Source organism: Nonomuraea sp. NPDC004702, from assembly GCF_053601695.1.
Genome location: NZ_JBSGCE010000001.1, coordinates 164,781 through 276,943 on the forward strand (window position 1 = coordinate 164,781; position 112,163 = coordinate 276,943).

The window sequence follows — 112,163 nt, forward strand, 5'->3', positions numbered from 1 at the left end:
CCGACGACGTGTGCGTGATCGCGGCACGCGTGTTGTGACGCCTGCCGGGTCAGTCGTCGTAGCCGTTGCCCGGCTCCTCCAGGCAGTAGACGCCGTACGCCCTGCCGAGGACGGGCAGGGCGACGTTGCGCACCCGGATGCCGCCCGAGGTCGTGCCCTTCTCCGTGCCCTTGTGGGCGTGCCCGTGCAGGATGAGGTCGGCGCCCGCCGTGTCCACCGCCTCGGCCAGCAGGTAGCTGCCGAGGAAGGGGTAGATCTCCAGCGGCTCGCCCTCCAGCGTCTCCTTGATCGGGGAGTAGTGGGACAGCACCACGCGCTGGTCGGCCACGAGCTCCTTGAGCGCGACCTTCCACGCCTCGGCGATGTAGCGCGTGTGGGAGATGAAGTTCTTGATCTCGCGCTCGCCGAACTCGCTGGCGCTCTTGCCGGCGAACCCGCCGCCGAACCCCTTGCCGCCGACCACGCCCAGCTTCCGGTCACCGCACTGGATCACCGTGCCGTCGTCGTCGAGCACGATGACGCCGGCGTCGCGCAGCTCGGCGGCGATCTCGTACTGCAGGTCGGAGTGGTAGTCGTGGTTGCCCAGGACCGCCACGGTGGGGATGGGCAGGCCGCGCAGCTCGTCGGCCACGACCCGGCCCTCCTCCAGTGTGCCGTGCCGGGTGAGGTCTCCCGCGACCATGAACACGTCGGCACGTTCCTCGATGCCCTCAAGCCTGCGCCGGTACTGGCCTCTGACGTCCTCGCCCAGGTGGATGTCGCCCACCGCCGCGATTCGCAGGTCAGTCAAGATGCTCATCCTCCCCCGGCGCCGAGACGTCGACCACGCGTATCTCGTTGTGCAGGTGCAGCTGGGGCGCGATCTCCCGCGCCACCTGGCCGAGCCTGTCGCGCTGCTCGGCTCCGCTCACCTGACCACGCAGGAACAACTGGTCGCCGCGGACGTCGACCTTGATGCCCAGCTCGTGCGTGCGTCCGTCCTCGGCCAGCGCCTGTTGGACGCGGGCCGCGACGTACTGCGGAGCTTCCATCGCTTGCCTCCTTCTATTGTCGCCGCATGCCCGGGGATTAACGGCTCAAACGGCGCGAATAAGGTCTATAACGGCCCGTTCCACCGTCCCGTGGGTGGCGAGCTGCCCGTAATCGGCGTCCGCTCCGAGCTCGGTGAGGGCCCCGGCGATCGTCCTGTCCTGGTCGTACGCCTCCACCACCCGCGGGTCCACGTACGACGCCCGCGCCACGGTCGGCGTGTTGCCCAGATACTCGGCCACCTCCCGCATCACCCGGGTGACCGCCCGCTTCCTGGCGGTGCCGTTCCCCCGCGCGTGCTTGGAGACCGCCAGGCCCACCGCGGCCAGGACGGTCGCGTGCCAGGTGCGGAAGTCCTTGGCGGTGACCTCGCAGCCGACCAGTTCGCGCAGGTAGTCGTTGATGTCCTCGCTCCTGACGTCGCCCCAGCCGCCTTCCGGGCGGCGGTAGCGGAGCAGCTCGCCCTCCGCGCCGAGCGCCTTGAGCGAACGCAGCACCGTGCAGGCTCCGGGATCGGCCACCACGACCTCGCGGGAGATGTCCCCCTTGGCCTGGTAGGCGCAGGTCACGACACCGTTGCTGCAGGTCACGTGCTCCATCCGCAGGGTGGCCAGGCCGTAGGTGTCGTAGCTCTCGCCGCCGATCCTGAAGAAGCCGACGTCCAGCAGGCGGGCGGCGGCGGCCAGCACCCGGTCCCGGGTCAGGCCGCGGCCCTTGAGGCGGTCGTCCACGGCCTTGCGGAACGCGGGCAGGCGCTCGGCCACCTCCAGCACGTGGTCGAACTTCGCCTTGTCCTGCTGCTCGCGCCAGAGGTCGTGGTAGCGGTACTGCCGGCGTCCGGCCGCGTCCACGCCGACGGCCTGGAGGTGGCCGTACGGGGAGGAGCAGATCCAGACGTCCTTCCACGCCGGGGGGATGACGAGCGACCTGATGCGCTCCAGCGTCGCCTTGTCGCGCACCGGCCGCCCGTCCGGTCCTTCGTAGCTGAACCCGCGCCCGCGACGGCGCCGGACGATCCCCGGCTCACTCTGGTCACTGGGATGTAGCTCGGGCACACAGGGCGGCTACCCAGCACGTTAGGCAACAAACAGGACGGGCAGGTGAGCGGCATGCCTGAGAACACGGATGACGGTAGATGGCACGAAGAGGGTGACCGGAAGGGCCACCCCATGGTGCCCGCCACACCGCGCGACGTGGTGCACATCAGGGTGGGATCGTTCATTCTGGTGTTCCTCTTCGCGTTCACGGTGCTGGGACTCATAGCAGGCGCGCCGGTGATGGCAGGGATCGCGATCGTGCTGTTCATCATCACGATCGTCGACATCGCCCTGGCGATCCGGCGGCAGAAGGACCGAAACACGGGAGAGGCAGGCTGACAACCGACATGGCATCCCTTCGAGGACGCGTGGTAGTGGTGACGGGCGCGAGCGGCGGGGTCGGGCGGGCGGTGGTGCGCGAGCTGGGCGCTCGCGGCGCTCGGGTGGCCCTGATCGCCCGCGGCACGGCGGGCCTGGGCGCGGCCGCCGTGGACGTGGGAACCGCGGGCGGGGACGCGAAGGTCTACGAGGCGGACGTGGCCGACTACGAGCAGGTGAAGGCGGCGGCGGAGCGCGTCGAGGCGGAGATGGGACCGATCTCGACCTGGATCAACACCGCCTTTTCCTCAGTCTTCGCCAAGTTCACCGATATTTCGCCAGATGAGTACGCTCGTACCACTTCGGTGACGTACCTCGGTTATGTGTGGGGAACCAAGGTCGCCCTCGACCTCATGGGCCCTCGCAACGCCGGGACCATCGTCCAGGTCGGCTCGGCCCTGAGCCATCGGGGCATCCCCCTCCAGTCGGCGTACTGCGGGGCCAAGCACGCCATCAAGGGCTTCACCGAGTCGCTGCGCACCGAGCTCCTGGCCGACCGGAGCGGCATCGACGTCACGCTGGTCCAGCTCCCCGCGGTCAACACCCCTCAGTTCGAGTGGGTCCTGTCCAAGCTGCGGCGGCACCCCCAGCCCGTACCCCCGATCTACCAGCCGGAGGTCGCGGCGCGCGCCATCGTGTACGCCGCCGAGCACCCCGGACGCAAGGAATACTGGGTGGGCGCCAGCACCGCGGCCACCCTCATGGCCCAGCGCGTCGCCCCCGCCCTGGTGGACCGGTACCTGGCCAGGACCGGCATCCAGTCCCAGCAGACGGACGAGAAGCAGCCGAGCGGGGTGTCGAACCTCTGGGAGCCGGCCGACGAGGACAAGGACTACGGGGCGCACGGCACGTTCGACCGGCGCTCCCACGGTCACAGCCCGCAGGTGTGGCTCTCCCAGCACCGGCGGGCGGTGATGGCGGCTGTGGGGGGTGTGGCCGCGGCGGTCACGGTGGCCCGCCGGCTCGCTCGCTGACCGGGGGCCTTTTTCTGGCCCCCGTCCGGCACCTGGTTACCGGGTGGGCCGTGGGAGCCCACCCGGATGCCCGCTCCGCTCGCCATGGCCACCCGCCCCGGGGCCGGTTACCGGGTGGGCCGCGGGAACCCACCCCGCATGCTCGCTCCGCTCGCCATGGTCACCCGCCCGGCACCCGGCTACCGGGTGGGCCGCGGGAGCCCACCCCCGGTCCAGGGGCGCAGCGAAGTGTCCTCTGCCGATGTACCGGCCATGCCCCTACCGTCCGGCCTAACAGCGGACCTACTCGTCCTCCACCAGCCGCCCCAAAGATCACCGGCTGGGTAATGGGAGCCCATCCCGGCCCAGCCTCAAGACGGCTTCCCCTACCGAGGCACGGACCTCGCCAACGCCGGGAGCCGACAACGTACCCACTCATCCCCCACCAGCCGTCCCAAAGATCACCGGTCGGGCAACGGGAGCGCCCTTCAACCACTGTGATCTTCAGAGTCGCGGCACTTGGCTCCAAGGGGCCCCGAGGATCAAGGCAGTTCGGCTCAGCGCCCTGGCAAGGCTCGCTCCAGCTCGATCAAAGCCAGCGCAGGCCCCTCCTCGAACTCGTGGTCGTGGGTCCTGCCGGTCTCGGTGAAGCCGTTCTTGGCGTAGAAGCGGCGGGCCTGGGCCGAGTCCCGGAGCGTCCACAGGTGCACGTCGTCGTACCCGGCGTCGCGTGCCGCGTCCAGGACGGCCGTCAGCAGAACGCCGGCGATGCCGCTGCCCCAGACGTCCGGATGGGCGAAGAAGGTATAGATCTCCGCGGAGCCGGGACGGGAAGTCGAGGCCCCGAACCGGGCGAAGGCCCCGGGCCGCTCGTTCAGGCGCGCCAGCAGGATCGGGTCCCCGCCCTCGGCCAGGATGCCGTGCCACTTGCCGCGCCGCTCCTCGATCCCGGCCGCGGCGACCTTCGGCGCACACAGCGGGCCGTGCGAGACGCCCCAGGACAGGGCGTGGATCTCGCCGAGGACGTCCCCGTCACCGGGTTGCGCGGGGTGAACCGTGATCACGTCAGGCATGACCTGAACACTAGTGCCGGCTACCGTTGCCGACTCGGCCGGGGCTGAAGGCTCGATCCCTCAGCCCCACGGTCAGCCACCGCAACCCGTCGACGAGTTCACGAGAACGCGTTCACAGAAGGCGACGCACCGACGACATCCGAACGCAGGCCCGTCCGCTCACCCGGTTTTCAGGACTTGGACTTAGGAAATCTGGGCCCCGGCCCGTACTTCACGCCCGCTCCCCCTCGCGCGTCACCGATCTTGTCGATGATCTCGCGCTCCCGCAGACTGTTGAGCAGGTCCCGCGCCGCGTAGACATGCAGATCGAAGAGGCGGCGTATCGTCTGGTTGGTGACGAAGCCGTACTCCCGGACGTGCTCGATCACCTTTCGATCCATGTCGTCCACGTCGACATGTCGATACGAAACCGAGCGGGACATGGCTGCGAGCACCTCTGCTCGCAGCCGATATGTGGGGAACTGCTTGGAGGCGCTTCGCTTGGTGGGCGCGATCAGGCTGTAGTCGTCAAGCATCATGCGTAGCACTTCCTGCGCTTCGACGGGCGCCCGCTGAATGATCTCAGCCAGCTCGAACGCGTCGATGCTTCTGCTGTGACGCAGGTGCGTCAAGGAGAGCAGAATGTTGATGTCCCTGCTCGCCCTCAATGGCAGATCACTGATGAACCGCACGAAGGCCGCGTTCCCGATGCCGCCCGCGAGGGTCGCGCGGACCAACGTTCCATGGTCCTCGAAGAGCGGTGGCTCCTTGCCGATTCTGAGCATCTCGCGGTAGGCGCGGTCCACCCCTTGTCCTGTCCGCTCGGCGAGTTGCAGGACGGACACGGTCTCCGTGAGGAGCCGGTTCCTGGGAGTGGACGGATGGGTGAGGATGTTGGCAGGGGTCACTCCCGACACCAGGCCACCGGGGCTCGTGATGATCATCCGCTCGGGAGAGTGCTCGATGTCGACGGTTCCGCCGGTCTCGTACGACCGATGGATGAAGGCGTTGATGACCAGCTCTCGTGCGGCTTCGCTGGGATAGTCGGTGAGCTGGAGCTGCACGCCACCTGCCAGATTGAGCGGCCACACCTCTCTACGGCTTTCCATGGCGTCGGTCATGGCTTGGATCGCCGCGATCAACGGCCTGGTTCCTCTCGTCCGCCCGGTGGCTTCGCTGCCCGAGGTGGGGCGGAACTGGTAGGAGTAGCCATAACTCGGGATTACTCGCGGAATCAGCTCTTCATCCGCCAGCAGCAGCACTGCCGCATTTGTGACGCTTCCGTTGGGGGCGATCAGGCGGAGCGATTCCAGGAGAGCGCGGTCCGCCAACTCGGCCAGATGATCGCGTCCGCTGGCGATCAGCAGCCGCCGTAGCCTCTCGAACTCCACCGCGCTCAGTTGGCTGATGCTGAGGCTGGAGGCGTCGGCCGACCAGTCGACCTGGCCGCGAGCGATCATGACCTCGCGCTGCTGATGCGGAGGGAACGGCAGGCACTCCTTGCCGAGACGACGGGTGGCGAGGCCCGCGGCGTTGCTGTGCGGCATCGCCCCCTGCGGGACCGTGATCAGAATCAGCCGCGCGCCTTCGACGACCCGCTCTTCCACGAAGGCGGTGATCGGTGGGCTCGTCCGGTCGAAGATCCCCTTCCGGACGCCCTCCACCGTGTAGCTCTCGGGCACACCGCGAAGTGCCTGGACACGGTCGGTCGCCTTGTCGTCGACCCCCAGGACGAGGGTGCCGCCGTGGGCGTTGACGAAGCAGACGAGGGCGTCGGAGATGAGATTGAACGTGGCCTTCAGCGATTCGGCCACCAGCTTGAAGTCAAGCGTCTCCGACTCCAGGGAGTCCGCCTTGACGCCCTCCCCCACCACAGCGAGCGCCGCGTCCACCTCGTCATGCTTCACTTCACTGAGGATAACTGAGAAGTGGGTTTTCAACGACGTTTCTCAGTTGCTCTCAGTACGTCGCGCGTCCCTTACGGGAGGATCGCGGTGGCTTCGACCTCGACCAGGTGGTCCGGGACGGACAGGGCCGCGACGCCCAGCAGGGTCGCCGGTGGGGTCGCCGTCGTGCCCAGTTTCGCCTTCGCCCGGGAGATCCCGTCCAGGAGCGCGGTCATCTTGTCGGGGGTCCAGTCCACGACGTGGACGGTCAGCTTCGCCACGTCGTCGAACGACCCGCCGGCCCCGGCGACGGCGGTGGCGACGTTGAGGTAGCACTGTTCGACCTGCGCGGCGAGGTCGCCCGCGCCAACGGTCGTGCCGTCGGCGTCCCAGGAGACCTGGCCGGCGACGAAGATCAGCCTCGTGCCCGAGGCGACCGCCGTCTGGTGGTAGACGTCGATCTCGGGCAGGCCCTCGGGGTTCAGCAGGGTGACGGGCATGGCGTGCGCCTCCTGACAGGGGGGCCGGAACGCGCGTACGGCCCCCAAGACTCTCTTGTGGTTACTGAGGAACTGTAGGAGAGTGTTCGCTGACGTGGAAGAACGCACTTTTCAGTGACTGGGGAACCTCATGGTGACCAAGCAGTTCAAGGGCTCGGACGGCGCGGCGGACCTGAGGCGGGCCGACTCCCTGGCGCGGGAGATCTTCACGGACGTCGCCAACAAGTGGGCGTTCCTGATCATCGAGGCCATCGGCGAGGGCACCCTGCGGTTCGGCGAGCTGCGCGACCAGGTCGAGGGCATCAGCCACAAGATGCTCACCCAGAACCTGCGCATGCTGGAGCGCAACGGGCTGGTCGAGCGGACGGTGTATCCGACCGTGCCGCCGCGGGTGGAGTACACGCTCACCGAGCCGGGGCGGGCCCTGCGTGCGACGGTCGACGCGATGTGCGCGTGGACGCAGCGCCACCTCGGCGACATCGAGGCCGCCCGCCGCCGCTTCGACGCCTGACGCCGCCCGCGAACCGCCCAGGCGAGGGAGGTTTCAACTGCCGACAAATGGGGTCAGCTGACGTCAGGCCCGAGTTAAGCGCCGCGCAGGGGGTAGGCGGCGTGAAACTCACGAGGAGGGTCTTGATGCCTGAACGCGATCTCCAGTACTTGACCGAACTGGCCGCGCAGCTGCGCGTCGACTCCGTGCGCGCCGCCGCGGCGGCCGGCTCCGGGCACCCCACCTCGTCGATGTCGGCCGCGGACCTGATGGCCGTGCTGTTCTCCTGCCACCTCAGGTACGACTTCGACCGCCCCGACAACCCCGGCAACGACCACCTGATCTTCTCCAAGGGCCACGCCTCCCCCCTTCTCTACTCGCTCTACAAGGCGGCGAAGGTCATCGACGACGAGGAGCTGCTGTCGTTCCGGCGCCGGGGCAGCCGGCTGGAGGGGCACCCCACCCCCCGGCTGCCCTGGGTGGACGTCGCGACCGGCTCGCTCGGTCAGGGGCTGCCGGTGGGCGTGGGCGTGGCCATGGCGGGACGGCTGGAACGGCTGCCGTACCGGGTGTGGGTGCTGTGCGGTGACAGTGAGCTGGCCGAGGGGTCCATCTGGGAGGCGGCCGAGCACGCCGGGGCCGAGGGGCTGGCCAACCTGGTCGTGATCGTGGACGTGAACCGGCTGGGTCAGCGCGGCCCGACCCGGCACGGATGGGACACGGGGGCGTACGCGCGCCGGTTCGGCGCCTTCGGCTGGCACACGATCGAGATCGACGGCCACGACCCCGGCCAGATCGACTTCGCGCTGGGGGACGCCTGCAACACCCGCCGGCGTCCCACCGTGATCCTGGCCAAGACGCGCAAGGGCGAGGGCGTCGTCGAGGTCGAGAACCGGGAGGGCGCGCACGGCAAGGCGCTCAAGGACCCCGACAAGGCCATCGACGAGCTGGGCGGACCGCGCAGCGTCCATGTGGACGTGCACCGGCCGGAGGGCGAGGCCGAGCCGTTCCACTTCGACCCGCGCCCGGCGACGTTGCCGGAGTACGAGGTCGGCGCGAAGGCGGCGACCAGGGCGGCGTTCGGCGCGGCGCTGACGGCGCTCGGCGCGGCCCGCGGCGACGTGGTGGCGCTGGACGGCGAGGTGGCCGACTCGACCAAGACCGAGGAGTTCGGCCAGGCGTTCCCCGAGCGCTTCTTCGAGATGTACATCGCCGAGCAGCAGCTCGTGGCGGCGGCCGTCGGCCTGTCGGTACGCGGCTGGACCCCGTACGCGGCCACCTTCGCGGCGTTCCTGACCAGGGCGCACGACTTCATCAGGATGGCCGGCGTGAGCCAGGCGTCGATCCGGCTGGTCGGCTCGCACGCCGGCGTCTCGATCGGCGAGGACGGCCCCTCGCAGATGGGCCTGGAGGACCTGGCCATGATGCGGGCGGTGTACGGCAGCACGGTGCTGTACCCGTGCGACGCCAACCAGGCAGCGGCGCTGACCGTCGAGATGGCGGACGTGTCAGGGGTGTCCTACCTGCGCACCACCCGCGGTGAGACGCCGGTCATCTACCCGCCCGGCGAACGTTTCCCGGTGGGCGGCTCGCGGGTGCTGCGGCGCTCGCCCGACGACCGGGCCACGATCGTGGCGGCCGGGATCACGGTCCACGAGGCGCTGGCGGCGGCCGACGAGCTGACGGCGGCCGGCATCCCGGTCGGCGTGATCGACCTGTACTCGGTCAAGCCGGTGGACGCGGCGGTGCTGGTGGAGGCCGCCACGACGACGGGCAACCTGATCACGGTCGAGGATCACCGGCTGGAGGGCGGTCTCGGCGACGCCGTGCTGGACGCCGTCAGCGAGCTCGGCCCGCGGGTGGTGAAGCTCGCCGTGACCGGGTTGCCCGGGTCGGCGACGCCTGAGGAACAGCTCGCGGACGCCCGCATAGACCGCCACGCGATTGCCGAGGCGGTCAAGCGGTTGTTGTGAAGGAACTAGCGGGCTTTCGCCGTGGCCTTCCTGTTGGCCTTCTTGATGGCGTCCACCAGCTCCTTCTTGGTCATCCTGGATCGGCCGCGCACCCCGAGCCTGGACGCCACGCCCTGCAAGTGCTCCTTGCTGGCGTTGGCGTCCACGCCCTCCTGGGTCCTGCCGGAGCGGTCGGTCGCGCCCTTGTCGGACGGTCCCTTCTGTCCCTTGGGCTCCCAGTGGTCCCCGACCTTCTCGAAGGAGTGCTTGAGTGCGGCGAACGCGGTCATGTGCGCGCGCCGTCCCTCTCCGTACTCCTTCACGGCGGAGTCGTGCGCTTTGATCCACGTGTTCTGTGCCTTCTTCGGCGAACGCTTGATGGTCGACGGCAGCTCGTCAACGGCTGGCATGTCGATTCACCTCCTACAGCGGCGGCTCGTCGTAGTGGCGGCGCTCCTCGTACACCGTGGTCCTGCGGGTCTCCGGCTCCTCGTAGATCTCGTGCCGGTGCACCGGCTCGTCGATCGGGCCGACCGCCCTGCGGGTGACGCTGATCCGGTAGATGCCGAACAGCAGCCCCGCCAGGCCACCGAGCATGAGGATGACGCCGACGACGTTGATGTCGAGACCGGCGAGGTCGAACTCGACGGCCCAGGTGAGGATCGCACCGAGCATGATGAGGATGATGCTTCCGGCGATGGTCATCAGATTTACCTCCTTGACACGAAGGAACCTCTATCCACATGTCGAAAAACAAACCAGTCGTGGTGATCGGGCTGATGGGATCGGGTAAGACGACCGCGGGCCGCCTCCTCGCCAACGCGCTGGGGATGCCGTTCACCGACAGCGACCCGTTCCTGGAGAAGGAGCACGGCGGCACGGCCGCGCAGATCGCCGTCCGCGAAGGGGCCGAGGCGCTGCACCGGTACGAGGCCGAGCACGTGCTGGCGGCGCTGGCGGGCGAGCCGAAGGTGATCGCGGCGGCGGCCAGCACCGTGGAGGACCCCCGGGTGCGCGAGGCGCTGCGCGAGGCGTTCGTGGTCTGGGTGGACGCCGCCGACGCCGTCCTGGCCCGGCGCATGAGCTCGGGCGCGCACCGTCCCGAGTTCCAGCCGGCGGCGATGCGGGCCCGGCGGGAGGGCTACTTCCAGCAGGTGGCGGACCTGACGTGCGACGTCGGCGTGCTGACCCCCGAGGAGGTGCGCGACGCGGCCCTGCGGAAAATGGGTTTGCCCGCCGATGAGCAGGACTGATACCCAGAGGGGATGTTCGCCGAGAAACCCACTTTGACGGGTGAGCGCGTCACGTTGCTCCCGGTCGGCCCCGAGCACGTCGAGGGCCTGATCACGTTGATCAGCGATCCGGAGGTGCAACGGCTGACGGGCTCGCACGGCGAGGTCGACCACGAGGTGGCCCGCCAGTGGTACAGCACGAGAGGCGAGCACGCCGACCGGCTCGACCTGGCCGTCATGGCCGGCGGCGAGTACGTCGGCGAGGTCGTGCTCAACGAGCTCGACCGGCACAACCTGTCGTGCAACCTGCGGATCGCGCTGATCGGCGCCCGGGTCTTCGGCAAGGGCTACGGCACCGAGGCGATCGAGCTGGTCCTCGGCCACGCCTTCGCCACCACGCCGCTGCATCGCGTCGGCCTCGGCGTCTTCACCTTCAACGACCGGGCTCGGCACGTCTACAAGAAGATCGGGTTCGTGGAGGAGGGCGTGCAGCGCGACACCCTGCTGTGGGAGGGCGAGTGGCACGACTCCGTGACGATGTCGGTGCTGCGGCCGGAGTGGCAGTCAAGATCCAGAAGCCTGGCATAATGATCATGACGCATGGGTCCCCCGAGGCGCGCGGGGGACCTGTGGTCGTTCACCGACAACCAACGGCCGGTCCGGCGCATCTAAGCATCAGTGACGATGCGCTTGGTGCCTGGTGATCCCGAGAGGCTGGGCGGCTTCTGGCTGGCCGCCCGGCTCGGCGCGGGCGCGCGCGGGGTGGTCTACGACGCCTACGACGACGAGGGCCGCCGCTACGCGGTGAAGGTGCCCCGGGTCGAGGTCGAGCCGGTCGCGCGGGTGAGCTGCCCGCATCTGGCGGAGGTGGTCGCGTCCGGGGTCGATCACGGCATCCCCTACGTGGTGAGCGAGTTCGTCGACGGGCCCGACCTGCGGCAGGCGGTCGAGCGGCACGGGCCGTACCGGGGCGAGGAGCTGGCGGCGCTGGCGGGCGCGCTGGCCGGGGCGCTCCGCGCGCTGCACGCGGCCGGGCTCACCCACCGCGACCTGCGGCCGGAGAGCGTGCTGCTGGCGGCGGGCGGCCCCAAGGTGATCGACATGGGGGTGGCGGTCGGCGGGTCGCTGGGGGCGACGTGCACGTACCTGGCCCCGGAGATCCTGACCGGCAGCGGCCACGAGACGGCGACGGACGTCTTCTCCTGGGGGGCCGTGGTGCTCTACGCGGCCACGGGCGGCGATCCGTTCTCCGGGCGGAGTCTCGGCGCGGTGCTGCACCGGCTGCTGACCGTCGATCCCGACCTGAGCGCCCTGCCCGACGGGCTGCGCGAGCTGGTCGGGCGGGCGCTGGCCAAAGACCCCGCCGCCCGCCCGGCGGCGGACGAGCTGCTGGTCGAGGCCGACCCCGCCGCGCTGCGCCCGCCGGCGGGCGTGGCCGGGCACCGGTCGCTCGGCGAGCTGGCCGAGCGCGTCTACGCCGGGCTCACGCCGCGCCAGCAGGAGGCGGTGCCGGGCCTGCTGCTGCGCCTGATGGACGGCGACGACCCCCACGACGAGGGCGGCGTGCTGGCCCCGCTGATGGACGCCGGGCTGCTCGTACGCCGCAGCGTGCGGGTGCCGCCGACCGAGACCGCGGTCGGCAAGCTCGTGGCGGTGCGCGACGACCGGGTGGCGCCGGCCAGCGCCGCGCTCTACCGGGCCTGGCCACGCCTGCGCGGCTGGGTGGCCGACGAGCAGGACGGGCTGGCCGTCCACCGGGAGCTGCGCCTGGCGGCCGGCCGGTGGTCGCGCCACCGGCGCGGGCACACGTACCTCTACCGGGGCGACCGGCTCGACACGGCGCTCGGCTGGGCCGCGGCCAAGCGCCGCCACCTGCGCCTCAGCCAGCTCGAACGCGACTTCATCGGCGCGAGCGTGGCCATGTCCAAGCAGCGCAGGCGGCTGCTGCGGCCCTCGATGGCGACCCTGGCCGCCGCCCTCGCCGTCGCGGTGTCGATGTCCGCCGTCTCGCTCAACGGCGAGCGGGAACTGCGCGGACACCTCCTGGAGGCCAACGCGCGGGCCGTGGCCGCCCGCGCCGAGGCGCTGCGCTCCTCCGACCCGCGTACGGCGATGCGGCTGAGCGTGGCGGCCTGGCGGCTGTCGCCGGTGTTCGAGGCGCGGGTGGCGTTGCAGGCCTCCCTGGCGCAGCCGGAGCTGGGCGTGTTCACCGACCCCGCGGCCGACGAGCGGGCCGGCTACCTGCTGCGCGGCGACGAGCTGGTCAGGTGGCGCGACCGCACGCTGACCGTCTGGGACGTGCGCAGCGGCCGGCAGCTCGCCGCGCACGCGCTCCCCGAGGGCAGCGCCGCGCTGAGCGACGACGGCCGGTACGCCGAGAGCCCCGGCGGGCAGCCCGTCGAGGTGGCCACCGGCCGGGCCCCCGCGACCGGGACGTACACGATCACCAGCGGCAACCGCACCAGGGTCTACCGGGGCGCCGAGGTGCTGCTCGACGTGCTCGACCGCCGGGTGGCGGTGTCCCGCGACGGGAGCCGGGCCGCGGTCTCCGACCTGGACGGGCGGGTCGAGCTCTGGTCGCTGCCCGGCCGGGCCAAGGAGCGGGAGTTCACCGTCCGGCCGCAGACCGGGCCGGACCGGTCGGCGCCGCCCCTGTCGTTCAGCCCCGACGGCCGCACCCTGGCCGTCGCGGGCCGCGACGGCGTGACCCTCCTCACGCCCGGCGCCGAGCCGCCGCGGGAGGCCGCGACCGGCACCGCCGCCACCGCGTTCGCGGCGGAGGCGGGCGACGCGGCGATGCCCGCGGACGGCTCCGCCGGCACGCCCGTCTTCAGCCCCGACGGCAGCCTGCTCGCCCTCCCCGGGCGGGACGAGGTGCGCCTGTGGAGCGTCGCCGAGCGGCGACTGGCCGGCGCCTACCGCTTCCGCGGCGACCAGCACGGCGACCTCGCCTTCTCCGCCGACGGCCGGACCCTGCGCTACCTGAGCGGCCTGGGCTCGGTCGTCTCGCTCGACGTCTCCGGGCTGCCGGCGCCCTCCTCCGGCGTCCGCACCGCCGCGCTGTCGAGCGACGGCCGGGTGGCGGCCAAGGACGTCGGGAACGCCATCCGGCTCACCGACGTGGTGGCGCGCAAGCCGCTGGCCGAGATCGCCGCCACCGGCGACGTGGCCTTCGACGCGGCGGGCAGGCTGCTGGCCGTGGCGGGCGACCCGGTCACCGTCTGGGAGGCGTCGGGCGGCAGGAGGGTCGCCGTCATCGACGCGGGCGGCGACGTGCCCGCCGTGGCCCTGTCCCCCGGCGGCGACACGCTGGCCACCGCGCGCGGCCGGCTGCTGGAGACCTGGGACGTGCGCGCCGGCCGCCGGATCAGGGCCTACGAGGATGCGGGCGACCTGGCGATGGCCTTCAGCCCCGACGGCTCGACGCTCGCCTCCGGCACGAACCTGCTCGACCTGCGTACCGGCGAGGTCACCCCGCTGGCCCCGGCCGCCGCCCGGCCCACCGCGCTCGCCTTCTCCCCCGACGGCCGCACGCTGGCACTCGGGCTCGGCGGCGGACGCGTCGAGCTGTGGGACGTCCGCGGGCGCGAGCGGGCCGGCTCGGTCGAGACCGGCCCGGCCCCCGTACGCGACCTGCGCTTCTCCCCCGGCGGCGACCTGCTCGCGATCGACGCGGAACGCACCTCCCTGTGGGACGCCGGCACGCTGCGCGAGGTCGGCCAGGTCGGGTCGTGGGCCGAGGGCCTGGCCTTCAGCCAGGACGGCCGCAGGCTGCGCGGCGTGGCGGCGGACGGCAGCGTCCGCGAGAGCCCGGTGGACCCGGCGCTGACGGCGCAGGAGGTGTGCGCCCGCGCGGGCGGGCCGCTCAGCCAGGACGAGTGGAGCCGGCTGATCCCGGAGAGCGGCTACCAGGGCGGGTGCTGAGCCGGGCGGCCGGTCAGGAGGCGGGGTAGGTCTTGAGCACCCTGCCCTGGGGGTCGGCCACCAGGTAGCCGGTGCGGTAGGCGTCGCTGATGTAGACGAGCAGCACCTGCTTGGTGCTGGTGAAGACGAAGTTCGGATCGACGATGAGGTAGCGCGCGGTGGGCTTGCGCACGCCGAGGACGCTCTGGGCCTTCTTGAGCAGGCCGGGCAGGGCGTCCCAGTTGTACTTGGCCAGGTCGACGACCGGGGTGCGGATGGTGGAGCCGGTGCCCTCGCGGGTGGCCCTGCCGTCGCGGTAGGCGTAGCGGTCGTAGACGGCCGGGTCGCCCTTGACCGGGGCCTCGGCGGAGATGTACGTCGGGTAGACGACCATCCGGACGACCTTGGTGCCGCCCATGACCGGCTTGAGCGCCTTGATCGCGGTGCGGATGCCGTCGGCGGTGAGCAGGTTCTCCGGCTGCGGCTCCGGCTCCTCGCTCGCCTTCGGCTCCTCGACGTCGGTGGTCTCCACCGGGGTGATCTGTGGCGTGTTCGGCTGGGTCGGCTCCTCAGCGCCGCGCACGCCGGGCAGCAGCGTGTAGACCAGCACGCCGGTCACCGCCAGCGCGCCCACGGAGGCCGTCACGGCGGCGACCGGCGAACGGCGGGCGCGGCGCGACGCCATGGTGCCGGCCTGCGAGAACGACGGCTCCGGCCCCCAGGGCTGCGGCGCCCCGGGCGGCACTGTGGCCCCCTGCCGCGCCCCGGGCGGCACTGTGGCCCCGTACGGCGGGCCTTGCTGCAGCGGGCCCGGCGACGAGGGGCCGTGCTGGAACGGGGCCGGGGCGGGGGGCGGGTAGGCGGGCGGAGGCGAGCCAGGGTCGGCGGCGGCGGCGAGCATGCGGTCGAGGGTCTCGGCGTCGGGACGACCGGCCGGGTCGCGGCGCAGCAGCGCGCCGAGCACGGGACCGAGCGGCCCGGCCCGCTCCGGCGGCGGCACGTCCTGGTTGAGCACGGCGGCCAGCGTCGCCAGCGTGGTGCTCCTGCGCAGCGGGTGGCGGCCCTCGACGGCCACGTACAGCAGCATGCCGAGCGACCACAGGTCCGAGGCGGGGTCGCCCTCGTGCCCGTTGATGCGCTCGGGTGCCATGTACTCGGGCGAGCCGATGAACGACCCGGTCGCCGTCAGGCTGGTCGACTCGCGCACGGCGGCGATGCCGAAGTCGGTGAGCACCGAGCGGCCGTCCTCGCGCAGCAGCACGTTGGCGGGCTTGACGTCGCGGTGCTGGATGCCGACGGCGTGCGCGGCGCGCAGCGCGGACAGCACCTCGCGGCCCAGCCGGGCGGTCTCCCACGGCGTCATCGGCCCGCGCGCGAGGCGGTCCGCGAGCGAGCCGCCGGTGACCAGCTCCATGACGATCCACGGGTAGCCGTCGCCGCCCGGATCGACGATGTGGTGGATGGTGGCGACGTGCGGATGGTTCAGCCGGGCCAGCGCGCGGGCCTCGCGCAGCACCCTGGCCCGCAGCTCGCGGGCGGCCTCGGGGTCGTGCTCCTCGAACGCGGGATCGGGCGGCCGGACCTCCTTCAGCGCGACCTCGCGGTGGAGGGCGGTGTCCCAGGCGCGCCACACCAGGCCCATGCCACCGCCGCCGAGCCTCTCGGTCAGCTCGAAGCGGTTGTCGATCACGCGTTTGTGCATGGGAAGCAGCGTAGGGCCGCGTCGTGGTCGCCGTCATCAGGGTGGTCGCGGCGGGGACGGGCGGGCTGGTTGGATGGGCGCCATGAACGCAGGCGATCACCAGCTCGGCATCTACCTGACGGGCATGCTCGAAGGCCGTACGCCTGAGCTGACCACCGATCTGTCGGCCCTGGAGGGCGCCGCCGGGCGGGTGCTCCCGCCCGAGGCGCTGGGCTACATCGTGCCGAGCGCGGGCAGCGGCTCGACCGCGCGGGCCAACCTGGAGGCGTTCGAGCGGCGCCGGATCGTGCCGAGGATGCTGCGCGGCGTCGCGCGGCAGCGTGACCTGTCGTGCGAGGTGCTGGGCACCCGGATGGCGGCGCCGGTGCTGGTGGCGCCCATGGGGGTGCAGACGCTGGCCCACGAGGAGGGCGAGCTCGCCACCGTGCGGGCCGCGGCCGCGGTGGGCGTCCCGTACGTGCACTCGACGGCCGCCGCCCACGACTTCGAGCAGGTGGCGGCGGCCGGCGGGGACGCGCCGCGCTGGTACCAGCTCTACTACCCGACCGACCGGGACGTGTGCCTGAGCTTCCTGCGCCGGGCCAGGGCGACCGGCCACTCGGTGCTGGTGGTCACGCTGGACACGACGCTGCTCGGCTGGCGTCCGGCCGACCTCGACCGCGGCTTCCTGCCGTTCCTGGCCGGCACGGGCATCGCCAACTACCTGAGCGACCCGAACTTCGCCGGGGTCGAGAACCCGGTCGCCCACTGGGCGGGCATGTTCCCCAACCCGGGCCTGAGCTGGGACGACCTGCCGTTCCTGCGCGACCACTGGGACGGCCCGATCGTGCTCAAGGGCATCATGAGCACCGAGGACGCGCGCCTGGCCGCCGAGCACGGCGTCGACGGGATCGTGGTGTCCAACCACGGCGGCCGCCAGGTCGACGGCGCCCTGGCCGCGCTCGACGCGCTGCCCGGCATCGCCGACGCGGTCGGCGACCGGCTGACGGTGCTGTTCGACTCGGGCGTGCGGACCGGGGCCGACGTGGTCAAGGCGCTCGCGCTGGGCGCGCGGGCCGTGCTGGTCGGCCGTCCCGTGCTGTACGGGCTGGCGCTGGGCGGGCAGGCGGGCGTCGAGCACGTGCTGCGCTGCCTGCTGGGCGAGCTGGACATCACGCTCGCCCTGTCCGGCTACTCCACGACGGACGAACTGGGCCCCGACGCGCTCGCCTGAGTGCACATCGAGGTCCGGAAGTGACCGCGATTACCCCTACCTTTGTCCCCATGGATCCCCTCATCTCCCAGCGCGCGCTCAACCGGGCCACGCTCGACCGGCAGCTGCTGCTGCGCCGCGGCGGCGGCAGCGTGCAGGAGGTCGTCGAGCGGCTCGGCGGCCTCCAGGCCCAGACCCCCCACACCTGGTACGTCGGCCTGTGGAACCGCATCGAGGGGCTCAAGCCCGAGGACGTCTCCGGCCTGCTGGCCGGCCGCGAGCTGGTGCGGATCGCGTTGCAGCGCTCCACCATCCACCTGGTCACCGCCCGCGACTGCCTGGCCATGCGGCCGCTGCTGCAGGCCGTCACCGAGCGCATGACGCGTACGACGTTCGGCAAGCGGCTGGCGGGCGTCGACCTGGACGAGCTGGCCGCGACCGGCCGGGCGCTGCTGGAGGAGCGTGCGATGACCTTCGCCGACCTCGGGCGGGCGCTGGCCGAGCGGTGGCCGGAGCACGACCAGCACGCGCTGGGCCAGGGCGTGCGCTGGCTGCTGCCGCTGGTCCAGGTGCCGCCGCGCGGGCTGTGGGGCAGGAGCGGGCCGGTCGCGCACACCACCGCCGAGTCGTGGCTGGGCCCGGCCGAGGTGCCGCCGATGACGCCCGCCGAGCTGGTCCGGCGCTACCTGGCCGCCTTCGGCCCGGCCTCGGTGCAGGACGCGCAGACCTGGTCGGGCCTGACCAGGCTGGGCGAGGTCGTCGAGTCCATGGACCTGGTCCGCTTCCGGGACGCCGCCGGCCGCACCCTGTACGACCTGCCGGAGGCCGTCCGGCCGGCGGAGGACGTCCCGGCGCCGGTGCGGCTGATGTACGACTTCGACAACCTGTTCCTGTCGCACGCCGACCGCTCGCGGGTGATCAGCGAGCGCGGCGCGGCCGTCATGCAGGGGTCGTTCATGGGCACGAACGTGATCCCCCGGATCATCCTGGTGGACGGCGTCACCGCCGGCGACTGGACGGTGACCAGGGCCAAGGGCGTCTCCACGCTGAACGTCCACCAGTGGACGCCGATCGCCGAGCTGGACGAGGTCGAGCGGGAGGCGCGGCTGCTGCTGGAGTTCCTCGCCCCCGACGACGAGCACGACGTCTCAGTCCTTGACCGCCCCTCCAAGCCCTGACACGAGCCGCCGCTGCACCGCCACGAAGAAGATCAGCACCGGGATCGTCATCAGCGTCGAGGCGGCCATGATCCCGCCCCAGTCGTTCTCGTCGGGCTTGAAGAAGACGAGCAGCGCCGCGGGCAGGGTCTGGTTGTCCTTGGCCGAGACGATGAAGGTGCGCGCGAAGACGAAGTCGTTCCAGGCGGTGATGAAGGAGAACACGCTGGTCGCCACCAGGCCGGGGGCGACCAGCGGGAACAGGATGCGCCACAGCACGGTCGCGCGTCCGGCCCCGTCGATCATCGCCGCCTCCTCCAGCGCCTCCGGCACCCCGGCGACGAACCCGCGCAGCATCCAGATCGCGAACGGCAGCGTGAAGGCGAGCTGCACCACCACCAGCGAGGCCAGCGTGTTGAGCAGGCCCAGGTCCCGGACCACGAAGAACAGCGGGATCGTCAGCGCCTCGACCGGCACCATCTGCGCGACCAGGAACATGATCAGCACGGTCGTCCTGAACCGGAAGGCGAACCGGGTCACGGCCACCGCCGCGAGGAAGGCGACCCCGGCCGACAGCACGACCACGACGAGCGCCACGATCGCGCTGTTGAGCAGGTAGCGGGCGAAGTTCTCCCCGGTCAGCACCCGGACGAAGTTGTCCAGCGTCGGGTGCGCGGTCCAGGGCCTGACCTCCAGCGACTGGATCTCCCCGGCGGGCTTGAGCGCCGACAGCACCATCCAGTAGAGCGGGAACGCGGTGAGCAGGGCGACCACCAGCGCGACCGCGTTGGGCAGAAGACGTCGTCGGTTCACAGGCGTTCCCCACTGCGCCGCAGCGCCCGGATGTAGAACAGGGTGATCACCAGCAGGATCAGCGTCATGACGACCGCGACGGCCGAGCCGAGCCCGTACTCGGAGGAGCCGAAGGCGATCTGGTAGGCGTAGACGTTGAGCACGGTGTTCTGCCCGGCCACGCCGCCGCCGTTGGTCATCACGTAGATCTGGGTGAAGAGCTTGAAGTCCCAGATGACCGACTGGATGACCACGATCGTGACCAGCGGCCGCAACATCGGCACGATGATCCGCCAGAACCCCTGCCAGGCCGAGGCGCCGTCGAGCGCGGCCGCCTCCAGCACCGAGGCGGGGACGGCCCGGATGCCCGCGTACAGGGTGATCATCACCAGCGGGAACGAGTGCCACACGACCGTCGCGCCGACCACGCCGAAGGTGACCCACCGGTCGTAGAACCAGTTGAACCCGTCGGTCCCGAGCACCTGGTTGACCAGGCCGAGGTCGGCGTCGAACAGGAACATCCACACGGTGGAGCCGGTCATCGCGGGGGCCGCCCACGCGCCGAGCGCGGCCAGCGACAGGGCCGTCCGCGGCAGCGGCCCGGTCCTGGTCAGCAGCACGGCCAGGGCCGCGCCGACCGCCAGCGTCGCGACGACCAGCGCCGCCGCGAACCCCACGGTCTGCGCCAGCACCTCCCAGAACCGCCGGTCGCCGAGCAGCGCGGCGTAGTTGCCGAACCCGACGAACGTGCTCGGCTGCCCGCCGCTGACCTGCGCCTGCCGGTAGTCGAAGACCGACAGCAGGCCCAGCATGTAGACCGGATAGCCGAACATGGGGACCAGCACGGCCGCCGCGGGCAGCAGGTAGAGCCAGGGGCGCCCGCGGCGGACGGTCGTACCTCGGCTCACGAGCGGCCGAAGGCGGTCTTGACGGCCGCGGCCGCCTCGGCGGTGGCCTGCTCGACGGTGGACTGACCGGTCGCGACCTTCTGCAGCATCGTGGGGATGACCTTGCCGTTGTCGATCTTCACCCAGGCGGGGTCGATCGGCACGAAGCGGGTGCCCTTGGCCACCGTGTCCAGGAACGGCTTGACGAACGGGTCCTTGGCCGCCAGCTCGTCGCGGGCCGAGGTGAGCGTCGGCAGGTTGCCCATCGCGTCGTACATCTTGGCCTGGTACGCCTTGCCGCCCAGCAGCTTGACGAAGTCCGCGGCCAGGGTGCGGTGACCGGCGTTCTTCAGCACGCCCAGGTTGTTGCCGCCGGCGAAGGCGGGCGCGATCGAGCCCTCGGCCGCGCCGGGCAGCGGGACGACGGCGTACTTGCCGGCCGCCGCGCCGGCGTCCACGGCCGAGCGGCTGAAGTTGCCGAGTATGCCCATCGCGGCCTTGCCGCCGGCGAACAGCTCGACCGTCTTGCCGCCGGTCAGCGAGACGCACGCCTGCGGCGGGCAGATCTCGTCGGTCAGCAGGTCCGTGTACGCCTTGACGCCCTTGCGCGACTGCGGCGAGTCGAGCGAGGTGATGTCGCCGCCGGCGTCCCAGACGAAGGGCAGGGCGCCGAAGGTGTACTCGCCGCCGACGGCTATGCCGTACAGGTCGGGCTTCTTCCTGCGGATCGTGCGGGCGGCCTCGGTCAGGGCGCCGATGGACGTGGGCGGTTTCAGGCCCAGCTCGGCGAAGACGTCGGTGCGGTAGTAGAGGGCCCGGATGCCGATGAACCAGGGCAGGCCGTACTGCTTGCCCTGGACGGAGGCCGACTTGACCAGGTCGGGGGTCAGGTCCAGGCCCTTCAGGTCGGCGGTGAGGTCGGCGAAGCCGCCGGCGGCGGCGTACTCGGCGAGGTCGGTGTTGCCGTACTCGGCGACGTCCGGGGAGCTGGCCGGGTCGTTGAAGGCGCCCTTGAACTTCTCGTGCCGGGCGGGCGTGGTGGGGATGTAGGTGACCTCGACCTTGACGTCCGCGTGCGCGGCGGTGAACTCCTTGATCGCCTCGTTGACGACCTTGTCCTTGGGGCCCCGGTTGGGCTCGTCGAACAGCCAGACGCGCAGCGTCCCCGTCCGCTCGTCGCCGCCGCCGGAGGCGGGAGCGGTCGAGGGGGCGCAGGCGGCCAGCGTGAGCAGGGCCGTTCCGGCCGCGGCAAAGTAAAGAAACTTCACTATTACCTCCTGCGCAGACACTAGGAATTCGCTCTGGAGTCGAGAAGACCTGTCAGGAGATGTTGTGCAGTGCACAACAGCGTGCTGCATTTCGCGAAATTTCATCGAATATGGTGACTTGCGTGCCTGACCGCAACCAGTCCGCCTCCCTCCGGCGCGCCCTGGCCGTCCTGGACCACGTACGCGGCCACACCGGCCTGTCGCTCACCCAGCTCGCCGAGGCCGTGGGCCTGTCCAAGAGCACGGTGCTGCGGCTGACCGTCCCGCTCGTGGAGGCCAGGCTGCTCGAACGCGACCGCAGGACCGGGGCGTACCGGCTGGGGCACGGCACCCTCCAGCTCGGGCAGGCGTACCTGGCCACGCTGGACCTGCGCGCGGTCGCCGCCGAGGAGTCGCACCGGCTGATGAGCGAGGTGCGCGAGACCGTCCACCTGGTCGTCTACGACCACCCGCACGTCGTCTACATCGACAAGGTGGAGAACGAGACGAACGTGCGCATGGCCTCGCGCATCGGCAGCCGCGGCCCGGTGCACGCCACGGCGGTCGGCAAGGCGATCCTGGCCTGGCAGCCGGAGGAGGCGCTGGCCGGGCTGGCGCTCGACCCGATCACCAAGCACACCATCACCGACCCCGACCGGCTGCGCGCCGAACTGACCCACGTCCGGCGGCGCGGCTACGCGGTGGACGACCGCGAGAACGAGCCCGAGGTGCGCTGCGTCGCCGCGCCGATCTTCAACCACAACGACGCCGTCGTCGCCGCCGTCTCGGTCTCCGGGCTCACCTCGCGGATCACCGCCGCGCGGGTGCGGGAGCTCGGGCCGCTGGTGGCCGGGGCGGCGTCGCGGATCTCCAGAAAGCTGGGCAGGCCGACCACATGACCGAACTGGTGACCTTCGGCGAGACCATGGCGCTGTTCGGCGCCCGGCGTACCGGGCCGCTGCGCTTCGCCCGCGACTTCGACCTGGGCCTCGGCGGCGCCGAGTCGAACGTGGCGATCGGCGTGACCCGGCTCGGCCACCGGGCGACGTGGGCCGGACGGGTGGGCGACGACGAGTTCGGCGACCTGATCCGGGCCACGCTCGCCGGCGAGGGCGTGGACGTGCGCGCGGTCACCGACCCGGACGCCCCCACCGGACTGATGATCAAGGGCCGGCGCACGGCCGACCTCGTGGACGTGCGGTACTACCGCAAGGACAGCGCCGGCTCCCGGCTGCGGCCGGCCGACCTCGATCCGGCGCTGATCGCCTCGGCCCGCGTGCTGCACGTCTCCGCGATCACCCCGGCGCTGTCGGCGTCGGCCCGGGAGACCGTGGCGCACGCGATCGCCGTGGCGCGGGCGGCCGGCGTGCTCGTCTCGCTGGACGTCAACTACCGGCGGGCCCTGTGGACGCCGGAGGAGGCGGGCGCCTGGCTGCGGGAGACGGTCGGCGGCGTGGACGTGCTGTTCGCGACCGTGCCGGAGGGCCGCCTGGTCGCCGACGTCGAGGACCCGGCGGAGCTGGCCAAGGCGCTGGCCGCGCTCGGGCCCTCGTACGTGCTGGTCAAGTCGGGGTCGGCGGGCGCGCTGGAGTTGTCCGGCGGGGTGCTGCGGCGGGCGCGGCCGTACCGGGTGACCGAGGTGGACCCGGTGGGCGCCGGGGACGCGTTCGCGGCCGGCTGGCTGGCGGACTGGCTGGCCGGGGCCGCTCCGGAACGGCGGCTGGACAGCGCCTGCGCGGCGGGCGCGTTCGCGGTGACCTCGCAGGGCGACTGGGAGAGCCTGCCCCGCCGGTCCGACCTGGGCCTGCTCGGCCGGGCCGCCGACGACGTGAGCAGGTAGCCGCCCGAGGACGAGGTTTTGCCCGTTTTCGGCCCGTTCTTGAGGGCAGCCGGGGAAGATCTCGTCCGGGGAGAGGAACAGTGCGATGACAGACGTCTCCAGCAAGGGTCCGCAGTCGAACGACGAGCGCGAGGTGCTCACCAACCGACAAGGGCATCCCGTCTACGACAACCAGAACCAGCGGACGGTCGGCCCGCGCGGACCGGCGACGCTGGAGAACTACCAGTTCCTGGAGAAGATCAGTCACTTCGACCGCGAACGCATCCCCGAACGGGTGGTGCACGCCAGGGGCGCGCTGAGCTACGGCTTCTTCGAGGCGTACGGCAAGATCGGCGACGAGCCGGTCAGCCGCTACACCAGGGCCAAGCTGTTCCAGGAGGCCGGCAAGCGCACCGACGTGGCGCTGCGCTTCTCCACCGTGATCGGCGGCCGCGACTCCGCGGAGACCGCCCGCGACCCGCGCGGGTTCGCGATCAAGTTCTACACCGAGGACGGCAACTGGGACCTGGTGGGCAACAACCTGGCCGTCTTCTTCATCAGGGACGCCATCAAGTTCCCCGACGTCATCCACTCGCTCAAGCCCGACCCGGTGACCTTCCGGCAGGACCCGAACCGCATCTTCGACTTCATGTCCCAGACGCCCGAGTCGATGCACATGCTGGTCAACCTGTTCAGCCCGCGCGGCATCCCCGCCGACTACCGGCACATGCAGGGATTCGGCGTGAACACCTACAAGTGGGTCAACCAGCAGGGCGAGACGTTCCTGGTCAAGTACCACTGGATGCCCAAGCAGGGCGTGCGCAGCATGACCGCGGCGGACGCGGCGGTCGTCCAGGCGGGCGACCTCGGGCACGCGACGAAGGACCTGCACGACGCCATCGAGCGCGGCGACTACCCCGAGTGGGAGCTGCTGGTCCAGCTGATGAGCGACGAGGAGCACCCCGAGCTGGACTTCGACCCGCTCGACGACACCAAGGTGTGGCCGGAGAACGAGTTCCCGGCCAGACCGGTCGGCCGCCTGGTGCTCAACCGCAACGTCGAGAACCAGTTCGCCGAGAACGAGCAGGCCGCCTTCGGCACCGGCGTCCTGGTGGACGGCCTCGACTTCTCCGACGACAAGATGCTGGTCGGCCGGACGTTCTCCTACAGCGACACCCAGCGCTACCGGGTCGGCCCGAACTACCTGCAACTCCCGGTCAACCAGGCCAGGAACGCGCCCATCAGGACCAACCAGCGCGACGGCCAGATGACGTACTTCGTCGACACCGGCGGCGAGGACCCGCACATCAACTACGAGCCCTCGCTGCGCGGCGGCCTGCGCGAGGCCGAGTACCCGACCCTCGACGAGGAGGGCCCGGTCATCAGCGGCCGGCTCATGCGCAGGCGCATCCCGCGGACCAACGACTACAAGCAGGCCGGCCAGCGCTACCTGCTCATGGAGCAGTGGGAGCGCGACGACCTGGTGCGCAACTTCGTCGACGCGCTCAGCCAGTGCGACCGGCGCATCCAGGAGCGCATGGTCTGGCACTTCCTGCTCGTGGAGGACGACCTCGGCCTGCGCGTCGGCGAGGGCCTCGGCATCACCCCGGACGACGTCGCCCACCTGGAGCCGCTGGCGAGCCAGGACCTCACCGACGAGGACCGGGAGCGCCTGGTCAAGCTCGGGCGCAACGGCCCGCGCGACGTGGAGGGCCTGAAGATGACCCACTGCGTGCCCAACGAGCGGGCCGCCCACGCCGACGGCCTCTGAACGACGGCTACAGCAGCCCGGCGGCGGCCAGCAGCTTGCCGACCCGGCCGGTCTCGTCGTCGTTCAGCGGGATCTGCGGCAGCGCGGTGAGCGGGCAGTCGATGACGCCCCGCAGGTGCAGGGCGGCCTTGAACGCGCCCAGCCCCGCCGAGCTGCCGCCCATGCGGCCAGCGCCGACCCGGACGATCTCGAACAGCCTGACCAGGCGTTCCTGCTCGGCCCTGGCCGCCGCCCAGTCGCCGCGGGTGGCGGCCCGGTACAGCTCGGCGTACCCGTGGGGGTCCACGTTGCCGAGGCCGGGCACGACGCCGTCGGCGCCCATCCACAGCGCGGAGTCCACGGTCACCTCCGACCCGGTGAGCACGCTGAACGGCGCCCGGCGGCCCAGGATGACCTGGCGCAGCCCGCCGTCGTCGCCGCTGGAGTCCTTGACCCCGGCGAGCGCGCCCTCGGCGGCCAGGTCGAGCAGCAGGTCGGCGCCCAGCTTGGTGTGCACGCTGACCGGCAGGTCGTAGGCGTAGACCGGCAGGCCGCTGCGGGCGGCGATCGTCCGGAAGTGGGTGCGGATCTCCTCGGGATGGGTGCGCGTGTAGAACGGCGCGGTCGCCACCAGCCCGGACGCCCCCGCCGCCACCGCGACGCGGGCGTGTTCGAGCACCCGCGGCGTGGTCATGTCGATCACCCCGGCCAGCACCGGCACCTGGCCGCCGACGTGCCCGACGACCGTGTCCAGCACCACCCGCCGCTGGGCGTCGGTCAGGTAGGCCACCTCCGAGGAGGAGCCGAGCACGAACAGCGCGTCCACCCCGCCCTCCAGCAGGTGGTCCACCAGCCGGGTCAGGGAGGCGGCGTCCACCTCGTGGCCGGGGGTGAACGGGGTGCAGACCGGGGGGATCACGCCGGTCACTGTCGCGGCCCCGGCGACATCGGGATCTGTCATGAGTGCTCCTGGATCAGCTCTAGGTCGGTGGCTCCGGCCGCCACCGGGTGGTGGCAGTGGAAGAGGTGGTCGTCCCCGGCCCGCGTGGCGGCGGGCATCTCGGCCGCGCACAGGTCGTCGGCCCGCCAGCACCGGGTGCGGAACGGGCAGCCGCTCGGCGGCCTGGTGGCCGACGGCACCGCGCCGACCAGCGGGATCGGGGTGATGGGCGAGATCAGCCCGGGGGTGGCCGAGAACAGCGCCCGCGTGTACGGATGCCTGGCCCGCCCCGGCACCGACCGCGCGGGCGTCTGCTCGACGATCCTGCCCAGGTACATGGTGACCACGCGGTCGCTCATCCGGCGCACGGTCTGGATGTCGTGCGAGATGAACACCATCGCCAGCCCGAGCCGGTCCTTGAGGTCGAGCAGCAGGTTGAGGATCTGGGCGCGGACCGACACGTCCAGGGCGCTGGTGGGCTCGTCGGCGACGACCAGCCGCGGTTCGAGCGCGAGCGCCCTGGCCACGGCCACCCGCTGCCGCTGACCGCCGGAGAGCTGGCCGGGCAGCGCGCCGGCGACGCCGGCGGGCAGGCCGACCAGGTCCAGCAGCTCGCGCACGCGGGCCTCGCGCTCGCCGGGGGTGCCCCGGCGGTGCACGTCGAGCGGGTCGCGCAGGATCCGCCCGACCGGCAGCCGCCGGTTGAGCGCCGTGGACGGGTCCTGGAAGATCAGCCCGACGCCGCCGCCGACGAGCGCGCGCCGCTCGTCCTGCTTCAGCGTCCACAGGTCGCGGCCGTTCAGGCGCACGTTGCCCGAGGTCGGCCGCTGCAGCCCGACCAGCACCTTGGCCAGCGTGGACTTCCCGCAGCCCGACTCCCCCACGATCCCGACGGTCTCGCCGGGCGCGACGGTCAGCGAGGCGGCGGTCAGGGCGTGCACGCGGTCCCGCGCGAACAGCCCTCCCGAGCGGGCCTTGTGCACGACGTGCACGTCGTTCAGCTCAAGCACGTGTCTCACTCCCTGCGAGTTCGACCGCCGGGTGGTGGCAGGCCACCGCGTGCCGCCTGGCCTGCCCGGCCAGCACCGGGGTCTGCGTACGGCACACGCCGGTGGCCATCGGGCACCGGTCGGCGAACCTGCACCCGGCCGGGAAGTCGGCGGGCGCGGGCACCACGCCGGGGATCTGGGTCAGCCGCTCGGCCCCCGACTCCAGCGACAACACCGAGCCGAGCAGCCCTCGCGCGTAGTGGTGGGCGGGCTCGCCGACCAGGGCGGCGGTGGCGCCGGTCTCGACGATCTGGCCGCCGTACATGACGACGACGCGGTCGGTGACGTCGGCGACCAGGGCCAGGTCGTGCGAGACCAGGATCAGCGCGAACCCCAGCTCCTCGCGCAGCCGCAGCAGCAGCTCGATGACCTGCGCCTGGACGGTCACGTCGAGCGCGGTCGTCGGCTCGTCGGCGACGATCAGCTTGGGGTCGCGGGAGAGCGCCATCGCGATCAGCACCCGCTGCCGCTGGCCGCCCGACAGCTCGTGCGGATAGGCGGACAGGGTGCGGCGGGCGTCGAGGCCGACGAGTTCCAGCAGCTCGGCCGGGGTGCGCCGGCCGCCCCTGCGGGTGAGCTGCCTGAGCTGGGCCCTGATGGTCATGGCCGGGTTGAGCGAGGACAGCGCGTCCTGGTAGATCATCGCCATCTCGTGGCCGAGCAGGCGGCGGCGGGCCCGGCGCGGCAGCGCGAGCAGCTCCTTCTGGTCGAAGCGCACGTGGCCGCCGACCCGGGCCTGGCGCGGTTGCAGGCCCATGACGGTCAGGGCGGTCAGCGACTTGCCGCAGCCGGACTCGCCGACCAGGCCGACGACCTCGCCGGGCCAGACCTCGAAGCCGACGCCGTCCACGATGTCCACGCCGGGGTCGAAGCCGATCCGCAGGCGTTCGACGCTGAGGATCGGCTGTCCTTGCGGCAGCGGGCGGGCGCGTCCGGCCAGCCGGCGGGCGGCCTCGGCCAGGCCGGGCAGCTCGACGACCTGGCCGGCGCCGGGGGCGGCCTGCTCGTAGGCGTCGTCCTTCCTGGGGGCGGCCCTGCGGGCCGGGGCGGCCCAGGCGTCGGAGATGCCCTCGGACAGGATGTTGAGGGCCAGCACGGTGAGCAGGATCAGCAGGCCGGGGAAGACCGTGGCCCACCAGCCGCCGAGCAGCACCAGGTTCTTGCCGTCGGCGATGACGCTGCCCCACGACGGGTTCGGCGGGCGTACGCCGGCGCCGATGAACGACAGCGACGCCTCGAACACGATCGCGTCGGCCACCATCACCGTGCAGAACACCAGCACCGGCGCCGCGCAGTTGACCGCGACGTGCCTGAGCACGATGTACGGCGTGCGCGCGCCGATGACGCGCTCGGCCGCCACGTAGTCCTCGCCGTACTGGGCGATCACGTTGGCCCGCACGACCCTGGCCACGGACGGCATGTAGAGGAAGGCCATGGCCATGACCAGCACCGGGATGCTGCCGCCGAACACCGCGACCAGCACGGCGGCCAGCGCGATGCCGGGGAAGGCCATGATCACGTCGAGCACGCGCATGACGGTCTCGTCCACCACCCGGCGCGAGGTGGCCGCCACCGCGCCGACGACCGCCCCGGCGACCAGGGCGAGGCCGGTGGCGCCGAGGCCGATGATCAGCGACCAGCGGGCGCCGTACAGAAGCCGGGACAGGATGTCGCGGTTGGCGCTGTCCAGGCCCATCCAGTGCGCGGCCGACGGGCCGCCGCCGGCGGCCTCCTGGAAGTACGGCGAGTGCGGCGCGATCAGCGGCGCGAACAGGGCGGCCAGCACGACCAGGACGACGACGGCGACCGCCGGCCACGACGCCGCAGGCAGCCGCCGGAAGGCGACGCCGGGCCTGGACAGGCGTTCGGCGAGTCCGCTTCTCATCAGGCGGCACTCCTCAGGCGGGGGTTGACCAGCAGGTAGAGGATGTCGACGACCAGGTTGACCACCATGAAGCCGATCGCGATGGTGAGCACGACGCCCTGCACCACGGCCGGGTCGCCGTCGCGCACCGCGTTGATCATGAGCTGGCCCATGCCGGGCAGGCCGTAGATCGTCTCGATGACCACCGTGCCGCCGATCAGGTAGCCGATGCGCAGGCCGAGCACGGTCAGCGGGTTGATCAGCGCGTTGCGCAGCACGTTGCGGCCGACCACGACGATCATCGGCAGGCCGCTGCCGATCGCGGTGCGCACGTAGTCCCGGTCCAGCTCCTCGACCATCGACGTGCGGATGATGCGGGTGAGCTGGGCGGCGATCGGCAGCGACAACGACAGCGCGGGCAGCGTCATCGACTGCAGCCAGCCGGTGAGGGAGTCGGCGGGGTTGATGTAGCCGCCGGTCGGGAACAGCCCCTCGCCGACCGCCAGCCACTGGATCATCAGCAGCGCCAGCCAGAACGCCGGAGCCGCCACGCCGACCAGCGACACGACCCGGATCGCCTGGTCGGGCCAGCGGTCGCGGAACAGCGCCGCGGTCACGCCGAACACCAGCGAGAGCACGATCGCCACGGCCAGGCCGAGGAACGTGAGCTGCAGGGTCAGCGGCAGCGCGGTCGTCACCGACTCGACGACCGGCTTCTTGGTGAGCACGCTGGTGCCCATGTCGCCCTGGGCGAGGTCGGCGACGAAGCGCACGTACCGCAGCGGCAGCGGGTCCAGCAGGCCGTTCTCCTCCTGGAAACGGTGGATCTGCTCCGCCGTGGGGTTCGCGCCCTGGAAGTAGGCGTACTCGGGCTTGACGCCCGAGAAGCGCATCACGACGAACACGAACGCGACCACGCCCAGGACCAGCGGGATCAGGATGAGGAGCCGCCGCAGCAGCATCCTGAGTACGAGCGTCATGTCCTCTTGGCCTGCAGCAGATTGATGCCGGGGTACGGCTGGGCGCGGATGCCGGAGAGCTTCTTCGGGTCCCAGGCGGTCATCAGCTCGTTGTGGACGACGGGATAGAGCACGGCCTGCTCGGCGACCAGGTCCAGATATCTGTGGATCTGCTCGCTCTTCTTGGCCTTGTCCGTCTCCTTGCCGGCCGCGTCCATCATGGCGAACAGCTTCTCGGCGTCCTTGCTGCCGTCCCAGTGGCTGTACTTCATCCACAGGCCGCCGGGCACGTAGTTGTAGTGCAGGATCAGGTCCGCGTCCATGCCGAACTGGTTGGGGTTCGAGGCCGCCGCGACCACCTGGTAGTCCTGGAACTGGTCCATCTTGGTGAACAGCGCGGCCGTGTCCTGCGGCTCCAGCGTGGTCTTGATCCCGACCGCCTCCCAGGAGGCGGCGATGGTGGGCAGGCAGTCGACGATCCAGCTCACGTTGACGGCCATGAGGTTGACCGTCAGGTTCGTCACGCCCGCCTCCTTCAGCAGCGCCCTGGCCTTGTCGGGGTCGTAGTCGTAGACGACCGAGGCGCGCCGGTGGTCGGGGTGGCCCTCGTTGAGGAAGGAGCTGGAGGCCGTGCCGTGGCCCTTGAGCGCCACGTCGATCATCTTCTGCTTGTCGATGGCGTAGTGCAGCGCCTGGCGGACGCGTACGTCGTCGAAGGGCTTGGCGGCGGTGTTGAACATCAGGAACATGTGGTTCATGCCCTTGCCGCCCTCGACCGTGAGGCCCTGCTGCTTGAGCTGGTCGACGTTGGCGTACGGGATGTTGTCGGCGATCTGCGCCTCGGCGGAGCCGCCGGAGATCTTGGCCACCCGGGCAGAGGCGTCCACGATGGTCAGCCAGTTCATCTTCTTGACGGTGGCCGGGCGGGGGCCGTTGTAGCCGTCGAACGCCTCGAAGGAGGTGTTGGATTTGGGGTTGTGCGCCGCCTGCTTGTACGGCCCGGAGCCGACCGCCATGCCGCTCTTGGCCTTGTCCCACGCGCCCGCCTGGCTGAACACGTGCTTCGGCATGATCTTGGCGATGGTCAGCCGGGGCGCCGCGTCGGGGAAGGGGAACTTCAGGACCAGTTCCACGGTCCGGTCGTCCACCTTCTTCACCTCCTGGAGCCAGGGCTTGAAGAAGTTGCCGGTCAGCACGTTGTCGGGGCCGAGGATGCGCTCGAAGGTGAAGACCACGTCGTCGGCGGTGACCGGCTGCCCGTCGTGCCACTTGGCGCCCTCGCGCAGGGCGAACGTCCACGACGTGGCGTTGGCGTCGGCGGGCAGCGCCGTCGCCAGGGCGGGGTACGGCTCCCGGGTGACCGGGTCGGTGTCGAGCAGCCCTTCGTAGACGTGGCTGATCCCGGCCATCGCGAACGCCGACGCGGTCTGGGTCGGGTCCCAGCTCTGGTCGTTGCCGTAGCCGATGACGGCGGTGATCAGGTCTTTGTTCGATCCGGCGCCGACCGAGCCGGTCGAGGCCGGGCCTCCGGAACAGGCGGAGAGGGTGGCCGCGATGAACGCCGCCGCACCCGTGGCCCCGCTGTAGCGCAGGAAGTCACGGCGGCTGAACTCAGAGCTCACGGATGCCTCCTGGGGGGAACAGGTAGAACGTAGGACATCCCATGTCCTATCTTGTGCGTAACGTGGACGCTAAACGCCAGAGCGTCTTGAGGTCAACAGAGGATTTCCGGAATGTTACCTACGATGAAAGGAAGCTTCATGGCCGCAGTCCCGCGTCCGGCACGTCCCAGCCGGGCCGTCGAGGCCCAGGAGGGCGTCAAGGACCTGATCGTCAGGCGCGGGCTGGTCGCGGGTGACCCGCTGCCCACGGAGTCGGAGCTCATGGAGGAGCTCCAGGTCAGCCGCAACTCCGTCCGGGAGGCGCTGAAGGCTCTGCAGGCGGTCGGCATCGTGGACATCCGCCACGGCTTCGGCATGTTCGTGGGCCGGATGTCCCTGTCCGGGCTGGTGGACGAGCTGGCCTTCCACAGCCGCATCACCCTGCAGAACGGCCGCAACCACCTGGCGCACCTCATCGAGATCCGCGAGATCCTGGAGAGCGGGCTCGTCCAGCGGCTCATCGACCTCGGCCCGGAGGCCGACCTCGCCCCGGTGGCCGACGTCATGGCCCGCATGGACCACGAGTCGCAGGTCGGCGAGGTCTCCCCCGAGACCGACCGGCTCTTCCACGACCTGCTCTACCGGCCGCTCGGCAACCCGCTGGTCAGCCAGCTCCTCGGCGCGTTCTGGGACGTCTACCACCAGCTCCGCGACCACCTCGGCGCCCCCGACGAGCCGCCCGGCGACGTGGCCAGGCGGCACCGCGACATCTACGCCGCGGTGCTGGCCGGCGACCGGGCCGCCGCGGTGTCGGCCGTGTACGCGCACTTCGACGGCGTGCGCAACCGGCTGGCCCGGCTGGGGGGTTAGTCCGGGTAGCGGGCCACGCGCCTGGCCCAGGGCCGCCGCCATTCCTCGTACCACTCGGCGAACCACGGGTGGGGCGCGGCCAGCGGCACGATGTGGGCGACGGTCTCGTGGTAGTAGCGCTTCTGGAACCGCCAGTGGAGGCGCTGCAACTCCTGCACGTTGCTCACCCGGTCGGCCAGCTTCACCAGCACCGCCTGCGCCGGGGCCTTGGCCAGCGCGGCCAGGTGGTCGGCCTTCGCGCGCCCGGCGGGCCTGGTCACCCAGCAGACGAGCCCGGTCACCTCCGCGCCGAACCGCCGGGCCAGCTCCCGCTCGGTGCACGCGGTGTCCTCCAGCACGTCGTGCAGCACGATCGCGGTCAGCACGTCGGGGTCGCGCACCTGCGCTCCGGCCACCGCCACCTCCAGCGCCTCCAGCAGATGCTCCACGTACGGCCGCCCGGTGGGACGCTGCTGCACGCCGTGCTGCGTCCGGGCGAAGCGCACCGCCTCGCGCAACCCCGTGACGGTCTGCGACGGGAGCGCCTCGGCCAGGGGGCCGGCGGCCTGGCCCCACGACATCCAGCTCGTGAAGATCTTCATCGGGCTCCTCTCGACGTCCTAGGCTGAGAATATGACCGAGATCGCCGTTCCAGACGGCTCGTGGACGTTCAACGGAGAGATGCTGCGCGTCGTCCCTGGCGGCGACAAGAACGTCCACGAGCTCCGCAAGGTGCTCGGCGAGGTCGCCGTGCCTCTGGAGGCCATCGCGACGTGCGCGTTCGAGCCCGGCCGCAAGGGCGGCCAGCTCCGCCTGCGCCTGCGCTACGGCGCCGACCCCCTGTCCGACCTCGTCGCCGGATCGCTGGCCGCGCCCGCCGACCCGTACCGGCTGGCGGTGCCCAAGGAGCGCGCCGGCGCGGCCCAGTACTTCGCCGACGAGGTCCGCGACACCCTGGAGATCAACCAGACGCCCAGCGGCCCCTGCGAGCACTACCTGCTCCCCGGCCCCGCCATCCCCGTCTCGGCCACGGCGGGCGACGGCACCGCGATCTTCGACGGCGAGCGCGTCCGCCTGGAATGGACCGGTTTCGCCAGCACGGAGAAGGAGCGGGCGGGGTCGCAGGAGTTCCCGCTGGCCGAGCTGGTGGGCGTGGAGTGGAAACCGCAGTCCGGCCTCGGCTACGGCACCCTCCGCTTCCGGCTCAAGGGCGACGGGCCCGGCGCGTCCCCGCAGAAGGACCCCCACTGCGTGTCCTGGGGCATCCAGCGCTTCGGCGGCGCGACCGCGCTGGTCGGGGCGGCGGTGCTGGCCCGGCTGCCGCGCGAGCAGCCCGAGGAGCTGGAGCCGGCGGCCTCCGCCGGCGACGCCCACGACGCGGTGCTGCGCCGCCTGGCCGAGCTGGGCGAGCTGCACCGGTCCGGGGTGCTGACCGACGAGGAGTTCGCGGCGGCCAAGCAGGCCATGATCCGCCGGCTCTGACCGGCTTGGCCGACCGTGACGGCGGACGGCCCGGAGGACGAGCCTCCGGGCCGCGGCCGGTCAGGCGGTTATCGGGTCAGCACCATCAGCGTGAAGAAACCGGTGTACTGGCAGAAGTACGACAGGTAGGTGCCCTTCGCCTTGAGCTCCTTGCCCTTGGCGATGCACGCGGCCTCACTGCTGTGGTCGCCGTACTTGATCCAGGTGGAGGCGGAACCCGGCGGGCTCGATCCGCCGGCTTTAATCGGCTTGGCCGGTGTCCGTCCCCTGTGGGACGGTTGAGCGGTGTCCGACCAGCTTCCCCGTACCGTTGACGAGGCCGTCGAGGCGGAGCGGAACGGCCGCCGGCCGCGCTACCTCTACTTCTGGGGCCACCGCCCGGCCCGCGACGGCGGTCCCGGCCGCGGCTGCCTGTCGCAGTGGTGGCCGGTCACCTTCACCGAGGGCGGCCACACCTTCGCCTCGGCCGAGCACTACATGATGGCCCACAAGGCGTGGCTGTTCGGCGACCACGACAGCGCCGGCCGCATCCTCCTGGCCGCGACCCCGGGCGAGGCCAAGAAGCTCGGCCGCACCGTGCGCGGCTTCGACGAGGCCGTGTGGGACGCCCACCGGCTCGACATCGTCGTCCGCGCCTCGCTCGCCAAGTTCGGGGCGCACGCCGACCTGCGGGAGTTCCTGGTCGGCACCCGCGCGCACGTGCTGGTCGAGGCCAGCCCGCTGGACCGGGTCTGGGGCATCGGCCTGGCCGCCGACGACGAGCGCGCCGCGTCCGCGGCGACCTGGCGGGGGCTGAACCTGCTCGGTTTCGCGCTGATGGCGGCCCGCGACGAGCTGGACGCCTGATCAGGTCAGCACTTTGGTGATCTTCGCCAGGTCCAGCAGCCGGAACTCGGCGGGCTCGTGGCACCACACGTCCAGATCCGCGCCGCGCACCTCCGGGCCGCTGACGGTGAGCTCCTCGCCGTCGTGGACGATCCTGGCCGTGCCGTGGTACTCCAGCTCCATCGCCACCCGTTCGCGGGCCTTGGGCGACAGGGCGGTGGCGTACCGGGCGAAGAGGTCGCGCAGGCCGTGGTGGCCCGGCAGCGGCTCGCCGGCGGTGGTGACCAGCCAGGCGGCGGCGCGTTCCGGGCTGAGGACCCCCTGCTCGCGGCCGGCCGGACGGGCCGGGGCGCGCCGGGGCGCGCGGCCGGTCACGGTGAGCGTGCCGTCGGCCTCGCGGGCGACCGGCGCGTACCCGGCCTCCCTGAGCAGGGCCAGGGTCTGCGCCGGGTCGAGCGCGCTGGCCAGGACGGTGGGGGCCAGCAGGCGCGGACGCAGCTTGGCCAGCCTGCGATGCGCGGCCAGCTCGGCCAGCAGGGCCTCGTCGTCGCCCACCACGCAGCAGCCCACCGGGACCACCTCGATCTCCCCGTGCCGCCGGGCGACGTCGTGGATCAGGTACGTCAGGGGCTGCGGCAGCGGGCCGGCGGCCACCTCCTCCAGGGCCGAGACGAGTTCGGCGGCGGTGTGACCGGCGTCCAGGGCGCGGCGCACCGAGGACGCGCCGAACCGCCACGAACCGCCGGGCTCGCGGTCGGCGGCCCGGTCGAGGACCTCCGTCAGGGCGGCGGCGGGCGGGCCGGTGACCACGGCGGTCAGGTCGGTCCCGAACAACGCCTGCCGCCGGGCGCCGGCCAGCAGCCCGGCGGCGGCCTCCCCCACCCGCGGCCCGGACGGCGTCCGGAGGGCCAGGCCGGGCGGGCTGAGGGCGTCCGCGCCGAGCAGGCCCAGCAGCCTCGACTCGGCCAGCACCGCGAGCACGACCTCGCGGCAGCTCGCCCGCTGCAACAACGGAAGGTGCCAGCTCGCGGCCGCCGCCACCTCCTCCGCGTCCGGCACGGCCGCCGCCTCCCCCGTCGCCGTCGCGCCCGGCAGCAGCCCGAACACCACCTCCCGGATGACGCTGGACGGTGTCCCGGTCCCGGCCGGGGCGAGCGGGGTGCGGGGTTTGCCGTCGTACCGGCGGGTCGGGCTGATCGGCAGCCGCCACCACGCCTCGGCCAGCGCGGCGTAGCGGTCGGCCGGCGACAGGCGCAACCACGCGTCGTAGGCCCTGGTCGGCGAGACCCCGGCAGGCCGGGTCTCGGTCGCGCGCCGGGTGCGCACCTGCGTGAGCGGGTTGGCGGCCAGCAGCCCGGCGGCGTGCACGAGGTCGAGCAGCAGGCGGACCTCGTCCTCGGCGCAGCCCAGGCGGCCGGCCAGGCGGCGCACCTCCTTGACGCCGACGCCGCCGCCCTTCAGCTCGGGCAACGGCTGCGCCGCCGCGTCCTGCAGCAGGGCCGCGGCCCGGTCCAGGAGGCGGAGGGCGGCCACGGACGCCTCGTGCGCGACCAGGTCGGCGGCGACCGGCCGGGTACGGACCGCCGGCTGCTCGACCGGCAGGTCGATGCGGTGGTCGGGCCCGCGCAGCGCGAGTGCGACCTCCATGGGCATGACGTAGGTGCGCTCCCAGTCGACGCTCCAGACGAGACCGTGGTCGCGGGCCCACCGCGCCGGGGTCGCCGGCCGCCGCGGCTGGTGCTGGCCGCGGGGCGGGAACTCGTCGAGCACTCGCGCGGGCCCGCGTTCGAGGAAGTCGTCGAGCAGCTCCCGGGTGCCCGCCGGGGCGCGGGCGACCAGCCGGGCCAGCCTGCCGGGATCGCCGAGGGCCATGGTGATCGACTCGATCAGCGCCGCTCTGCGCGGCGTGCCCGTGCCGCCCAGCCGCCGGTGCACGTCGGTCAGCTCGGCCACGGTGACGTGCGCGAGCAGCCCGGACAGGGCGGGGCCCAGCCCCAGGGGCGTCGGCAGCACCGCGGGCAACCCGGCGGCCAGGTGCAGCCCGCCGCCCTCGCCCCGCCGTACGAGCGCGACGCGTTCGAGCCGGTCGATCAGCCCGGGCAGGTCGGCGCCGGCGGTCACCAGGTCGGGCAGCGGCCGGCCGCTGCGGGCCGACACCAGGATCGCCTCCACCAGCAGCAGGCAGGGCAGCGGTGTCCGGGACAGCGCCAGGTGCACGGACTCCGGCGCGTCGAGCCGCTCGGCCAGCTCGGCCGGCCGCCGCGGCGGCACGGGCCGCAACACGTCGGGCCGCGCCGCCAGCAGCTCGGTCAGCCGCTCGCGCCCCAGCCCCGCCAGCCATTCCGGAAACGTCTCGTCCACCGACCGATTGTCGCAAGCCGCGGGGAGCGACGGGGCCCCGAAAACAGCGAAACCGCCTGGCGAGCCAGGCGGTTTCGGGGTGGTGCGCCGCCAGGGACTCGAACCCCGGACCCGCTGATTAAGAGTCAGCTGCTCTAACCAACTGAGCTAGCGGCGCAACAGGGTTAACTGTATCAGCCGCCGGACGGTGCCCGCACATCAGCCGAGCCGCTCCCCCAGCCGCCCGTACGCCCCCAGCACCAGGTCCCAGAACCCCTTCACGTCCACGGACGTCGCCACCAGCGCGTTCGCCGGCCGTCCGCGCAGGTCGAAGTCGGTGACGGTCATCCCCCGCGTGTACGTCCCGGCGGTCTCCACGTTCACCACGGCCGGCACGCAGGTGAACAGCGACGGGTCCAGCACGTACGCCACCGCGCAGGCGTCGTGGATGGCCGGGCCGCCCTCGGCCGTCACCACGCCGTAGAACTGCGCGGCGGGCACCAGCAGCTCCGACAACCGGCCGAGCGGCCGCATGCGGTCGAGCACGTCCGCGGTGACCAGGGCGGACAGGGTCACGTCGAGGCCGAGCTGGCGGACCTGCCAGCCGGCCTCGAAGACGATCGCCGCGGCCTCGGGGTCGGCCAGCATGTTGAACTCGGCCGCCGGGTTGTGGTTCCCCCGGGTGTACGAGCCGCCCATGATCACCAGCTCCCTGGCCCACTCCACGACGCGGGGCTCGCGGCGTACGGCGAGGGCGATGTTGGTCAGCGGGCCCACCGCGACCAGCGTGATCTCGCCCGGGGCGGCACGCAGGGCGTCCACGATGAAGTCCACCGCGTGCCCCTCCGACAGGGGACGCACGGGGGCGGGCAGGACGACGTCGCCGAGCCCGGTGTCGCCGTGGACGTGCCCGGCGCGGACCGTGCGGTGCAGCAGGGCGCCCGCGCTGCCGGGCGTGACCGGCACGTCGCCGAGGTCGAGGAACTCCCGGAGCGCCAGCGCGTTCGCGGTGGTCAGCTCCAGGTCGACGTTGCCGCCCACGGTGGTGACGCCCACGACGTCGAGGTCGGGGGAGCCGGCGGCGAGGGCCAGGGCGAGCGCGTCGTCGATGCCGGGGTCGCAGTCGATGAGAACTTTCTTCACACCACAGGACAATACGCATGGCCGATGGCAGATGAGGCAGCGCCTGTGCCGGCTGCGGGCATGGATCGGGGCCGGGCAGTTCCCCCAAATCTGCCCGGCCCCGATCGGTGGCGGTCCAGGCCGACGTCTTCCCCCAAAAACGTCGGCGGTCCCGCACTCGCGGACCGCGGTCCCCCTCCGCGTCCGCATCGGTGAAGGTCTGTTGTGGCCTCTCGACCTGCTACAACGCTACCGAGACGAATGCAACGGTCGCGTCATAACGGGGTCGAATAAGCGTTTAATCCGACTAGGGAAGCTCCAATCGAACCTCTGTACCGTCCTGCAACGATCTGCTCACCGTGCAGTACTTGTCGTGCACCCGCCCGGCCACCGCCCTGAAGACCTCGTCGGCCGCCTCCGAGGGCAGCTCCACGTCGTAGGTGACCGTCACCGGCCCGAGCTTGTTCGGCTCGACCTTCTCCGACTCCACCGTCATGGCCAGGCGCACCAGCCGGTGCCCGCGCTTGGCCGTGAGCGGCTCGACGGTCACGATGTTGCAGCCGCCCACCGCCGCGAGCAGCAGCTCGACCGGGGTGAACACGCCCTCGTCGTCGCCGCCGCCGATCTTCACCTCGGCGCCGCGGGCGTTCGTGGCCCGGAAACCGCCGTCTTCTGTCCGCTCAACACGCACGTTAGCCATGTTTCAGACCTTACTCAGAAAGCTCTCATGTTCCTTCAGCATCGTCATAGACATGGCTAGTGAGGTGAATGCGAGTCACGGTCCCATCCTCTTCTGGTGCGGGGTCGCGGTCGCCGAGTTCGGCGCGATCCAGCCGGGGTTCGGCTACCCCTGGCGGCCCACCGCCTACGCCGCCGCGGCGTTGCTCGTCGCGCTCGGCTTCGCCACCGTCAAGGCCGCCGACCTGCTCCGCACCGAGCAGGCCCGGCAGCGGCTGCGGCTCGGCGGCTACCTGGCCGGCGCGCTGCTGGTGGCCCACGAGCTGAGCTCCACCGCGTACGTGACGGAACTCAGCCGCGTCGGTTCGCTGCTGCTGTACGCGATGGCGGCGGTCATGGCGGTCCGCAGCCACACGGTCGTCCCGCAGACCAGGGGCAGGGTGCTGATCGCGTCCGGCATGGACCCGGACACCCTGCGCACCCGGCTGGCCGGCGCGAGCACCAGGACGGACACCGTGGCCGTCTACCGGGCCGAGCGCGCCACCAGCGAGCTGCGCGACCTGGAGACCAGGTACGGTCTCATCCTCGTCACCGGCGCCGAGCACGACCCGAGGGCCAAGGAGCGCATCAGCGCCTCCGGGCTCAGCCGCGAGATCCCCGACATCGCCGAGCGCGAGGTGGTCGTCGAGGGCCCGCGCCCGTTCACCCGGTACGTCGGCGGCGCATTGTCACGCCTCGCGATCCCGAGATCACAGGTGCATTTCAAACCAGGGCAAAAGGTTTAGCCCCACGTTACGGCCGACGTGAGAGCGTGGGCAGCGGACAAGGAGGCCAGGTGACGATTTTCCCCGGAAGCGCCCGTGTCGACACGGTCATGGGCATGCCCGTCAGCGTGGACATCCGCACGGCTCTGCCGGCCCGAGAGCTCACCCCCCTGCTCGACGACGCCTTCTCCTGGTTGCGCTGGGTGGCCGACACCTTCAGCCCGGCCAAGGAGGACAGCCAGATCTGGCGCCTCAACCACGGCCTGACCATCAGGCAGATCCCCGAGCTCGTCGAGGTCCTGCACCGCTGCGAGGAGCTGGGCGAGGCGACCGGCGGCTGGTTCGAGCACCGGATCAACGGCGTGATCGACCCGTCCGGCTACATCAAGGGCTGGGCCCTGGAACGCCTGTCGCGGGCGCTGTGCAACGCGGGCGCCGGTGACCACCGCATCAACGCGGGCGGCGACATCAGGGTGCGCGGCTCGGCCGCCCCGGGCAAGCCGTGGCGCGTCGGCATCCGCGACCCGCGCACCGACGTCGTCAGGAAGGCGCTGTTCGCCCACGACCTCGGCATCGCCACCTCGGGCGGCGCGGCCGTGGTGGACCCGCGCACCGGGGAGCGCCAGCAGACGCTCGGCTCGGTCACCGTGATCGGCCCCGACCTCGGCGTGGCCGACGCCTACGCCACCGCCATGTACGCCATGGGCCCCACCCTGGCCCGGCGGTTCGCGACCGACCTGGCCGAGGCCGGCGCGTACGACACCATGATCGTGCTCCGGGACGGCCAGGAGGTCAGCACGCCGGGCATCTCGGGCATCGCCGCGGGGGCGCGCCTGGCCGGCTGAGCGCGGCTCAGGCGTCGGGATGATCGCGCAGATATTCCAGGTAGATCGGCCGCAACGCCTCGCCCAGCTCACCCTCGCCCGCCGCGAGCGCGTCGCTGAGCAGCGCGGACACCCGGCTGAGGTCGTTGGCGGTCTCACTCTCGTGACCGCTCGCGGCCTCGGCGGCCGGGATCACCTTCAGCAGGTTCCACAGGAAGCCCAGATCCCCATGGCGTACGGCGTACCGCACCGCTCGGTCGTGCAACTCCGCCGCGGGCAACGAATCAAGACCATTAGCGTCCATCCCGCTCCCTTTCCCGACATGAGTCACAGGTAACCGCCGCCACAGTGCGTGATCGACCGGCTTCGCGCGGTCGATCTATCGCGCCGGCGATCGCGAAGTGGGAGGATCAACCAGCGTGAGATTCATCATCAGAACCGTGGCCGCGGCCGCCGCCCTCTGGGTCGCCATCCAGCTCCTCGACGGCATCAGGATCACCGCCCCGGAGAACTCGGCCAAGTACTGGGGCGTCCTGCTCCTCGTGGCCCTGATCTTCGGTGTCGTCAACGCCATCGTGAAGCCGATCGTCAAGGCGCTGGGCTGCGCGGTCATCGTGCTGACCCTCGGGTTGTTCCTCCTCGTCATCAACGCGGCCATGCTGCTGCTGACGAGCTGGATCGCCGGCCAGTTCGACATCCCCTTCCACGTCGACAACTTCTACCCCGCCGCCTTCTGGGGCGCGATCATCATCAGCGTGGTCAGCTGGCTGCTCGGCCTGTTCATCCCCGACAACGACTGATCCCCTCCCCATGCAGCTCAACGGCGCCGGCCTGACCTGCGCCCAGGTGCACGAAGCCGCCCACGGCCGGGCCCGGGTCACGATCGGTCCCCTCGATCGGGCCCGGGCCTCGTGGGCCACCGCCCAGGGGCTGACCGGCCCCGTCTACGGCCGCAGCACGGGCGTGGGCGCCAACCGGGACGTCCGGCTCGACTCCCCCGGCCTCGACCTGCTGCGCAGCCACGCCTGCGGGGCAGGTCCCCTGGTGGCCGACGAGCGGGCGCGGGCCATGCTCGTCGTGCGGCTCAACCAGCTCGTCGCGGGCGGCTCGGGCATCGACCCGGCCGTGCTGCCCGTCCTGGCCGAGGCGGTCACGGGCGGGTTCACGCCGCCGGTCCGCACGTACGGCGCGATCGGCACCGGCGACCTGACCGCGCTCGCCACCACGGCCCTGTGCCTGCTGGGCGAGGTGCCCTGGCGGCGGGCGGGCGAGGAGACGGCCGGGCCGCGCTTCGCGCTCGCCTCCGGGGACGCGCTGCCCTTCATCAGCTCGGGCGCGGCCACGCTGGCCGACGCCGCGCTGGCCTGCCACCGGCTGGGCGCGCTGCTGGAGGCGGCCGTCGACGTGGCCGCCCTGTCCTTCACCGCGGTGGACGCCTCCGCCGAGCCGCTGGCCGCCGCCGTCCAGGAGGCCAGGCCGCATCCGGGCCAGTCGCGCGTGGCCGGACGCCTGCGCGGCCTGCTCACCCACGAGCTGGCCACCCGCGTCCAGGACCCGTACGGCTACCGCGCCTTCGCGCAGGTGCACGGCGCGGCCGTGGACGCGTTGGAGCGTGCCACCGCCACCGTCGAGACCGACCTGAACGCCGCCACCGAGAACCCGCTCATCACCGGCACCCTGGCCTGGCACAACGGCAACTTCCACTCGGCCCCGGTGGCCCTGGCCCTCGACGCGCTGCGCGCCGCGCTGGCCCAGACCGCCCAGCTCAGCACCGCCCGCCTGGCCACCCTCATGAACCCCGCCTACACCGGGCAGCTGCCCTTCCTGGCCGACCGGCCGGGCGCCTCCGGGCTGATGATCCTGGAGTACGTGGCCCAGGACGCCCTGGCCGAACTGCGCCACCTCGCGGCCCCCGTGACGACCGGGACCGCGGTGATCTCGCTGGGCACCGAGGACCACGCCGGTTTCGCCACCCAGGCCGCCCGCCACGCGCTGCGCTGCCTCGAACCGCTGGAGATCGTGCTGGCCTGCGAGCGCGCCGCTGCCGTGCGGGCCCGCAAGGGGGCACGGCCTGACGGGCAGCTCACCGACGAGCTGGACGAGGCGCGGGCGGCGCTTGCGCGACCGAGCCCCGCTCCCTGAGCGTCGGCTCCTGGACCACCCGGCGGCGGCGGGTGCCGCCGTCGGCCGCGGCCGCGATGAGCCGCACCGCGGCCCTGACGATGCCGTCGATGTCCCAGTCGACGGTGGTCAGGCCGGGGGTGAGCAGCCCCGACATGGGGTGGTCGTCGTAGCCCATGACCGACACGTCGCCCGGGATGGACAGGCCCAGCTCCTTGGCCGCGGCGTAGACGCCGTAGGCGATGGAGTCGGCGAAGCAGAAGACCGCGCTCGGCCTGGACGTGGAGAGGATCTCGTGGGCCGCCGAGGTGGCCGCCGCCAGGTCGTGGGGGGCCGTGACGACCTCGATGTCGAGCCCCAGCCGGTCGGCCTCGGCCAGGACGTGCACGTCGGCCGGACGGTCGGGGGTGCTGGCCTGGGTGGGCGTGAGCACGGCGATCCGACGGTGACCGAGGCCGGCCAGGTGTTCCAGGGCCAGCGTGACGCCCCGGCGGTTGTCGAAGACGACCTCGCCGGCCGTGCCCGCCAGGGAGTCGCCGATCGCGACGACGGGCAGCGACTCGCACAGCTCGGCCCAGAACGGCGCGGCCGGGTCGACCGGCTGCACGATCATGCCGTCGACGCGCTGGTCGCGGAGCTGCTGGGCGAGCACGCGCTCACGGTCGGGGTCGCCGACCGCGTCGAGGATCAGGGCATAGCGGTCTTTCTCTCGCAGGCCCCTGCTGATGCCGACCGCCAGCGACTGCTGCCACAGGTCTTCGAGCGAGCCGCAGAGCAGGCCGATCATGCCCGTGCGGCCACTGGCCAGGGCTCTGGCGATGGGGTCGGCCTCGTAGCCGAGCTCGGCGGCGGCGGCGCGCACGCGCTCCATGGTCTCCTCCGAGACCTGCATGCCGCGCAGCGCATAGGAGACGGCCGCCGGAGACAGGCCGGTCGCGCGGGCCACTTCCCGAATCGTCGCTCTCTTCCGCGGCATCCCGCCAGCCTATTGCCTGCCACCGACAGAAGCCGGACTCCCGCACGGGCTCGCGGGGTTCTTCTGGGACCGCCCTCGACGTGCGAACCGTTGACAAATAGGGCAGTGAAGCGGTTCACTGAAACGGTTCACCTGATTGATTTCGCAGTACAGTTCGTTTACCTGTAATCTCAGTAGGAAATAGAGGGAGGTGTGATCGTGAGCATCGACGTGCACCAGCACCTGTGGACGGGTTCGTTCGTCGCCGCGCTGCGCGCTCGCACCGTCCCGCCCCGGCTCGACGGCTGGACGCTGCTGCTCGACGGCGAGCCGCCGTACGAGGTGAACCCGGCCGACCACGAGCACCGGGACACGACCGGGCTCGACCTGGCGCTGGTGTCGATGTCGAGCCCGCTGGGCGTGGAGTTCCTGCCGCCGGAGGAGGCGTGGCCGCTGATCGACGCCTACCACGAGGGCGCGCTCGGGCTGGGCGAGCCGTTCGGGGTGTGGGCGGCGACCTGTCACAGCGAGCCCGATCCGGAGCGGCTGGCCAAGGACCTCGACCGGGGGCTGGCCGGGCTGCAGATCCCGGCCACCGCCGTACCCGACGACCGGCTGCTCGACGTGCTCACCGAGCGGGACCTGCCGCTGTTCGTGCATCCCGGGCCCGCCGCCGTGCCGCCGCCGCCGGGGACGCCGCCGTGGTGGCCGGCGCTGGTGCCGTACGTGCAGCAGATGCACGCGGCCTGGCACCACTTCCACGCCGTGGTCCGGCCCCGGCATCCTCGGCTGCGGGTGTGCTTCGCGCTGCTGGCGGGGCTGGCGCCGCTGCACTCCGAACGGCTCATCGCCCGCGGCGGCACCGGGCGCGGCCTGGTCGATCCCGGTTTCTACGTGGAGACGTCCTCGTACGGGCCGCGTGCCATCGACGCGATCGTCCGCGAGCTGGGCGTGGACGTCGTCGTCAACGGCTCCGACGCGCCGTACGCCACGGCCCCCGACCCCGGCCTCGGCACCGCCGCCCACCACGCCATCCACTCCACCAACCCCCGCCGCCTCCTGGGCCTCCCCCCACCATGACCCCGCGAGGGAGCGCCCCCACCTGGCCCCCCAAGCCGCCTCACGCAGTAAGGCCATTGGACCCGCGAGGGAGCGCCGGCGTCTGGAGGAGCGGCGGGAGCGAAGCGACCAGAGCGGGGGAAGACGCCGGCATACAGGCGACCGAGCCGCCTCACGGAGTGAGGCAATTAGATCCGCGAGGGAGCGCCGGCGTCTGGAGGAGCGGCGGGAGCGAAGCGACCAGAGCGGGGGAAGACGCCGGCATATGGCGACCGAGCCCGCCTCACGCAGTGAGGCAATCAGACACAGCGCCGCCTCACGGAGTGAGGCCATTAGATCCGCGAGGGAGCGCCGGCGTCTGGAGGAGCGGCGGGAGCGAAGCGACCAGAGCGGGGGAAGGCGCCGGCATACAGGCGACCGAGCCGCCTCACGGAGTGAGGCCATTAGATAGAGAAAGGAGACTCGTACGTGAGTGACATCCAGATCCAGGGCGGGGGCGTGTGTGCCGGGCTGCCGGAGCGCACGCTCGACCGGCGTGAGCTGCGCGACCTGGTCGACGAGCTGGCCGCCAACCCGCAGGAGTGGCGTGACATGGTCGACTTCCCGGCCGACGGCGGACGGCACTACGCCTCCCTGTACCGGGACGCCTATGTGGACGTCTGGGTGCTGTGCTGGCGTCCTGAGGACGACACGGGCTGGCACGACCACGACATCTCCTCGGGCGCGGTGCACGTCGTGCAGGGGGCGTTGCAGGAGTGCAATCCGCGCATCGGCGGCGAGCACCTGGAGACCGTGGTGCCGGCCGGTCAGTCGTTCTCGTTCGGGCCCGACCACATCCACCGGCTCGGCGGCGCGGAGGGCGAGAGCGTCTCGATCCACGCGTACTCGCCCCCGTTGTGGCGGCTCGGCCAGTACTCCATCGACGACAGCGGCGTCATGCGCCGGGTGTCGGTGAGCTACGCCGACGAGCTGCGTCCTATGGACGAGCCGGTCGCTGTGGCCTGAGCACGCAGCAGCTCCCGCACGCCTCGACGTCGGGCAGGGTGATCCACAGGCAGCACGTCCTGCGGAAGTAACCGTCGTCGGCGGGCTCGACCAGCCCGTCGACCGGGCTGCCGAGCTCGGCGAGCAGGGCCATGTAGTCGCCCTTGACGATGCAGGTCAGCGGATGGGCGAACGCCTCGGCGGTCGAGCCCCACAAGGTGCGCTCGCCGACCTTGGCGAGCGCGCTGATGGCCTTGACCAGCGGCTGCTGCGCCTCGGCCAGCGACTCGCGGATGGGTTCGACGCCAGTGCCCCAGCTCACGCGGCTGGCGGCGATCGTCACGCCGGCGTCGGAGACCTTGAAGTAGGTGTCGGCCAGCCGCATGACGGGGATGCGGCCGTCGAGGGCCCAGCCGAGCGCCATGGGCAGGCTGTGCCAGTAGCCGAAGGTCTTCCAGAACAGCGCCGCGCCGACGTGCCGGGGCGCGTTCCAGCGTGCCGCCGTCTGCTCGACCAGGCCCGCCAACAGCGTGTACGGCTCCCGCACCAGGTCGGCTGCGGCCGTCCAGCTCTCGTCGGGGTCGATGACGAGCTCTGGCTCGACCCCGATGACACCGCCCCGGCCGTCGGCCAGACGCTGGAGAGCCTCGGTCAGCACGCTGTGGATCCCTTCTACAGGTTAGCCTTACCTAAGGTAGCAGGGCGTCCGGCGAACCATCCAGCCACCAGCTGGGCCCCGAGGACCCCGAGGCCGACCGTGAGCGGCACGGTCCAGCCGCCCGAGACCTCCCTCAGGTAGCCGAACAGCAGCGGGCCCAGCGCGGCCACGACGTACCCCACCGACTGGGCCACGGCCGACAGCGCGGTCACGCCGGCCGGATCGGCCGGGCGCAGGGCGATGATCAGCAGCGCCAGCGCGAACGAGGCCCCCTGGCCGATGCCGAGCACGATCATCCACAACCACGGCACGGTGGCCGGGGCCAGCAGCACGCCGAGGTAGCCGAGCACGGTCAGCACGCCGGCGCCCACCACGTACGGCACCTGCGAGGCCCGGCGGCCGGCCAGCACCGGCACCGCGAGCGAGGTCGCGACCTGGACCAGGTTCGTCAGGCTGAGCAGGTAGCCGGCCTGGTCGGCGGGCAGGCCGGCGTCGAGGAAGATGGTCGGCAGCCAGGCCAGCATGACGTAGAAGGTGAGCGACTGCAGGCCCATGAGCGCGGTCACGTACCAGGTGACGCGGCTGCGCAGGACGGCGCCGAACGGCCTCGGGCCGCCCTGCTCGGCGGGGCCGCCCCGGACCGCCTGCGGCAGCCAGAGCAGGGCCGCGAGCACGGCGGGCACGGCGAGCAGCGCCGAGACGCCGCGCCAGTCGAAGCCGGTGGCCCGCTCCAGCGGGATCACCAGGGCCGAGGCCCCGGCCGCGCCGGCCACCACGGCCGCGACATAGACGCCGGTGAGCAGGTTGACGCGCTCGGGGAAGTGCTGCTTGACGATGCCGGGCATGGAGACGTTCATGACGGCGATGGCGGTCGCGGCCAGCGCCGAGCCCAGGTAGAGCATGGGGACGCCGTCGAGCCCGCGCAGGCACTCCCCCGCCGCGACCACGAGCAGGCCGGCCAGCAGCGTCCTGTCCAGGCCGATGCGCCGCGCGAGCAGCGGGGCCACCGGGCCGAACACGCCCAGGCAGACCACCATGACGGTGGTGATCGCGCCGCCGCCCGACGGCGACAGCCCCAGGTCTTTCATGATCTCGTCGAGCAGCGGTGACAGGCCCGCGATGGCGGGCCTCAGGTTGAGCGCGGCCAGCACGAACCCGGCCACCAGCAAGGCGTGTCGCAACGACATAGGGCACCTACTCTGGCACAGGCGTCTGACAACGTTGTCCGCCCGGGTGCGGTAGGACATGATCCATGCGTGAGACCGACGATGAAGGACGTCGCGGCGGCGGCGGGCGTGGCGCTCAAGACCGTCTCGCGCGTGGTCAACGGCGAGCCCGGCGTCCATCCGGCCACCGCCGAGCGGGTGCGGGCGGCCATCGACCGGCTGGGCTACAGCCGTAACGAGAGCGCCCGGGTCCTGCGCACGGGCATGACCGCCACCATCGGGCTGGTCATCGAGGACGTCGCCGACCCCTTCTACGCCGGTCTCAGCCGGGCCGTCGAGGACGTCGTCATCGACCACGGCTGCCTGCTGCTCAGCGGGTCCTCGGGCGAGGAGCCGGGCCGGGAGCGCGAGCTGGTCGAGACGTTCTGCGCGCGCAGGGTGGACGGGCTGATCGTCGTCCCGGCCGGCGACGACCACGCCTACCTGCGGGGCGAGCTGGAGGCCGGCACGCCCGTGGTGTTCGCCGACCGGCCGCCCGAGCCGGGGATCGAGGTGGACACCGTGCTCGCCGACAACGCGGGCGGGGCCGAGCAGGCCGTCCGGCACCTGCTCACGCACGGGCACCACAGGATCGCCTTCCTGGGCGACGATCCGGCGATCTACACCGCGGCGCGGCGGCTGGCGGGTTACCGGCGGGCGCTCGGCGGGCTGTTCGACCCGCGGCTGGTGGCGATGCGCCCGCCGTCGCTCGACGACGTACGGGCCGACCTGCGGCGCATGCTCGCCCTGGACGCGCCGCCGACCGCGCTGTTCACCGGGAACGGGCGGCTCACGGTGACCGCGTTGCGGGCCCTGGAGGGGCGGCCGCTGGCGCTGGTGGGGTTCGACGACTTCGAGCTGGCCGACCTGCTGCGGCCGGGGGTGAGCGTGGTGGCGCAGGATCCGGCCTGGATGGGCCGGGTGGCCGCCGAGCTGCTGTTCCGCCGCCTGCGCGGTGACGGCGGGCCGCCGGAGCACGTCGAGCTGCCCGTACGTCTCATCCCGCGGGGCTCCGGCGAGCTTCCGGCGACGTGACCGCACCGGCGGAACCAGCGGCACTGGAGCCGTCGGCGCCGTAGGGCTTGGAAGGGCGCAGAGGACCGATCAGGGCCAGGGCGACCAGGACGCCCGCCGCGCCCGCCGCGACGATCGCGCCCCCCGGCCCGATCGTCTCGCCCAGCACGCCGACCAGCGCCGCCCCGGCCGCCTGCCCCGTCATCAGCCCCGCCGACTGCAGCCCGAACGCCTGCCCGCGCCCCTCCTCGGGCACCGCGTCCACGAACCGCCGCTGCAACCCGAGCTGGTACGACAGCCCCGCGGCCGCGCACGCGGCCAGCACCGCGGCCCACCCCACGCCGGGCCCGAGCGCGAACCCCAGCCACGGCACCCCGAGCAGCACGGCGAGCGGCGCCGACAGCCGCTCCCGCAGCGGCGGCGCGGCGAACCTGCCCACGGTGAACTCCCCCACCGCCATCCCGGCCGCCGCCGCGGCGAGCACCACGCCCGCCCGCCCCTCACCGCCCAGGTACGGCACGATCATCGCCTCCGCCCCGGCCAGGCACATCGTCGGCAGCCATCCGGCCAGCAGCAGCCCGCGCACCCGCCGGTCGGCCAGCAGCGACCGGTTCACCCGCAGCGTCTGCCGCACGGCCCCCGTCCCGCCACTCCGCCCGGCGGCGCGGGCGGGACGGTCGGGCAGGCCGAACCGCAGGACCACCGCGCCGAGTGCCGACAGCGCGGCGGTGGCGGCCAGCGCGCCGGGCGCCCCGGCGAAGGCCAGGAACGCGCCTCCGGCCGCGAGCCCGCCGACCTGGGAGGCCGCCGAGGTGACCCCGATCACCGACCGGCCGAGCACGAACGCGTCCCCCGGCAGGACGTCCGGCAGCGCCGCCGACCTGGCCGCGCCGAACACCGGCGAGAACAGCCCGCTGACCAGCACCAGCGCCAGCATCCCCCACACCGGCAGCCCGGCGTAGGCGAGCAGCAGGCACACCGCCGCCCGGACCAGCTCGCCGGTCACCATCAGCGCCCGGGGCCGCAGCCGGTCGGCCAGCGACAGCAGGAACATCCCGCCCACGATGTACGGCAGCCACCCCGCCATGTACGCCGCCGCCGACAACCCCGGGGAGCCCGTCCGCGCGTACACCAGCACGGACAGGGCCAGCATCTTGATCGAGTCCCCGGTGACCAGCAGCGCGAAGCTGCCGAACAGCACCCGGAACTCCTTGACCGCGAACACGTCGCCGTACGTCGCCGCTCTCACGTCCCCGATGCTGCTGAACCGGCGCCCGGCCCGGCCATGGTTTCGGATATAACCGAAAGATGGCGCTGAAGATCCAGGTGACCCCGCAGGACCTGGTGGCCAGCAGGTTCGCGATCTCGCCGCTGATCGAGACCATGCACGCCCACTGGACGCTCGACGGCAGGAGCGAGCCCGGTGTGCACCGGCGGTGGGTGGAGCGCTGGCGCGGCCCGTACCTCGACCTGGTGCGACGGCATCCGGCGCTGCGCGCGCTGGCGGCGATCAGCGGCAACAAGGGCTACGCGAACGTCGACTTCATCGCCCCGCCGCCGGCCGGGATGAGCGTGCCGTTCGAGACCGAGCTGGCCTCCATGCGCCGGACCCCGGTCGCCCAGGCGCACGAGGAGATCGCCCGGGTTCTGGCGGCGCTGCCGCCGGTGCCGGAGCCGATCCGGGACCTGCTGTTCTCGCCGCGGGTGGTGGAGGTGCTGGCCGACGCGTACGAGGCGCTGTGGCGGGAGATCATCTCCGTCGGCTGGCCGCGACTCCACACGATCCTCGAACGCGACGTGATCCAGCGGGCCGGACGCCTGGCCGCCTACGGCTGGGCCGCCGCGCTGGACGACCTGAGCGACCAGGTGCGCTGGCGTCCGGACGGGCACATCGAGGTGCGTCTGCACGCCCGCCACGGCCTGCACGTGCTGGGCGGCGGCGGCCTGCTGTTCGTGCCGACCGCCTTCGCCGGCTCGGTCGGCGTGTACCTGGAGGCGGCCTGGCCCAACGCGCTGGTCTACCCGGCCCGCGGCACGGGCGCCGCGGTCGGCGTGCCGGACGGCGACCTGGCGCTGCTGATCGGCCGCACCAGGGCGCGCCTGCTCACCGAGCTGGCCGTGCCCGCGACGACCACCCACCTGGCCGCCCTGCTCGGCCAGAGCCTCGGCGCGACCGGCGGGCACCTGGCCGTCCTGCGCAGGACGGGCCTCGTCGTCGGCACCCGCACCGGCCGTTCCGTCCTGTACGCCCGTACGCCGCTGGGCGACGCGCTGGCCGGCCGGTCACCGGCGTAGCGAGCCGTCCCGCGTCAGCCCTTCAGCGCGCCCGCCATCAGGCCGCGCATGAAGAACCGGCCGAGCAGCACGTAGATCAGCATGGTCGGGATCGAGGCCAGGACGGCCGCGGCCATCTGCTGGCTGTAGGGGGTGGCCTGGGCCCCGGCGATGTTGTTGAGCATGACGGTGGTCGGCCAGCTCTGCGGGCCGGTGATGAAGACGGCGAACAGGAAGTCGTTCCACAGGGAGGTGAACTGCCAGATGATCACCACCGCGATCGCCGGCCACGACACCGGCAGCACGACCGACCAGTACGCGCGCAGCATCCCCGCGCCGTCCACCCGCGAGGCCTCGATCAGCTCGTCGGGGATCGTGACGTAGTAGTTGCGGAAGATCAGCGTGCAGATCGGGATGCCGTACACGACGTGCGCGAGCACCAGGCCCGGGATGCCGCCGTAGAAGACGCCCTGCAGCCCGGTCTGCTCGTTCAGCCAGACCATGAGCTTGACCAGCGGGATCATCACGCCCTGGTAGGGGATGAACATGCCGAACAGGAACAGCGTGAACAGCACGTCCGCGCCGGGGAAGCGCCATTTGGACAGCACGTAACCGTTCATCGACCCGAACGCGCACGACAGCAACGAGCCGGGGACGGCCAGCAGCACGCTGTTCCACAGACCGGGGGCCAGCTTCTCCCAGGCCACCCGCCACGCCTCGGTGGTCCACGTCCGCGGCAGGTTCCACGCCTGGCCGGGGTCGGCCTCGGTGAGCGGCTTGAAGCTGGTGGCCAGCAGCACGTAGATCGGGACGAGGACGACGACCACCAGGGCGAGCAGCAGGCAGAACCGCACGATGCCGAACCCGGTCCTGCGCCGGGCCGCGACGGCCGTCATGGCCTGCGCTCCTTGCGCACCGACCAGATCAGGTACGGGATCACGAAGACCGCCACGCTGAGCACGATGTACGAGGCGATCGTGGCCCCCTTCGCCGGGTCGTGCGAGTCGTAGACCGCCACCCACATGAACACCGCGGGCACGTCGGTGATGATCTGCTTGCCGGACACCGCCACGATGAGGTCGAAGACCTTGAGCGAGATGTGTCCCAGGATGATCAGCGCCGACAGGGTGACCGGCCTGAGCATGGGCAGCACCACGTGCCGGTAGACGCCCCACTCGCCGGCGCCGTCCACCCGCGCGGCCTCGCGCAGCTCCTCGGGGACGCCGCGGAAGCCCGCCAGGAACAACGCCATGACATATCCGGACATCTGCCAGATCGCTGGGAGCGCCATCGCGGCCATCCCCCAGTCCGGATCCCTGAACCACTGCCACTGCGGCAGCCCGATCGCGTCGAACAGCCGGTTCAGGCCGACCGCCCGCTCGCCCGTCCCCGAGTTCATCAGCCACCGCCACACGATGCCGGTCGCGACGAACGACACGGCCATCGGGAACAGGTAGATCGCCCGGAACGTGCCCTCCCCCCAGATCCCCTTCTCCATGAGGAACGCCAGGAACCAGCCCAGCACCAGCGCCCCCGCCACGAACGCGATCGTGAACACGATCGCGTGGTCGACCGACAGACGCCAGCGCGCCTGGTCCCAGATGTCGACGAAGTTCTTCAGCCCCACGAACGTGCCCTCGGACACCTCATCGTGCTGGTCCGTCATGGCCAGGCGGAAGTTCCAGCCCAGCATGCCGTACACGAACACGCCGATCGCCACGATCGACGGCGCGACGAGGAGGAGTCCGGGCAGCCAGGTGCGTGCCCGCCTCACAACCGTTTCCCTTCGCGCGGGTACGGCGGGAGCCTCCCGCCGTACCCGCATGCGTCACTGAGCGTTGGCCTTGGCCGCGTCGGCCAGGCCCTGCTGCAGGCCCTTGACGTCCTTGCTGCCGATGAACAGCCCGACCGCCTCGTTGATCGAGGCCAGCCACGGCTGGCTCACCGAGACGCCGTGCTGGATGGAGCCGGCCAGCTTGTCGCCCGACCAGTCCTTCAGCGCGTCGGCCAGGTAGTCGGTGTAGAGCGACTGGTCGGCGTCCTTGCGGGCGGGGATGGAGCCCTTCTTGGGGTTGAAGGCGTCCTGGCCCTCCTTGCTCGCCGCGACCTTCAGCCAGGCGACGGCCCCGTCCCGGTTCTTGGCGCCCTTGGGCAGCGTGAAGCTGTCCGACAGCCACATGTAGGTGCCCGCGGTGCCGGGCGCGGGCGCCCAGTCGAAGTCCGTCTTGGACGTCTTGCCGAGGCCGCCCTCCGGCGGGTTGTGGAAGTAGCCGTAGGCCCAGTCGCCCATGATGTTGAACGCCGCCTCGCCGTCGGCCACCTGCTTGGCGGCGGGCTGCCAGTCGTCCTGCGGGTCGCCCGCGTACGACATGATCTTGGCGTAGTTCTCCAGCGCCTTCGTCATCTGCGGGCCGCTCCAGTCGGCGCCCGGCTTGAACAGCGCGTTGTAGGCGTCGGTGCCGAGCGAGCCGAGCAGCACGTTCTCCAGCAGGTGGGTGGCGGTCCACTCCGAGCCGACGGAGATCGGGATCTTGCCCTTGGCCTTGACCTTCTCCAGGTCGGCGATGAACTCCTCGATCGTCTTGGGCGCGGCCGCGATGCCGGCGTCCTTGAGCACCTTGGGGTTGAACCACAGGACGTTGGACCGGTGGATGTTGACCGGCACCGAGTAGATCTTGCCCTGGACGCTGATCTGCTCGACGAGCTGGGCGGGGAAGACGTCCTTGAGCTTCAGCTCGTCGTACAGGAACGTCAGGTCCTCCAGGTTGCCCGCCTTGATGTAGCCCTGCAACTCGGCGCCGGCGTGCCCCTGGAACGTGTCGGGCGGCGTGCCGGCCTGCAACTTCGACTGCAACAACGCCTTGGCCTTGTCACCCGAGCCGCCCGCCACGGCGGCGTCGAAGAACGTGTAGTTCGGGTTCTTGTCCTCGAATATCTTCTTCATCGCCGCGAGGCCGTCGGCCTCACCGGGGCCCGTCCACCAGGAGAAGACCTCCACCTGCTGCTTGCCGCCGCTCGACGAACCCGGCTCAGCAGTCTGGCCGCCGCTGCCTCCGCCGCAGCCCGCCAGGCCCAGAACGCCCGCCATCGTGATCGAGACGGCCGCTAACCACCGTCGCATCGCACACCATTCCCTTCGCGATCCCCCGAAGTTGGTGACCTTTGACAACGTTGTCAACAACGGCTATCAACCCACTTCGCGCGCGCCGACGTCAAGGGCGGAGCAGGTAACAGGTCCGCATACTCAGCCCACGCGCTCCAGCGTGCCGGCCGGCCCGGTGAGCACGGTGACGCCCGCGTCGTAGCCGGATCCGGGCAGGTCACCGGGGCCCGCGGCCACGACCAGCGCGCCCTTGGACACGGCCAGGCCGACCAGGGCGGGCAGGTCGGCGCCGGCGCCGGGCGGCCACGTGCACAGCACGACGTCGGACTCCCTCAGGCCGACGGGCACGTCGAGCTCGGCCATCCTGGCCAGCAGGTCGGCATGGGTGAGCCGGGCACCGCCGGGCAGCGCCAGCGCGTCCTGGCGCTTGGCGTCGAGGGCGGGCAGCGCGGTGGGCTCCAGCACCAGCAGGCCGCGGAAGTCGATCGTGTCGAGCGCCGGGCCGAGCGAGACCACCTGGCGCACGCGGGAGCCGTCGGCCGCCGCGATCGCCGTCTCCGCCAGGTCGGGGGTGGTGATCAGCATGCGGGCGTCGCACTCGCGCAGCAGCGCCGCCACCTCCTCGACGCCGAGCCCCGGACCGATCGGCGCGGCCACCCCGCCCGCCGCCAGCACGGTGTGCAGGGCCACCGTCTGGGTGCCGGTCGTGGGGACGTGCACCCCCACCACCTGGTCGCGGCGCGCTCCCCTGCGCACCAGCCCGGACGCCGCCCTGGTCACCTCGGTCACCAGGGTGCGGTAGCCGTAGACGTGGCCGCCGCGCAGATCGATGAGCGCCGGCCGCTCGCCCCGCTCGTAGGCCCGGCGGAACACCTCGTGGATCACGGTGCCGGAGGACGAGGCGGACGGCGTCATGCCCGTCAACGTACGGTCGCCCGCGCGCCGGCCGCATCCACCGATCTATGTAGAGCGGTGTGCATTTCCCCAGCCCAGGGCCGAGGTGGGCGGGCCCGAGCCCTGCGCGACTCGAGCCCGCTGTCACGCGCCCTGGAACCGGGCCCCCACCCCTCCGAGAAGGCCCGGCTCCGTCGGGACGCGTGACGTCCCTCGGTCGATCGGCCACCGCGGCCCCCGGCGCGAGGACGGGAAGCGCGGAGCGCGGTCGATCACACGCAGAACGGTAGGCGTTCGGACCGGGGCGGCACATGCGCTGACATGGCCATTCGACGATGTAAGCGGCGGGCGGCGGCGATGTGTAGAGAACCCGCCGGGATCAGCGTCCGCCGATCACCCATGCGGCAATCTGTGTACGTGTGGAGAAGCCCAGCTTGCCGAGGATGTTGGCGACGTGCCGCGCGGCGGTGGCCGGGCTGATCACCAGTTCGTCGGCGATGGCCCGGTTGCTCAGCCCGCGGGCCACCAGCTCGGCGATCTCGCGTTCCCTGGCCGTCAGCCTGCTGTCCTGGGCCGCCGGGGCGACCGGCGCGGCCGGCAGCTCGGGCAACGGGCCGCCGAGCGCGCACGAGACCGCCTGGTCGGCCGTCATCGCCAGGCCCTCGGCCCACAGCAGCGCCACCACGGCCTCACCCAGCCGGTCGCGGACGGGGGCCAGCAGCTCTTCGGTGCGGGCGTCGGGGCGGCGGTCGCGCAGCCCCAGGGAGGCGGCGGCCAGCAGGACCGCGCGCCGGTCGTCGCCCTCGGCCGCCACCAGGCGCGCCCAGGCCGCCAGCCGCCGGGCGATGCTGTCACGCAGGCCCGCGTCGCGGCTGAGCACCAGCGCCTCGGTGAGCCGCGCGCGGGCCTCGGCCAGGTCGCCCTCCTCCAGCGCGACGCGGCCGAGCCCGGCCAGGCAGCTCACGATCTGCTGCCGGGCGTCGATGTGCCGCAGCAGGCGCAGGCCGGCCTCGTAGTGCCGCCGGGCGGCCGGCCGGTCGCCGGTGCGCCGGGCGATCTGGGCCAGGCCGACGTGCCCATAGGACTGGCCGAGGTGGTTGTCCAGCCGTTCGCTCAGCGACAGGACCTCCTCGAACGCGCGCCGCGCCTCGTGCAGGCGGCCGGCCCGCAGGCCGAAGTCGGCCCGGGTGCCCTGGGCCAGCGACTCCAGGATCGGGTCGCCGCGCCGCCGCGCCGCCTCCAGGGCCGGGGTCAGGGACTCCTGGTCGCCGGTCGCCTGGGCCAGCATGATCAGGCCCACGGCCTCGCCGTAGGCGTCCTGGGCGTCGACGCACAGCGCCAGCCCGATCTGTACGCACCGCGCCGCGAGCCCCGTCTCGCCGGCCGCGAGCGCCAGCTCACCGCGCAGGATCATCGCCTGCCCGCGTAAGCCCTCGGGCACGTCGGGGGCGTCGAGCGCGAGCAGCCGGTCGAGCCGCTCGGCGATGTCCAGCCGCCGCCCGCTGGCCATGAGCAGGTAGCGCACGTCGGTCAGCAGTTGCAGGGCGGTCTGCGGCGACCCGCTCGCCACGGCCCAGTCGCAGGCCGCGCCCACCTCGGCCTTGAGCCCGTCGAACAGGTTGACGTAGCGCTCGACCACGGGCCACGACGTGCGCGTGCCCGGCGCGAGGACGTCCTTGAACCGCCCGGCCAGCCCGGCGAGCGCGGCCAGGTGCGCGCGGCGCAGCGCCGCCTCCTCGCCGGACTCCGCGAGCCGCTCCAGCGCGTATTCGCGGACGGTCTCCAGCAGCCGGTAGCGGGCCTGGCCGGCGACCTCGCCGTCGAGCACGACCAGCGACTTGTCCACCAGGTCGCACAGGCGCGGCAGCACGTCCTCCTCGGGCAGGCCGGAGCCGGCGCACACCGCTTCGGCCAGGTCGAGCGTCCAGCAGGAGCGGAAGGCCGCCACGCGGCGCAGCAGCAGGCGTTCCTGGGGGCTGAGCAGCCGGTAGCTCCAGTCGACGGCGGCACGCAGCGTACGGTGCCTGGCGTGGGCCGTACGGGCGCCGCCCGCCAGCACCCTGAACCGGTCGTCGAGCCGCTCGACGAGCTGCCTGACCGACAACACCCGCACCATGGCGGCGGCCAGCTCGATCGCCAGCGGCAGCCCGTCGAGCGCCTGGCACAGCTCGATCGCCAGCGGCAGCGTCTCTTCGGTCAGCTCGAAGCCAGGACGCGCGGCGGCGGCCCTGGTCACGAACAGGCGCACGGCCTCGCTCTCCTCGCCGACGAGCGAGAGCGGCGGCACCCGCCAGACCGTCTCGCCCGGCACCCGCAGCGGCTCGCGGCTGGTGGCCAGCACGGTGAGCCGCGGGCAGGCGCCGAGCAGGTCGCGGCAGAGCTCGGCGCACTCGCCGACCACCGGCTCGCAGTTGTCCAGGACGAGCAGCACGCGGCGGCCGCCGATGGTGTCCGCCAGGTCCTCGGCGACGCCGAGCGCGGCGCTGACCCGCTCCCGCAGCTCGCCCTTCTCCACGTCGGCCAGCTCGACCAGCCACACGCCGTCGGGGTGCTCGGCGGCGACCCTGGCGGCCAGGCGCAGGGCCAGGCGCGTCTTGCCGATGCCCCCCGCGCCGCACAGCGTCACCACGCGCGAGACGCGGCCGAGATGGGCCAGCTCATCGAGATCGGACTCCCGGCCCACGAACAGGTTGGGCTCGGCCGGCAGGTTGCGGAAATCGGCGGTTCGCAGCATCACTGTGAGTGTGGCATCAACTACCGTTCGCGCCCAGACTCAATCGGCGGCGAACTCGGCGGCCCGCGGTCAGGCCAGCGCGGCCTCCAGCACCGCGCGGGCCACCTGCGCCACCGCGCCGGCCCGGGGGCCGGGGTGCTCCAGCACCACGCCGACCGCCACCTCCGGGGCGGTCGCCGGGGCGAACGCCGTGGCCAGCGCGTGCTCGCCGCCCGTCGCGGCGATCTTGGCGGCCACCTCGACCCCGGGGACGGCGACGGCCGCGCCCGGCCCGCCCGCGTGCGTCCCCGCGGTCATCATCGCGGCCAGGTAGCGGGCCTGGACGGTCGTCATGGTGGTGCGGTACGGCTGCGGCCCCGCCTGGCCGAGCAGCGAGCCGTCCGGCAGGCTCACCTCCTCCACCAGGTACGGCCGCATCAGCACGCCGTTGTTGGCCACGGCCGCCGACAACATCGCCACCATCAGCGGCGTCGCCCGGTCCTGGTCCCGGCCGACGGCCGACAGGGCGGTCCGCGCCCGGTCCATGCCCTGCGGGTACGTGCTGGGCGCCGGGGCCATCGGCACGCGCAGGTCGCCGTCGCCGAACCCGAACGCCTCGGCCTGGTCCCTGAGGCTGTCCTGGCCGAGCTGCACCCCGATGCCCGCGAACGCGGTGTCGCACGAGGTCTGGAAGGCGCGCAGCAGCGTGGGCCGGGGCCTGCCGCACGAGCCGGCGAGCGAGGCGGGCAGCCGCGGGCGGACGACGGCGTCCACGGGGGCGGTGGGCGTGTACTCGCCCGAGGCCAGCGCCGCGGCCGTGGTCACCACCTTGAACGTGGCCCCCGGCGGATAGACCTGGTCCAGCGCCCGGTTCAGCAGGGGCCGGCCGGGGGCGTCGCGCAGCCGGTCGAGGGCGCCGTCGAGCCGGGCGGGGTCGAAGGTGGCCAGCGTGTTGGGGTCGTAGGACGGGTAGCTGGCCAGGGCGAGGATCGCGCCGGTGGCCGGGTCGATGGCCACGGCGGCGCCGGGCACGCCGGCGGCCTCCAGGGCGTGGTAAGCGGCCCACTGGGTGCGCTGGCCGATGGTCAGCCGCACGTCGGCGCCGGCCACGTCGCCGTCGCTGACCATCGAGCGCACCTTGACCTTGGCGTCGTCGCCGGACAGGACGCCGTCCTCGGCCTCCTCCACGCCCGTGGACCGGTAGAGGGACAGGTAGCCGGTCACGGGGGCGTAGAGCTCGCCGTCGGTGTAGACCCGCTGGAACCGGTACGGGCCGCCGCCGGGCGTCGGGCGGCTCCTGGCCACGGTCGCGCCGTCGTAGGTCAGGATGTCTCCGCGCGGACGGGCGAACCGGGCGATGAGCGAGCGCTCGTTGCGGCGGTCGGCGTTGAGCCCCCGCGTCCCGAACGCCTGGACGACCGTGATGTGGGCCAGCAGGACGAACAGCAGGGCCGCGCAGAGCACGGCCGTGCGGCCCAGCGGGACGTCGATCTGCTTCGCCCTGGTTCCCGCCATGGTCCTTGGTCTAACAACCGGACCACCAAGGCAGGGCTACAGGACGCTGCGGTAGTAGGAAATCTTGCGGTGGATGTAGTTCTGGCGCTCGGCCAGGTTGGCGATCTGGGCCTGGACCTGCCGGTCGTGCTCCTCCAGGAGCCTGATGCGGTCGGGGATCGTCTCGTCGCCGCCGCGGACGAGCTCGGCGAAGCGCAGCAGCATGGCGATGGGCATGCCGGTGTCGCGCAGGCAGCGGATCATGCCGAGCCAGCCGACGTCCTCCTCGCTGAACCTGCGCTGACCGGCCGCGTTGCGCTCCACGCGCTCCAGCAGGCCGATCTTCTCGTAGTAGCGGAGGGTGTCGAGGCTGAAGCCGGTCTCCTCGACGACCTCGGCGGGGGTGTACACGCTCACGCGGCCCAGTCTTTCACCTGGAGCGCACTCCAGGTCAACGACCTGACATGGAGTGCGCTCCAGGTCCGAGGGTCTGCCCCATGAACATCGCACTCGGCACCATCCCGTTCGGCACCGGCGTCGGCCTGCGGGAGACCTTCGCCATCCTCGACCGCTTCCAGGACGCCGGCGGCACCATGCTGGACACCGCCGACAACTACCCCTTCTGGAACGAGGGCTGCACCGGCGACGAGAGCGAGGAGGCCATCGGCGCCTGGCTGGCCGCGCGCGGCAACCGGGACCGGATCTTCATCGGCACCAAGGGCGGGGCCCGGCCGAGCGTGCCCGGCGACCGCACCCTCGACTCGGCCGAGGGCCTGTCGGCGGCGGCCGTCGCGCGGGCCGCCGAGGGCAGCCTGCGCAGGCTGCGGACCGACTACGTGGACCTGTACTGGTCGCACATCGAGGACCGTTCGGCGCCGCTGCACGAGACGCTCGGCGCGCTGAACACGCCGGCCTCGGACGACGCCCTCGACTACGTCGCCGCCGAGCCGGACGTGACGCTGTGGGCCTACAACACGCTGATGGCGGGGGCCTACACGCGGGCCGACCGGCCCATGCCGGAGATCTACGACCACCCGGGCACCGCCCGCCGCCTGGCCGTGCTGCGCGAGGTCGCCGGCGAGCTGGGCGCGACGCCCAACCAGGTGGTGCTGGCGTGGCTGATGGCCGACGGTCACGTGCCCGTGGTCGGCGTGTCCACGACGGCCCAGCTCGACGAGGTCGTCGGCGCGGCGGACGTCAAGCTGGACGCCGAGCTGCGCGCCCGCCTGAACGCCGTCGCCTAGGGGATCAGGGCAGGTGGTCGGCGAGGTAGCGGCGGACGAGCTGCTTGCACTCGGCGATCAGGTCGGCGTCGCCGCCGGGATCGGCCCGGAAGGCGAGCTTGAGCACGGCGTCGGTGGCCTCGACGGCCACCACGAGCGCCCGGTCGAGCCCGGGGCCCGCGGGCGCGTCGAGCAGGGCGAGGGTGAGGGCGCGCAACCGGTCGGCCACGATGACGTTGTTGTCGAGGGCGCTGTCGAGCGTGCGTTTGGTGCCCTCCAGCGGCGGCCCGCCCGGGGTGGGCAGGACCTCGCCGAAGTCGACCACCGCGAACCCGGGGGTGGTGCGCTTCATGTCGACGAACTCGTCGATGGCCAGGTCGACCAGGTCGGTCCAGTGGCCGAGATCGGCCTCGGCGATGCGCTGGGTGACCCGCTGGAGGAACGCCTCCAGGTTGCGCAGCGCGAGAGCGCGCACCAAGCCCTGCTTGTCGTGGAAGAACTGGTAGAAGGTGCCGATGGGGACCTCGGCGCGGCGCGCGACCTCCTTCGTGGTCAACGCCTCGTAGCCCACCTCGTCGAGCAGGAGCGCGCACTCGTCGAGCATCCGCTCCACCCGCTCCACGCTCCGGCGCTGGGCGGGACGGCGGCGCAAGGTACTCGTCATGCTCCCCATCCTGGCTTATTACCAGCAGGTACAGACCGGCCACTTTGCCGTCCGTTAACATGAGCCATACTCGCATAAAGGAGCCGAGATGTTCTTATGGGGTACGGCGACCGCCGCCTACCAGATCGAGGGCGCGGTGGCCGAGGACGGCCGGGGCGCGTCCACCTGGGACACCTTCGCCCACGAGCCCGGCCGGACCAGGGACGGCCACACCGGGGACGTGGCTTGCGACCACTACCACCGCTGGCGCGAGGACGTCGCCCTCATGTCCGGCCTCGGCGTGAACGCCTACCGCTTCTCCATCGCCTGGCCGCGGGTGCAGCCGCTCGGCGCCGGCGAGGTCAACCCCGCGGGCCTCGACTTCTACGAACACCTCACCGACGGCCTGCTGGCGGCCGGCATCCAGCCCGTGCCGACGCTCTTCCACTGGGACCTGCCCCAGGCGCTCCAGGACCGCGGCGGCTGGACCGACCGCGACACGGCCGGCCGCTTCGCCGACTACGCCGCGATCGTCGCCGAGCGCCTGGCCGACCGCATCCCGCTGTGGATCACCCTGAACGAGCCGTTCGTGCACATGGCCTTCGGCCACGCCATGGGCATCCACGCCCCCGGCCAGGCCCTGCTGCTCGACGCCCTCCCCGTCGCCCACCACCAGCTCCTCGGCCACGGCCTGGCGGTCGCGGCCCTGCGCGCGGCGGGCGCGCGCCAGGTGGCCATCACCAACAACTGCACGCCGGTCTGGCCCGCGTCGCGGGAGGAGGCGGACGTCAAGGCCGCCGACGCCTACGACGTCCTGCACAACCGGCTGTTCAACGACCCGGTGCTGCTCGGGAGGTATCCGGACCTCTCGGCCTACACCGCCGACCTCGACTTCGTCCGCGACGGCGACCTGGAGACCATCTCCGCACCCCTGGACGCCCTCGGCATCAACTACTACAACCCCACCCGGATCGCCGCCCCGCCGCCCGGCGAGGTGCTCCCGTTCACCGACACCGGCGTCACGGGGTATCCCACGACCGCGTTCGGCTGGCCGGTCGTGCCCGACGGCCTGCGCGAGCTCCTGACCGGCCTCAAGGCCCGGTACGGCAGCGCGCTCCCGCCGATCCACGTCACCGAGAACGGCTGCTCCCAGCCCGACGAGCTCACCCCGCAGGGCACGGTCGAGGACCAGGCCCGCATCGACTACCTGCGCGGCCACATCGACGCCGTCATGGCCGCGCGGGCCGAGGGCGTGGACGTGCGCGGCTACTTCGTCTGGTCGCTGCTGGACAACTTCGAGTGGGCCGAGGGCTACCACCAGCGCTTCGGCCTGGTGCACGTGGACTTCGCCACGGGCCGCCGCACCCCGAAGGCGTCCTACGCGTGGTACCGGGAGCGGGTCGCTCAGAACACCGAGACGTGAACGTGGTCGTAGTGGTTGGCGGTCACGCCGCCCCGGTCGGACATGGGGTCCCAGCCTCCGCCTGACCGGATGTCGTAGTAGCGCTGCTTCCAGATGATGTACATGACGCCGATCCGCGCGCCGTTCTTGATGAGCCATTCGGCCAGGGCGTCCCCGCGGTCGGCGTCGGCCCCGGAGGCCATGGTGCCGCCGCGGGACATCATGAAGTCGCAGGCCCGGCCCTTGCCGTGCTCGCCGGGGTCGCCGGGGCGCAGGCAGCCCACGCCGTACTTCATCGGGAAGTTCTGCATGATCTCGGCGCGTACCGCGATCATGCGCGGGGTCAGGCCCTCGGCGCCGCCGGGCTGCTGGAAGCCGTACTTGGCGAGCAGGCGCTCGATCTCGCGCCGCTTGCCCTGAAGGGTCCTGATCTCCTTCTTCAGCTTGTTGATCTTGTCGTTGGCGTTGAGCTTGGCCTCTTTGGACTTCGCGATGAGCTTCTGGATGCTCTGGACGCGCTCGGTCCGCTCGGCGGCCATGTACGACATGTTCGCCGCCTGCCCGAGCGCGATGGCCGGGTCGACGCTGAAGCCGAACAGCTGCATGCCGTCGAGGGGGCCGTTGACGTACGTCTGGCGCGCGATCTCGGCCACGCCGGCCTGGGCCGCGGCCAGCCGCGCCGCCAGGTCGCCGGAGGTGTCGGTGGCGTTCTTGGCCTGGATCCTGATCTCCTCCAGGCTCTGGATCTGGCCGCGGTAGAGGTCGTTGAGCCGGGACGCCTGTTTGGTGAGTCTGCGCAGCTCGTCGATGTTGGGATCGGCCGACGCCGGCTGCGGGGAGGCGAGCCCGAGCAGCCCGGAGAGGACGACGAAGACCGCGGCGAGCCGCCAGATCCTCACACCCGTCCCCTCCTCGCATAGACGGACCGAAACTATAGAAGATGATCTTGATGGCTGTCATCCGAACCAGCCAACTGACGCACCTTTGGCGAGGTACATAGTCCTTTGTCGGAAATAAGGAAGATCTAAAAGATTGGGCCTTGTGGAGGGCTTGATCCCGGTCTGAGATGGCGATCGAACTCGTCTCTGCGAAGGGGCAGATCGTGTCTCGAATCATGACCATCGCCGCGGCCGTGCTCCTCGGCCTGGGCACCTCCCTCGTCCCCCTCACCGCCGAGGCGTCGGTCGATCCGCTGCCGCCCGGCGACCGCATCGACCTCTACCAGGTGGACGGCAAGCCGGGCACCGCCCAGCTCCTGCGGGAGAAGGGCTTCGACGTCGTCCAGCACGAGAACGGCGGCGACAAGGAGCACGTCGAGCTGACCGCCGCCCAGGCCGACCTTGCCGGGCTGGCCAAGCTCGGCCTGCGGCCCGAGCCGGTGCGCAACCCGCAGGGACAGAGCAACCTCCAGGCCGCCAAGGCCCAGGCGGCCGGCGGCTACACCGTGTGGCGGTCGTACTCCGAGCGGGGCGGCATCGCCGACCAGCTCAGGGCGATCGCGAACGCCAACAGGGACATCGTGAAGCTGCAGTCCATCGGCAGGACGCTCAAGGGCCAGGACATCCTCGCCGTCAAGGTCTCCACGGGCGCCCGGCTGCTGCCCGACGGGCTCAAACCCGCCACGCTGTACTCGGCCACCCAGCACGCCCGCGAGTGGATCGCCGCCGAGGTGGACATGCGGCTGCTGAAGTACGTGATCGCCAACAGGTCGGCGCTGCGGGACCTGCTCAACCGGACCGAGCTGTGGTTCGTGCCGGTGGCCAACCCCGACGGCTACGACTTCACTTTCACCGAGGGCAACCGCCTGTGGCGCAAGAACCTGCGCGACAACGACGGCGACGGGAAGATCACCAACGGCGACGGCGTGGACCCGAACCGCAACTTCCCCACGAACTTCCGCTACGACGAGGAGGGCTCGTCGAGCATCCCGAGCAGCGAGACCTTCCGCGGGACCGGCCCGGCCAGCGAGCCGGAGACCAGGGCCATGGACGGCCTGCTCAACCGGGTCAGGTTCGAGATGAACCTGAACTACCACTCCTACGGCCCGCTGCTGCTCTACCCCAGCGGGTTCCAGATCGCCACGAAGACCGCCGACAACCCGATCTACGAGGCCCTGACCGGCGACGACGACGCCCCGGCCGTCCCCGGGTTCGACCCCGACCTCGGCGCGGAGCTCTACACCACGAACGGCGACACCAACGACCACGCCCACGCCAGGTACGGCACCCTGTCCTGGACGCCGGAGCTCGACGAGGGCTGCGACGGCTGCGGGTTCGTCTTCCCCGACGACGAGGCGGCCGTGCAGGCGGAGTTCGAGAAGAACCTGCCGTTCGCGCTCGACGTCGCCAGGTCCGCGGCCGACCCGGCCGAGCCGGTCAGCCACCTGGGCAACAGGACGCCCGACTTCGTGCTCGACCCGTTCGAGTTCAGCTACGGCACCGACCAGGCCGTCCAGGTCACCGCCAAGCGGAGGATCGGCCCCGTCCTGCTCAACTACCAGGTCAACGGCGGCCGGACGAGGATCGCGCCGACCGGCGAGTGGAAGGGCGGCGAGCGGTACGGCAAGGGCTACGACCGCTACTACCACCGGCTGCGCGGCACGATCACCGGCACCCGGCCGGGCGACAAGGTCAAGGTCTGGTTCAGCGCGATCGGCAGGAAGAGCGGCGAGTTCACCTACACCGTGCAGGACGACATCGGCGGCAAGGTGCTCGTGCTGGCCACCGAGGACGTCACCGGCCTCAGCCCGGCCCAGGGCGGGACCCAGGCCAAGTACGCCGCCGACTACGTCAAGGCGCTCCAGGACGCCGGCTACCCGACCGACGTCTACGACATGGACAAGATGGGCCGCCGGGCCCCGCACCCGCTCGGCGTGCTCAGCCACTACAAGGCGGTGGTCTGGGAGACCGGCGACGACGTCATCCCCCGCTCCCCCGGGCAGGTCGCCGGCACCACGTCGAAGGGCGGCGTGGACACCGAGCTGGCGGTGCGCGACTACCTGAACGAGGGCGGCAAGCTGCTGCACGCCGGCAAGTACCCCTCGTACGCGGCCAACAACAACGGCGCGTACTACTACGAGCCCGACCAGCCCGGCCACCCCGAGTGCACGGTCCCCGACGACCCGCCGTGCATCCAGGTGTTCAACGACTTCCAGCAGTACTGGCTGGGCGCCTACGTCTTCTTCGACGACGGGGGCGCCGACCAGGCGAGCGGGCAGCCGTTCGCGCTGAAGGGCAACGGCGGCGCGTTCGAGGGCTTCGCCGGCACGCTGCAGCCCAGCCACACCAACTCGTTCGTGGCCATCTCGGCCATCCTGCCCCCGGCGCAGTTCCCGCTGTTCGCGAGCTCGGCCCAGGTCAAGTGGGTACGCCCCGGCGGCCCCTTCGACCCCCACACCGGCTCCTGGGACGTCTACAGCGGCATCGCCGACGTCTCCTGGAAACGGCTGACCACGACCGTGGACCTGACCGGCAGGAGCTCCGGCGACCTGTCGTTCTGGACCTCCTACGACACCGAGGCCGACTGGGACTTCCTGACGGTCGAGGCGCACACCGCGGGCGCCGACGACTGGACCACCCTCCCCGACGTCAACGGCCACACCTCGCAGAGCACCGGCGAGAGCTGCAAGGCCGAGAACAGCGGCGGCTGGCGGGTGATCCATCCGTTCACCCGGCACTACCAGGGCGCGGCCTGCGAGCCGACCGGGTCCTCCGGCGCGTGGCACGCCGCCTCGGGCAACTCCGGCGGCTGGCAGCAGTGGAAGGTGGACCTGACCCCGTACGCGGGCAAGCGGGTCGAGCTGTCGATCTCCTACGTCAGCGACTGGTCCACCCAGGGCGCGGGCGTCTTCCTCGACGACGCCAAGGTCACCCTGGACGGCGCGGCGGCCGGTGACACGTCCTTCGAGTCCGACCTCGGCGGCTGGGCCGTCGCCGCGCCGCCGGCCGGCTCGGCCCCCTCGATCAACAACTGGTTCCGCACCGACCAGGTCTTCGAGGAGGGCGGCGGCATCGTCACCGCGGACACCGTCTATCTGGGCTTCGGCGTGGAGAGCCTGAGCGACCAGGCCGCGCGTACGGACCTGGTCAAGCGGTCGATGCGGCACCTGCTGGGCGACCCCCGCTAGCGACGCCCCGAGGGGCGCGGCACACCGCTGCCGCGCCCCTCTTGCGCGCCCGGACAGAACATGGTTCGGTCGCCTTGAGGCGTACGCGCAGCAAGCAAGCATTCGGTCAAGCAGGAGGCTCACGACATGCGCCAGCACGACAAGCTGTTCATCGGGGGCGAATGGGTGACCCCCGCCGGCACCGGGACGATCGACGTCATCTCCCCCCACACCGAGGAGGTCGTGGGCCGCGTCCCCGACGGCGCCGCCGAGGACGTGGAACGCGCGGTGGCCGCCGCCCGCCAGGCGTTCGACCACGGGCCGTGGCCGCGCATGACGTTCGCCGAGCGGGCCGCCGTGATCGAGCGGCTGGCCGCGATCTACAACGAGCGCCAGGGCGAGATGGCCGCCCTGATCACCGAGGAGATGGGCTCGCCGATCACCTTCTCCAACCTCGCGCAGGCGCCGCAGCCGCTCGGCATGCTGCAGTTCTACGCCGGGCTGGGCAAGGAGTTCGCCCAGGAGGAGGAGCGTCCCGGGCTGTTCGGGCCGATCACCGTGCGGCGCGAGCCGGTCGGCGTCGTCGCGGCCGTCGTCCCGTGGAACGTGCCCCAGTTCGTGACCATGACCAAGGTGGCGCCCGCGCTGCTGGCCGGGTGCACGATCGTGCTCAAGCCCGCGCCCGAGACGCCGCTGGACGCGTACCTGCTGGCCGAGTGGGCCGCCGAGGCCGGGATCCCGGCGGGCGTGCTCAACATCGTGCCCGCCGGGCGCGAGGTGAGCGAGCACCTGATCTCCCACCCCGGCGTCGACAAGGTGGCCTTCACCGGCTCCACCGCCGCCGGCCGCCGCATCGCCTCCATCTGCGGCGAGCAGCTCAAGCGGGTCAGCCTGGAGCTCGGCGGCAAGTCCGCCGCGATCATCCTGGACGACGCCGACCTGCAGGCCAGCATGGGTTTCCTGGCCATGGCCACGCTGATGAACAACGGCCAGGCGTGCGTCGCCCAGACCCGCATCCTGGCCTCCCGCAGCCGGTACGACGAGGTCGTGGACGCCGTGGCGAACATGGTCAACTCCCAGCCCGTCGGCGACCCGGCCGACCCGGCGACCGGCATCGGCCCGCTGGTGGCCAAGCGCCAGCAGGAGCGCGTCGAGGGCTACATCAAGATCGGCATGGACGAGGGCGCCAAGGTCGTCGTCGGCGGCCTCGACCGTCCCCGTGACCGCGGCTGGTACGTCGCCCCCACGGTCTTCGCCAACGTCAGCAACGACATGCGCATCGCCCGCGAGGAGATCTTCGGCCCGGTCCTGGCCGTGATCCCGTACGAGGACGAGGCCGACGCCCTGCGCATCGCCAACGACAGCGACTACGGCCTGGCCGGCACGGTCTGGACGGCCGACGCCGAGCGCGGCATGAACGTCGCCCGCCAGGTGCGCACCGGCACCTACGGCGTCAACTGCTTCATGCTGGAGTCGAACGCGCCCTTCGGCGGCTTCAAGGCCAGCGGCATCGGCCGCGAGCTCGGCCCCGAGGGCCTGAACGGCTACCTGGAGTACAAGACGATCGCCCGGCTGGGCTAGCGGCGGGCGAAGAGGGGGCCCCGCGCGCCGCGGGGCCCCCTCTTGCGGGCCGGGGAGGGCACCCAGCGTGCCCCCGCGACGCTAGGTGCCGGATCCGCCGCCTACAGTCGGCGACTGCCCGGCTACTGAAGTATGTCCCACGGTCACCGCGAAGGCGGTTTCCGTCCCCGAGGACTTTTCTCCTGGCGGATCCTTTCCATCCGTCTTAGGTAGACGGGTATTACTCACGAAAGGTTCGAGGCAATCCATTTACCGATACGCCGGATGAGTTCGGGGCTGGCGGCCGACTCCGCGTGCCCGTAACCCGGCTCGATCCACAGCTCCTTGGGCTCGCGGGCGCCGTCGTAGAGCTGGTGGGCGTGGTCCAGCGGGAAGAAGGCGTCGGCGTCGCCGTGCACGACCAGCAGCGGGGCGGGCGCGACCAGGGCGGCGGCCTCGTGCGGCGGCATCGGGATCGGGTCCCACTGGCCGCGGGCGATCCTGGTGCGCTTGGCCAGCCGGGCGGCGAACCTGCCGAACGGCTGCTCGATGGCCCAGTGGACCTGGCGCATGGGCTTGGTGCCCCGGTAGTACCAGCGCGCCGGGCCGCTGACCGCCGCCACCGCGTCCACGCCCCGGCGCAGCGCCGCGTGCCGGACGGCCACCGCCGCGCCCATGGAGAAGCCCACGACCGCGATCCGCCGGTAGCCGACCACGCGGGCATGCCGTACGGCGGCCTCCACGTCGAGGATCTCCAGGTCGCCGACCGTCGTCTCGCCGCCCGAGCGCCCGTGGCCGCGGAAGTCGAAGGCGAGCACGCCGCCGTAGCCGCTGAGCACGTGCGCTATGCGGCGGGCGGTGCGCTCGCGCCAGGATCCGGTGAAGCCGTGCGCCATGACGATCCCGATGTCCCCGGCCGCCGAGGGGGTGTGGGCGGCGTCGATGCGGACACCGTCCTCGGTCCTGAGCATCACCGGGAAATGTGGCGCGAAAGGCATGAATACCAGCTTATTCGTGGTCCGTTTCCAGGCCGTGCCCGGTGGCCCACACCGCGATCTGGGCCCGGGAGGCGAAGCCCAGCTTCTCCATGATGTTGGCGACGTGCCGGGCCACCGTGGCGGGACTGATCACCAGCTTCAACGCGATGGCCCGGTTGCTCAGCCCGCCCGTGAGCAGCGCGGCGATCTCCAGCTCCCGGCCGGTCAGCCCGCCCTGCCAGGCCCCCGGCGGCGGCCCGGACGGCCCCGCGGGCACGGCCTGGCCGGGATCGAGCACGCGCCTGGCGACCTCGTCGGGCGACTGCCGGGCCCCCTTGGCCCACAGCAGCGACACCCGGCCCTCGCCGAGCCCGGCCCTGGCCCGCGTGAGCAGCTCCTGGACCGGGCCGGGGACGCCGTACTGGCCGATGGCCTCGCGCAGCGCGGTCGCGGCGGCGGCGGCCAGCACCGCGCCCTCCAGGTCGTCCTGCTCGGCCGCCAGCGCCGACATGGCCGTCAGCGCCCGCACCACGCCCCTGCGCTGGCCGGTGCGGGTGCTCAGCGCCAGGCTGGCGGCCAGGTGCAGCCGGGCGGCCGGATAGTCGTGCATGCGGGCCGCCACCCGGCCCAGCTTGGCCTGGCAGCGGGCCAGCTCGACCCGGTTGCCCATGTCCTCCAGCAGCGGCAGGGCCGAGGTGTGGCAGGTCATGGCGGCCTCCAGGTCGCCCGCCGCCTCGGCCACCGCGCCCAGGTGGGTCAGCGCCCTGGCCAGCGTCCAGTGGTGGCCGGCCTCCCTGGCCAGGGCCAGCGCCTGTTCGCCGCGCCGGCGGGCCTGGCGGAGCTGGCCGCGGAACAGCGCCAGGTTGAGCTGCGCGATGCGGACCGTGGCCAGGTTGAACAGGTCGTCGTGGGCGGCGGCCGCCGCCTCCAGCTCCTCCAGGTAGCGCAGCGCCTTCTCACTCTGGCCGGTGCGGAAGAACACGGCCAGCGCCACGCTGTAGGTGACGCCCAGCCAGTGGGTGTACGGGTGCCTCTTCTGCTCCTCCACCCCCTGCACGACCAGCTCCTCGGCGCGGGCCAGCTCGTCGCAGATCTCCAGCCCGTACGCCAGGCCGCCCTTGGCCACGGCGACCACGTCGGAGGGCACCCGGGACAGGTCGAGGGCGAGCAGCCGCTGGTGCCAGCCGACGGTCTCGCCCAGCTCACCGCGTACGGCCAGGATGGCCAGGGCGGCGCGGGCCAGGCGCAGCCCGAGCACCGGGTCGGCCGACTCCACCGCCCGCTCCACCGCCGCCCGGCAGTCGTCCATCAGCGCGCGGCCCCTGACGAAGTGCGGGACGCGGGCGGACCAGGGCATGCGCGGGTCGAGCGTGCCGGCCCGGTAGCAGTGCTCCATCTCCTCGCAGATCACCCGCAGGTGCCGGTCGCGCAGCCGGGTCAGCTCGCCCGCCTCGGCCAGCCGCTCGGCGGCGTACTGCCTGATGGTCTCCAGCAGGCGGTAGCGCCCGTCGTGGTGGAGCACCAGCGACTTGTCGACCAGGCCGTTGAGCAGGTCGAGCAGCTCGGCCCTGGGCACGATGCCGCCGTCGGCGCACACCCGTTCGGCCACGGTCAGGTCGAACAGCCCGGCGAAGACCGACAGCCGGCGCAGCAGCACGCGCTCCTTGGGCCGCAGCAGGTCGTGGCTCCACTCGACGGTGGCCAGCAGGGTGCGCTGGCGGGCGGGCGCGGTACGGTCGCCCCTGGTCAGCAGGGTGAACCGGTCGCCGATGCGGTCGGCGATGCGGCCCGGGCTCATCAGGCTCGTGCGGGCCGCGGCCAGCTCCAGCGCCAGCGGCAGGCCGTCGAGCGCCCGGCACAGGCGCACGACGTCGTCCATGCTGCCGGTCACCGACCGGGCCCCCGCCGCCAGCGCCCGCTCGACGAACAGCAGCACGGACTCGGCGTCGGGATGGTGGTCGTCGGGCAGTTCCAGCGGCGGCACCCGCCAGACCAGCTCGCCGGGGATGCGCAGCGGCTCGCGGCTGGTGAGCAGGAAACGCAGCTGGGGGCAGTCGGCGATCAGGCCGGCGACCAGCTCGGCGCAGCGGTCGACCAGATGCTCGCAGTTGTCGAGCACGATCAGCGCCCTGGCCTCGCGCAGCCGTACGCGCAGGCCGTCCAGCAGCCGCCCCGGCGCCTCGTCGCGGACGCCGAGCACCCCGGCCATCTCGTTGACGATCAGCGCGGGGTCGGCCAGGCGGGCCAGCTCCACCAGCCAGACGCCGTCGGCGAAGCCCGGCGCGGCCCTGGCCGCCACCCGCAGCGACAGGCGGGTCTTGCCGATGCCGCCGACGCCGCTCAGCGTGACCACGCGTTCGTCGTGGACCAGCGTGCTCAGCTCGGTCAGGTCGCGCCCGCGGCCGACGAAACGGTTGGGCTCTGCGGGCAGGTTGTGCGGAACTGGCGGAGTCATGTCGGCGCCCAGGGTCAGCGGAGGATCACAGGTGCGCTCAGTCTCCACCTCCGGCCGACCGCGCGCGATCACTTTCCGTGGACTGTCCGCGACTGCGCGGATACGGATGCCGCCCGCCCAGCTCGGCCACGCTCATCACGATCCGCACCCGCGACTCCTCGGCCGCCTCCACCGCCTCCGGCACGTCGGAGATCATCACCCGGGCGCCGCTGGCCCGGATGCGCTCGCCCAGCCCGGCCCGGTCGAGGTCGGCGGGCACCGGCCAGACGACGCCGCCCGCCGCCATCACCGCGTCCGCCGCCACCAGCAGGTCGGGCCCCACGGGCAGGCAGACGAGCACCGTGTCGCCCGCGCGCACCCCTCTGCGCCGCAACTGGGCGGTCGCGATCGCCGACCGCTCGTCCAGTTGCTTCTCGGTGAGCTCCACGCCCGTGCCGGAGTCCACCATGACGATGTGCTCATCCATGGCGTCCACGGTAGGGAGGGGGTCACGTGCCTACATGGGGCGGAATATGCAGATCCCTATGCAGAAGCGCTGGGGTGCTCGGCGGCCCACACCGCGATCTGCGCGCGCGAGGTGTACCCCAGCTTCTCCATGATGTTGGCGATGTGCCGGGCGACCGTGGCCGGGCTGATCACCAGCTCCTCGGCGATGGCCCGGTTGGACAGGCCGCGGGTGAGCAGGCCGGCGATCTCCAGCTCGCGCACGGTCAGCAGCGAGTGCCTGACCGGCTCGGCCGGCGCGGGCGGCGGCGCCGCGGGCCGCTCCCCCGCCAGCACCTGGCGGGCGGCGGCGTCGGGGCTCATCGCCCGGCCGCGCGACCACAGGGAGGCCGTGCGGCCCTCGCCGAGCTTGGCGCGGGCGCGCGAGAGCAGCTCCTCGATCCGGATCGTGGCCGAGTGCTGGCCGATCGACTCGCGCAGCGTGGCCGCGGCGGCGGCGGCCAGCACCGCGCCGTCGAGGTCGCCCTCGTGCTCGGCCAGCACCGACAGGCCGGCCAGGCACCGGGCCACCCCCTGCCGCTGGCCGGTCTGCCGGCTCAGCGCGAGGCTGTCGGCCAGCCGCTCCCTGGCCGCGGCGAACTCGCCCAGCATGGCCGCGACCCGGCCCACCCTGGCCAGGCAGCGCGCCAGGTCGGAGTCGCTGCCCAGCTCGCACAACCACGGGACGGCCAGCTCGTAGCGGGACTTGGCGGTCTCCAAGTCGCCGCGGGCCTCGGCCACGGCGCCGAGCTGGGCGGCCATCCTGGCCATGAGCCAGCGGTGGCCGTGCTCGCGCGCCCGTGCCAGGGCCTCGTCGCCCAGCCGCTGGGCCTCGCGCAGCCGGCCCCTGGTCAGCGCCACCGCCGACAGCCCGGCCAGCCCCGCCGCCTGGTTCCAGGCGTCGCCCGACTCGGTGGCCTCGGCCAGGCCGCGCTCGGCGTGGTGCAGCGCCTCGTCGATGCGGCCCATGCGGAGCAGGACGACGACCACGAGGCTGTGCATGACGCAGCGGGTGAACACGTTCTCCTCGCCCAGCCCCGCCAGGCTCTCCGTGGCCACCTCCAGCGACCGGCTGAGCTCGTCGCGGGCCTCCAGCCCGTAGGCGAGGTACGCCTTGCCCTGCGCGACCTGCCCGTCGGGCACGGGTTCGAGGTCGAGCGAGAGCAGCCGCTCGATCCAGCCGACGATCTCGGTCAGGTTGCCGGAGATGGGCAGCAGGGCGGTGCTGGCGGCGCACAGGCGCAGGCCCAGCCGCGCGTTGCCGGACTCGGCGGCCCAGTCGAGGGCGGCCCGCTGGTCGTCGAGGAGCTGCTTGCTGGCCGTCAGGCACTCCAGCCGCTCCGGCCAGGGCACGCCCGGCCGGACCATCTCGGTCGTGAAGTGGCGTTCCTGCAGGTCGCACAGGACGGTGAGATGCCGCTCGCGGACGTCCTCGCGCTCGCCGGCCCGCTCCAGCCGCTTCATCGCGTACCGCTTGATCGTCTCCAGCATGCGGTAGCGCCTGCGCTCCTCGTCGCACAGCACGAGGGACTTGTCGACCAGGCCGCCGAGGAGGTCGACGATCTCGTCCCGGGCGATGGGCCGCTCGGCGCAGACCTGCTCGGCCAGGTCGAGGTCGAAGTCGCGGGCGAAGACCGACAGCCGGCGCAGCAGCACCTGCTCCTTGGCCGACAGCAGGTCGTAGCTCCAGTCGACGGTGGCCAGCAGCGTGCGCTGCCGCGCAGGGGCGGTACGGCCGCCCGTGGTCAGCAGCGAGAAACGGTCGTCGAGCCGGTCGGCGATCTGCCCGGGGCTGAGCAGGCTCGTACGGGCCGCCGCCAGCTCCAGGGCCAGGGGCAGCCCGTCGAGCGCCTGGCACAGGCGGACCACGTCGGGCAGGCTGTCGGGGCCGAGCCGGGTGCCGGCGGCGGCGGCCCGGTCCATGAACAGCTGCACCGACTCGGCGTCGGCGTACCCCATCTCGGGCAGGTCGAGCGGCGGCACCCGCCAGATCAGCTCGCTGGCGATGCGCAGCGGCTCCCGGCTGGTGGCCAGGATGCTCAGCCGGGGGCAGCAGGCGACCAGCTCGGCGGCCAGCTCGGCGCACGCGTCGACCAGGTGCTCGCAGTTGTCGAGCAGCAGCAGGCAGCGCAGCTCGCGCAGCCGGGCGGTGACGGTGTCGAGCAGCGGGCGCCCGCTCTCCTCGCGCACCCGCAGCGCCCGGGCGATCTCCTGGACGATCTGCTCCGGACGGCTGACCCTGGCCAGCTCGACCAGCCACACCCCGCCGGGATAGCCGCCCACCAGCCCGGCGGCCACCCGCAGGGCCAGCCGGGTCTTGCCGATGCCGCCGACGCCGCACAACGTGACCACGCGCGTCTCGCCGAACAGCCCGCGCAGGTCGTCGAGGTCGCGTTCGCGGCCCACGAACCGATTGGGCTCTGCTGGAAGATTGTGCCGGGGGGCCTCTGGCATGTGTTCACCCTGCGTCGCCGAAGGATCACACTCTTCCACAGTGTCGCACTTTTCACAGGCCAAGCGAGCTGACGATCGCCCTTTCGTCCACAACGCGCAGAATGGGGTTTCCCAGCAGCCGCCTGGCGACGTCGTACGGCGCCACGACCATGGTGGCCCTGCGCTCGGCGGCCAGCACCCGGCAGCCGATGACGGTCGGCTCGTTGGCGGCGATCACCACGTGGGCGCCGGACATCAGGGCCAGGTCGAGCACCCGCAGCCCCTTGAGCAGGTCGCCGGCCGCGTTGACGACGACGTCGTCCTTGCCGACCACCAGGCGGGCGGCCAGGTTGCGCAGGTCGGCGGCGAGCTCGTCGTGGTCGAGCACGCGGCCGCCGCCCGGCGCCAGCGCCGCGCCCGCCAGCGGGCCGAACTCCAGCGGGCTCGCGTTGAGCAGCCCGGCGAACGGCAGCGCGCCGGGTGAGGGGCGGAAGGCGTAGACCCGGTCCGCGGCGGCGCCGCCGGGCTCGCGGGGGCCGCGGGTGATCACCATGCGGACCGGGCCGGGGCCGCCCAGCACGGCGACGCCGCCCGCCCAGGCCACCGCGTGGACCGCCACCACCAGCGACGCGCCGAGCGGCAGGTCGATGAGGACGCGGTCGCCGTAGGCCAGCCCGTCGCGCCGCAGCCCGCCCGCCGCGCGGGTGACCCGCCTGGCGAACTGCGCGTACGACAGCACCTCGCCGGTCCTGACGTCGCTCACCGCCGGCTGGTCGCCCTTGCTCGGTGCCGAGCCCATAACCAGCTCTGTCCACGTCATGACGACAATGTAGGGACCGCGACGGCTCCTGCCATGCACACAAATGTGCAACCTGCTATGTACGTCCCGGCTCGCGCTCGTACAGCTCGGCGAGGGGGGCGAGCCGGTCGGCGGGCACGTTCAGGCGCAGGCCGGCGCCGGGCTCCTCCGACCAGGAGCCGCCCTCCCAGGCCAGCTGCTCCCAGGCCACCAGCCTGCTGCCCTTGAGCCGGCGCCTGATCAGGGTCTCGACCAGCCAGGGGGCCCGGCCGCCCGGACCGCGCTCGTACCCGAAGAGCTTGCCGGTGCGGCGCGGCACGACGATGAGGCCGCTGACCCGGAACGCGTTCTGCACGCCCATCAGCAGCGGGCCGTCCTGGCACAGCCACACGTCGGCGACCCTGCCGACCGCCTCGCCGGCCGCGTCGGTCACCGTGCGGCCCTTGAACCAGCTGATCCTCGGGGCGGGGCCAGCGGCGTGCACGACCTCTCCGCCGGGCCGGCGCCCGCCGCCGCTGCCGGGGATCCGGGCGATCACGTTCTCCCGCGCCCAGCGTTCGAGTGCGGGCTCGGCGAGCTCGCCGCTCACCTTGATCGCGCTGCCGATCTCGGTGACCAGGTGCATCGGGATGCGCCGGGGCTGCGGGTGCTCCTCGGGCCGGAACAGCGTGGTCACCGAGCTCATCAGCCAGCCGGGCAGGCCGCCGATGCGGGGGGCGAGCGCGAGCGGCCCGGCGAGCAGGGCCGCCACGTACGGCGGGTCGCCGGCCAGCTCCAGGTCGTCCACCTTGCACACGGGCTCGCCGTCGTCCGCGCCGACCACCTGCCGGTCGAGCAGGTGCAGGTCGGCGTGGAGCTCCCGGGCCCTCATTGGCCCGCCTTCGTGGCGATCAGCAGCGGGATCGCCGCCACCGCGACCACCGACAGCAGGATCATGTACGCGGTGCCGACGGCGTTGGTGAACCGGCTGTTGACCCGGTCGTTCATGTAGTCGGGATCGTTGGCGATCATCAGCACGGGCAGGTACGTCAACGGCAGCGCGGCGGCCGAGAACACCAGCGAGTACTCCGTCACCATGACCGGGTCGACGGTCGTCAGGATGAGCGCCGCGGCCAGCACGACCGCGACCAGCACCACGACGTGGAACCTGGCGGCGTCCCTCGGCCGCACCCGCTTGCCCCACCGCCAGCCGAAGTACTGGCTGAGCGTGTACCCCGACGACAGCGCGGTCTCCAGCGTCGCGCCGAACGTGGCCGCGAACACCCCCAAGATCGCCATCGCCAGCCCGACCTTGCCCAGCCCGACGCCCACCGGCAGCACCATCTGCGCCAGCGACTCCACCTGGATCTGCGCCGGCAGGAACACCGCGGCGGCGCAGACCATGATGGTCAGCGACAACAGGCCGCCGAGCGGGAAGCCGACGAACACGTTGGCGCGGGCGGTCACCAGGTCCTGGCGCGTCCACCGCTCCTCGACGCCGCCGGAGGAGAAGAAGAACACCTCGTACGGGGTCATCGCGCCGCCGAGCAGCGCGACCGCGTAGTACCAGTAGGTCGCCGCCCCCTCGGCCTGCGGCGGCGCGGCGAGCTGGCTGCCCAGCTGCCCCCAGTCGGGGCCGAGCTGCCACGCCGCCACCCCGAACACCACCAGCGCCAGCCCGGCCAGCCCGAACACCCGTTCCATGGTCTCGAACTTGACCCGCCACATCACCAGCCAGGCGACCAGCGCCACCCCCGGCACCCACAGCAGGTAGTTGACGCCGGTGGCCAGCTCCAGGGCGAGCGACGCGCCGCCGATCTCCGCGGCCAGCGTGAGCAGGTTGATGAGGAACGACGCCCCCAGGTTGAGCAGGCCCGCCCGCGGTCCGAGCCGCTCGCGGACGAGGTCGAAGACCGGCCGGCCGGAGACCGCGGCGATCCTGCCGGACATCTCGGCGAACAGGCAGATGCCCACCACGCCGACCACCACGACCCACGCAAGCGACATCCCGAACCGGGCTCCGACCAGCGAGTTGGCCACGAGGTCGCCGATGTCCACGAAGCCGCCGACGGCGCTGAGGATGCCGAGCGTGACGGCGAAGAGCTTCTTCACCCCAGCGCCTCCAGCTCCCGCACCGCCTGGGCGGGGTCCTTGATCCGGTCCCGGCGTACCTGGATGAGCAGGTCGTCCACCAGTTCCTCGGCCCGCTGGATGCGGTCGAGCAGCCGGTCGCGCACCTGGTCGGACCGCTCGGACGGCGGCTGGACCCCGCCGAACTGGTCGCCGACCGCGTCGAGCTCGCCGGCCGCGTCGGTGAGCACGACCTTGAGGTACGGCCTGGTCAGCCGGTGGGAGTTCTGGACGGCCAGGCGGACGACCTGGACGATGGAGGAGACGCTCTCGTCGGACTGCTCGGCCTTGAGCGCGTAGTCGTGGTCGTCCCAGGCCGGGCTCACGCAACCGGCGGCGGCCACGAGCAGCACGAGCAGCGCCGCCACCCGCCTCATGTGCGGCCTCGCAGCAGGAAATAGGCCAGCAGCCCCAGGAGCAGCGCGAACTGCCCCCACGCGACGAGCAGCACCAGCCCTTCGTCCCTCACGGTTGCTCATTGCCCCTCTGCCCATGATCCATGCGGGACGCCGGGAATCAGACGCGCCGGCCGATGCGTTCACCCCTACAGCGCCGCAGACGCCTTGTCCCGCTCTTGTCACGAGAGGGGATCAACTAGACTTGGTGGGTCGCGACTTCGCGCGGCCGCCCCCACGACACAGAGCGAGAAGTCATCATGCCTTTGAACAGCCGCGACGACCTGCGGAACATCGCGATCATCGCGCACGTCGACCATGGCAAGACCACACTGGTCGACGCCATGCTCTGGCAGTCCGGGGCCTTCCGCGCGAACCAGGACGTCGACGACCGGGTCATGGACTCCAACGACCTGGAGCGCGAGAAGGGCATCACCATTCTCGCCAAGAACACCGCCGTCCAGCACGGCGGCATGACCCTGAACATCATCGACACCCCCGGCCACGCCGACTTCGGCGGCGAGGTCGAGCGCGGCCTTTCCATGGTCGACGGTGTGGTGCTGCTGGTCGACGCCTCCGAGGGCCCGCTGCCGCAGACCCGGTTCGTGCTGCGCAAGGCGTTCGCCGCCAAGATGCCGGTCATCCTGTGCATCAACAAGGTCGACCGCCCCGACGCCCGCATCAAGGAGGTCGTCGACGAGGTCTACGAGCTCTTCATGGACCTCGACGCCACCGAGGAGCAGATCGACTTCCCGATCGTCTACGCCTCGGCCAAGGCCGGCCGCGCCTCCATGAACCGTCCCGACGACGGCGGCATGCCCGACTCGGAGGACCTGGAGCCGCTGTTCGACATCATCAAGTCGACGATCCCGGCGCCCACGTACGACCCCAGCGCCCCGCTGCAGGCGCACGTCACCAACCTCGACGCCTCCTCCTACCTGGGCCGCATCGCGCTGTGCCGGATCCACCAGGGCGTCATGCGCAAGGGCCAGCAGGTCGCCTGGTGCCGCACCGACGGCACGATCCAGAAGGTGAAGATCACCGAGCTGCTGATGACCGAGGCGCTGGAGCGCAAGCCGGCCGAGGAGGCCGGCCCCGGCGACATCATCGCCATCGCGGGCATCCCCGAGATCATGATCGGCGAGACGCTGGCCGACCCGGAGGACCCGCGCCCGCTGCCGCTGATCACGGTCGACGAGCCGGCGATCTCGATGACGATCGGCACCAACACCTCGCCGCTGGTCGGCAAGGTCAAGGGCTCGAAGGTCACCGCCCGCATGGTCAAGGACCGGCTCGACAAGGAGCTGGTCGGCAACGTGTCGCTGCGCGTGCTGCCCACCGACCGTCCCGACGCCTGGGAGGTGCAGGGCCGCGGTGAGCTGGCGCTGGCCATCCTCGTCGAGCAGATGCGCCGCGAGGGCTACGAGCTGACCGTCGGCAAGCCGCAGGTGGTCACCAAGACCATCGACGGCAAGGTGCACGAGCCGGTCGAGCGCCTGACGGTCGACTGCCCGGAGGAGTACCTCGGCGCGGTCACCCAGCTCCTGGCCGTCCGCAAGGGCCGCATGGAGCACATGACCAACCACGGCACCGGCTGGATCCGCATGGAGTTCGTGGTCCCGGCCCGCGGCCTGATCGGCTTCCGCACCGAGTTCCTGACCGAGACCCGCGGCACCGGCCTGGTCCACCACGTCTTCGACTCCTACGAGCCGTGGTTCGGCGAGCTGCGCACCCGCAACAACGGCTCGCTGGTGGCCGACCGGTCGGGCCCGGTGACCGCGTTCGCCATGCTCAACCTCCAGGAGCGCGGCACGCTGTTCGTCTCGCCGACCACCGAGGTCTACGAGGGCATGATCATCGGTGAGAACTCGCGTTCCGACGACATGGACGTGAACATCACCAAGGAGAAGAAGCTCACGAACATGCGCTCGTCCACGAGCGAGGAGACCGAGAAGGTCATCCCGCCGCGGACGCTCTCGCTGGAGCAGGCGCTGGAGTTCATCCGCGAGGACGAGTGCGTGGAGATCACGCCCGACGCGGTCCGCATCCGCAAGGTCGTGCTCGACGCCGCCGCCCGCGGCCGCGCCGCGGCCCGCGCCAAGCGCGCCTGATTCGTTCTCTCCGCACCACGGCCGCGTGTCACCTTTTCCGGTGGCACGCGGTTTCCGTGTCAGAGGGGCCTGTCAACGGGCGGCCCGAGCACGCGCGATGGAACGCCTCTCCCGGGTCACGGTGTAAAGAAACGTGGTCATGAGACCATCTGTGATAACACCGTGACCCTATGCCATAGAACATTTCGCCATGCCGGAGAATCATCCCAATTGTGGGAAAGCTCCGGATGGCACTTTCATTCGGGCTGGCTCTGGTGTCGTTCGGGGCGATTGTTTGGTGCACCATCGCAGCCAGACCCGTGACCGGGTCCGACAGGCCCAAGAGCACCGTCGTGACCAACCCCTGGGCGGCCGCCGCCGCCCGCGCCGACCCGGCCGCCGGATGGGCCCGTACGGCCGCCACCGAGGTCTCGGTCGCCCGGGCCCGCGCGGCCGACCTCGACGCCGTCCCCGAGGGGCGGATCGACCCCCGGCAGCGTCAGGTCAGGATCACCGTCAGGCACCGGCTGGGCCTGCGCCCCGACGACCCGCTGGCCGAGGCGCTGCGCCAGGGCGGCGGCTTCCCCGGCACGCTGCCGCAGGTGACCGACTCCGGGTTCGGCGCGCTCAAGGCGGACGGCCAGAGCCTGGCGCCCACCACCCGGCTCGCGCCGCTCATCGTCTCCTCGCCTGGGCACGTCACGGCCGAGTTCACGGTGACGCTGCTGCGCCAGGTCAGGGTCGACGGGCTGCTCCGGCTCGACTTCGCCTCGCCGACCGCGCTCCCGCTGATCGTCGTGGAGCGCGCGGTCACCGTGCTGCCCGGCGAGTGGACCGTGCTGCGCGTCGAGGGCATCCAGCCGGAACGGCAGGAGCGCGGCCTGCTGCGGTTCTCCGTCGGCGCGTACCCGGTGAGCCTGACGCTGGCCCCCGGCTCCTACGGCTTCCCCGACGTCGCCGAGGAGGACGACTTCTCCTGGGCCACCGCGCTCGGCGTGCTCACGGCGTGCGCGCTGGCGGTGTTCCTGGTGCGCTCGCTCGGCCGGCGGTGGTGGCAGCGGGTGCCCAACAGGGAGCTGGTCGTCGGCCTGGCCATCGCCGCGCCGGCCCTGCTGATCCCGCTGGTCGCCGCGGAGTGGTCGCCGGTCGGGTACGTGATCCTGTTCGTCGCCGTGCCGGTGATGGCCCTGCGGCACGCCGGACGGGTGCTGCCCACCAGCCCGCCGTGGACCGGCCGGGACCTGCTCACGGTGACCGGGCTCGGCCTGCTGGTCGGGATCGGCATGCTGAGCTGGTCGTGGCTGCACGGCCAGCTCCCCGGACGCGTGCTGCTGACCGGCGGAGCCGTCGCGGCCCTGGCGGCGGCGGGCGCGGCGGTCGGCTTCAGCGTGGACCTCGGGGTCAGGCCGGTGGTCGTCCGCCTGGCCGCGCTGTGGGCCGAGGCCGCGGTCGGGCTGCTGGCGCTGGCCCTGTGGCTGCGGGCGCTGCTGGACGGCGTGTACCCGCCCGACAGCGTCCGGCTGCTGCTGGCGCTGAGCTGGGCGATGATCCCCGTGGCCGCGGTGACCGTGGCGACCAGGCGGTGGAGCCGGAGCGCGGTGGTGGGCGCGGTCGTGGTGAGCCTGCTCGTGCAGGGCTGGCCCACGGAATGGCTGGACGCGGGGTCGTGGAGCCTGGCCCTGCCCCGCGCGGCCGTCCCGACGATCGGCAGCCTGCCGCTGGACCCGCTGGTCCGCGGGGTGCTCGGGCTGCTGCTGCTCGGGTTCGTGATGCTGGTGCTGCGGCTGTGGCGGCTGGGCTGCCGGGTGGCGGCCGTGCGCGACCCGGCCGCCGAGTCGACGATGGTCGTCGTGCTGATGGTGCTCTACATCACGCCCGGCGGCAGCACGACGCTGGCCGACATCGACGTGCCGCTGCCGCTGCTGGCGATCACCTCGCTCGTGGCCTGGCTGACCGCGCGCTGGCTGCTCGCCGGGCCGCCCGCGTCCGTCGTGGAACCGGACACGCAGGAGGAGCACCGGCAGTTCGTCCGCGCGGCCCTGCACCGGCGCCTGCTGCTGCTCGCCGAGCAGGAGCTGTACCGCGCCGGACGGACCAGGCTGGCCGCGGACATGTCGATGGCCGAGTTCGACCAGCGGCGGCAGGCTCTGGAGTCGGCGCTGCGCGAGCACGGCCGCCATCCCGAGACCGCCTTCGCCACGGCGGCCGGCTGCACGCCCTGGCACAGCGGCGTGTCGGCGTTCACCGTCAGCCTGCTGCTGAGCCTGCCCTTCGCGCTGGTCCACGGCCGGCCGGAGGGCGCGGACCTGACCAGCTTCCTCTTCGACGGCCGCTACCTGCTCACCCTGCCCGCGTTCGGCTTCCTGTTCGGCTACTTCTACCCGTGCGTCCGGGGCACCCAGCCGATGACCAAGGCGCTGCACCTGGCCGTCGCGGCCCTGCTGACCAGCCTGGCCGGCTACCTGTCGACGCTGGTCGAGCCGGACATCGGCGCCCTCGACAAGGCGCAGGTCGTGGCCATCGTGGTGGGGCAGGTGATGATGGTCTGCGTCGGGCTCGGGCTGTTCTGGGAGTGGCGGATCATGCACCTGGCCGGCGAGCCGTGGGCCAGGGTGCGCAACCTGCGCAGCGTGCGCAGCCTGGCCGCGCCGACCCTGGCCCTGGCGCTGGCCGTGGGCACGACGGCGGCCAGCTCGGCGGCCGGGCAGACGGTCGACCGCATCCTGAAGGGCGACCAGGTCACGACGGGCCAGCGGTGACGCTCAGCGGCGCGGCAGCTCGCTGCCCCTGACGTGCGCGCACTGCCAGTCGATCAGCGCGGCGAAGTCGCGCCAGGCCCGCTCGACGCGCCCGCGCACCTCGGCCGTGTGCACCCACGGCTCCGGCTCGTGGCGCACGCCCGCGAACAGGGACCTGTGGCGCAGCAGCTCGATGCGCGGATGGTCCTCGTCGAAGCCGCGCGGCCTGGTCTTCAGCCGGTCGCCGCCGATCGTGTAGCCGGCGTCGGCCAGCCGGGCGACGATCGACTCCAGCGGCTTGCCGGTGACGTCCTCGTCCACGGCCGCGCGGTAGCGGGCGATCTGGTCGGGGGCCTGGGTGTAGCGGCCGCCGGCGACGTACAGGCCGGCGGCGCTGATCTCGACGTAGTAGCCGATGCCGGGCATCAGATCGACGAAGGCGCCCTGATGGGTCTTGTACGGCGTCTTGTCCTTGGAGAAGCGCACGTCACGGTAGGGCCGGAAGAGCTGGGCCGGGCCGAACTCGGCGGCCAGCTCGTCGGTGAGCTCCGTCATGGGCGCGCGGACCGCGTCCTCGTAGAGGTGCTTGTGGCGGGTGAAGTAGTGCTTGGAGTTGTCCGCCTCAAGGCCCTCGTAGAAGATGAACGCCTCGTCGGGGAAGCCGGTGAAAGCCATGGCCCAAGCGTGCCATGCCGCTCACCGTGCGGTGTACGTGCGCCCCGGCGTGGGCGGGCGGCCGTACAGTTCCGAGATCGTGACGAACGTGTAGCCCTTCTTGGCCAGCGTGTCGATCACCTTCGGCACGGCCTCGACCGTGGTGGGGTGGATGTCGTGCATGAGCACGATCGACCCGGCCTTGGCGGTGTCGGCCCGCCTGACCACGGCGGCGGGCTCGCGGTGCAGCCAGTCGAGGGTGTCGACGTCCCACAGGATCTGGGCCAGGCCCTCGCGGCGGGTCTCGGCGGCGACGGCCTCGTCGGTGCTGCCGTACGGCGGGCGCATCACCCGCATCTTGACCCCGGTCAGCCGGTGGACGAGCTCGTCGGTGTGCCCCAGCTCGTTGCGCACCCCGTCGCGGGACAGGCCGGTCAGCGACGGGTGGGACCAGGAGTGGTTGCCGATCTCGTGGCCCTCGTCCACGATGCGACGGGTGATCCGGCCGCCGCTGTCGGCGGCCACCATCTCCCCCAGCACGAAGAACGTGGCCTTGACGTGGCGCTGGCGCAACAGGTCGAGCAGCTTGCCGGTGTAGGGCCCTGGACCGTCGTCGAAGGTCAGGGCCACACACTTGATCTTGCCGCAGTCGAACCGGCGGCTGCGCGGCCAGTCGGCCTGCTGCGCGATCAGCCGCTTGGCCAGGACCTCAGGACTGACCTGTGGCCGGATCATGGCGGAATGTCGGCGCGGCACCGGCTGGACGGCGCAGCCCACGAGAACGATCAGGACGAATGGCAAAGCCCAAATGCGCATGTTTTCCCCCGAAACACCGCACGCGGGGGCCTTACGGATAGTCCTGGACCGGTCTCCCCCGTAGTTCCCTGGCCAGGTCGTCCCACCAGAGTGGGATATCCGCGTGCAGCTCCTTGTAGCGGCGCGCCACGCGCATGGCACATCCAACCGGATCCGTACCCAGATGACGACGTTTAACCGGACCTTCCTGCCAACGGTAAAAACCGTCCCTGTAGTGCACGACGAGACCTATCCAGACCGAGATGGTCGCTCCGTCCCCCACCTCGTACGCGCTGGTGACTCCCAGCCCGTGCAGCTCCGCCTGGAGTTTCTCCGCCGCCGCGCGGGCTTCGGTCACACGCCACCCCCTGCCGACGTTTCCGTACACAACAGATGTACCCAGCAACGGGCATCAGCCGTCCAAGACATGGAGTAATCATCAAACTCCGGTGAGTCACGCGCAGGCCGTTCGACGTTATTGGTCGGCTTCCGCCGTTGCGCGGCCGGGCCGCCCTTGTTACGTTTCGGCCGTGCGCCGTGAGCGGGCACAGTCGCTGAAGCACGTCGCGGTACCGTACGACTCCGATCGGGCCTTCCTCGACCTCGTCGTGCCGCGCGTGCGCACCGCGCTGGACGAAGACCGGCGCGTGCTGGTCGTCAACCGCCCCGACCGGCTGGCGCTGCTGGCCGAGGCCCTCGACGGCGACGCGCGGCGCATCGACAGCCGCCCGGCCGGCGCCTGGTACGGCCACCCCCACCGGATGCTGGCCGCCTACCACGAGTACACGCGCGGCCGGCCCACCCTGGTCGTCGGCGAGCCCGTCTGGACCGATCTCAGCGAGCCGCGGATCCAGGACCTCATCCGCTACGACTCGGTCGTCAACGCCGCCCTGGCCGCGGCCCCGTCCGTCATGTTGTGCCTGTACGACCTGCGCGACGTCCCCGAGCCCGTCCGCGAGCTCACCCCGGTCGTCCATCCCCTGGTGCTGGGGGCGGGGGGTGAGGCGGCCAGCGGGCGGTTCGTGCAGCCCCACGAGCTGGTGCTCGACGGCGACGACGCGCCGTTCCCGGAGCCGGGCCCCGGGGCGTGCCTGGTGCGGTTCACGGCCCGCGAGCTCAAGCGCCTGCGCCAGACCGTCGGCGACTACGCCAGGACGGCCGGCATGGACCGCAATCTCATCTCCTCGCTGGTGCTCAGCGTCTCGGAGATCGCCGCGAACTGCGTCGAGCACGGCGCCGGGTTCGGCACGATCACGATGTGGGTGGAGGAGCGCGACCTCGTCTGCGAGATCGCCGATCCCGGCGGGGCGCTCGACGACCCCCTGCCGGGCTACATACCGCCGGAGCCCGAGTCCCCGCGGGGGTACGGGCTCTGGATCAGCCGGCAGCTCTGCGACCGGGTGCAGCTGCGCGACGAAGGCGGCCTGTTACGCGTCCGCCTTCGCCTGTCCCTGGACTCTCCCTAGGCCGCGGCGCGGGGGGCGGGAAGGCGCACGGCGCCCTCCTCCCGCGCGTAGTCCTCCAGCATGCCGCGGAGCTGGCGGCGGCCACGGTGCAGACGGGACATCACGGTGCCGATGGGCGTCCCCATGCGCTCGGCGATCTCCTTGTACGCGAACCCCTCGACGTCGGCCAGGTAGACGGCCACGCGGAAGTCCTCGGGCAGGGAGCGCAGGGCGTTCATCACGACGCTGTCGGGCAGCCGGTCGAGCGCCTCGGTCTCGGCCGAGCGCAGGCCCGTCGAGGTGTGGGACTCGGCGGCGTGCAGCTGCCAGTCCTCGATGTCCTCGGCGGCCGACAACTTCGGCGAGCGCTGCTTCTTGCGGTAGTCGTTGATGAAGTTGTTGGTGAGGATGCGGTGCAGCCACGCCTTGAGGTTGGTGCCCTCACGGAACTGGTGATAGGACGTGTACGCCTTGGCGACCGTCTCCTGCACCAGGTCCTCGGCATCGGCGGCGTTACGGGTCAGGCGCATGGCGGAAGCGAACAGCTGCGACGTCACGGGCACGACATCGCGCTCGAACCAGTCCTGACGCTGCTCATCGGTCATAGTGATCAATTCATTCCCCCTTGCGCTATCCCCCGTTCGGCACAAGCCGCCTGACAGCATTCCTCATCCTCGCAACTCCCAGGTAAGGGACGCGTTAGGAGAGTCCGCATAGGTCAGAAGGGGTTTGTCGTCCATCTGCTCGCGGCGTGCGTGGTCACGTCCACGGCCGGACAAGTCTCATTATCATAACACTACCCACCCAATTTCGTAGGAATAGTGGTCAGAGTCACAGGGGATAGCGTATGGACATGGAATCTGTGGACCGTCACGACACGGGGACACGTCGGTGGGTGGCGGAGGCCATCCGCAAGGTGGAGGCCGACGCCAACCGAAGTTGTGACACTCACCTGCACGTCTTTCCGCTTCCCTCGCACTGGGGCGTAAACCTCTACCTGAAAGACGAATCGGTGCACCCGACCGGTTCACTCAAGCACCGGCTCGCACGGTCCCTGTTCCTGTACGGCCTCGCCAACGGCTGGATCGGCCCGGCCACCACGATCGTGGAGGCGTCCAGCGGCTCGACCGCGGTCAGCGAGGCGTATTTCGCCCGGTTGCTCGGCCTGCCGTTCATCGCCGTCATGCCCGCGTCCACGTCGCCCGAGAAGTGCCACCTCATCGAGTTCTACGGCGGGAAATGTCACCTCGTCGCCGACCCCGGGGCGATCTATGACGAATCTCACCGGCTGGCCGCCGAGACCGGGGGCCACTTCATGGACCAGTTCACCTACGCCGAACGCGCGACCGACTGGCGTGGCAACAACAACATCGCCGAGTCGATCTATTCCCAGATGTCCATGGAACCGCACCCCGAGCCCGCCTGGATCGTCGTGGGCGCCGGCACCGGAGGCACGTCGTCCACGATCGGCCGCTACATCCGCTACCGCCGCCACCCCACCCGCCTTGCCGTGGTCGACCCGGAGGGCTCGGCGTTCTACCCGGGCTGGGTCTCCGGCGACCCCGCGGTGACGGCCTCGGGGTCGCGGATCGAGGGCATCGGGCGTCCCCGGGTGGAGCCGTCGTTCCTGCCCGGCGTGATCGACCGCATGATCGCCGTCCCCGACGCCCGCTCGATCGCCGCCATGCACTGGACCCGCGAGGTCACCGGCCTGGACGTCGGCGGCTCCACGGGGACGAACATGGCCGCGTGCGTCGAGCTCGTCAGGGAGATGCGCGAATCAGGCGTCCAGGGCAGCGTCGTCACCCTGATCTGCGACCGCGGCGACCGCTACAAGGGCACCTACGACAACCCGGAATGGCTGGCCGGCCAGGGGCTCGACCTCGAACCGCACCTGGCCGACCTGCGGACGTTCCTGCCGCGCTGAGCGCCGGAGCCTAGGCGGCCTTGGCGGGGTCGACCGAGAAGGTCTTGGCCAGGTCGTCCAGGATGGCGTGGGCGCCCTGGACGCCCACGGCGCTCATCCAGGTCAGGTCGCTGACCTCGTGCTTGTCCCCCTTGAGCCGGCCCCACAGCGGGTTGCCGACGAACTTCTCCTTGGGGCCGTCGCTGGCCGGGTCCGGGTAGGTGGCGACGAAGATGTGGTCGGCGTCGAGGTCGGCGATGCGCTCCTGGCTGACGTCCACGGCGATGGCGTCGTCCTTGGTCGGCTGGCCCTCGGGGCGGGGGAAGCCGACGTCCTTCAGCACCACCCCGGAGTACGACTTCTCGACATAGAGCCGGACGGTGGGCTCACCGGCGAAGCGCACGATCGAGACGGTCGGCAGCTTCCCGCCCGCCTTCTCCTTGATCGCGGCCCCGATCGTGGCCGCGCGCTGCTCGAACGCCTTGATCCGGGAGTCGGCCAGGTCCTCCTTGCCCAGGGCGCGGCCCATGAGGCGCAGGTTCTCCTTCCAGATGGCGCCGGTCGTCTCGCTGAAGACCGTCGGCGCGATCTTCGACAGCTTGTCGTACAGGGCCTCGTGCCGGACCTTGGCCGAGACGATCAGGTCGGGCTTGAGCGCGGCGATCTTCTCCAGGCTGGGCTGCTCCAGGGTGCCGACCGGGGTCGCCTCCTTGCCGTACCGGGCGACGAGCGGGCCGAGGTAGTCGGGCAGCTTGGTGTCGATCGACCGGTAGGTGGTGTAGCCGATCACGGGGGTCTCCAGCGTGAGCACCGCGTCCACGAAGCTCTGGTCGAGCGCGACGACCCGCTTGGGCTGCCCGGAGATCTTGGTCGAGCCCATCGCGTGCTCGATCGTCCTGGCCGCCGGGTCGGCCGACGGCTTGGCCGCCGGCTCCGTCGAGCCGCACGCGGCCACCCCCGCCACCAGCAGCACACCGGCCAGCACCCGCCACGCTCTCATCGGAACCCTTTCTTGAAGTAAGGCGAACCTAAATTAGGTTAGCCCTGCCTAACCTGGCATACTTCACCACGATCGGGCAAACAAGGGGAGGAAACTGGTGACCGCGCTCGCGCCCCGCCTCCACGGCATCCGGCGCCGGCGGCTCGTCCTCCTGCTCCTCCTCCTCGCCGCCGTCGCGGCCGGGGTGGTGCTGAGCATCACGGTCGGCTCGAAGTCCGTGCCGCCGGGCGACGCCTGGCAGGCTCTCACCGCGCCCACGGGCAGCGAGAACGACATCATCATCCGCTCGCTGCGCGTGCCGCGTACCGTGCTGGGGGTGCTGGCCGGGATCGCGCTCGGCGTCGCGGGCGCCCTCATGCAGGGCCACACGCGCAACCCGCTGGCCGACCCCGGCCTGCTGGGCGTCACGCAGGGCGCGGCGTTCGCCATGGTGGCCTCGATCATCCTGCTCGGCGCCTCCAGCCTGCTCGCCTACATCTGGTTCGGCCTGGCGGGCGCGCTGGTGGCGAGCGTGGCGGTGTTCGCGCTCGGCATGACGGGCGGCAGGGGCGGCCCCACCCCGGTCACGCTGGCCCTGGCCGGCACCGCGGTCAGCGCCCTGCTGTACGCCATGACCTCGGCCATCGTGCTCCTCGACGAGCAGGCCATGGACGTCTTCCGCTTCTGGCAGTCCGGCTCCATCGCCGCCAGGGGCCCGGACGTGGTCTGGCAGGTGCTCCCGTTCATCCTCGCCGGCCTGCTGCTCGCCCTGGTCAACGCCCCGGGCCTGAACGCCCTGTCGCTCGGCGAGGACGTCGCCCGCTCGCTCGGCCAGAACATCGCCCTGACCAGGACGGTCGGCGTCGCCGCCGTCACCCTGCTGTCAGGCGCGGCGGTGGCGGCCTGCGGCTCGCTGGCGTTCGTGGGCCTGATCGTGCCGCACCTGGCCCGGTCGCTGTCGGGCACCGACCACCGGTGGCTGCTGCCGTACTCGGGGCTGGTCGGGGCGGCGTTGCTGCTGGTCGCCGACGTGATCGGCCGCGTGGTCGCCCCTCCGGGCGAGCTGGAGGTCGGCGTGGTCCTCGCGCTGATCGGCGCGCCCTTCTTCGTCGCCCTGGTCCGCCGCAGAAAGCCGGTACGGCTATGACCGCGCTCCCCCTGCGCCTCGGCGCCCTGTCCTGGCGGCTGCGCCCGCGCGCCGTCGCCGTCGGCGTGACCGGCCTGGCGCTCCTGGTCGTGCTCATGGCGCTGAACATGCGCATCGGCGACCTCCCGATGAGCCTGGCGGAGGTGCTCCAGGGCACCTTCGACGTCAACAGCCCGGCCCACTTCGTCATCATGGAGCTGCGCCTGCCGCGCGCCCTGACCGGCGCCCTGGTCGGCGCCGCGCTCGCGCTGTCCGGCGCGATCATCCAGTCCATCGCCCGCAACCCGCTGGCCAGCCCCGAGATCCTCGGCGTCACGACCGGCGCCTCGGTCACCGTCGTGGCCGGCGTGGTGGCCAGCGGCAGCGTCTACGGCGGCACCAGCGGCCTGCTGGCCGACCTGGGCATCCCCGCGCTCGCCCTGCTCGGCGGCCTGCTCGGCGCGTCCGTCGTCTACGGTCTGGCCTGGCGGCGCGGCCTGGACGGCTACCGCCTGGTCCTGGTCGGCATCGGCGTGGCCGCCGTGTTCACGAACGTGAAGTTCTGGCTGCTGACCGTCGGCGACGTCAACGACACCGGCCGGGCCATGGTCTGGATCAGCGGCTCGCTCAACGGCCGCGGCTGGGAGCACGTCGTGCCCGTGGCGCTCGCGCTGGCGGTGCTCGTCCCGGCCACCCTGCTCGGCACCCGCTCGCTCGACGCGCTGCGCTTCGGCGACGACGTGGTCACCGCCCTCGGCGTGCGCGTGAACGCCGCCCGCGCCCTGCTGATCCTGGCCGCCGTGCTGCTGGCGGCGGTGGCCACCGCCTCGGCCGGGCCGATCGCGTTCGTGGCCCTGGCCGCGCCGCAGATCGCGCTCCGGCTGACCCGCTCGGCCCGGCCGCCGCTGCTGTGCTCGGCGGTCACCGGGGCCGCGCTCACCGCGGGCGCCGACCTGATCGCCCGGACCGTCTTCTCCCCGATCGAGCTGCCCGTCGGCATCGTCACGGCCGTGCTGGGCGCACCGTACCTGATCCACCTGATCTGGAGGGCACGCAAATGAGGCTGCAGGCCGCGGGCGTCAAGCTCGGCTACGGCGACCGGACCATCGTGGACGGCCTCGACCTGGGCGTCGAGGCGGGCACGGTGACCACCATCATCGGCCCGAACGGCTGCGGCAAGTCCACCCTGCTGCGCGCGCTCGGCCGCCTGCTCAAGCCCCAGGGCGGCCAGGTGCTGCTGGACGGCAAGCGCATCGACGCCATCCCCACCCGCGAGGTGGCCAAGATCCTCGGCGTGCTGCCGCAGGCGCCCTCGGCCCCCGAAGGGCTCACCGTGGCCGACCTGGTGGCCCGGGGACGGCATCCGCACCAGACGTGGTACCGGCAGTGGTCCTCCGACGACGAGTCGGCCGTCGCCGCGGCGCTGACCATGACCGGCCTGGCCGACCTCGCCGAACGCCCGCTCGACGAGCTGTCGGGCGGCCAGCGGCAGCGGGCGTGGATCTCCATGGCCCTGGCCCAGGGCACCGACCTGCTGCTGCTCGACGAGCCCACCACGTTCCTCGACCTGGCCCACCAGGTGGAGGTGCTGGAGCTCGTCCGGCACCTGCACGAGCAGGCCGGCCGCACGGTCGTCATGGTCCTGCACGACCTCAACCTGGCCGCGCGCTACGCCGACCGGCTGGTGGCCATGCGCGCCGGCAAGGTCGTGGCCGCCGGCGCCCCGCACGAGGTGCTGACCGAGGAGCTGCTGCGCGAGGTGTTCGAGCTGGACGCGAAGGTCATCGAGGATCCGGTCGCGGGGACCCCTCTCGTGGTGCCGATCGGGCCGCTCGCAGCCGCGCGAGGCTGACCCGGCGCATCGGCGACAGCGCCACGCCCGCCGCGATCGCCAGCCAGCTCACCCCGGCGAAGGCCATCAACGCGTACGCGTTCCGCACCGCCGACTCGAACACCCCCGTGACCAGCGAGGCGATCGGGATGGAGAAGAACGCGATCATCCTGGCCGTGCCGAGCACCCGTCCGAGCAGATGGTCGGGGACGAGCAGCTGGCGGACGGTCATGCTCGCCACGATCGAGGTCCCGGCGGCCGCGAACTGCCCCATCCAGGCCAGCCCGATCAGCACCGGCCCCCTGGCCGGGATCATGGCCAGCATCGACAGGCCCCCGGCCACGATGGCCCAGCAGATCAGCGGGCCCGGCCGGCACCTGGACACCAGCCTGCCGCCCAGCACCGCCCCGAGCACCGCGCCCGCCCCCTGGAAGGCGTAGACGACGCCGATCTCCCCGGGCGTGAACCCGTGGTACGAGCTGAGGTAGTACACCAGCCCCGCCAGCAGCAGCCAGACGCCGAAGTTGCAGGCCGCGGCGGACAGGGCGGTGGTGAGCACCACCCGGTCGCCGCCGGTCAGGAAGCGCAGGCCCTCGCGCATGTCGGCGACCACCGACCGCCCCCGCACCGCCGCAGCGGCCGCGGGCGCGGTCCTGATCAGCGAGATCAGCAGCGCCGACAGCAGGAACGTGCCCGCGTCGGCGTAGACGGCCACCTGGTAGCCGAAGTTCACCACCAGCGCGCCGCCGATCACCGGCCCGGCCATGTTGACCGCGTGCTCGCCGATGTGCAGCCGGGCGTTGGCCTGCGGCAGCCGCGCCACCTCCACCAGCGAGGGCACGATCGACCGGAACGCCGGCTGGTAGAGCGGGTCCACGCAGGTCAGCAGGAACGCCACCACGTAGATCGGCCACAACCGGGACACACCGGCCGTGACCAGGACGGCGAGCACGACGGTGACGGCCCCCGACGCCAGGTCGCCCAGCACCAGCACCCGCCGCCGGTCGAACCGGTCGGCGATCACCCCGCCGAACATCCCCAGCAGCAGGTACGGCAGGTACTCGGTCACGTAGACCAGCCCCGTGCCGAGCGCCGACCCGGTCAGGTCGTAGACGAGCAGCGGCAGGGCCAGCCGGTAGATCCAGGTGCCGAGCGAGGAGGCGAGGAAGGCTCCCAGGAGGAGCCAGTACCGGCCGCCCATCTCCTCACCCCTCGGCCAGCGCCCGCCCGACGTCCGGATCGCCGGGGGCCAGCTCGGCGGCTCTGAGCAGGTCCTGTCTGGCCTCCCTCGCCCGTCCCAGCTCCCGGTGGACCATCGCCCGGTTGAACAGCAGCTCGGCCGTCTCCGTCAGCTTCAGCGCGCGGGTCAGGTCGGACAGCGCGCCGTCGGGGTCGCCGCGTTCGAAGGCGAGCACGGCCCGGCTCCCCCACGCGGCGGCCAGGTCGGGATCGAGCTCCAGCGCGGCGTCGAAGGCCGCGTACGCCTCCGGGTGGCGGCCCTGGGCCGTCTCCACCTGGCCGAGCACGCAGAGCAGGTGGGCGTCGCGCGGCCGGAGCGCGAGGCCGCGCTCCACGTCCCGCCTGGCCTGCTCGTACTCGCCGTGGAGGGCGAGCAGGCCGCACCTGTTCACGTACGCGGGGGCGAAGTCGGGGTCGAGCTCCAGCGTGCGGTCGAGGTCGGCGCGGGCGCCGTCCAGGTCGCCGGCCGCGAACCGCAGCTCCGAGCGGTTGTAGTACGCCTCGGGGAAGGGCGGGCTGAGCCGCATGACGGTCTCGTAGTCGGCCAGGGCCTCCTCCGGTCTGCCCAGCTTGTTCAGCAGGTTGCCCCGGTCGAGGTAGTAGTCCGGATAGCCGGGATCGGCGTCGATCGCCGCCGTGTAGTCGGCCAGCGCCTCCTCGTGCCGGCCGGCCCCGGCCAGCAGCTGCGCCCTGTTGGCGCGCAGCACGAGCCGGTGGACCGGGTGCTCGTCCGCCAGGTGCTCGTCGGCCAGGGCGATGGCCTGCTCGACCAGCCGCAGCGCGGCGTCCGGGCGGCCGGCGCGCAGCTCCACCAGGGCCTTGCCGTTGAGGTCGAAGCCGAGGTGGAAGGCGCGTTCGCGGGGGTCGGGCAGCAACGACGTGATCGTGACGGCCTCGTTGATCCACGCCATCGCCTCGCCGGGGTCGCGGCGGGCGGGGTCGTGGTGGCGTACCAGGATCATCGCGGTGGCGTAGGCGATGGTGGCCCGGTGCTTGGGGTCGGTGCTGAGGCGCCTGGCCCGGTCGTAGAGCTCGCGGGCCTCCTCCTCGCGCTCCACCGCCTCCAGGGCCGCGGCGACGCGCTGCACGAGGGTCCGCCACCCTTCGGGGTCGTCCTCGTACGCCATGCCGCGCAGCGCCTCCGTGCCCGACTCCACCATCGCGTGATGGAAGCCCTCGTCGCGGTAGCGGTCGAAGTCGGCGCACAGCGGGCCCTCGCCGGGCGACGACGGGCCCTCCTCGACGCGCAGCAGCCCCGGGTCGAGCCGGCGGCGCAGCACCTCGACCAGCTCGTGGTCGGTGTGGTCGGCCTCGCCCAGGTTCGACACGACGAGCGTGAGCGGCCCGGTGACGGCCAGCAGCTCGCGGACGAACTCGGCCAGCCCGTTGGCGATCCTGAGGCTGCGCCGCGCCCCCGGGATGAGGATGCGCTGCCCCCTCGGCAGGTCGTCGGCCAGCGAGCGCCTGCGCACCGGCACGAGCGGCCGCAGGCGGGGCGCCGCGACCCGGAGCTCCACGTCGTAGGCGGCGACCAGGTCGGGCCGCCGGTCGAGCGCCTCGGGGACCAGAAGGTCGAGCAGCGCGGCGGCCAGCGTGTACGGCCCGGCTGCCCGGCGGTCGGCGTCCAGGGCGATCGTCCTCACGACCGCCCCTTTCCCAGCGGTCGGCGTTCCCGCGTGGAAACGCCGACCCAGAGACAGGTCAAATGCCGTGTCGCGGTGAGGCGAGCGTGGAGGGCCTGACAGTCCCGGGACGATGGACGACGATCTTCTTCATGGGCATCCCTTACGTGATCGCGGATAACCCGAACATGTCAGCACAAAGCTAACTAGCGACTCAAGACTTTTCTGGTAAGGGCCATTTCGGCATGAATTAGGACATGACCGATAAACGGCGTCAGTCGCCCAGGATCGCGTCCACGAAGACATCCGGGTCGAAAGGCGCCAGATCGTCGGGCCCCTCGCCGAGCCCCACGAGCTTGACCGGCACGCCCAGCTCGCGCTGCACGGAGATCACGATGCCGCCCTTGGCGGTGCCGTCGAGCTTGGTGAGCGCGATGCCGGTGATGTTGACCACCTCGGCGAACACCTGGGCCTGGCGCATGCCGTTCTGGCCGGTGGTGGCGTCGAGGACGAGCAGCACCTCGTCGACCGTGGCCTTCTTCTCGATGACCCGCTTGACCTTGCCCAGCTCGTCCATCAGGCCGGTCTTGGTGTGCAGGCGGCCCGCGGTGTCGACGATGACGACGTCGACCTTGTCCTCGATGCCCTTGGCCGTGGCGTCGAAGGCCACCGAGGCCGGGTCGCCGCCCTCCGGCCCGCGCACGGTCTCGGCGCCGACCCGCTCACCCCACGTCTGGAGCTGGTCGGCCGCCGCCGCGCGGAAGGTGTCGGCCGCGCCGAGCACGACCGTCTTGCCGTCGCCGATGAGCGAGCGGGCGAGCTTGCCGGTGGTGGTGGTCTTGCCCGTGCCGTTGACGCCCACGACCAGCACCACGGCGGGCCGCTCGCCGTGCTTCTGCACGTGCAGGCTACGGTCGAGGTCGGGATTGACCTGGGCGAGAAGCTGCTCGCGCAGCAGGCCCCTGACCTCGGCGGGCGTGCGGCTGCCCAGCACCTTGACCTTGGTGCGCAGCTCCTCGACCATCGCGCGGGTCGGGGCGACGCCCACGTCGGCGGTGATCAGGCTCTCCTCGATCTCGTCCCAGACGTCGTCGTCGAGCCGGTCGCGGGACAGCAGCTCCAGCAGGCCGCGGCCGAGCGCGCTCTGCGAACGCGCCAGACGCGAGCGCAGCCGCACCATCCGCCCAGCGGACGGCGGCGGCACCTCGACCTCGGGGGCGATGACCATCGGCTCGGCCGGCTGGACCGGCGGCGGCACCGTGGTGACCGCGCCGTCGGCCTCCTCGACCGGGCCGGCGGGCCGCTTCTCCTCCTCGGGAAGCGGCGGCGCCTCCGGCGGCGGCACGGGCGGCGCCGCCTTGCCACCCGGCCTGAACAGCAGGAAGAGGCCGCCGGCCGCCAGCAGGGCGACGACGGCCACGATCACTATGACGCCGAGGTAACCATCCACAAGATGTCAGTTTTCCAGATCGACCGGCATGGTCATGCCCAAGGCACACGGATGATGACAGGCCGGATCAGGCGGATTCGCGCTCCCGCAGGCGCTGGCTGACCACCTGCGTCACGCCGTCGCCGCGCATCGACACGCCGTAGAGGGCGTCGGCGATCTCCATCGTGCGCTTGTTGTGGGTGATGACGATGAGCTGGGAACTCTGCCGCAACTCCTCGAACAGGGTCAGCAGCCGCTGGGTGTTGGTGTCGTCGAGGGCGGCCTCGACCTCGTCCATCACGTAGAAGGGCGAGGGCCGCGCCTTGAAGATGGAGATCAGGAACGCCACCGCGGTCAGCGAGCGCTCGCCGCCCGACAGCAGGGACAGCCGCTTGACCTTCTTGCCCGGCGGCCTGGCCTCGACCTCGATGCCCGTGGTGAGCATGTCGGTGGGGTCGGTGAGCACGAGCCGCCCGTCGCCGCCGGGGAAGACCCGGGTGAAGATCTGCTCGAACTCGCGGGCGACGTCCTCGTAGGCCGAGGCGAACATCAGCTCGACGCGGTCGTCGACCTCCTTGACCACGGTCAGCAGGTCGCGCCGGGTCTTCTTGAGGTCTTCCAGCTGCGAGGTCAGGAAGGCGTGGCGCTCCTCCAGCGCGGCGAACTCCTCCAGCGCCAGCGGGTTGACCTTGCCGAGCTGGGTCATCTGCCGCTCGGCGGCCCTGGCCCGCTTCTCCTGCTCCTCCCGGACGTACGGGACCGGCGGGTCGCCCGGCACGGGCGCGTCGGGGCCGTACTCGGAGACCAGCGCCTCGACCTCGACGCCGAACTCCTCCATCGCCCGCTCCTGGAGCTGCTCCAGCCGCAGGCGCTGCTCGGTGCGGGCCACCTCGCTCCCGTGGACCCGGTTGACCAGCTTGTCGAGCTCCTGGCCCAGCTCGCGCACGCGCACGCGGACCTGCTTCAGCTCGGCGTCGACGGCGACGCGGGCGAGGTCGGCGTCGTCGCGCTCGCGGGAGGCGAGCTGGATCGACGAGGCGAGCGCCCCGAGCACCTGCCTGGCGCCCTTGCTGACCGCCTCGGCCAGCACGGCCTGCCGCCTGCGCCTGGCCCGCTGAGCGGCGGCCTGGGCGCGTTCCTGGCGCTCGCGCTGGGCGGCCCGCAGCAGGCCGTCGGCACGGCCCTCGATGCCCTTGACGCGCTCCTCGGCGGTGCGCACCTGCAGCCGGGTGTCCATCTCGCGCTGCCGGGCCGTCTCGCACGTGGCGGCCAGGTCGTCGCGCAGGTCGGTGGTGGGCTCGGTCTCCAGCTCCTGGGCGTACTCGGCCTCGGCCAGCCGGATCTCCAGCTCGGCCAGCTCCTCCAGCCCCTCGGTGCGGGAGTCCTGGGCCGCGGTGACGCTGCGGGCCAGGCGTTCGGCCTCGGCGTGCGCGGCGTGCGCGGCGGCCTCCAGCTGGGCCAGCCGCCTGGCCGCCGCCGCGTTGCGCTGGTCGGCCTCCCGCTGGCGGGCCCTGACCTGGTCGAGCACGCCCTGCGCGGCGCTCACCCCGGCCTGGGCCGCGGTCACCGCGCTCTGGGCCTCGTTGACGTGCGCCTGGGCCGCCTCGACGGCCGTCTGGGCCGCCTGCTCGGCCTCGATCGCCTGGTCGAGCGCCTCGGCCGTCGCCTCCGCCGTGGCCTCGGCCACCCGCAGGTCGTGCACGGCCTCGTCGAGCGCCGCCCGCACCTGCAGGACGGAGGTGCCGCCGGCCGACCCGCCACCGGCCAGATGGGCCCCGAGCACGTCGCCGCCCTCGGTCACCACCCGCAGCTCGGGACGCCGCCCCACCAGCTCGCGGGCCGCTTCGAGGTCGGCGACCACGACGACCTTCGCCAGGACGTGGTCGAGCGCCGGCCGCAGCTCGTCGGGCACGGTGACCAGATCGGCGGCCCACCGCCCGCCGTCCGGCGGGGCGGGCCGGGATCGCGCAACCTGGGAGTGGTGCGCGGTGTCCGAAACTCCGGTCTCGGCCACCAGCAGCGTGACCTGCCCCGCGTCGGTGCTGCGCAGCAGGCCGAGCGCCTCGACGGCGGTGTCGAGCGTCTTGACCGCGACGGACTCGGCGACCGGGCCGAGCACGGCGGCGACGGCCAGCTCAGCGCCCGGCGTGACCTGCATCGAGGCGGCCAGCGGGCCCAGCACCCCGGCCAGGTCGGCGTCGAGCAGCGCGGCGCCGCCGTCGCCCTTGGCCAGGCCCAGCTCCAGGGCGTCGCGGCGGGCCCGCAGCGCGGCCACCGAGCGCTGGGCCTCCTGGTCGGCGGCGCGGGCCGTGGTGACCCCCGCCTTGGCGGCCTGGACGGCGGCCCGCGGCGCGCCGAGCCCGGCCTTGGCCTCGTCGGCGGCCACGCGGGCCGCGTCGGCGGCGGCCCTGGCCTCCTCGACCGCGGCCTGCGCGGTGGCCAGCTCCTCGGCCAGCGCCGGATCGGCCGCCGGCTCCTCGGCCCGCTCGTTCTCCAGGTCGGCCAGGGCCTGCCGTTCGCGCTCGGCGGCGTCGGCCACGGCCTTCTCCAGCCGGCCGATCTCCTCCTCGGCCGCGCGCGCCCTGCTGCGCACGGAGTCGACCTGGCCGCGCAGCCTGGCCAGGCCCTCGCGGCGGTCGGCGGCGGCACGGGCGGCCATCGCCAGGCGCCGCTCCTCCGCGCCCAGCTCTGCCTCGGCCGCGGCCCGCCGCTCGACGGCCTCCGCCAGCAGCTCCTGGGCGTGTTCGAGCTCGGTCCGCAGGATCTGCTCCTGCTCGCGCGCCTCGCCCGCCTCGCGTTCGAGGTCTTCGGGGTCGCGGCCGCGGCGTTCGATGGCGGCGGCGTCGAGGGCGTGGCGGTGGCGTTCGGCGGCGAGCTGTTCCAGGCCGGTGATGCGCTCGCGCAGGGAGGAGAGCCTGAAGAAGGTCTCCTGGGCGGCGCTCAGCCGGGGCTGGGTCTCGGCCTCGGCGGCCTCCAGGGCGGCCTCGCGCTGCTGGCCCTCGGCCAGCTCGGCCTCGACCTGGTTGCGCCGGGCGGTGACGGCGGCCTCGTCGGCGGCCTCGCGTTCGAGCGTGGCGCGCAGGATGCACAGGTCGTCGGCGAGCAGCCGCAGCCGGGCGTCGCGCAGGTCGGCCTGGATGACGGCGGCCTTGCGGGCGATCTCCGCCTGGCGGCCGAGCGGCTTGAGCTGGCGGCGCAGCTCGGTGGCGAGGTCCTGCACCCGGGTGAGGTTGGCCTGCATGGAGTCGAGCTTGCGCAGCGCCTTTTCCTTGCGCTTGCGGTGCTTGAGCACGCCCGCGGCCTCTTCGATGAAGGCCCGGCGGTCTTCGGGCCCGGCGTGCAGAACGGCGTCGAGCTGGCCCTGGCCGACGATGACGTGCATCTCGCGGCCGATGCCCGAGTCGGACAGCAGCTCCTGGATGTCGAGCAGGCGGCAGGTGTCGCCGTTGATGGCGTATTCGCTCTGCCCCGACCGGAACATCAGCCGGCTGATCGTGACCTCGGTGTAGTCGATCGGCAGCGCGCCGTCGGAGTTGTCGATGGTCAGCGTCACCTCGGCCCGGCCGAGTGGCGGCCTGGAGGAGGTGCCGGCGAAGATGACGTCCTCCATCTTGCCGCCGCGCAGCGACTTGGCGCTGTGCTCGCCCATGACCCAGGCCAGGGCGTCGACGACGTTGGACTTGCCCGAGCCGTTGGGGCCGACGACGCACGTGATGCCGGGTTCGAGGCGAAGGGCGGTCGCGGAGGCGAAGGACTTGAAGCCGCGCAGGGTGAGGCTCTTCAGGTACAAACGCCGACCCTCCTCCCCGGCCTCGGCTGAACGGGCTTCGGAAAAGCCTACTGGTCTCGGCCGCCGCTCGTGGGCATGTCGATGACCAGCGCTTTTTCACCAGGGAAAATAACAAGGGACGCCTCTTCGAGACGTCCCTGGGTCTTGCGCTCCGATCACTCTCAGGTGAGTGCCGGCTCGCGCTCCTGCAAGCGACTGAGCGCTTCGTCGCGGGTTTGCGCCGCAAGAGCGTCATTCGTGGCCTGAAGTCGGATGAGTTCTGCCTCCAGATCCCGGATACGCTGCTGCAAGCGGCGCATCTCCGAGACCATCCGAGGGTCAGGACCGCCGACGTGGCCGAGTAGAGCCTTCGCCATGGTAAAGGGTCCTCCACGCTGAGTGACCAGACTGGTTCGCGCACTTCTATTCCGCGGGAGGGGTGCGCGTGGTACTTAACAAGAGTCGCACCGGCAGTGTGGGCGGTCAAGTCGATCCAACCGCAACGCCCTACTGATAGGCACTCCCGACATACAACTATACCCTATTTGGGCCGTTTAGCAAAAGCGACTACCGCTCTACAAAACCGCCCAAACTACCTCGGGGTTCGCTCCATCGTTCCACTACTCCATCGACCCTTCCCGGCGTGTCGCAACCTTTGAGCAGCTCCAACAGCTTGACGCACGCCTCCCGCGGGCCCTCGGCGACGACCTCGACCCGGCCGTCGTCGGTGTTCCGCGCCCAGCCGGTCAGGCCGAGCTCCAACGCCCTCGCGCGCGTCCACCACCGGAAGCCCACCCCCTGGACCCTCCCCCGCACCCAGGCGGTTACTCGGACGTTTTCCGAACCTTTGTCGCCATTACTCTTCGTATCCGTCATGCCGCCACCGTCTCATGCCGCCGTACGACTTCCATGGCCAACTCGTTGAAGGCGAGGATCGAGGCCGTACGTCCGGCGCGCAGCCAGGCCAGGCCCAGGATCGACGGAGGCAGGCCGTCGACCGGCACGAACGCGATGTCGGGACGGCGATGGTGGTCGGCGCTCGGCTTGCAGAAGAGCATGCCGCCGCGGTTCAGCGCGACCTGCGTCAGGCCCTCCTGGGTGGTGGCCACCGAACCGGCCCGCGCGATCGGCCGCCCGGACGGGGTGAGGGTCGGGGCGATGTGCTCCTGCCAGCGGCGCGGCGCGGGGTCGTCGAGGCCGAACAGGGCGACCGAGGCCAGCTCCTCGGCGTCGACGCCGGCGCGGCCGGCCAGCGGATGGCGTACCGACAGCCCCAGCTCGACCGGGCAGTGGTTCAGCTCCGCGCCGCCCTCCAGGTCGGGCTCCTCCAGCGGCAGCAGCGTGAACGTCAGATCCACCCGCCCCTCGCGCAGCTTGCTGAACGGGTCGGAGAGCGGCACCTCGACCAGCTCCACCATGCAACCGGGATACCGCCGCTCGAACGCCGCCACGCTGCCGGTGACGATCTCGGTAGGCGTGGCCAGGAACCCCACCCGCAGCAGGCCCGCCACCTCCCGCGCCGAGGCCGTCGCCCGCGACACGGCCGCCGCCATGCCGTCGTAGGCGGGCCGCAGGTCGGCCAGGAAGCGCCGGCCGAGCGGCGTCAGGCCCACCCGCCTGCTGGTGCGGTCGAACAGGCGGCCGCCGATCCGGGTCTCCAGCGACCCGATGAGCTGGCTCACCCGGCCGGGCGACAGATACAGGCGCTCGGCCGTACGCGCGAAGTGCAGTTCCTCGCTCAGCACGACGAAGCACTCCAGTTCCCTGAACTCCATGCCACTCCCCGGACGCGATCGCTTAGCCTGCCTAAAGCAAGGCTTCGAGCTTCGTCATTGTTCCGTCCCCGGCCGATGAGGAGGCTGAACGGCATGACGACTCTTGAGACCTCCACTGTCGCGCGGGCCCGCTGGCTCGCCGTCCTCGCGGTCGCGGTGGGCACCTTCACCATCGTGACCAGCGAGATGTTGCCCGTCGGCCTGTTGACCTCGATCGCCGCCGGCTTGGGCGTGTCCGACGGCACCGCCGGGCTGATGGTGTCGCTGCCGGGGCTGGTCGCGGCCGTCTCGGCCCCCGTGCTGGCCCTGGCCACCCGGCGGCTGGACCGGCGCGTCCCCTTGCTCGGCCTGATGGCGTTGCTCGCGGTGGCCAACCTGGCGGCGGCGTTCGCGACGAGCTTCCCCGTCATGCTGGGCGCGCGGGTGCTGACCGGGATCAGCATCGGCGGGTTCTGGGCCTTCGCGGCCGGGCTGGGCCTGCGGCTGGTGCCCGAGCGCTCGGTGGGCAGGGCCACGTCGGTGATCCTCGGCGGCGTGTCGGTGGCCTCGGTGCTCGGCGTGCCGGCGGGCACGCTCATCGCCTCGGCGGCAGGGTGGCGCACGTCGTTCGCGGTCATGGGCGGGCTGGCGCTGGTGCTGCTCGGGCTGCTGGCCGCCGTGCTGCCGCCGATGCCGGGCGAGGACGCCTCGGGCGGCTCCCGCGCGCCGCTGCCGGGGGCGCTGCGGGTCGTGCTGGCGGCGACCGTGCTGATCATCACCGGGCACTTCGCGGCCTACACCTACGTCCGGCCGTTCCTGGAGCAGGTCGCGGACGCCGGTCCCGGCCTGGTCAGCGTCGCCCTGCTGGTGTACGGCGCGGCCGGCGTCGTCGGCAACTTCGTCGCGGGCGCCAGGGCGGCCCGCGACCCCAAGCCGGTGCTGATCGTCCTGGCCCTGCTCATCGCCGCCTCCACGGCGGCGCTGGCGCTGGTCGGGCTGCCCCTGGTCATGCTCGTCGTGTGGGGCCTCGGTTACGGCGGCGTCGGCGTGGCGCTGCAGCTGTGGATCATGCGGTCGGGCGGGGGCGAGCTGGGCACCGCGCTGTTCGTGGGGGCGTTCAACGTCTCGATCGCGCTCGGCTCGTTCGTCGGCGGCCGGGTGGTGGACGGCGTGTCGATCTCGTCGGTGATGTGGCTGGGCGCCGCGCTGGCGCTGCTCACCGCGGCTTTCGCTGGCATTTGGGGCAGGAGTACGACGACCGGTTCATGAACGCCTCGCGCCTGATGGGCGTGCCGCAGCGCGAGCACGGCAGGTCGCGGCGGCCGTAGACCTCCAGCGACCGGTCGAAGTAGCCGCTCTCGCCGTTGACGTTGACGTAGAGGCTGTCGAAGGAGGTGCCGCCCTGCTGGAGGGCGGCGCCCATCACCGTGCGCACGCCGGCCAGCAGCTCGGCGACCTTCGGACGGGTCAGCGTCTCGGTGGGACGGGCCCAGTGGAGCCGGGCGATCCACAACGCCTCGTCGGCGTAGATGTTGCCGACGCCGCTGATCAGCGACTGGTCCAGCAGCGCCCGCTTGATCTCGGTGCGCCTGGCCCTGAGCCGGCGGGTGAACTCCGCCTCGTCGAACGACGCCTCGAACGGGTCGGGCGCGATGTGCGCGATCGGCGCGGGCACGCCGCCGACGAGCGGGGTCAGCATGACGTGGCCGAACGTGCGCTGGTCGACGAAGCGCAGGTCGGGGCCGCCGTCCTCGAAGCGGAGGCGGACGCGCAGGTGCTTCTCGGGCGGCGTCTGCGGATCGACGACGAGCAGCTGACCGCTCATGCCCAGATGGGCCAGCAGGGCCTCCTCGCCGCCCGACAGGGGCAGCCACAGGTATTTGCCGCGGCGCTCGGCCGACAACACCGTACGGCCCTTCAGGCGGGCGGTGAACTCGTCGGCCCCGGGGACGTGCCGCCGGATCGCGCGCGGGTGGAGCACCTCCGCGGCGGCGATCTCGCGGCCGACGACCCATTGCGCCAGGCCGCGCCTGACGACCTCGACCTCTGGCAGCTCAGGCACCGTGCACCAACCGTCCTCTCGACTTCCCCGGCCGCAGGGCATGCCGCGACGGGGACGGATCCGCAGTCACAACGCCGGACGCGGGCCGGGGCTTCCCGTGCGCCGGGGTCAGCTGGCGGGCTGGCTCTCGCGCTGCTCGCGGCGGGCCCGGATGCGCGTCCAGGCCGCCTCGGCCGCCTGCTGCTCGGCCTCCTTCTTGCTGCGCCCGCTGCCCGAGCCGTAGGACTCGCCGCCCACGCGCACCATGGCCGTGAACGACTTGGCGTGGTCGGGGCCGCTCTCCTCGACGTGGTACTCGGGCACGCCGAGCGCCTCGGAGGCGGTGAGCTCCTGCAGGGACGTCTTCCAGTCGAGCCCCGCACCCAGCGACGCCGAGCGCACGATCAGCGGGTCGAACAGCAGGTGGACGACCCGGAACGCCTCGTCGAGGCCCTTGTCCACGTAGATCGCGCCGATCAGCGCCTCCAGCGTGTCGGCCAGGATCGAGGACTTGTCGCGCCCGCCGGTGCCCTCCTCGCCCCTGCCGAGCCGCAGGAACCGGCCCAGGCCCAGGTTGCGGGCGACGTCGGCCAGCGCGCGCATGTTCACCACGGCGGCGCGCAGCTTGGCGAGCTGCCCCTCGGGCAGGTCGGGGTGGTTGCGGTAGAGGGTGTCGGTGACCACGAGACCCAGCACCGAGTCGCCGAGGAACTCCAGGCGCTCGTTGGTGGGCAGGCCGCCGTTCTCGTACGCGTAGGAGCGGTGCGTCAGCGCCCGCTCGAGGATGTCGGGGTCGAGGCCGACGACCAGGACCCGCTGCAGCTCTTCCCTGGCGACCTCCACGGCCACCGGCTTAGGACCTGCGCCCACGTGTTTCCTCCTCGGACATCTTCACAAGGCGGCCGCGGAAGATGCCCGAAAACGTGGTGGGCGTCGGGGTAACGGGTAGCCCCGGCGTCCACCACGGCCGCGGGCGAACCGCCGCCGTACGCATCTACAGACGTTAACGCCGACCGAGGCACAATGGCACCCGGTCGGCATCACGTCAACTGCTGACGGTGAAACCCGCTCCGAACACGACGGGCGGGCCTGCTGTCAGTGTGATCAGGCGGACGGCTCGATGACCTGACGACGGTTGTAGGTGCCGCAGGTGGGGCACGCGATGTGCGGCTGCTTGGGCGAACGGCACTGCGGGCAGCTCACCAGGGCGACAGCAGTCGTCTTCCACTGGGAGCGACGGGCGCGGGTGTTGCTCCGCGACATCTTTCGCTTCGGGACGGCCACGTCACTTCTCCTGATCGTTATCGTTCTCGGAAACCAGACCTTGCAACGACGCCCAGCGGGCATCGATCTTCTCGTGCCGGTGATCGTCGCCGGCCTCGGCCAGCTTGATCCCGCACTCCGTGCAGAGCCCCTCGCAGTCCTCGCGGCACACGGGGCTCAGCGGCAGTGCGAGCACCACCGCGTCACGGAACGTCGGCTCGAGGTCGAGCAGCTCTCCGTCGAGCAGCGAGTCGTCCTCCGAGGCGTCCTCGTCGGAGTAGAAGAACAGCTCCTGCAGATCGACCTCGATGTCCGAGGTGATCGGGTCAAGGCACCGCGCGCACTCCCCGGCGAGCGGGGCGTGCGCCGTGCCCGAGACGAGCACGCCTTCCATCACTGCTTCGAGCCGGAGGTCCAGCTCGACTTCGGCGTCTTTGGGGACACCGATCATGTCGACGCCGAGGTTAGCCGGTGCCGGAAGGGACAGGGTCATCTGCCGCATCGTGCCCGGTCGCTTCCCCAGATCATGAGTGGAGAGCACCCAAGGGGAGCGGGGGTCGAGGTGCTGAGTCATCCTGCTCTCGCTAGGCATGGCGAAGACGCTCGCCGTCGTACAAGGCCGAAATGAAAGGATACCAGGTCGCGGTCAGCCCCTGAGACGCTCGATGAGCAGCTTGTGCACCAGGTCAGGGACCAGGCCGGACACGTCGCCACCATACCGCGCGATCTCCTTGACCCGGCTGGAGGACAGGAAGGAGTACTCGGGATTGGTGGGCATGAAGAGCGTCTCGACGCCCGACAGACGGTAGTTGAGCTGGGCCATCTGCAGCTCGTAGTCGAAGTCGCTGACGACCCTGATGCCCTTGACGATGGCGGGGATGTCGTTGTGCTTGCAGAAGTCCACCAGCAGGCCATGGAACTTCTGCACCTTGACGTTGGGGTACTCCTTCGTCACGGTCTGAAGGATCTCGATCCGTTCGTCGACCGTGAACAGGCTGCTCTTCTCGATGTTGATGAGGACCGCCACGACCACCTCGTCGTACAGGCGGGCCGACCGGCCGATGATGTCGAGGTGGCCATTGGTGATGGGGTCGAACGACCCCGGGCAGACAACGCGGCGCAAGACGCCTCCCAGGTCTACGGGTTCCCGGCGGCGCGACCGTACCAAACGGATGCTTCGCCGTATCTACGGACCCTCTCCTCAACATATCCTTCCGGCCATATCAAGGACTTTCCCCTCGTTTCCCGCTCGAATGCCACCAGCCCCTCGTCCATCAGCCAGCCGTTGTCGCGCAGCAGCTCCAGGACCCGCGTGACCTCGCCGTCGCCCAGCGCGTACGGCGGATCGGCGAAGACGATGTCGTACGGCTCCTCCGGCGGTCTGGCCAGGACCCGCTCGACCTTGTCGGCCACCAGCTCGGCGCCTTCCAGGCCGAGCGACCGGATGTTGGCCCTGATCGTCCGGATCGCCTTGGCGTCGGACTCGACGAGCAGCGCGTGGGCCGCGCCCCTGGACAGCGACTCCAGGCCCACGGCGCCCGAACCGGCGTACAGGTCGAGCACGCGGGCCTCGCGCAGGCCGTACAGGGAGTCGAGGGTCAAGAAGATGCCTTCCCTGGCCCTGTCGCTGGTCGGCCTCGTGCCCCGCCCCGGCGGCACGGCCAACCGCCGCCCACCCGCGCTCCCCGCGATGATCCGAGTCATAAGGCCCATTGTTCCGCATGTTCGCCCAGGTCAAGAGTGGACAAGTGTCGGCCTCGACTGCGCAAGGGTGATTCACATCGGCCGGATCGGCCCGCATGATGAGTCTGCGGCCTTCAAGGTGACCCACATGAAGGCCGACCGGCGTGATCGTGAGCCCTTCCGCACGCCGGTTCCCTCGGCACCTGACCCGAGGGTGGGCCCAGCCGGGGACGGCATTCGGGGGGAGGCCGTCCCCGCGGCTGGGCCTTTGACTTCTTCTTTTTTTACGGCTTCGCGTGGTCTTCCCACTCGCCTTACTTCGGCTGATGGCCCTCCATGTAACGGCCTCTGACCCTTCACCGGCTCGCCGCCGTTACGCGAGCCTTCGTTGACCGGCTCCGTGGTTCTCCTGGGCCTTCACGTCTTCTCCAGGTACTCCGCCTTCTCGTCCTCCAGGAGGCGGGCGATCTCGGCGCGCAGGCCCTCGTGGGCCGCCAGGTCCGGATCGGCCGCCAGCAGGGCCGCCGCCTCGTCCCTCGCCGCGCTGATGACGTCCTCGTCGCGCAGCAGTTGCAGGAGCTTCAGCGAGCTGCGCTTGCCCGACTGGGCCGCCCCCAGGACGTCGCCCTCGCGGCGCTGCTCCAGGTCGACGCGGGACAGCTCGAAGCCGTCGAGCGTGGCGGCCACCGCGTCGAGGCGGGCGCGGGCCGGGGTGCCCTCGGGGAAGTCGGAGACCAGCAGGCACAGGCCGGGCAGGCCGCCCCGGCCCACCCGCCCGCGCAGCTGGTGGAGCTGGGAGACGCCGAAGCGGTCGGCGTCCATGATGATCATCACCGAGGAGTTGGGCACGTCGACGCCCACCTCGATGACGGTGGTGGCGATCAGCACGTCGAGCTCGCCCTTGGTGAAGGAGCGCATGATCGCGTCCTTCTCCTCCGGCGGGAGCTTGCCGTGCAGGGTGCCGACCCGCAGGTCCTGGAACGGGCCCTGGGTGAGCAGCTCGGCGACCTCCAGCACGGCCAGCGGCGGACGGCGGTCGTCGTCGCCCCCCGCCGCCGCCAGGTCGCCCTCGTCGCCCTCCAGGTCGCCGATCCGCGGGCACACGATGTACGCCTGCCTGCCCAGCTCCACCTCCTCGCGCACCCGCTGCCAGGTGCGTTCGAGATAGTGGGGCTTCTCGGCGGCCGGCACGACGTGCGTGGTGATGGGCGCGCGCCCCGACGGGAGCTGCGACAGCGTCGAGACCTCAAGGTCGCCGAAGACCGTCATGGCGACCGTGCGCGGGATCGGGGTCGCGGTCATCACCAGCACGTGCGGACGGCCCCCGCCCGCCTTCTCGCGCAACGCGTCACGCTGCTCCACGCCGAAGCGGTGCTGCTCGTCGACCACGACCAGCCCCAGGTCGGCGAACTGCACGTGCTCCTGGAGCAGGGCGTGCGTGCCGACCACGATGCCCGCCGTGCCCGAGGCCGCGTCGAGCAGCGCCGCACGCCGCGCCGCCGCGCCCATCGAGCCCGTCAGCAGCGTGACCGCCGTGCCGCCGAACATGCCGCCCTGGGCCAGCTCGCCCAGCATGTTCGTGATCGAGCGGTGGTGCTGCTGGGCCAGCACCTCCGTCGGGGCCAGCAGCGCGGCCTGGCCGCCCGCGTCGACCACCTGGAGCATCGCGCGCAGTGCCACGACCGTCTTGCCCGCGCCCACCTCGCCCTGCAGCAGCCGGTGCATCGGGTGCTCCAGCGCCAGGTCGGCCGCGATCTCCTCGCCCACCTGCGCCTGCCCCTCGGTGAGCGAGAACGGCAGCCGCCCGTCGAAGTCGGCCAGCATGCCGTCGGAACGCCTCGGACGCGGCCTGGCCGGCCACGCCGTGGCCGCCTGGCGGCGCTGGAGCAGCACCGCCTGCAGCACGAACGCCTCGTCGAACTTCAGCCGCTTGCGCGCCCGGCCCACGTCGGCGAGGTCCTTCGGCCGGTGGATGGCCACCAGCGCCTCGGCGAGCGGCTGGAGGCCGTGCCTGGCCCGCAGGTCGGCGGGCAGCGGGTCGTCGAGCGGGCCCAGCGTGTCGAGCACCACGCCGACCGCCCGGCGGATCGCCCACGGCGTGACGTCCTTGCCCGCCGGGTAGATCGGCACCGGCGCGGACGCGAACTCCTCGGCGCTCGCCTCGGCCTCCTCCTCGAACAGCTCGAACTCGGGGTGCGAGAGCTGCCAGCGCGGCTTGGAGCGCGCCCCGAACAGCCCCACCTTGCCGGCGAACATGCCGCGCCGCCCCGGCTTGAGCCGCGACTCGGCCACGTGCGAGCCCTTGCCGAAGAACGCCAGGTAGATGCGGTTGCCGTTGCCGTCGACGACCTCGGCCTCCAGCCACGTGCCGCCGCGGTTGCGCATGGGCTTGCGCATCAGCCTGGTCACCTCGCCGACCACGGTGACGTGCTCGTCGACCTCCAGCGCGTCGAGCGAGGTCAGCTCGCCGCGCTCGGCGTAGCGGCGCGGGTAGTGGCGCAGCAGGTCGCCGACCGTCTCCAGGCCGAGCACGCTGTGCAGCAGCTTGGCGGTCTTCGGGTCGAGCGCTTTGGTCAGGGGCTCGTCGAAACGGCTCACGGGATCCAGTTCTACCGCCTGCGGCCGACAGGAATCCCGCACCGGGCCCGGGAGTCGCCCGTGGAAGGGCCGCGCCGGGCCTGGGAGTCGCTCGCGGAAGGGGTGCGCGCCGCTACTCGACGCCGATCAGCAGCGGGTAGCCGCCCTGCTCGCCGTCGTAGACGACCAGGTCGACGTCCGGCCGCGTGCGCCGCAGGTGGTCCTCCAGCCGGACGGCCAGCCGTTCGGGCAGGTCGGAGCCCGTGACCAGGGTCACCAGCTCGCCGCCGCCGGCCACCATCCGGTCGATGATCAGCCTCGCCACGCGCTCCAGGTCGCCGCCGATCACCGCCACGTCCCCGTCGATCAGGCCGAGCACGTCGCCCGGCCGGCACACGCCCGCGCTGGTGAACGCCTCCCTGTCCGCCACCGCCAGATGTCCGTACCTGGTGTGGCCGGCGGCGTCCGTCATGGCCACCACGTCGTCGTCGAACCGGCGCAGCGGGTCGTGCACGGCCAGCGCCGACAACCCCTGCACGGTCGCCCTGGTCGGCAGGACGCTGACGGCCACGCCGTCCTCGCGGGCGATCTCCGCCGCCGCGACGGCGACCGCGAGGACGCCCTCGTCGTTCGGCAGCACGGCCACCTCGGCGCCCGCCTGCCTGATCGCGGCCAGCAGCTCCGGCAGCGCGGGCCGGGTGCCGGGCGCCCGGCGCACCACGACCGCGCCGCTCTCCTCGAACAGCGCCGCGATCCCGTCGCCGGCCGCCACCGCCACCACGCCCCTGCCCGCCCTGCCCCGGTGCGTGCGCTCGGCCAGGTACGTGATCCTGACCCGGTGCGGACGTCCGGCCCGCAGCCCCGCCTCCACGGCCGCCCCCGCGTCGGCCACGTGCACGTGCACGTTCCACAGGCCCTCGCCGCCCACCACGACCAGCGACTCGCCCATGGCGTCGAGCTCGTCGCGCAGCGCGGCCACCGCGCGCTCGTCGGCGTCCAGCAGGTACATCACCTCGTAGCCGGCGCCCACCTCGGTCATCGGCGTGACCCGACCGGTCGGCGCCGGCACGTCGTAGTGGTCGCTGTAGGAGTCGGTGAGCACGGCGGCCAGGGTCTCCAGCACGATCGCCGCCCCCGCGCCGCCCGCGTCCACGACCCCGCTGCGGGCCAGCACGTCGAGCTGCCCCGGCGTGCGGCGCACCGCGGCCCGCGCCTCCCGCGCCGCCTGCCGGGCCACCTCGCCCGCGTCGCCGTCGGCGTCCCGGGCGGCCCGGGCGGCCGACTCCAGCACGGTCAGCACCGTGCCCTCGACCGGCCTGGCCACGGCCTCCCTGGCGAGCGTGGCCGCCCTGACCAGGCCGGCGCGCAGGTCGGAGCCGTCCTTGAGCACCTCGGCCAGCCCGCGCAGCGCCTGGCTGACGATGACCCCCGAGTTGCCGTGCGCCCCGACCAGCGCCCCGTAGGCGAGCGTCTGCCACACCACGGCCGCGTCGACGTCGTCGGGCAGGGACTCGACGGCCTCGGCCGCCGACAGCATGGTCAGGTGCAGGTTCGTGCCGGTGTCGCCGTCAGCCACGGGGAACACGTTGAGCGCGTCGATCTCCGGTCTCGCCCGGCCGAGGGCGTCGGCGGCCAGGCGGGCCCAGCGGCGCACCGCGGGCGGGTCGAGGGCCTTCATCTGCGCTCCTTCGACCTCCCCGCATGCGCTACCTTGTTGGAGGAGAATATCCCCGCACCGGCCACCGTCCAGTGCTCTGGTTCGCGCCCAATGGTGTGGATCAGATATTCTCGTCTGGCTGGCCGGTTGTCCCGGCATGCCCTCCGCCCGGAAAGCATCAGCGGACAGGGCTACATCGACTGTTATAAGGAGCGATACCGTGGCTTCCGTCTGCGATGTCTGCCGCAAGGGGCCGACCTTCGGCAACAACGTGTCCCACTCGCACCGCCGTACCCGTCGTCGTTGGAACCCCAACATCCAGACGGTCCGCGCGGTCGTCGGCGGCACGCCGAAGAAGCTGAACGTGTGCACCTCGTGCATCAAGGCGGGCAAGGTCACCCGCTAGTTCTCGTCTTTCGCGAAGCCCGCCGCTCCTGATCACTGGAGCGGCGGGCTTTCGTCGTGCCCGCACCCTGGCCCGCCCCGCCATGGGACGGGCTCAAGGGTCAGCGCCAGCGCCAGGCATGGTCCACCGGGCCGATGCCGGAGCCCAGGGGGAAGCCGCGGGCGATCGCGCCCGTCACGTACTCCTTGGCCCTCCCCACCGCCGTCGGGACGTCGTCGCCGAGCGCGAGCCGGGACGCCAGGGCCGAGGCCAGGGTGCAGCCCGTGCCGTGGGTGTGCCGGTTGTCGAGGCGTTCGGCGGCGAAGCGGTGCTCGGTCGTGCCGTCGGTCAGGAGGTCGACGGGGGCGCCGGGCAGATGGCCGCCCTTGATGAGGGCCCAGGACGGCCCCAGCGCGAGCACGGCGTCGGCGGCCCTGCGCAGGTCTCCCTCGTCCTCGACCTTGACGGAGGTGAGCTGCTCCACCTCCCACAGGTTCGGCGTCACGACCGTGGCCACGGGCAACAGGCGCGTCCTGAGCGTGTCGACGGCCTCGGGGGCGAGCAGGGAGTCGCCGTGCTTGGACACCCCGACGGGATCGACCACCACCGGCGCGTCATAGGCCCCCAGCACCTCGGCCACCGTCTCCACCAGCACCGGCGAGGCCAGCATGCCGGTCTTGACGGCCTGCGCCCCGATGTCGCCCAGCACGGAGTCGAGCTGCGCGCGCACGGCCTCGGGCGGCAGCTCCCAGTAGCCCTGGACGCCCAGCGAGTTCTGGGCCGTGACGGCGGCGATCACGCTCATGCCGTGCACGCCCATCGCCATCATGGTCTTCAGGTCGGCCTGGATGCCCGCGCCGCCTCCGGAATCGGAGCCCGCGACGGTCAGCACACGTGGAGGGGTCGTCATGAACCCCATCCAACCACTCGACCGGCACCAAGCAGGCACTCAGCCGATCGCGCACTCCCCGCCGACCAGCCCGCACGCGCCCGGCTCCTGCGCCTTCCCCGTCGCCGAGTACGTGACGCTCACCGAGTCCCCGGCGGCCAGCGAGCCCGACAGGTCGATGATCAGCAGGTCGCCGTCCTGGGTCCAGGAGCCGCCGTTCACGTCCATGACGCGGCCCTCGACCGGGAGAGAGAAGGTGGCGTTCGCCAGCGGGGCCGGCGACTGGTTGGTGACGCGCAGCGTGGCCGAGTACGAGGTGAGCCGCTGCTTGACCGTCTGCCGCACGTTGACCGAGCCGCCGCTGCCGCCGTACCCGGACGTGGAGGTGGTCGCGGGCGCGGGGCTGCTGCCCACCGTGGGGACGACGCCGGTGTCGGAGTTGCCCAGGGGCGTGCCGTCGTCGGTCGGGGCCTCGGAGATCGTCTCCTCGGCCGGCGGCTCCGGCTCCCGCGTCGGCTTGGCCGAGGCCTTCGTCCGCGTCCTGGTGGGCGTGGGGGTGGGGGCCGTGCTGCGGCGCGGGGCGCGGTTGCCGACCGTGGGGGCGGTGGTCGTCGGGGCGTCGGAGGGCGTGCTCGTCTCCTCGTCCTCCGTCGGCTCCTCGGAGGGCTCTTCCTCCTCCGTGCCGGGGTCGGAGACCGCGGCGGTGGAGGGGCTGGTGCTGGTGTGGACGGCGGCGCAGCTCGCGTCCGCGCACTTGCCGGGGTCGTCCGAGGAGCTCATGAGCTTCACCCCGGCGACCGTGCCGCCGAGCACGACGGCCACGGCGGCGACCGACAGCAGCGCCATGCGGCCCCTGCCCTTGCCGCTGCCGCCGCCGGCAGGCGGGTTCAGACCGTCGTCGTCGCCACCGCCGCCGCCCCTGGGCGACTTGCGCCGGCCGCCGCGGCGACGGCCACGGGACTCGGACTCGTCCAGGTC

The 112,163-nt window shown here is 72.1% G+C and carries 102 protein-coding genes and 1 tRNA gene (2 of these 103 cut by a window edge); 37 read left to right on the forward strand and 66 right to left on the reverse strand.

Going from position 1 to position 112,163, the window contains the following annotated elements; all coding sequences use genetic code 11:
- On the forward strand, positions 1–38 hold the 3' end of the coding sequence (locus ACWEJ6_RS00825; protein ID WP_452420381.1) for a PP2C family protein-serine/threonine phosphatase. The gene continues 1,744 nt to the left of window position 1, outside the view; the window shows 38 of its 1,782 coding nt (coding positions 1,745–1,782); the start codon falls outside the window, past its left edge; the stop codon is at positions 36–38.
- A gap of 11 nt (positions 39–49) precedes the next feature.
- Here ACWEJ6_RS00825 and ACWEJ6_RS00830 read toward each other — a convergent pair whose 3' ends face one another.
- Genes ACWEJ6_RS00830 through ACWEJ6_RS00840 form a run of 3 tightly spaced genes read right to left on the reverse strand, consistent with a single transcriptional unit; the run spans position 50 to position 2,084 of the window.
- Positions 50–790: a metallophosphoesterase family protein gene (locus ACWEJ6_RS00830; protein WP_387670867.1), complete on the reverse strand. Its 741-nt coding sequence runs from the start codon at positions 788–790 to the stop codon at positions 50–52.
- A complete protein-coding gene (locus ACWEJ6_RS00835) occupies positions 783–1,031 on the reverse strand; it encodes a BON domain-containing protein (protein WP_352319530.1) in 249 nt (82 codons plus the stop codon). Before ACWEJ6_RS00835 ends, ACWEJ6_RS00830 begins: the two co-directional genes overlap by 8 nt.
- A gap of 45 nt (positions 1,032–1,076) precedes the next feature.
- Positions 1,077–2,084, reverse strand: a complete 1,008-nt coding sequence (locus tag ACWEJ6_RS00840) for a DNA topoisomerase IB (protein ID WP_452420383.1) — start codon at positions 2,082–2,084, stop codon at positions 1,077–1,079.
- A gap of 54 nt (positions 2,085–2,138) precedes the next feature.
- Here ACWEJ6_RS00840 and ACWEJ6_RS00845 point away from each other — a divergent pair, with 54 nt between their 5' ends.
- Positions 2,139–2,405, forward strand: a complete 267-nt coding sequence (locus ACWEJ6_RS00845; protein WP_352319527.1) for a DUF805 domain-containing protein — start codon at positions 2,139–2,141, stop codon at positions 2,403–2,405.
- A gap of 8 nt (positions 2,406–2,413) precedes the next feature.
- Positions 2,414–3,418 carry an SDR family oxidoreductase gene (locus ACWEJ6_RS00850; protein WP_387670872.1) on the forward strand — a complete coding sequence of 335 codons (1,005 nt, stop codon included), beginning with the start codon at positions 2,414–2,416 and terminating at the stop codon, positions 3,416–3,418.
- Positions 3,419–3,954: 536 nt separating this feature from the next.
- Here ACWEJ6_RS00850 and ACWEJ6_RS00855 read toward each other — a convergent pair.
- From ACWEJ6_RS00855 to ACWEJ6_RS00865, 3 genes are all read right to left on the reverse strand, one after another.
- The gene (locus tag ACWEJ6_RS00855; RefSeq protein ID WP_452420385.1) at positions 3,955–4,470 is read right to left on the reverse strand and encodes an N-acetyltransferase family protein; all 516 of its coding nucleotides are present in this window, start codon (positions 4,468–4,470) and stop codon (positions 3,955–3,957) included.
- Positions 4,471–4,640: 170 nt separating this feature from the next.
- Positions 4,641–6,356, reverse strand: coding sequence for an ATP-binding protein (locus tag ACWEJ6_RS00860; RefSeq protein ID WP_452420387.1), 1,716 nt, complete (start codon positions 6,354–6,356; stop codon positions 4,641–4,643).
- A 71-nt stretch (positions 6,357–6,427) separates the two neighbouring features.
- Complete coding sequence (locus ACWEJ6_RS00865; protein ID WP_452420389.1) at positions 6,428–6,835, reverse strand: RidA family protein; 408 nt, start codon at positions 6,833–6,835, stop codon at positions 6,428–6,430.
- 130 nt (positions 6,836–6,965) lie between these two features.
- On the opposite strand from ACWEJ6_RS00865, the gene ACWEJ6_RS00870 reads away from it, so the two are divergent.
- Positions 6,966–7,346, forward strand: a complete 381-nt coding sequence (locus tag ACWEJ6_RS00870) for a winged helix-turn-helix transcriptional regulator (protein ID WP_358288320.1) — start codon at positions 6,966–6,968, stop codon at positions 7,344–7,346.
- Positions 7,347–7,471: 125 nt separating this feature from the next.
- Positions 7,472–9,298, forward strand: a complete 1,827-nt coding sequence (locus ACWEJ6_RS00875) for a transketolase (protein ID WP_452420391.1) — start codon at positions 7,472–7,474, stop codon at positions 9,296–9,298.
- A gap of 5 nt (positions 9,299–9,303) precedes the next feature.
- Here ACWEJ6_RS00875 and ACWEJ6_RS00880 read toward each other — a convergent pair whose 3' ends face one another.
- Positions 9,304–9,687 (reverse strand): ChaB family protein, encoded by a 384-nt coding sequence (locus ACWEJ6_RS00880; RefSeq protein ID WP_364330157.1) that lies wholly within the window; start codon positions 9,685–9,687, stop codon positions 9,304–9,306.
- 13 nt (positions 9,688–9,700) lie between these two features.
- The gene (locus ACWEJ6_RS00885; protein ID WP_352319513.1) at positions 9,701–9,982 is read right to left on the reverse strand and encodes a hypothetical protein; all 282 of its coding nucleotides are present in this window, start codon (positions 9,980–9,982) and stop codon (positions 9,701–9,703) included.
- A gap of 38 nt (positions 9,983–10,020) precedes the next feature.
- Between ACWEJ6_RS00885 and ACWEJ6_RS00890 the strand changes: the two genes are divergently transcribed.
- The 3 genes from ACWEJ6_RS00890 to ACWEJ6_RS00900 all read left to right on the forward strand — a co-directional run bounded on the left by ACWEJ6_RS00890 (position 10,021) and on the right by ACWEJ6_RS00900 (position 14,433).
- Complete coding sequence (locus ACWEJ6_RS00890; RefSeq protein WP_452420394.1) at positions 10,021–10,530, forward strand: shikimate kinase; 510 nt, start codon at positions 10,021–10,023, stop codon at positions 10,528–10,530.
- 12 nt (positions 10,531–10,542) lie between these two features.
- Positions 10,543–11,097: a GNAT family N-acetyltransferase gene (locus ACWEJ6_RS00895; RefSeq protein ID WP_397166131.1), complete on the forward strand. Its 555-nt coding sequence runs from the start codon at positions 10,543–10,545 to the stop codon at positions 11,095–11,097.
- A gap of 105 nt (positions 11,098–11,202) precedes the next feature.
- Positions 11,203–14,433, forward strand: a complete 3,231-nt coding sequence (locus ACWEJ6_RS00900; RefSeq protein ID WP_452420396.1) for a protein kinase domain-containing protein — start codon at positions 11,203–11,205, stop codon at positions 14,431–14,433.
- Positions 14,434–14,446: 13 nt separating this feature from the next.
- Here the strand turns inward: ACWEJ6_RS00900 and ACWEJ6_RS00905 are convergent, their stop codons facing one another.
- Positions 14,447–16,114 (reverse strand): protein kinase domain-containing protein, encoded by a 1,668-nt coding sequence (locus ACWEJ6_RS00905; protein ID WP_452420398.1) that lies wholly within the window; start codon positions 16,112–16,114, stop codon positions 14,447–14,449.
- An 82-nt stretch (positions 16,115–16,196) separates the two neighbouring features.
- Between ACWEJ6_RS00905 and ACWEJ6_RS00910 the strand changes: the two genes are divergently transcribed.
- Complete coding sequence (locus ACWEJ6_RS00910; RefSeq protein WP_452420400.1) at positions 16,197–17,327, forward strand: alpha-hydroxy-acid oxidizing protein; 1,131 nt, start codon at positions 16,197–16,199, stop codon at positions 17,325–17,327.
- A gap of 50 nt (positions 17,328–17,377) precedes the next feature.
- Entirely contained in the window at positions 17,378–18,484 is a 1,107-nt protein-coding gene (locus ACWEJ6_RS00915; protein ID WP_452420402.1) for a winged helix DNA-binding domain-containing protein, read from the forward strand.
- Here the strand turns inward: ACWEJ6_RS00915 and ACWEJ6_RS00920 are convergent.
- From ACWEJ6_RS00920 to ACWEJ6_RS00930, 3 genes are read right to left on the reverse strand one after another with little or no spacing between them, the layout of a single operon-like run.
- The gene (locus tag ACWEJ6_RS00920; protein WP_452420404.1) at positions 18,455–19,276 is read right to left on the reverse strand and encodes a carbohydrate ABC transporter permease; all 822 of its coding nucleotides are present in this window, start codon (positions 19,274–19,276) and stop codon (positions 18,455–18,457) included. The genes ACWEJ6_RS00915 and ACWEJ6_RS00920 overlap by 30 nt on opposite strands.
- The gene (locus tag ACWEJ6_RS00925; RefSeq protein ID WP_387670893.1) at positions 19,273–20,163 is read right to left on the reverse strand and encodes a carbohydrate ABC transporter permease; all 891 of its coding nucleotides are present in this window, start codon (positions 20,161–20,163) and stop codon (positions 19,273–19,275) included. The genes ACWEJ6_RS00920 and ACWEJ6_RS00925 overlap by 4 nt, the downstream gene beginning before the upstream one ends.
- Positions 20,160–21,410 (reverse strand): extracellular solute-binding protein, encoded by a 1,251-nt coding sequence (locus tag ACWEJ6_RS00930; protein ID WP_452420406.1) that lies wholly within the window; start codon positions 21,408–21,410, stop codon positions 20,160–20,162. The genes ACWEJ6_RS00925 and ACWEJ6_RS00930 overlap by 4 nt, the downstream gene beginning before the upstream one ends.
- 122 nt (positions 21,411–21,532) lie before the next feature.
- Between ACWEJ6_RS00930 and ACWEJ6_RS00935 the strand changes: the two genes are divergently transcribed.
- From ACWEJ6_RS00935 to ACWEJ6_RS00945, 3 genes are all read left to right on the forward strand, one after another.
- On the forward strand, positions 21,533–22,288 hold the full coding sequence (locus ACWEJ6_RS00935) for an IclR family transcriptional regulator (RefSeq protein ID WP_352352086.1): 756 nt from the start codon (positions 21,533–21,535) through the stop codon (positions 22,286–22,288).
- Positions 22,285–23,229, forward strand: coding sequence for a sugar kinase (locus ACWEJ6_RS00940; RefSeq protein ID WP_452420408.1), 945 nt, complete (start codon positions 22,285–22,287; stop codon positions 23,227–23,229). Before ACWEJ6_RS00935 ends, ACWEJ6_RS00940 begins: the two co-directional genes overlap by 4 nt.
- Before the next feature lie 85 nt (positions 23,230–23,314).
- Positions 23,315–24,979, forward strand: coding sequence for a catalase (locus ACWEJ6_RS00945; protein WP_452420410.1), 1,665 nt, complete (start codon positions 23,315–23,317; stop codon positions 24,977–24,979).
- 7 nt (positions 24,980–24,986) lie between these two features.
- On the opposite strand, the gene ACWEJ6_RS00950 is transcribed toward ACWEJ6_RS00945, so the two are convergent.
- The 5 genes from ACWEJ6_RS00950 to ACWEJ6_RS00970 are packed head-to-tail and all read right to left on the reverse strand — an operon-like array spanning position 24,987 to position 31,392.
- A complete protein-coding gene (locus tag ACWEJ6_RS00950; protein ID WP_452420412.1) occupies positions 24,987–25,919 on the reverse strand; it encodes a dihydrodipicolinate synthase family protein in 933 nt (310 codons plus the stop codon).
- Positions 25,916–26,908 (reverse strand): ABC transporter ATP-binding protein, encoded by a 993-nt coding sequence (locus ACWEJ6_RS00955; RefSeq protein WP_358288362.1) that lies wholly within the window; start codon positions 26,906–26,908, stop codon positions 25,916–25,918. Before ACWEJ6_RS00955 ends, ACWEJ6_RS00950 begins: the two co-directional genes overlap by 4 nt.
- The gene (locus tag ACWEJ6_RS00960; protein ID WP_452420414.1) at positions 26,901–28,832 is read right to left on the reverse strand and encodes a dipeptide/oligopeptide/nickel ABC transporter permease/ATP-binding protein; all 1,932 of its coding nucleotides are present in this window, start codon (positions 28,830–28,832) and stop codon (positions 26,901–26,903) included. The genes ACWEJ6_RS00955 and ACWEJ6_RS00960 overlap by 8 nt, the downstream gene beginning before the upstream one ends.
- The gene (locus ACWEJ6_RS00965) at positions 28,832–29,791 is read right to left on the reverse strand and encodes an ABC transporter permease (RefSeq protein WP_357996617.1); all 960 of its coding nucleotides are present in this window, start codon (positions 29,789–29,791) and stop codon (positions 28,832–28,834) included. The genes ACWEJ6_RS00960 and ACWEJ6_RS00965 overlap by 1 nt, the downstream gene beginning before the upstream one ends.
- Positions 29,788–31,392 (reverse strand): ABC transporter substrate-binding protein, encoded by a 1,605-nt coding sequence (locus ACWEJ6_RS00970; protein ID WP_387670909.1) that lies wholly within the window; start codon positions 31,390–31,392, stop codon positions 29,788–29,790. Before ACWEJ6_RS00970 ends, ACWEJ6_RS00965 begins: the two co-directional genes overlap by 4 nt.
- Positions 31,393–31,530: 138 nt before the next feature.
- Between ACWEJ6_RS00970 and ACWEJ6_RS00975 the strand changes: the two genes are divergently transcribed.
- A complete protein-coding gene (locus ACWEJ6_RS00975) occupies positions 31,531–32,241 on the forward strand; it encodes a FadR/GntR family transcriptional regulator (RefSeq protein WP_387670911.1) in 711 nt (236 codons plus the stop codon).
- Here ACWEJ6_RS00975 and ACWEJ6_RS00980 read toward each other — a convergent pair.
- The gene (locus ACWEJ6_RS00980; RefSeq protein WP_452420417.1) at positions 32,238–32,822 is read right to left on the reverse strand and encodes an HD domain-containing protein; all 585 of its coding nucleotides are present in this window, start codon (positions 32,820–32,822) and stop codon (positions 32,238–32,240) included. The genes ACWEJ6_RS00975 and ACWEJ6_RS00980 overlap by 4 nt on opposite strands.
- Before the next feature lie 31 nt (positions 32,823–32,853).
- Between ACWEJ6_RS00980 and ACWEJ6_RS00985 the strand changes: the two genes are divergently transcribed.
- The gene (locus ACWEJ6_RS00985; protein ID WP_387670914.1) at positions 32,854–33,702 is read left to right on the forward strand and encodes a DUF4429 domain-containing protein; all 849 of its coding nucleotides are present in this window, start codon (positions 32,854–32,856) and stop codon (positions 33,700–33,702) included.
- A 285-nt stretch (positions 33,703–33,987) separates the two neighbouring features.
- Entirely contained in the window at positions 33,988–34,548 is a 561-nt protein-coding gene (locus ACWEJ6_RS00990; RefSeq protein WP_452420419.1) for an NADAR family protein, read from the forward strand.
- Here ACWEJ6_RS00990 and ACWEJ6_RS00995 read toward each other — a convergent pair whose 3' ends face one another.
- The 4 genes from ACWEJ6_RS00995 to ACWEJ6_RS01010 form a co-directional block, all read right to left on the reverse strand.
- Positions 34,549–36,888: a helicase-associated domain-containing protein gene (locus ACWEJ6_RS00995; protein ID WP_452420421.1), complete on the reverse strand. Its 2,340-nt coding sequence runs from the start codon at positions 36,886–36,888 to the stop codon at positions 34,549–34,551.
- Between the two features lie 80 nt (positions 36,889–36,968).
- Positions 36,969–37,045 (reverse strand) — tRNA-Lys (locus tag ACWEJ6_RS01000).
- A gap of 41 nt (positions 37,046–37,086) precedes the next feature.
- Positions 37,087–38,010 carry a nucleoside hydrolase gene (locus ACWEJ6_RS01005; RefSeq protein ID WP_352352100.1) on the reverse strand — a complete coding sequence of 308 codons (924 nt, stop codon included), beginning with the start codon at positions 38,008–38,010 and terminating at the stop codon, positions 37,087–37,089.
- A gap of 286 nt (positions 38,011–38,296) precedes the next feature.
- Positions 38,297–38,689, reverse strand: a complete 393-nt coding sequence (locus ACWEJ6_RS01010) for an OsmC family protein (protein WP_358288389.1) — start codon at positions 38,687–38,689, stop codon at positions 38,297–38,299.
- 52 nt (positions 38,690–38,741) lie between these two features.
- On the opposite strand from ACWEJ6_RS01010, the gene ACWEJ6_RS01015 reads away from it, so the two are divergent.
- Positions 38,742–39,452, forward strand: a complete 711-nt coding sequence (locus tag ACWEJ6_RS01015) for a hypothetical protein (RefSeq protein WP_397164695.1) — start codon at positions 38,742–38,744, stop codon at positions 39,450–39,452.
- A 50-nt stretch (positions 39,453–39,502) separates the two neighbouring features.
- The gene (locus ACWEJ6_RS01020; RefSeq protein ID WP_352352103.1) at positions 39,503–40,276 is read left to right on the forward strand and encodes an FAD:protein FMN transferase; all 774 of its coding nucleotides are present in this window, start codon (positions 39,503–39,505) and stop codon (positions 40,274–40,276) included.
- A 7-nt stretch (positions 40,277–40,283) separates the two neighbouring features.
- On the opposite strand, the gene ACWEJ6_RS01025 is transcribed toward ACWEJ6_RS01020, so the two are convergent.
- The gene (locus ACWEJ6_RS01025; RefSeq protein ID WP_352319467.1) at positions 40,284–40,559 is read right to left on the reverse strand and encodes a hypothetical protein; all 276 of its coding nucleotides are present in this window, start codon (positions 40,557–40,559) and stop codon (positions 40,284–40,286) included.
- 115 nt (positions 40,560–40,674) lie between these two features.
- Between ACWEJ6_RS01025 and ACWEJ6_RS01030 the strand changes: the two genes are divergently transcribed.
- Both ACWEJ6_RS01030 and ACWEJ6_RS01035 read left to right on the forward strand, forming a co-directional pair.
- A complete protein-coding gene (locus tag ACWEJ6_RS01030; RefSeq protein WP_387670925.1) occupies positions 40,675–41,055 on the forward strand; it encodes a phage holin family protein in 381 nt (126 codons plus the stop codon).
- Positions 41,056–41,065: 10 nt separating this feature from the next.
- On the forward strand, positions 41,066–42,397 hold the full coding sequence (locus ACWEJ6_RS01035; RefSeq protein ID WP_387670927.1) for an aromatic amino acid ammonia-lyase: 1,332 nt from the start codon (positions 41,066–41,068) through the stop codon (positions 42,395–42,397).
- On the opposite strand, the gene ACWEJ6_RS01040 is transcribed toward ACWEJ6_RS01035, so the two are convergent.
- Positions 42,339–43,322 carry a LacI family DNA-binding transcriptional regulator gene (locus ACWEJ6_RS01040; protein WP_387670929.1) on the reverse strand — a complete coding sequence of 328 codons (984 nt, stop codon included), beginning with the start codon at positions 43,320–43,322 and terminating at the stop codon, positions 42,339–42,341. The genes ACWEJ6_RS01035 and ACWEJ6_RS01040 overlap by 59 nt on opposite strands.
- 228 nt (positions 43,323–43,550) lie before the next feature.
- On the opposite strand from ACWEJ6_RS01040, the gene ACWEJ6_RS01045 reads away from it, so the two are divergent.
- Positions 43,551–44,411: an amidohydrolase family protein gene (locus ACWEJ6_RS01045; protein ID WP_358288403.1), complete on the forward strand. Its 861-nt coding sequence runs from the start codon at positions 43,551–43,553 to the stop codon at positions 44,409–44,411.
- A 447-nt stretch (positions 44,412–44,858) separates the two neighbouring features.
- Positions 44,859–45,395 carry a cysteine dioxygenase gene (locus ACWEJ6_RS01050; RefSeq protein ID WP_352323951.1) on the forward strand — a complete coding sequence of 179 codons (537 nt, stop codon included), beginning with the start codon at positions 44,859–44,861 and terminating at the stop codon, positions 45,393–45,395.
- Here ACWEJ6_RS01050 and ACWEJ6_RS01055 read toward each other — a convergent pair.
- The gene (locus tag ACWEJ6_RS01055; protein ID WP_452420426.1) at positions 45,367–46,032 is read right to left on the reverse strand and encodes a hypothetical protein; all 666 of its coding nucleotides are present in this window, start codon (positions 46,030–46,032) and stop codon (positions 45,367–45,369) included. The genes ACWEJ6_RS01050 and ACWEJ6_RS01055 overlap by 29 nt on opposite strands.
- Positions 46,033–46,046: 14 nt before the next feature.
- A complete protein-coding gene (locus ACWEJ6_RS01060; protein ID WP_358288409.1) occupies positions 46,047–47,219 on the reverse strand; it encodes a CynX/NimT family MFS transporter in 1,173 nt (390 codons plus the stop codon).
- Between the two features lie 69 nt (positions 47,220–47,288).
- Here ACWEJ6_RS01060 and ACWEJ6_RS01065 point away from each other — a divergent pair, with 69 nt between their 5' ends.
- The gene (locus tag ACWEJ6_RS01065; protein WP_397164681.1) at positions 47,289–48,272 is read left to right on the forward strand and encodes a LacI family DNA-binding transcriptional regulator; all 984 of its coding nucleotides are present in this window, start codon (positions 47,289–47,291) and stop codon (positions 48,270–48,272) included.
- Here the strand turns inward: ACWEJ6_RS01065 and ACWEJ6_RS01070 are convergent.
- Complete coding sequence (locus tag ACWEJ6_RS01070) at positions 48,235–49,500, reverse strand: MFS transporter (RefSeq protein WP_452420428.1); 1,266 nt, start codon at positions 49,498–49,500, stop codon at positions 48,235–48,237. The genes ACWEJ6_RS01065 and ACWEJ6_RS01070 overlap by 38 nt on opposite strands.
- A 59-nt stretch (positions 49,501–49,559) precedes the next feature.
- On the opposite strand from ACWEJ6_RS01070, the gene ACWEJ6_RS01075 reads away from it, so the two are divergent.
- Positions 49,560–50,546, forward strand: coding sequence for an ArsR/SmtB family transcription factor (locus ACWEJ6_RS01075; protein ID WP_452420430.1), 987 nt, complete (start codon positions 49,560–49,562; stop codon positions 50,544–50,546).
- Positions 50,547–50,560: 14 nt separating this feature from the next.
- Here the strand turns inward: ACWEJ6_RS01075 and ACWEJ6_RS01080 are convergent, their stop codons facing one another.
- The 7 genes from ACWEJ6_RS01080 to ACWEJ6_RS01110 all read right to left on the reverse strand — a co-directional run bounded on the left by ACWEJ6_RS01080 (position 50,561) and on the right by ACWEJ6_RS01110 (position 59,146).
- Positions 50,561–51,421, reverse strand: a complete 861-nt coding sequence (locus tag ACWEJ6_RS01080; protein WP_352323956.1) for a carbohydrate ABC transporter permease — start codon at positions 51,419–51,421, stop codon at positions 50,561–50,563.
- Entirely contained in the window at positions 51,418–52,299 is an 882-nt protein-coding gene (locus tag ACWEJ6_RS01085) for a carbohydrate ABC transporter permease (protein ID WP_357972963.1), read from the reverse strand. The genes ACWEJ6_RS01080 and ACWEJ6_RS01085 overlap by 4 nt, the downstream gene beginning before the upstream one ends.
- Before the next feature lie 54 nt (positions 52,300–52,353).
- Positions 52,354–53,646, reverse strand: coding sequence for an ABC transporter substrate-binding protein (locus ACWEJ6_RS01090; protein ID WP_452420433.1), 1,293 nt, complete (start codon positions 53,644–53,646; stop codon positions 52,354–52,356).
- Between the two features lie 123 nt (positions 53,647–53,769).
- Entirely contained in the window at positions 53,770–54,543 is a 774-nt protein-coding gene (locus ACWEJ6_RS01095; protein ID WP_452420435.1) for an AMP-binding protein, read from the reverse strand.
- A gap of 358 nt (positions 54,544–54,901) precedes the next feature.
- The gene (locus ACWEJ6_RS01100) at positions 54,902–57,256 is read right to left on the reverse strand and encodes an ATP-binding protein (protein ID WP_452420437.1); all 2,355 of its coding nucleotides are present in this window, start codon (positions 57,254–57,256) and stop codon (positions 54,902–54,904) included.
- Positions 57,257–57,325: 69 nt separating this feature from the next.
- Complete coding sequence (locus ACWEJ6_RS01105; RefSeq protein WP_452420439.1) at positions 57,326–58,750, reverse strand: penicillin-binding transpeptidase domain-containing protein; 1,425 nt, start codon at positions 58,748–58,750, stop codon at positions 57,326–57,328.
- A gap of 36 nt (positions 58,751–58,786) precedes the next feature.
- Positions 58,787–59,146 (reverse strand): MerR family transcriptional regulator, encoded by a 360-nt coding sequence (locus tag ACWEJ6_RS01110; RefSeq protein ID WP_397164667.1) that lies wholly within the window; start codon positions 59,144–59,146, stop codon positions 58,787–58,789.
- A gap of 80 nt (positions 59,147–59,226) precedes the next feature.
- On the opposite strand from ACWEJ6_RS01110, the gene ACWEJ6_RS01115 reads away from it, so the two are divergent.
- A complete protein-coding gene (locus ACWEJ6_RS01115; RefSeq protein ID WP_452420441.1) occupies positions 59,227–59,973 on the forward strand; it encodes an aldo/keto reductase in 747 nt (248 codons plus the stop codon).
- 4 nt (positions 59,974–59,977) lie between these two features.
- Here ACWEJ6_RS01115 and ACWEJ6_RS01120 read toward each other — a convergent pair whose 3' ends face one another.
- Positions 59,978–60,616, reverse strand: coding sequence for a TetR family transcriptional regulator (locus tag ACWEJ6_RS01120; RefSeq protein WP_387670949.1), 639 nt, complete (start codon positions 60,614–60,616; stop codon positions 59,978–59,980).
- Between the two features lie 88 nt (positions 60,617–60,704).
- On the opposite strand from ACWEJ6_RS01120, the gene ACWEJ6_RS01125 reads away from it, so the two are divergent.
- Positions 60,705–62,018, forward strand: a complete 1,314-nt coding sequence (locus ACWEJ6_RS01125) for a GH1 family beta-glucosidase (protein ID WP_452420443.1) — start codon at positions 60,705–60,707, stop codon at positions 62,016–62,018.
- Here the strand turns inward: ACWEJ6_RS01125 and ACWEJ6_RS01130 are convergent.
- Positions 62,000–62,896 (reverse strand): coiled-coil domain-containing protein, encoded by an 897-nt coding sequence (locus tag ACWEJ6_RS01130; protein WP_452420445.1) that lies wholly within the window; start codon positions 62,894–62,896, stop codon positions 62,000–62,002. The two genes, ACWEJ6_RS01125 and ACWEJ6_RS01130, sit on opposite strands and share 19 nt — an antisense overlap.
- A 203-nt stretch (positions 62,897–63,099) precedes the next feature.
- Between ACWEJ6_RS01130 and ACWEJ6_RS01135 the strand changes: the two genes are divergently transcribed.
- Entirely contained in the window at positions 63,100–66,123 is a 3,024-nt protein-coding gene (locus ACWEJ6_RS01135; RefSeq protein ID WP_452420447.1) for a M14 family zinc carboxypeptidase, read from the forward strand.
- A 126-nt stretch (positions 66,124–66,249) separates the two neighbouring features.
- Complete coding sequence (locus ACWEJ6_RS01140) at positions 66,250–67,683, forward strand: aldehyde dehydrogenase (protein ID WP_358288440.1); 1,434 nt, start codon at positions 66,250–66,252, stop codon at positions 67,681–67,683.
- Positions 67,684–67,907: 224 nt separating this feature from the next.
- Here ACWEJ6_RS01140 and ACWEJ6_RS01145 read toward each other — a convergent pair whose 3' ends face one another.
- Genes ACWEJ6_RS01145 through ACWEJ6_RS01180 form a run of 8 tightly spaced genes read right to left on the reverse strand, consistent with a single transcriptional unit; the run spans position 67,908 to position 77,295 of the window.
- Positions 67,908–68,660, reverse strand: coding sequence for an alpha/beta hydrolase (locus tag ACWEJ6_RS01145; RefSeq protein WP_452420449.1), 753 nt, complete (start codon positions 68,658–68,660; stop codon positions 67,908–67,910).
- A 10-nt stretch (positions 68,661–68,670) separates the two neighbouring features.
- Positions 68,671–71,094: a LuxR C-terminal-related transcriptional regulator gene (locus ACWEJ6_RS01150; protein WP_397164656.1), complete on the reverse strand. Its 2,424-nt coding sequence runs from the start codon at positions 71,092–71,094 to the stop codon at positions 68,671–68,673.
- A gap of 37 nt (positions 71,095–71,131) precedes the next feature.
- Positions 71,132–71,560, reverse strand: coding sequence for an AMP-binding protein (locus ACWEJ6_RS01155; protein ID WP_452420451.1), 429 nt, complete (start codon positions 71,558–71,560; stop codon positions 71,132–71,134).
- A gap of 56 nt (positions 71,561–71,616) precedes the next feature.
- Entirely contained in the window at positions 71,617–74,031 is a 2,415-nt protein-coding gene (locus ACWEJ6_RS01160) for a LuxR C-terminal-related transcriptional regulator (protein WP_387670961.1), read from the reverse strand.
- Between the two features lie 52 nt (positions 74,032–74,083).
- A complete protein-coding gene (locus tag ACWEJ6_RS01165; RefSeq protein WP_387670963.1) occupies positions 74,084–74,830 on the reverse strand; it encodes an AMP-binding protein in 747 nt (248 codons plus the stop codon).
- 55 nt (positions 74,831–74,885) lie between these two features.
- Complete coding sequence (locus tag ACWEJ6_RS01170) at positions 74,886–75,680, reverse strand: hypothetical protein (RefSeq protein WP_452420454.1); 795 nt, start codon at positions 75,678–75,680, stop codon at positions 74,886–74,888.
- Positions 75,677–76,900, reverse strand: coding sequence for an NRAMP family divalent metal transporter (locus ACWEJ6_RS01175; RefSeq protein ID WP_387670966.1), 1,224 nt, complete (start codon positions 76,898–76,900; stop codon positions 75,677–75,679). The genes ACWEJ6_RS01170 and ACWEJ6_RS01175 overlap by 4 nt, the downstream gene beginning before the upstream one ends.
- Positions 76,897–77,295: a hypothetical protein gene (locus tag ACWEJ6_RS01180; RefSeq protein ID WP_452420456.1), complete on the reverse strand. Its 399-nt coding sequence runs from the start codon at positions 77,293–77,295 to the stop codon at positions 76,897–76,899. Before ACWEJ6_RS01180 ends, ACWEJ6_RS01175 begins: the two co-directional genes overlap by 4 nt.
- Before the next feature lie 278 nt (positions 77,296–77,573).
- On the opposite strand from ACWEJ6_RS01180, the gene typA reads away from it, so the two are divergent.
- Complete coding sequence (typA, locus tag ACWEJ6_RS01185; RefSeq protein ID WP_387670969.1) at positions 77,574–79,424, forward strand: translational GTPase TypA; 1,851 nt, start codon at positions 77,574–77,576, stop codon at positions 79,422–79,424.
- A 299-nt stretch (positions 79,425–79,723) separates the two neighbouring features.
- A complete protein-coding gene (locus tag ACWEJ6_RS01190) occupies positions 79,724–82,162 on the forward strand; it encodes a hypothetical protein (RefSeq protein WP_452420458.1) in 2,439 nt (812 codons plus the stop codon).
- A gap of 3 nt (positions 82,163–82,165) precedes the next feature.
- Here the strand turns inward: ACWEJ6_RS01190 and ACWEJ6_RS01195 are convergent, their stop codons facing one another.
- From ACWEJ6_RS01195 to ACWEJ6_RS01205, 3 genes are all read right to left on the reverse strand, one after another.
- Positions 82,166–82,816: a DUF2461 domain-containing protein gene (locus ACWEJ6_RS01195; RefSeq protein WP_397210731.1), complete on the reverse strand. Its 651-nt coding sequence runs from the start codon at positions 82,814–82,816 to the stop codon at positions 82,166–82,168.
- Positions 82,817–82,837: 21 nt separating this feature from the next.
- A complete protein-coding gene (locus ACWEJ6_RS01200) occupies positions 82,838–83,530 on the reverse strand; it encodes a polysaccharide deacetylase family protein (protein WP_452420461.1) in 693 nt (230 codons plus the stop codon).
- A 112-nt stretch (positions 83,531–83,642) separates the two neighbouring features.
- The gene (locus tag ACWEJ6_RS01205; RefSeq protein WP_352324847.1) at positions 83,643–83,948 is read right to left on the reverse strand and encodes a hypothetical protein; all 306 of its coding nucleotides are present in this window, start codon (positions 83,946–83,948) and stop codon (positions 83,643–83,645) included.
- Positions 83,949–84,120: 172 nt separating this feature from the next.
- Between ACWEJ6_RS01205 and ACWEJ6_RS01210 the strand changes: the two genes are divergently transcribed.
- Positions 84,121–85,056, forward strand: coding sequence for an anti-sigma factor RsbA family regulatory protein (locus tag ACWEJ6_RS01210; protein ID WP_452420463.1), 936 nt, complete (start codon positions 84,121–84,123; stop codon positions 85,054–85,056).
- Here the strand turns inward: ACWEJ6_RS01210 and ACWEJ6_RS01215 are convergent.
- Positions 85,053–85,640 carry a sigma-70 family RNA polymerase sigma factor gene (locus tag ACWEJ6_RS01215; RefSeq protein WP_352324845.1) on the reverse strand — a complete coding sequence of 196 codons (588 nt, stop codon included), beginning with the start codon at positions 85,638–85,640 and terminating at the stop codon, positions 85,053–85,055. The two genes, ACWEJ6_RS01210 and ACWEJ6_RS01215, sit on opposite strands and share 4 nt — an antisense overlap.
- Before the next feature lie 248 nt (positions 85,641–85,888).
- Between ACWEJ6_RS01215 and ACWEJ6_RS01220 the strand changes: the two genes are divergently transcribed.
- Entirely contained in the window at positions 85,889–86,962 is a 1,074-nt protein-coding gene (locus ACWEJ6_RS01220) for a PLP-dependent cysteine synthase family protein (RefSeq protein ID WP_452420465.1), read from the forward strand.
- 10 nt (positions 86,963–86,972) lie between these two features.
- Here the strand turns inward: ACWEJ6_RS01220 and ACWEJ6_RS01225 are convergent, their stop codons facing one another.
- Positions 86,973–87,941, reverse strand: coding sequence for an ABC transporter substrate-binding protein (locus tag ACWEJ6_RS01225; protein WP_452420467.1), 969 nt, complete (start codon positions 87,939–87,941; stop codon positions 86,973–86,975).
- A gap of 97 nt (positions 87,942–88,038) precedes the next feature.
- On the opposite strand from ACWEJ6_RS01225, the gene ACWEJ6_RS01230 reads away from it, so the two are divergent.
- Genes ACWEJ6_RS01230 through ACWEJ6_RS01240 form a run of 3 tightly spaced genes read left to right on the forward strand, consistent with a single transcriptional unit; the run spans position 88,039 to position 90,898 of the window.
- Entirely contained in the window at positions 88,039–89,067 is a 1,029-nt protein-coding gene (locus ACWEJ6_RS01230) for a FecCD family ABC transporter permease (RefSeq protein ID WP_358288477.1), read from the forward strand.
- Entirely contained in the window at positions 89,064–90,107 is a 1,044-nt protein-coding gene (locus ACWEJ6_RS01235; protein WP_387670982.1) for a FecCD family ABC transporter permease, read from the forward strand. Before ACWEJ6_RS01230 ends, ACWEJ6_RS01235 begins: the two co-directional genes overlap by 4 nt.
- Positions 90,104–90,898, forward strand: a complete 795-nt coding sequence (locus ACWEJ6_RS01240; RefSeq protein WP_358288482.1) for an ABC transporter ATP-binding protein — start codon at positions 90,104–90,106, stop codon at positions 90,896–90,898. Before ACWEJ6_RS01235 ends, ACWEJ6_RS01240 begins: the two co-directional genes overlap by 4 nt.
- Here the strand turns inward: ACWEJ6_RS01240 and ACWEJ6_RS01245 are convergent.
- From ACWEJ6_RS01245 to ACWEJ6_RS01275, 7 genes are all read right to left on the reverse strand, one after another.
- Positions 90,828–92,078 (reverse strand): MFS transporter, encoded by a 1,251-nt coding sequence (locus ACWEJ6_RS01245; protein WP_452420470.1) that lies wholly within the window; start codon positions 92,076–92,078, stop codon positions 90,828–90,830. The two genes, ACWEJ6_RS01240 and ACWEJ6_RS01245, sit on opposite strands and share 71 nt — an antisense overlap.
- Positions 92,079–92,082: 4 nt before the next feature.
- A complete protein-coding gene (locus ACWEJ6_RS01250) occupies positions 92,083–93,759 on the reverse strand; it encodes a tetratricopeptide repeat protein (RefSeq protein ID WP_452420472.1) in 1,677 nt (558 codons plus the stop codon).
- Positions 93,760–94,012: 253 nt separating this feature from the next.
- Complete coding sequence (gene ftsY / locus ACWEJ6_RS01255; protein WP_358288490.1) at positions 94,013–95,188, reverse strand: signal recognition particle-docking protein FtsY; 1,176 nt, start codon at positions 95,186–95,188, stop codon at positions 94,013–94,015.
- Between the two features lie 67 nt (positions 95,189–95,255).
- Positions 95,256–98,957 carry a chromosome segregation protein SMC gene (gene smc / locus ACWEJ6_RS01260; RefSeq protein WP_452420474.1) on the reverse strand — a complete coding sequence of 1,234 codons (3,702 nt, stop codon included), beginning with the start codon at positions 98,955–98,957 and terminating at the stop codon, positions 95,256–95,258.
- A 161-nt stretch (positions 98,958–99,118) separates the two neighbouring features.
- Positions 99,119–99,313 (reverse strand): hypothetical protein, encoded by a 195-nt coding sequence (locus ACWEJ6_RS01265; RefSeq protein WP_026214481.1) that lies wholly within the window; start codon positions 99,311–99,313, stop codon positions 99,119–99,121.
- A 190-nt stretch (positions 99,314–99,503) separates the two neighbouring features.
- Positions 99,504–99,812, reverse strand: a complete 309-nt coding sequence (locus ACWEJ6_RS01270) for an acylphosphatase (protein ID WP_352324815.1) — start codon at positions 99,810–99,812, stop codon at positions 99,504–99,506.
- Positions 99,809–100,711: a LysR family transcriptional regulator gene (locus tag ACWEJ6_RS01275; protein ID WP_364330347.1), complete on the reverse strand. Its 903-nt coding sequence runs from the start codon at positions 100,709–100,711 to the stop codon at positions 99,809–99,811. The genes ACWEJ6_RS01270 and ACWEJ6_RS01275 overlap by 4 nt, the downstream gene beginning before the upstream one ends.
- A 93-nt stretch (positions 100,712–100,804) precedes the next feature.
- Between ACWEJ6_RS01275 and ACWEJ6_RS01280 the strand changes: the two genes are divergently transcribed.
- Entirely contained in the window at positions 100,805–101,959 is a 1,155-nt protein-coding gene (locus ACWEJ6_RS01280; protein ID WP_452420477.1) for an MFS transporter, read from the forward strand.
- On the opposite strand, the gene mutM is transcribed toward ACWEJ6_RS01280, so the two are convergent.
- From mutM to ACWEJ6_RS01320, 8 genes are all read right to left on the reverse strand, one after another.
- Positions 101,907–102,752: a bifunctional DNA-formamidopyrimidine glycosylase/DNA-(apurinic or apyrimidinic site) lyase gene (gene mutM / locus ACWEJ6_RS01285; RefSeq protein WP_357973056.1), complete on the reverse strand. Its 846-nt coding sequence runs from the start codon at positions 102,750–102,752 to the stop codon at positions 101,907–101,909. The genes ACWEJ6_RS01280 and mutM overlap by 53 nt on opposite strands.
- Before the next feature lie 108 nt (positions 102,753–102,860).
- A complete protein-coding gene (rnc, locus tag ACWEJ6_RS01290) occupies positions 102,861–103,580 on the reverse strand; it encodes a ribonuclease III (protein WP_352324836.1) in 720 nt (239 codons plus the stop codon).
- 255 nt (positions 103,581–103,835) lie between these two features.
- A complete protein-coding gene (gene rpmF / locus ACWEJ6_RS01295; protein ID WP_033409409.1) occupies positions 103,836–104,015 on the reverse strand; it encodes a 50S ribosomal protein L32 in 180 nt (59 codons plus the stop codon).
- 1 nt (position 104,016) lies between these two features.
- Positions 104,017–104,586, reverse strand: coding sequence for a YceD family protein (locus ACWEJ6_RS01300; protein WP_387670994.1), 570 nt, complete (start codon positions 104,584–104,586; stop codon positions 104,017–104,019).
- A gap of 54 nt (positions 104,587–104,640) precedes the next feature.
- Positions 104,641–105,117 (reverse strand): pantetheine-phosphate adenylyltransferase, encoded by a 477-nt coding sequence (gene coaD / locus ACWEJ6_RS01305; RefSeq protein ID WP_352324821.1) that lies wholly within the window; start codon positions 105,115–105,117, stop codon positions 104,641–104,643.
- A 14-nt stretch (positions 105,118–105,131) separates the two neighbouring features.
- Positions 105,132–105,698 carry a 16S rRNA (guanine(966)-N(2))-methyltransferase RsmD gene (gene rsmD / locus ACWEJ6_RS01310; protein ID WP_452420480.1) on the reverse strand — a complete coding sequence of 189 codons (567 nt, stop codon included), beginning with the start codon at positions 105,696–105,698 and terminating at the stop codon, positions 105,132–105,134.
- A 396-nt stretch (positions 105,699–106,094) separates the two neighbouring features.
- Positions 106,095–108,275, reverse strand: coding sequence for an ATP-dependent DNA helicase RecG (gene recG, locus ACWEJ6_RS01315; RefSeq protein ID WP_452420481.1), 2,181 nt, complete (start codon positions 108,273–108,275; stop codon positions 106,095–106,097).
- 112 nt (positions 108,276–108,387) lie between these two features.
- Positions 108,388–109,932: a DAK2 domain-containing protein gene (locus ACWEJ6_RS01320; RefSeq protein WP_397164627.1), complete on the reverse strand. Its 1,545-nt coding sequence runs from the start codon at positions 109,930–109,932 to the stop codon at positions 108,388–108,390.
- Between the two features lie 199 nt (positions 109,933–110,131).
- On the opposite strand from ACWEJ6_RS01320, the gene rpmB reads away from it, so the two are divergent.
- Positions 110,132–110,317, forward strand: coding sequence for a 50S ribosomal protein L28 (gene rpmB / locus ACWEJ6_RS01325; RefSeq protein ID WP_043618345.1), 186 nt, complete (start codon positions 110,132–110,134; stop codon positions 110,315–110,317).
- 100 nt (positions 110,318–110,417) lie between these two features.
- Here the strand turns inward: rpmB and thiD are convergent, their stop codons facing one another.
- Positions 110,418–111,215, reverse strand: coding sequence for a bifunctional hydroxymethylpyrimidine kinase/phosphomethylpyrimidine kinase (gene thiD, locus ACWEJ6_RS01330; RefSeq protein ID WP_364330366.1), 798 nt, complete (start codon positions 111,213–111,215; stop codon positions 110,418–110,420).
- A gap of 30 nt (positions 111,216–111,245) precedes the next feature.
- Positions 111,246–112,163, reverse strand: the 3' portion of a protein-coding gene (locus ACWEJ6_RS01335) for a hypothetical protein (RefSeq protein WP_452420484.1). 882 nt of this gene lie beyond the right edge of the window; the window shows 918 of its 1,800 coding nt (coding positions 883–1,800); the start codon falls outside the window, past its right edge; the stop codon is at positions 111,246–111,248.

Bases quoted from the DNA above. Each gene is read 5' to 3' on its own strand.
- ACWEJ6_RS00835 (WP_352319530.1), bottom strand. From the start codon at position 1,031: ATGGAAGCTCCGCAGTACGTCGCGGCCCGCGTCCAACAGGCGCTGGCC.
- ACWEJ6_RS00845 (WP_352319527.1), top strand. From the start codon at position 2,139: ATGCCTGAGAACACGGATGACGGTAGATGGCACGAAGAGGGTGACCGG.
- ACWEJ6_RS00850 (WP_387670872.1), top strand. From the start codon at position 2,414: ATGGCATCCCTTCGAGGACGCGTGGTAGTGGTGACGGGCGCGAGCGGC.
- ACWEJ6_RS00855 (WP_452420385.1), bottom strand. From the start codon at position 4,470: ATGCCTGACGTGATCACGGTTCACCCCGCGCAACCCGGTGACGGGGAC.
- ACWEJ6_RS00865 (WP_452420389.1), bottom strand. From the start codon at position 6,835: ATGCCCGTCACCCTGCTGAACCCCGAGGGCCTGCCCGAGATCGACGTC.
- ACWEJ6_RS00870 (WP_358288320.1), top strand. From the start codon at position 6,966: ATGGTGACCAAGCAGTTCAAGGGCTCGGACGGCGCGGCGGACCTGAGG.
- ACWEJ6_RS00875 (WP_452420391.1), top strand. From the start codon at position 7,472: ATGCCTGAACGCGATCTCCAGTACTTGACCGAACTGGCCGCGCAGCTG.
- ACWEJ6_RS00880 (WP_364330157.1), bottom strand. From the start codon at position 9,687: ATGCCAGCCGTTGACGAGCTGCCGTCGACCATCAAGCGTTCGCCGAAG.
- ACWEJ6_RS00885 (WP_352319513.1), bottom strand. From the start codon at position 9,982: ATGACCATCGCCGGAAGCATCATCCTCATCATGCTCGGTGCGATCCTC.
- ACWEJ6_RS00890 (WP_452420394.1), top strand. From the start codon at position 10,021: ATGTCGAAAAACAAACCAGTCGTGGTGATCGGGCTGATGGGATCGGGT.
- ACWEJ6_RS00895 (WP_397166131.1), top strand. From the start codon at position 10,543: ATGTTCGCCGAGAAACCCACTTTGACGGGTGAGCGCGTCACGTTGCTC.
- ACWEJ6_RS00905 (WP_452420398.1), bottom strand. From the start codon at position 16,114: ATGCACAAACGCGTGATCGACAACCGCTTCGAGCTGACCGAGAGGCTC.
- ACWEJ6_RS00910 (WP_452420400.1), top strand. From the start codon at position 16,197: ATGAACGCAGGCGATCACCAGCTCGGCATCTACCTGACGGGCATGCTC.
- ACWEJ6_RS00915 (WP_452420402.1), top strand. From the start codon at position 17,378: ATGGATCCCCTCATCTCCCAGCGCGCGCTCAACCGGGCCACGCTCGAC.
- ACWEJ6_RS00940 (WP_452420408.1), top strand. From the start codon at position 22,285: ATGACCGAACTGGTGACCTTCGGCGAGACCATGGCGCTGTTCGGCGCC.
- ACWEJ6_RS00945 (WP_452420410.1), top strand. From the start codon at position 23,315: ATGACAGACGTCTCCAGCAAGGGTCCGCAGTCGAACGACGAGCGCGAG.
- ACWEJ6_RS00950 (WP_452420412.1), bottom strand. From the start codon at position 25,919: ATGACAGATCCCGATGTCGCCGGGGCCGCGACAGTGACCGGCGTGATC.
- ACWEJ6_RS00960 (WP_452420414.1), bottom strand. From the start codon at position 28,832: ATGAGAAGCGGACTCGCCGAACGCCTGTCCAGGCCCGGCGTCGCCTTC.
- ACWEJ6_RS00965 (WP_357996617.1), bottom strand. From the start codon at position 29,791: ATGACGCTCGTACTCAGGATGCTGCTGCGGCGGCTCCTCATCCTGATC.
- ACWEJ6_RS00975 (WP_387670911.1), top strand. From the start codon at position 31,531: ATGGCCGCAGTCCCGCGTCCGGCACGTCCCAGCCGGGCCGTCGAGGCC.
- ACWEJ6_RS00980 (WP_452420417.1), bottom strand. From the start codon at position 32,822: ATGAAGATCTTCACGAGCTGGATGTCGTGGGGCCAGGCCGCCGGCCCC.
- ACWEJ6_RS00985 (WP_387670914.1), top strand. From the start codon at position 32,854: ATGACCGAGATCGCCGTTCCAGACGGCTCGTGGACGTTCAACGGAGAG.
- ACWEJ6_RS01010 (WP_358288389.1), bottom strand. From the start codon at position 38,689: ATGGCTAACGTGCGTGTTGAGCGGACAGAAGACGGCGGTTTCCGGGCC.
- ACWEJ6_RS01015 (WP_397164695.1), top strand. From the start codon at position 38,742: ATGGCTAGTGAGGTGAATGCGAGTCACGGTCCCATCCTCTTCTGGTGC.
- ACWEJ6_RS01025 (WP_352319467.1), bottom strand. From the start codon at position 40,559: ATGGACGCTAATGGTCTTGATTCGTTGCCCGCGGCGGAGTTGCACGAC.
- ACWEJ6_RS01035 (WP_387670927.1), top strand. From the start codon at position 41,066: ATGCAGCTCAACGGCGCCGGCCTGACCTGCGCCCAGGTGCACGAAGCC.
- ACWEJ6_RS01060 (WP_358288409.1), bottom strand. From the start codon at position 47,219: ATGTCGTTGCGACACGCCTTGCTGGTGGCCGGGTTCGTGCTGGCCGCG.
- ACWEJ6_RS01075 (WP_452420430.1), top strand. From the start codon at position 49,560: ATGGCGCTGAAGATCCAGGTGACCCCGCAGGACCTGGTGGCCAGCAGG.
- ACWEJ6_RS01080 (WP_352323956.1), bottom strand. From the start codon at position 51,421: ATGACGGCCGTCGCGGCCCGGCGCAGGACCGGGTTCGGCATCGTGCGG.
- ACWEJ6_RS01090 (WP_452420433.1), bottom strand. From the start codon at position 53,646: ATGCGACGGTGGTTAGCGGCCGTCTCGATCACGATGGCGGGCGTTCTG.
- ACWEJ6_RS01095 (WP_452420435.1), bottom strand. From the start codon at position 54,543: ATGACGCCGTCCGCCTCGTCCTCCGGCACCGTGATCCACGAGGTGTTC.
- ACWEJ6_RS01100 (WP_452420437.1), bottom strand. From the start codon at position 57,256: ATGCTGCGAACCGCCGATTTCCGCAACCTGCCGGCCGAGCCCAACCTG.
- ACWEJ6_RS01105 (WP_452420439.1), bottom strand. From the start codon at position 58,750: ATGGCGGGAACCAGGGCGAAGCAGATCGACGTCCCGCTGGGCCGCACG.
- ACWEJ6_RS01115 (WP_452420441.1), top strand. From the start codon at position 59,227: ATGAACATCGCACTCGGCACCATCCCGTTCGGCACCGGCGTCGGCCTG.
- ACWEJ6_RS01120 (WP_387670949.1), bottom strand. From the start codon at position 60,616: ATGACGAGTACCTTGCGCCGCCGTCCCGCCCAGCGCCGGAGCGTGGAG.
- ACWEJ6_RS01125 (WP_452420443.1), top strand. From the start codon at position 60,705: ATGTTCTTATGGGGTACGGCGACCGCCGCCTACCAGATCGAGGGCGCG.
- ACWEJ6_RS01140 (WP_358288440.1), top strand. From the start codon at position 66,250: ATGCGCCAGCACGACAAGCTGTTCATCGGGGGCGAATGGGTGACCCCC.
- ACWEJ6_RS01145 (WP_452420449.1), bottom strand. From the start codon at position 68,660: ATGCCTTTCGCGCCACATTTCCCGGTGATGCTCAGGACCGAGGACGGT.
- ACWEJ6_RS01150 (WP_397164656.1), bottom strand. From the start codon at position 71,094: ATGACTCCGCCAGTTCCGCACAACCTGCCCGCAGAGCCCAACCGTTTC.
- ACWEJ6_RS01155 (WP_452420451.1), bottom strand. From the start codon at position 71,560: ATGGATGAGCACATCGTCATGGTGGACTCCGGCACGGGCGTGGAGCTC.
- ACWEJ6_RS01160 (WP_387670961.1), bottom strand. From the start codon at position 74,031: ATGCCAGAGGCCCCCCGGCACAATCTTCCAGCAGAGCCCAATCGGTTC.
- ACWEJ6_RS01165 (WP_387670963.1), bottom strand. From the start codon at position 74,830: ATGACGTGGACAGAGCTGGTTATGGGCTCGGCACCGAGCAAGGGCGAC.
- ACWEJ6_RS01170 (WP_452420454.1), bottom strand. From the start codon at position 75,680: ATGAGGGCCCGGGAGCTCCACGCCGACCTGCACCTGCTCGACCGGCAG.
- ACWEJ6_RS01180 (WP_452420456.1), bottom strand. From the start codon at position 77,295: ATGAGGCGGGTGGCGGCGCTGCTCGTGCTGCTCGTGGCCGCCGCCGGT.
- typA (WP_387670969.1), top strand. From the start codon at position 77,574: ATGCCTTTGAACAGCCGCGACGACCTGCGGAACATCGCGATCATCGCG.
- ACWEJ6_RS01195 (WP_397210731.1), bottom strand. From the start codon at position 82,816: ATGGCTTTCACCGGCTTCCCCGACGAGGCGTTCATCTTCTACGAGGGC.
- ACWEJ6_RS01200 (WP_452420461.1), bottom strand. From the start codon at position 83,530: ATGATCCGGCCACAGGTCAGTCCTGAGGTCCTGGCCAAGCGGCTGATC.
- ACWEJ6_RS01215 (WP_352324845.1), bottom strand. From the start codon at position 85,640: ATGACCGATGAGCAGCGTCAGGACTGGTTCGAGCGCGATGTCGTGCCC.
- ACWEJ6_RS01220 (WP_452420465.1), top strand. From the start codon at position 85,889: ATGGAATCTGTGGACCGTCACGACACGGGGACACGTCGGTGGGTGGCG.
- ACWEJ6_RS01225 (WP_452420467.1), bottom strand. From the start codon at position 87,941: ATGAGAGCGTGGCGGGTGCTGGCCGGTGTGCTGCTGGTGGCGGGGGTG.
- ACWEJ6_RS01235 (WP_387670982.1), top strand. From the start codon at position 89,064: ATGACCGCGCTCCCCCTGCGCCTCGGCGCCCTGTCCTGGCGGCTGCGC.
- ACWEJ6_RS01240 (WP_358288482.1), top strand. From the start codon at position 90,104: ATGAGGCTGCAGGCCGCGGGCGTCAAGCTCGGCTACGGCGACCGGACC.
- ACWEJ6_RS01245 (WP_452420470.1), bottom strand. From the start codon at position 92,078: ATGGGCGGCCGGTACTGGCTCCTCCTGGGAGCCTTCCTCGCCTCCTCG.
- ACWEJ6_RS01265 (WP_026214481.1), bottom strand. From the start codon at position 99,313: ATGGCGAAGGCTCTACTCGGCCACGTCGGCGGTCCTGACCCTCGGATG.
- ACWEJ6_RS01270 (WP_352324815.1), bottom strand. From the start codon at position 99,812: ATGACGGATACGAAGAGTAATGGCGACAAAGGTTCGGAAAACGTCCGA.
- ACWEJ6_RS01275 (WP_364330347.1), bottom strand. From the start codon at position 100,711: ATGGAGTTCAGGGAACTGGAGTGCTTCGTCGTGCTGAGCGAGGAACTG.
- ACWEJ6_RS01280 (WP_452420477.1), top strand. From the start codon at position 100,805: ATGACGACTCTTGAGACCTCCACTGTCGCGCGGGCCCGCTGGCTCGCC.
- ACWEJ6_RS01300 (WP_387670994.1), bottom strand. From the start codon at position 104,586: ATGCCTAGCGAGAGCAGGATGACTCAGCACCTCGACCCCCGCTCCCCT.
- rsmD (WP_452420480.1), bottom strand. From the start codon at position 105,698: ATGACTCGGATCATCGCGGGGAGCGCGGGTGGGCGGCGGTTGGCCGTG.
- ACWEJ6_RS01320 (WP_397164627.1), bottom strand. From the start codon at position 109,932: ATGAAGGCCCTCGACCCGCCCGCGGTGCGCCGCTGGGCCCGCCTGGCC.
- thiD (WP_364330366.1), bottom strand. From the start codon at position 111,215: ATGGGGTTCATGACGACCCCTCCACGTGTGCTGACCGTCGCGGGCTCC.